This is a genomic window from Mycolicibacterium brisbanense (assembly GCF_001570425.1).
Taxonomy (GTDB): domain Bacteria; phylum Actinomycetota; class Actinomycetes; order Mycobacteriales; family Mycobacteriaceae; genus Mycobacterium; species Mycobacterium brisbanense.
In genome coordinates this window covers 111,038-193,096 of the sequence record NZ_BCSX01000054.1, presented here as the reverse complement: position 1 = coordinate 193,096, position 82,059 = coordinate 111,038, and the positions used below count along the sequence as shown (strand labels likewise).

Annotated in this window: 83 protein-coding genes and 3 pseudogenes; 39 read left to right on the top strand and 47 right to left on the bottom strand. The window is 65.2% G+C overall.

Translation table 11 applies throughout. From position 1 onward, the window contains the following. Positions 1 to 107: 107 nt before the first annotated feature. A pseudogene (tnpB, locus tag RMCB_RS32630) lies at positions 108 to 965 on the bottom strand (IS607 family element RNA-guided endonuclease TnpB); the annotation flags it as partial. A 407-nt stretch (positions 966 to 1,372) separates the two neighbouring features. On the opposite strand from tnpB, the gene RMCB_RS32625 reads away from it, so the two are divergent. The 8 genes from RMCB_RS32625 to RMCB_RS32590 all read left to right on the top strand — a co-directional run bounded on the left by RMCB_RS32625 (position 1,373) and on the right by RMCB_RS32590 (position 11,191). Further along, complete coding sequence (locus RMCB_RS32625) at positions 1,373 to 2,965, top strand: class I SAM-dependent methyltransferase (protein WP_062832008.1); 1,593 nt, start codon at positions 1,373 to 1,375, stop codon at positions 2,963 to 2,965. Between the two features lie 182 nt (positions 2,966 to 3,147). Further along, complete coding sequence (locus RMCB_RS32620) at positions 3,148 to 4,761, top strand: gamma-glutamyltransferase family protein (RefSeq protein WP_062832007.1); 1,614 nt, start codon at positions 3,148 to 3,150, stop codon at positions 4,759 to 4,761. A gap of 85 nt (positions 4,762 to 4,846) precedes the next feature. Next, positions 4,847 to 5,992 carry a M24 family metallopeptidase gene (locus RMCB_RS32615; RefSeq protein WP_131805597.1) on the top strand — a complete coding sequence of 382 codons (1,146 nt, stop codon included), beginning with the start codon at positions 4,847 to 4,849 and terminating at the stop codon, positions 5,990 to 5,992. A gap of 23 nt (positions 5,993 to 6,015) precedes the next feature. Next, a complete protein-coding gene (locus tag RMCB_RS32610) occupies positions 6,016 to 7,668 on the top strand; it encodes an ABC transporter substrate-binding protein (RefSeq protein ID WP_062832005.1) in 1,653 nt (550 codons plus the stop codon). 22 nt (positions 7,669 to 7,690) lie between these two features. Next, a complete protein-coding gene (locus tag RMCB_RS32605; protein ID WP_062832022.1) occupies positions 7,691 to 8,641 on the top strand; it encodes an ABC transporter permease in 951 nt (316 codons plus the stop codon). Next, entirely contained in the window at positions 8,638 to 9,510 is an 873-nt protein-coding gene (locus RMCB_RS32600; RefSeq protein WP_062832004.1) for an ABC transporter permease, read from the top strand. Before RMCB_RS32605 ends, RMCB_RS32600 begins: the two co-directional genes overlap by 4 nt. Further along, the gene (locus tag RMCB_RS32595) at positions 9,507 to 10,361 is read left to right on the top strand and encodes an ABC transporter ATP-binding protein (RefSeq protein WP_062832003.1); all 855 of its coding nucleotides are present in this window, start codon (positions 9,507 to 9,509) and stop codon (positions 10,359 to 10,361) included. The genes RMCB_RS32600 and RMCB_RS32595 overlap by 4 nt, the downstream gene beginning before the upstream one ends. Continuing rightward, positions 10,358 to 11,191: an ABC transporter ATP-binding protein gene (locus RMCB_RS32590; RefSeq protein ID WP_062832002.1), complete on the top strand. Its 834-nt coding sequence runs from the start codon at positions 10,358 to 10,360 to the stop codon at positions 11,189 to 11,191. The genes RMCB_RS32595 and RMCB_RS32590 overlap by 4 nt, the downstream gene beginning before the upstream one ends. Positions 11,192 to 11,203: 12 nt before the next feature. Here the strand turns inward: RMCB_RS32590 and RMCB_RS32585 are convergent, their stop codons facing one another. From RMCB_RS32585 to RMCB_RS32565, 5 genes are all read right to left on the bottom strand, one after another. Then, positions 11,204 to 11,989: an amino acid ABC transporter ATP-binding protein gene (locus tag RMCB_RS32585; protein ID WP_084388664.1), complete on the bottom strand. Its 786-nt coding sequence runs from the start codon at positions 11,987 to 11,989 to the stop codon at positions 11,204 to 11,206. Between the two features lie 13 nt (positions 11,990 to 12,002). Next, positions 12,003 to 12,782, bottom strand: a complete 780-nt coding sequence (locus RMCB_RS32580) for an amino acid ABC transporter permease (RefSeq protein ID WP_062832001.1) — start codon at positions 12,780 to 12,782, stop codon at positions 12,003 to 12,005. Positions 12,783 to 12,797: 15 nt separating this feature from the next. Then, positions 12,798 to 13,640: an ABC transporter substrate-binding protein gene (locus RMCB_RS32575; protein ID WP_062832020.1), complete on the bottom strand. Its 843-nt coding sequence runs from the start codon at positions 13,638 to 13,640 to the stop codon at positions 12,798 to 12,800. A 152-nt stretch (positions 13,641 to 13,792) separates the two neighbouring features. Beyond that, positions 13,793 to 14,470, bottom strand: a complete 678-nt coding sequence (locus RMCB_RS32570) for a TetR/AcrR family transcriptional regulator (RefSeq protein ID WP_029369829.1) — start codon at positions 14,468 to 14,470, stop codon at positions 13,793 to 13,795. A 29-nt stretch (positions 14,471 to 14,499) separates the two neighbouring features. Continuing rightward, the gene (locus RMCB_RS32565; RefSeq protein ID WP_062832019.1) at positions 14,500 to 14,865 is read right to left on the bottom strand and encodes a group I truncated hemoglobin; all 366 of its coding nucleotides are present in this window, start codon (positions 14,863 to 14,865) and stop codon (positions 14,500 to 14,502) included. Between the two features lie 138 nt (positions 14,866 to 15,003). Here RMCB_RS32565 and RMCB_RS32560 point away from each other — a divergent pair, with 138 nt between their 5' ends. After that, entirely contained in the window at positions 15,004 to 15,342 is a 339-nt protein-coding gene (locus tag RMCB_RS32560; protein WP_062832000.1) for a DUF732 domain-containing protein, read from the top strand. A 15-nt stretch (positions 15,343 to 15,357) separates the two neighbouring features. On the opposite strand, the gene RMCB_RS32555 is transcribed toward RMCB_RS32560, so the two are convergent. After that, positions 15,358 to 16,368 (bottom strand): oxygenase MpaB family protein, encoded by a 1,011-nt coding sequence (locus RMCB_RS32555; RefSeq protein ID WP_062831999.1) that lies wholly within the window; start codon positions 16,366 to 16,368, stop codon positions 15,358 to 15,360. A gap of 81 nt (positions 16,369 to 16,449) precedes the next feature. On the opposite strand from RMCB_RS32555, the gene RMCB_RS32550 reads away from it, so the two are divergent. Further along, positions 16,450 to 17,034, top strand: a complete 585-nt coding sequence (locus RMCB_RS32550) for a TetR/AcrR family transcriptional regulator (RefSeq protein ID WP_029369832.1) — start codon at positions 16,450 to 16,452, stop codon at positions 17,032 to 17,034. Positions 17,035 to 17,039: 5 nt separating this feature from the next. Here RMCB_RS32550 and RMCB_RS32545 read toward each other — a convergent pair whose 3' ends face one another. After that, positions 17,040 to 17,504: a hypothetical protein gene (locus RMCB_RS32545; protein WP_029369833.1), complete on the bottom strand. Its 465-nt coding sequence runs from the start codon at positions 17,502 to 17,504 to the stop codon at positions 17,040 to 17,042. A gap of 182 nt (positions 17,505 to 17,686) precedes the next feature. Between RMCB_RS32545 and RMCB_RS32540 the strand changes: the two genes are divergently transcribed. The 4 genes from RMCB_RS32540 (at position 17,687) to phoU (ending at position 23,039) form a co-directional block, all read left to right on the top strand. Beyond that, positions 17,687 to 18,688: an acyl-ACP desaturase gene (locus RMCB_RS32540; protein ID WP_029369834.1), complete on the top strand. Its 1,002-nt coding sequence runs from the start codon at positions 17,687 to 17,689 to the stop codon at positions 18,686 to 18,688. A 38-nt stretch (positions 18,689 to 18,726) separates the two neighbouring features. Beyond that, on the top strand, positions 18,727 to 19,860 hold the full coding sequence (gene dusB / locus RMCB_RS32535; RefSeq protein WP_062832018.1) for a tRNA dihydrouridine synthase DusB: 1,134 nt from the start codon (positions 18,727 to 18,729) through the stop codon (positions 19,858 to 19,860). Positions 19,861 to 20,069: 209 nt separating this feature from the next. Then, positions 20,070 to 22,298 carry an LCP family protein gene (locus RMCB_RS32530; protein WP_062831998.1) on the top strand — a complete coding sequence of 743 codons (2,229 nt, stop codon included), beginning with the start codon at positions 20,070 to 20,072 and terminating at the stop codon, positions 22,296 to 22,298. A gap of 72 nt (positions 22,299 to 22,370) precedes the next feature. Next, complete coding sequence (phoU, locus tag RMCB_RS32525; RefSeq protein WP_062831997.1) at positions 22,371 to 23,039, top strand: phosphate signaling complex protein PhoU; 669 nt, start codon at positions 22,371 to 22,373, stop codon at positions 23,037 to 23,039. Here the strand turns inward: phoU and RMCB_RS32520 are convergent, their stop codons facing one another. Next, the gene (locus tag RMCB_RS32520) at positions 23,040 to 23,552 is read right to left on the bottom strand and encodes a MarR family winged helix-turn-helix transcriptional regulator (protein WP_062832017.1); all 513 of its coding nucleotides are present in this window, start codon (positions 23,550 to 23,552) and stop codon (positions 23,040 to 23,042) included. A gap of 79 nt (positions 23,553 to 23,631) precedes the next feature. Between RMCB_RS32520 and RMCB_RS32515 the strand changes: the two genes are divergently transcribed. Further along, positions 23,632 to 24,606, top strand: coding sequence for a quinone oxidoreductase family protein (locus tag RMCB_RS32515; protein WP_062831996.1), 975 nt, complete (start codon positions 23,632 to 23,634; stop codon positions 24,604 to 24,606). A gap of 78 nt (positions 24,607 to 24,684) precedes the next feature. On the opposite strand, the gene pstB (RMCB_RS32510) is transcribed toward RMCB_RS32515, so the two are convergent. Further along, positions 24,685 to 25,461: a phosphate ABC transporter ATP-binding protein PstB gene (gene pstB, locus RMCB_RS32510; protein WP_029369840.1), complete on the bottom strand. Its 777-nt coding sequence runs from the start codon at positions 25,459 to 25,461 to the stop codon at positions 24,685 to 24,687. A gap of 9 nt (positions 25,462 to 25,470) precedes the next feature. Beyond that, positions 25,471 to 25,761: pseudogene (locus RMCB_RS32505) on the bottom strand (phosphate ABC transporter permease PstA); the annotation flags it as partial. A 220-nt stretch (positions 25,762 to 25,981) separates the two neighbouring features. Between RMCB_RS32505 and RMCB_RS32500 the strand changes: the two are divergent. Continuing rightward, positions 25,982 to 26,644: a hypothetical protein gene (locus tag RMCB_RS32500; RefSeq protein WP_017555386.1), complete on the top strand. Its 663-nt coding sequence runs from the start codon at positions 25,982 to 25,984 to the stop codon at positions 26,642 to 26,644. A gap of 233 nt (positions 26,645 to 26,877) precedes the next feature. Here the strand turns inward: RMCB_RS32500 and RMCB_RS32495 are convergent, their stop codons facing one another. Genes RMCB_RS32495 through RMCB_RS32485 form a run of 3 tightly spaced genes read right to left on the bottom strand, consistent with a single transcriptional unit; the run spans position 26,878 to position 28,429 of the window. Beyond that, complete coding sequence (locus RMCB_RS32495; protein WP_085990810.1) at positions 26,878 to 27,282, bottom strand: DUF1942 domain-containing protein; 405 nt, start codon at positions 27,280 to 27,282, stop codon at positions 26,878 to 26,880. Next, entirely contained in the window at positions 27,282 to 27,809 is a 528-nt protein-coding gene (locus tag RMCB_RS32490) for a hypothetical protein (RefSeq protein WP_005086265.1), read from the bottom strand. The genes RMCB_RS32495 and RMCB_RS32490 overlap by 1 nt, the downstream gene beginning before the upstream one ends. Continuing rightward, a complete protein-coding gene (locus RMCB_RS32485; RefSeq protein ID WP_005086266.1) occupies positions 27,806 to 28,429 on the bottom strand; it encodes a class I SAM-dependent methyltransferase in 624 nt (207 codons plus the stop codon). The genes RMCB_RS32490 and RMCB_RS32485 overlap by 4 nt, the downstream gene beginning before the upstream one ends. 379 nt (positions 28,430 to 28,808) lie before the next feature. Between RMCB_RS32485 and RMCB_RS32480 the strand changes: the two genes are divergently transcribed. From RMCB_RS32480 to RMCB_RS32465, 4 genes are read left to right on the top strand one after another with little or no spacing between them, the layout of a single operon-like run. Next, positions 28,809 to 29,219, top strand: a complete 411-nt coding sequence (locus RMCB_RS32480) for an ArsR/SmtB family transcription factor (RefSeq protein WP_005086267.1) — start codon at positions 28,809 to 28,811, stop codon at positions 29,217 to 29,219. Next, positions 29,216 to 31,180: a heavy metal translocating P-type ATPase gene (locus RMCB_RS32475; protein ID WP_005086268.1), complete on the top strand. Its 1,965-nt coding sequence runs from the start codon at positions 29,216 to 29,218 to the stop codon at positions 31,178 to 31,180. The genes RMCB_RS32480 and RMCB_RS32475 overlap by 4 nt, the downstream gene beginning before the upstream one ends. Then, positions 31,177 to 31,455: a signal peptidase II gene (locus tag RMCB_RS32470; protein WP_005086269.1), complete on the top strand. Its 279-nt coding sequence runs from the start codon at positions 31,177 to 31,179 to the stop codon at positions 31,453 to 31,455. The genes RMCB_RS32475 and RMCB_RS32470 overlap by 4 nt, the downstream gene beginning before the upstream one ends. Further along, complete coding sequence (locus tag RMCB_RS32465) at positions 31,452 to 32,045, top strand: cadmium resistance transporter (RefSeq protein ID WP_005086270.1); 594 nt, start codon at positions 31,452 to 31,454, stop codon at positions 32,043 to 32,045. The genes RMCB_RS32470 and RMCB_RS32465 overlap by 4 nt, the downstream gene beginning before the upstream one ends. A 266-nt stretch (positions 32,046 to 32,311) precedes the next feature. Here the strand turns inward: RMCB_RS32465 and merB are convergent, their stop codons facing one another. Then, entirely contained in the window at positions 32,312 to 33,214 is a 903-nt protein-coding gene (merB, locus tag RMCB_RS32460; RefSeq protein WP_005086271.1) for an organomercurial lyase MerB, read from the bottom strand. Between the two features lie 4 nt (positions 33,215 to 33,218). Beyond that, positions 33,219 to 33,641 (bottom strand): MerR family transcriptional regulator, encoded by a 423-nt coding sequence (locus tag RMCB_RS32455; protein WP_005086272.1) that lies wholly within the window; start codon positions 33,639 to 33,641, stop codon positions 33,219 to 33,221. A gap of 533 nt (positions 33,642 to 34,174) precedes the next feature. Between RMCB_RS32455 and RMCB_RS32450 the strand changes: the two genes are divergently transcribed. The 7 genes from RMCB_RS32450 (at position 34,175) to RMCB_RS32420 (ending at position 38,745) form a co-directional block, all read left to right on the top strand. Then, positions 34,175 to 34,519 (top strand): hypothetical protein, encoded by a 345-nt coding sequence (locus RMCB_RS32450; RefSeq protein ID WP_005086273.1) that lies wholly within the window; start codon positions 34,175 to 34,177, stop codon positions 34,517 to 34,519. Next, on the top strand, positions 34,516 to 34,941 hold the full coding sequence (locus RMCB_RS32445) for a MerR family transcriptional regulator (protein ID WP_005086275.1): 426 nt from the start codon (positions 34,516 to 34,518) through the stop codon (positions 34,939 to 34,941). The genes RMCB_RS32450 and RMCB_RS32445 overlap by 4 nt, the downstream gene beginning before the upstream one ends. A gap of 482 nt (positions 34,942 to 35,423) precedes the next feature. Next, on the top strand, positions 35,424 to 35,984 hold the full coding sequence (locus RMCB_RS32440; protein ID WP_005086276.1) for a redoxin domain-containing protein: 561 nt from the start codon (positions 35,424 to 35,426) through the stop codon (positions 35,982 to 35,984). A 7-nt stretch (positions 35,985 to 35,991) separates the two neighbouring features. Continuing rightward, positions 35,992 to 36,894 (top strand): cytochrome c biogenesis CcdA family protein, encoded by a 903-nt coding sequence (locus RMCB_RS32435; protein ID WP_005086277.1) that lies wholly within the window; start codon positions 35,992 to 35,994, stop codon positions 36,892 to 36,894. Between the two features lie 64 nt (positions 36,895 to 36,958). Next, the gene (locus RMCB_RS32430) at positions 36,959 to 37,378 is read left to right on the top strand and encodes a MerR family transcriptional regulator (protein WP_017555390.1); all 420 of its coding nucleotides are present in this window, start codon (positions 36,959 to 36,961) and stop codon (positions 37,376 to 37,378) included. Continuing rightward, the gene (gene fdxA, locus RMCB_RS32425; RefSeq protein ID WP_005086279.1) at positions 37,375 to 37,695 is read left to right on the top strand and encodes a ferredoxin; all 321 of its coding nucleotides are present in this window, start codon (positions 37,375 to 37,377) and stop codon (positions 37,693 to 37,695) included. The genes RMCB_RS32430 and fdxA overlap by 4 nt, the downstream gene beginning before the upstream one ends. A 72-nt stretch (positions 37,696 to 37,767) precedes the next feature. Continuing rightward, the gene (locus RMCB_RS32420; protein WP_005086280.1) at positions 37,768 to 38,745 is read left to right on the top strand and encodes an arsenic resistance protein; all 978 of its coding nucleotides are present in this window, start codon (positions 37,768 to 37,770) and stop codon (positions 38,743 to 38,745) included. 12 nt (positions 38,746 to 38,757) lie between these two features. Here the strand turns inward: RMCB_RS32420 and RMCB_RS32415 are convergent, their stop codons facing one another. The 3 genes from RMCB_RS32415 to RMCB_RS32405 form a co-directional block, all read right to left on the bottom strand. Next, positions 38,758 to 40,206 (bottom strand): ApeA N-terminal domain 1-containing protein, encoded by a 1,449-nt coding sequence (locus tag RMCB_RS32415; RefSeq protein WP_159402873.1) that lies wholly within the window; start codon positions 40,204 to 40,206, stop codon positions 38,758 to 38,760. Then, positions 40,193 to 41,371, bottom strand: coding sequence for a hypothetical protein (locus RMCB_RS32410; RefSeq protein ID WP_234792322.1), 1,179 nt, complete (start codon positions 41,369 to 41,371; stop codon positions 40,193 to 40,195). Before RMCB_RS32410 ends, RMCB_RS32415 begins: the two co-directional genes overlap by 14 nt. 213 nt (positions 41,372 to 41,584) lie before the next feature. Continuing rightward, positions 41,585 to 42,013, bottom strand: coding sequence for a hypothetical protein (locus RMCB_RS32405; RefSeq protein WP_062831994.1), 429 nt, complete (start codon positions 42,011 to 42,013; stop codon positions 41,585 to 41,587). 162 nt (positions 42,014 to 42,175) lie between these two features. Here RMCB_RS32405 and RMCB_RS32400 point away from each other — a divergent pair, with 162 nt between their 5' ends. Together RMCB_RS32400 and istB are read left to right on the top strand one after the other, a co-directional pair. Further along, a complete protein-coding gene (locus RMCB_RS32400; protein WP_062831993.1) occupies positions 42,176 to 43,537 on the top strand; it encodes a Mu transposase domain-containing protein in 1,362 nt (453 codons plus the stop codon). After that, positions 43,534 to 44,391, top strand: coding sequence for an IS21-like element helper ATPase IstB (istB, locus tag RMCB_RS32395; protein ID WP_062831992.1), 858 nt, complete (start codon positions 43,534 to 43,536; stop codon positions 44,389 to 44,391). The genes RMCB_RS32400 and istB overlap by 4 nt, the downstream gene beginning before the upstream one ends. 444 nt (positions 44,392 to 44,835) lie before the next feature. Here the strand turns inward: istB and RMCB_RS32390 are convergent, their stop codons facing one another. The 6 genes from RMCB_RS32390 to pstS (RMCB_RS32365) all read right to left on the bottom strand — a co-directional run bounded on the left by RMCB_RS32390 (position 44,836) and on the right by pstS (RMCB_RS32365) (position 50,602). Continuing rightward, positions 44,836 to 45,906 (bottom strand): helicase associated domain-containing protein, encoded by a 1,071-nt coding sequence (locus RMCB_RS32390; RefSeq protein ID WP_044520448.1) that lies wholly within the window; start codon positions 45,904 to 45,906, stop codon positions 44,836 to 44,838. Beyond that, entirely contained in the window at positions 45,903 to 46,643 is a 741-nt protein-coding gene (locus tag RMCB_RS32385) for a winged helix-turn-helix transcriptional regulator (protein WP_044520449.1), read from the bottom strand. Before RMCB_RS32385 ends, RMCB_RS32390 begins: the two co-directional genes overlap by 4 nt. 69 nt (positions 46,644 to 46,712) lie before the next feature. Beyond that, positions 46,713 to 47,489 (bottom strand): phosphate ABC transporter ATP-binding protein PstB, encoded by a 777-nt coding sequence (gene pstB, locus RMCB_RS32380; protein ID WP_044520450.1) that lies wholly within the window; start codon positions 47,487 to 47,489, stop codon positions 46,713 to 46,715. An 18-nt stretch (positions 47,490 to 47,507) separates the two neighbouring features. After that, positions 47,508 to 48,407 (bottom strand): phosphate ABC transporter permease PstA, encoded by a 900-nt coding sequence (gene pstA, locus RMCB_RS32375; RefSeq protein ID WP_044520451.1) that lies wholly within the window; start codon positions 48,405 to 48,407, stop codon positions 47,508 to 47,510. Further along, entirely contained in the window at positions 48,404 to 49,378 is a 975-nt protein-coding gene (pstC, locus tag RMCB_RS32370; protein WP_044520452.1) for a phosphate ABC transporter permease subunit PstC, read from the bottom strand. The genes pstA (RMCB_RS32375) and pstC (RMCB_RS32370) overlap by 4 nt, the downstream gene beginning before the upstream one ends. A gap of 93 nt (positions 49,379 to 49,471) precedes the next feature. Continuing rightward, complete coding sequence (pstS, locus tag RMCB_RS32365) at positions 49,472 to 50,602, bottom strand: phosphate ABC transporter substrate-binding protein PstS (protein ID WP_005086293.1); 1,131 nt, start codon at positions 50,600 to 50,602, stop codon at positions 49,472 to 49,474. Between the two features lie 360 nt (positions 50,603 to 50,962). Between pstS (RMCB_RS32365) and RMCB_RS32360 the strand changes: the two genes are divergently transcribed. After that, complete coding sequence (locus RMCB_RS32360; protein WP_044520453.1) at positions 50,963 to 51,628, top strand: arsenate reductase ArsC; 666 nt, start codon at positions 50,963 to 50,965, stop codon at positions 51,626 to 51,628. Between the two features lie 61 nt (positions 51,629 to 51,689). Beyond that, positions 51,690 to 51,986: a DUF3349 domain-containing protein gene (locus tag RMCB_RS32355; protein WP_044520454.1), complete on the top strand. Its 297-nt coding sequence runs from the start codon at positions 51,690 to 51,692 to the stop codon at positions 51,984 to 51,986. A 68-nt stretch (positions 51,987 to 52,054) separates the two neighbouring features. On the opposite strand, the gene RMCB_RS32350 is transcribed toward RMCB_RS32355, so the two are convergent. Then, on the bottom strand, positions 52,055 to 53,680 hold the full coding sequence (locus RMCB_RS32350; protein ID WP_084388663.1) for a toll/interleukin-1 receptor domain-containing protein: 1,626 nt from the start codon (positions 53,678 to 53,680) through the stop codon (positions 52,055 to 52,057). Between the two features lie 428 nt (positions 53,681 to 54,108). Continuing rightward, positions 54,109 to 54,462 carry an ArsR/SmtB family transcription factor gene (locus RMCB_RS32345; protein ID WP_084388662.1) on the bottom strand — a complete coding sequence of 118 codons (354 nt, stop codon included), beginning with the start codon at positions 54,460 to 54,462 and terminating at the stop codon, positions 54,109 to 54,111. An 85-nt stretch (positions 54,463 to 54,547) separates the two neighbouring features. On the opposite strand from RMCB_RS32345, the gene RMCB_RS32340 reads away from it, so the two are divergent. Genes RMCB_RS32340 through RMCB_RS32325 form a run of 4 tightly spaced genes read left to right on the top strand, consistent with a single transcriptional unit; the run spans position 54,548 to position 58,990 of the window. Continuing rightward, the gene (locus RMCB_RS32340) at positions 54,548 to 55,882 is read left to right on the top strand and encodes an NAD(P)-binding domain-containing protein (protein ID WP_044520458.1); all 1,335 of its coding nucleotides are present in this window, start codon (positions 54,548 to 54,550) and stop codon (positions 55,880 to 55,882) included. Next, positions 55,879 to 57,126: an MFS transporter gene (locus RMCB_RS32335; protein ID WP_090518279.1), complete on the top strand. Its 1,248-nt coding sequence runs from the start codon at positions 55,879 to 55,881 to the stop codon at positions 57,124 to 57,126. Before RMCB_RS32340 ends, RMCB_RS32335 begins: the two co-directional genes overlap by 4 nt. Beyond that, a complete protein-coding gene (locus tag RMCB_RS32330; protein WP_234792321.1) occupies positions 57,123 to 58,298 on the top strand; it encodes a flavin-containing monooxygenase in 1,176 nt (391 codons plus the stop codon). Before RMCB_RS32335 ends, RMCB_RS32330 begins: the two co-directional genes overlap by 4 nt. After that, positions 58,235 to 58,990: an alpha/beta fold hydrolase gene (locus RMCB_RS32325; protein ID WP_234792320.1), complete on the top strand. Its 756-nt coding sequence runs from the start codon at positions 58,235 to 58,237 to the stop codon at positions 58,988 to 58,990. Before RMCB_RS32330 ends, RMCB_RS32325 begins: the two co-directional genes overlap by 64 nt. 59 nt (positions 58,991 to 59,049) lie before the next feature. Here RMCB_RS32325 and RMCB_RS32320 read toward each other — a convergent pair whose 3' ends face one another. Both RMCB_RS32320 and RMCB_RS32315 read right to left on the bottom strand, forming a co-directional pair. Beyond that, on the bottom strand, positions 59,050 to 60,000 hold the full coding sequence (locus RMCB_RS32320; protein WP_044520459.1) for a TauD/TfdA family dioxygenase: 951 nt from the start codon (positions 59,998 to 60,000) through the stop codon (positions 59,050 to 59,052). 44 nt (positions 60,001 to 60,044) lie between these two features. Further along, positions 60,045 to 60,398: an Rv2640c family ArsR-like transcriptional regulator gene (locus RMCB_RS32315; protein ID WP_044520461.1), complete on the bottom strand. Its 354-nt coding sequence runs from the start codon at positions 60,396 to 60,398 to the stop codon at positions 60,045 to 60,047. Positions 60,399 to 60,596: 198 nt separating this feature from the next. Between RMCB_RS32315 and RMCB_RS32310 the strand changes: the two genes are divergently transcribed. Then, on the top strand, positions 60,597 to 61,511 hold the full coding sequence (locus RMCB_RS32310) for a hypothetical protein (protein WP_234792319.1): 915 nt from the start codon (positions 60,597 to 60,599) through the stop codon (positions 61,509 to 61,511). A 51-nt stretch (positions 61,512 to 61,562) separates the two neighbouring features. Here RMCB_RS32310 and RMCB_RS32305 read toward each other — a convergent pair whose 3' ends face one another. Together RMCB_RS32305 and pstS (RMCB_RS32300) are read right to left on the bottom strand one after the other, a co-directional pair. Further along, on the bottom strand, positions 61,563 to 61,829 hold the full coding sequence (locus tag RMCB_RS32305) for a helix-turn-helix transcriptional regulator (RefSeq protein WP_072278586.1): 267 nt from the start codon (positions 61,827 to 61,829) through the stop codon (positions 61,563 to 61,565). Between the two features lie 297 nt (positions 61,830 to 62,126). Continuing rightward, entirely contained in the window at positions 62,127 to 63,215 is a 1,089-nt protein-coding gene (pstS, locus tag RMCB_RS32300) for a phosphate ABC transporter substrate-binding protein PstS (protein ID WP_005086308.1), read from the bottom strand. A gap of 490 nt (positions 63,216 to 63,705) precedes the next feature. Between pstS (RMCB_RS32300) and RMCB_RS32295 the strand changes: the two genes are divergently transcribed. Next, positions 63,706 to 64,386, top strand: coding sequence for an arsenate reductase/protein-tyrosine-phosphatase family protein (locus RMCB_RS32295; RefSeq protein ID WP_005086309.1), 681 nt, complete (start codon positions 63,706 to 63,708; stop codon positions 64,384 to 64,386). A gap of 69 nt (positions 64,387 to 64,455) precedes the next feature. Here RMCB_RS32295 and RMCB_RS32290 read toward each other — a convergent pair whose 3' ends face one another. From RMCB_RS32290 to RMCB_RS32260, 7 genes are all read right to left on the bottom strand, one after another. After that, positions 64,456 to 65,505, bottom strand: a complete 1,050-nt coding sequence (locus RMCB_RS32290) for an ArsO family NAD(P)H-dependent flavin-containing monooxygenase (RefSeq protein ID WP_005086310.1) — start codon at positions 65,503 to 65,505, stop codon at positions 64,456 to 64,458. 5 nt (positions 65,506 to 65,510) lie between these two features. Next, positions 65,511 to 65,927, bottom strand: a complete 417-nt coding sequence (locus tag RMCB_RS32285) for an arsenate reductase ArsC (RefSeq protein ID WP_005086311.1) — start codon at positions 65,925 to 65,927, stop codon at positions 65,511 to 65,513. A gap of 49 nt (positions 65,928 to 65,976) precedes the next feature. After that, positions 65,977 to 66,330: an Rv2640c family ArsR-like transcriptional regulator gene (locus RMCB_RS32280; RefSeq protein ID WP_005086313.1), complete on the bottom strand. Its 354-nt coding sequence runs from the start codon at positions 66,328 to 66,330 to the stop codon at positions 65,977 to 65,979. Between the two features lie 80 nt (positions 66,331 to 66,410). Beyond that, positions 66,411 to 67,826, bottom strand: a complete 1,416-nt coding sequence (locus RMCB_RS32275) for an FAD-dependent oxidoreductase (RefSeq protein ID WP_005086314.1) — start codon at positions 67,824 to 67,826, stop codon at positions 66,411 to 66,413. Between the two features lie 111 nt (positions 67,827 to 67,937). Beyond that, entirely contained in the window at positions 67,938 to 68,366 is a 429-nt protein-coding gene (locus tag RMCB_RS32270) for an arsenate-mycothiol transferase ArsC (protein WP_044520463.1), read from the bottom strand. Between the two features lie 3 nt (positions 68,367 to 68,369). After that, the gene (arsB, locus tag RMCB_RS32265) at positions 68,370 to 69,485 is read right to left on the bottom strand and encodes an ACR3 family arsenite efflux transporter (protein WP_005086316.1); all 1,116 of its coding nucleotides are present in this window, start codon (positions 69,483 to 69,485) and stop codon (positions 68,370 to 68,372) included. Continuing rightward, positions 69,482 to 69,856, bottom strand: a complete 375-nt coding sequence (locus tag RMCB_RS32260) for an ArsR/SmtB family transcription factor (RefSeq protein WP_005086317.1) — start codon at positions 69,854 to 69,856, stop codon at positions 69,482 to 69,484. Before RMCB_RS32260 ends, arsB begins: the two co-directional genes overlap by 4 nt. A 132-nt stretch (positions 69,857 to 69,988) precedes the next feature. Between RMCB_RS32260 and RMCB_RS37050 the strand changes: the two genes are divergently transcribed. Beyond that, positions 69,989 to 70,162 (top strand): DUF7160 family protein, encoded by a 174-nt coding sequence (locus RMCB_RS37050; protein ID WP_419538749.1) that lies wholly within the window; start codon positions 69,989 to 69,991, stop codon positions 70,160 to 70,162. A 5-nt stretch (positions 70,163 to 70,167) separates the two neighbouring features. Continuing rightward, positions 70,168 to 71,322: a hypothetical protein gene (locus RMCB_RS32255; protein ID WP_005086318.1), complete on the top strand. Its 1,155-nt coding sequence runs from the start codon at positions 70,168 to 70,170 to the stop codon at positions 71,320 to 71,322. Positions 71,323 to 71,368: 46 nt separating this feature from the next. Here RMCB_RS32255 and RMCB_RS32250 read toward each other — a convergent pair whose 3' ends face one another. The 9 genes and pseudogenes from RMCB_RS32250 to RMCB_RS32210 form a co-directional block, all read right to left on the bottom strand. Further along, positions 71,369 to 71,824 carry a hypothetical protein gene (locus tag RMCB_RS32250; RefSeq protein ID WP_005086319.1) on the bottom strand — a complete coding sequence of 152 codons (456 nt, stop codon included), beginning with the start codon at positions 71,822 to 71,824 and terminating at the stop codon, positions 71,369 to 71,371. Further along, positions 71,821 to 73,959: a hypothetical protein gene (locus RMCB_RS32245; protein WP_005086320.1), complete on the bottom strand. Its 2,139-nt coding sequence runs from the start codon at positions 73,957 to 73,959 to the stop codon at positions 71,821 to 71,823. The genes RMCB_RS32250 and RMCB_RS32245 overlap by 4 nt, the downstream gene beginning before the upstream one ends. Then, a complete protein-coding gene (locus RMCB_RS32240) occupies positions 73,956 to 75,683 on the bottom strand; it encodes a hypothetical protein (protein ID WP_210742397.1) in 1,728 nt (575 codons plus the stop codon). The genes RMCB_RS32245 and RMCB_RS32240 overlap by 4 nt, the downstream gene beginning before the upstream one ends. A 128-nt stretch (positions 75,684 to 75,811) precedes the next feature. After that, positions 75,812 to 77,263: a site-specific integrase gene (locus tag RMCB_RS32235; RefSeq protein WP_227469652.1), complete on the bottom strand. Its 1,452-nt coding sequence runs from the start codon at positions 77,261 to 77,263 to the stop codon at positions 75,812 to 75,814. Between the two features lie 68 nt (positions 77,264 to 77,331). Next, positions 77,332 to 77,958, bottom strand: a pseudogene (pstA, locus tag RMCB_RS32230) (phosphate ABC transporter permease PstA); the annotation flags it as partial. Further along, positions 77,955 to 79,013 carry a phosphate ABC transporter permease subunit PstC gene (pstC, locus tag RMCB_RS32225; RefSeq protein WP_062831990.1) on the bottom strand — a complete coding sequence of 353 codons (1,059 nt, stop codon included), beginning with the start codon at positions 79,011 to 79,013 and terminating at the stop codon, positions 77,955 to 77,957. The gene pstC (RMCB_RS32225) and the pseudogene pstA (RMCB_RS32230), both read right to left, overlap by 4 nt. Positions 79,014 to 79,056: 43 nt before the next feature. Further along, the gene (gene pstS, locus RMCB_RS32220) at positions 79,057 to 80,196 is read right to left on the bottom strand and encodes a phosphate ABC transporter substrate-binding protein PstS (RefSeq protein ID WP_029369843.1); all 1,140 of its coding nucleotides are present in this window, start codon (positions 80,194 to 80,196) and stop codon (positions 79,057 to 79,059) included. 112 nt (positions 80,197 to 80,308) lie between these two features. Then, positions 80,309 to 81,274, bottom strand: coding sequence for a mycothiol synthase (mshD, locus tag RMCB_RS32215; RefSeq protein ID WP_062831989.1), 966 nt, complete (start codon positions 81,272 to 81,274; stop codon positions 80,309 to 80,311). After that, complete coding sequence (locus RMCB_RS32210) at positions 81,271 to 82,050, bottom strand: winged helix-turn-helix transcriptional regulator (protein WP_029369845.1); 780 nt, start codon at positions 82,048 to 82,050, stop codon at positions 81,271 to 81,273. Before RMCB_RS32210 ends, mshD begins: the two co-directional genes overlap by 4 nt. Positions 82,051 to 82,059: the final 9 nt, after the last annotated feature.

Here is an 82,059-nt window from a genome sequence, read left to right as displayed (position 1 = left end):
GGTCGGTCTCTCGAAGAATCACGCGATGACCTTCAATCATTCGGCTACGACACGCCGGTACCACTGATCAGGTCCGGACTCGTACACCACTCTGCTGGACACAACCCCCGGCGGTGCAACCGAGACAGTTCGACAGTGCGTTCCCGATAGCGCCGGGAACCCCGCACACAGCGTGAGCGGGCACGCGATAATCGCCGCAACTTGCGCAGCGCTGTGTCGAGTGGGCGCGGGTTGGCGATGCGCTCAATCACAGTGCCGTCCGCACTTGCCACGGTCGCCAGCCGCCGGACCCCGACGTCCACACCGACCTGCGAATCCGGCTGCGTCGCCCGGGGCCGCTGAGGCCTTTGGACCAGTACACGCACGCTTGCGTCCAGGCGAATACCGTTGCGGCGCACGCTGATCGCGAGTACGCGGGCGCGCCCGGCCCGTATGAGCCGTTCGATACGCCGAGTGTTCTCGTGCGTGCGGATAGTGCCGACCACCGGCAACGTGAGGTGGCGCCGGTCGGGCTCGACACGCATGGCGCCAGTTGTAAAACACACTCGATCGGTGTCGTGGCCCTTGCGCTTGAACCGCGGGAAGCCGACGCGCCTGCCGTTCCGCGTCCCTGCCCGAGAATTTTGCCAGCTCCAGTACGCGTCAACCGCTCCGGCAATTCCGTCAGCGTAAGCCTCTTTCGAGCACTCGCTCCACCATGGCTGTCCAGTCTCGGCGTTGACACACACCTCGTTCTTGACGCTGTTCCAACGTTTGCGCAACACCCACAGTGATGGTTTCTCGGTCTCAACCCCAGTGCTGTGCCACGCTTCGATATCGGCTTTTAACGCCGCAACGGTCCAGTTGTACGCCTTGCGGCGGGCACCGAAATGCCGTGCCAACAAACGAGCCTGCTCCTCGGTCGGGTCCAGTGTGAACCTGAACGCCTGCACACACCATCCGTCAGGCACCTCGAATCTGGACATCAGGTCACCCCCTCCGCGATGTGGCCCTGGTCAACCACACCACTTGTCCAGTCCGATATTTCCGGGCCGCCAAACGATGCCCGCGCAACACTGTCGGCTCACCCCACGCGTCGCGGTTCATACACGGGTTCCTACAGCACGGCACCGACAACCAAGCACCATTCAGATCGCAACACTCGGCAGCCCGGTGGTGGAGGCAACGTCATTCATGAACACAGGTCAGGCGGTGTGCGTCTGAGTGCGGGACAGTCGGACCGTCATACGAACGCGGTCGATGCAGCGTTAACCCCGGCTGAACAGCGGGCAAAGCCCCCGTTTCCGCTTCCCACCCGCGTATCGGCACCGGCGTCGGCATGTTCGAATGAGGCGCACGACCGAGAGGGTCACTCAGGCCGGAGGGAGCGCCGTTGACTGCCCCAGACCTTCACGCAGCCACCGACGCGCTGCGCGCGGATTACGACGCGACGCCCTACAAGTCGTATGCGATCCCGCAGTCCGCACCGGGCCTGTTGGCGGCGATCGCGCACCTGTTCGGGTTGGAAACCGCTGAAGTCGCGACGGCTCGCGTCCTGGAGATCGGCTGTGCCTCGGCCGGCAACATCATCCCGTTCGCGGCCGCGCATCCCGGGGCACACGTGGTGGGCATCGATCTGTCGCCGGTTCAGATCGAGCAAGGCCGGGCGTACGCGGCCGCCCTGGGATTGAGCAACGTGGAACTGATCGTGGGCGACATCGCCACGACGGATCTCGCGGTTCTGGGACAGTTCGACTTCATCATCTGCCACGGGGTCTACAGCTGGGTGCCGGACCACGTGCAGGACGCGATCCTCTCGGCGTTTCAGCGGCTGCTGGCGCCGGAGGGGGTGGCGTACCTGAGCTACAACACCTATCCGGGCTGGAAGTCCAAGGAGGTGATGCGCGACGCGATGCTGCTCGCCGGGGGTGCCAGCGGCACGCCCGAACAGCGGGTGGCCGACGCTCGCGACATGGTCGGCTTTCTGGAGGAAGTCGCGCCCGCCGACGGTGTGCTGGCCCGAGTGCTCGCCGAATTTCGTTCGCGCGACGAGGCTTTCGGAGATTTCTTCCTTCTGCACGACGAACTCGAATCGTTCAATGCACCGTGCTACTTCTACGAGATGGTGGGCCGCGCGGCCGAGAAGGGACTGGTCTATCTCGGGGAGGCACGCCCCGAGACCATGGTGCCCGCGAACCACGGCCCCAAAGTGGCCGAGTTCCTCGCCGAGAAGTGCGCGGGTGTTCAGGTGCTCGTCGAGCAGTACATCGATTTCGCCATCAACCGCTCGTTCCGGGAGTCCTTGTTCGTCCACGCCGAACGGGCCCGGCAGATCACCTATCAACCTGACCCGCGCCGCTACCAAAGGATGCACTTCGCGGCGTGGACTCCCCCGGCCGACGGCGAGACCAGGATGGACCAGTCGCGCCAGGAGTATGTCGAGGCGGATGGGGCGACCCTGTTCACCAACGACCCGGGCATCAAGGCGGCGCTCGAAGCGCTCAACGAGCGGTGGCCGTGGACGCTGTCCCGGCAGGAATTGATCGACACCGTCACAGCCCGGCTGATCGCTGCGGGTTTCACTCCGAGCGCCACCATCGCCGACACCGTCGACAACCTGATGGGCGTGCTGATCGGGCAGGGGCAAGCCCGCTTCCGGCTCGACCCCGTGCTACCGGAGCCGACGCCGACGCCGTTGCGCATCGACGAATCCGCCCGGCGGATGGCGCGACTGACGGGCGGGGGCGAATCATCGACGTTCAATCCTTGGCATGAGCCATTGGTCCTCTCGCCGGTGGATCGGCACCTGGTACCGCTACTGGACGGCACCCGGGAGCGCGACGCGCTCGTCGATGCGCTCGTGGCGATCGATGCCGAGAACCCGATCGACATCGAGGACACCAGGCCGCGGCGCGACGTGTTCGCCGAGCAGGTCGACACTCTCGTGCAACGGCTCGCCGAGATGAAATTGATCCGGGTCGACTGAGCCAACCCGCGACATCCCCAAAAGCCTTTCCCTATCGATCAATAGGCCCTATCATTCGATAGGCCGGCTGTGGTGCACGCCACCTTCGGCAGCTCACCTGGGCCGCGGACACAACGACCGACGCGGCCGGCCCGCGCCGTCGTCTGCGCGCGGGCTGAATTTCGAAAGGAGTTGCGGGTACCTTGACCGCCCCCGCCGCCGCATCCGTCGACGCCACCGGCGCATCGTTCACCGGAGCCATCGCGTCGCCGCACGCCCTCGCCACCGAGGCGGGCCTGAATGCGTTCCGGGATGGCGGCACGGCGATCGACGCGGCCATCGCCGCCGCTGCCGTGCTCACCGTGGTCTACCCACACAATGTCGCGCTGGGCGGCGATCTGATCGCGCTGGTGCGCGAACCGAACGGGGCGGTGCACTGCATCAATTCATCGGGATGGGCACCTCGCGATATCGACGTGGCGACGCTACGCGCGACGTTCGGTCGCAGCCTGCCGGCCCGTGATGTCAACACGGTGACCGTCCCCGGCGGGGTACGCGGATGGGAAGCACTGCGCAGCCATGGATCTCGACTCTCCTGGTCCGACACGCTGGCAGCTGCCGAGGATGCCGCGGCGCAGGGTGTGCCGCTCGCCCCTTCCGTGAGCTGGCATCTGTTGCATCCGGAAAACGCCGACCTGCACGGCACCACCGACTTCGACCGGGTGTTCCGCCCCGATGGCAAGACCCTCCGTGCCGGGGACCTGTTGCGCCAGAAGGCACTTGCCACGAGCTTCGCCCGGCTGCGCGCCGACGGACCCGACGCGTTCTACCAGGGCGAGCTTGCCGCGCGCTCCGTCGACTACCTCCGGTCACGCGGATCCTGTTTGACGCCAGACGACTTCGCGGAGTTTCGGCCCGAGGTCACCGCGCCGCTGGAGACGACCTTCGGCGATCTCACGGTCCTCACGAGCCCGCCGAACACGCACGGCTTCATCCTGCTGCGCGTCCTGCGCGCCATCGAGGAACTCGGCCTAGCCGATCCCCTGGGCGAGGACTTCGGCACGGTCATGCGATTGTTCCACCGCGCCAACCGACTTCGCGACGATTCACTGGCCGATCCGCGCCACGTCGACGTCGACGTCGATGCCCTCCTGCACGACGACCTCACGACGTACGCACCCATCGGTCAGGGCCGCGACGTCGCTCTGATCCCGCACGGTGACACCGTGGGCGTATCGGCGATGGACAGCGACGGCTGTGCCGTGTCGCTGATCCAGAGCGTCTTCTACGCGTTCGGGTCCGGACTGATCGACCCGGAGACCGGCATCCTGTTCCACAATCGTGGGACCAGCTTCTCCCTCGATGACCACACGCCCAACGTGATCGCCCCACGCAAACGCCCCGCCCATACGTTGATGCCGGCGATGACGTTGCAGGACGGGCGCATTCGGCACATCTTGTCCACAATGGGCGGGCAGGGACAGCCGCAGATCCTGGCGCAGATCCTTCTGCACGCCACGCGGGGCGCAACCGCGCAGGCCGCAGTGGTCGCGCCGCGCGGCATCGTCGGACCCCAATATGACGGCGTCACAGACGATTCGGTGTCGTACGAAGCCGATTCGCCGCCGGCCACCCGGGAATCGCTGATCGGCAGCGGGCTCTTCCTGCTGGAAGTTCCTGCGCGCACCGAGGCGTTGGGTCAGGCCAACGTCGTCTTCGCCGAGCCCGACGGCCGCATGTCGGCGGCCTCAGATCCACGATCCGACGGCGCAGCCGCCGTCGCGCACTATCCGCGCGCCATCGGGCCCACCAGCTAGCCACCGCGACCACGGAAGGGAACGCAGAACAGTGCACAGTCCGGCGACCACAGTCTCGATCTCCACCGACGAATACGAACGGCGAATGGCCACGCTGCGTGAGCAACTCGCCGATGACGGCATCGACGCCGTCGTCATCTGGGCGCGCGGCGGTGGCACCGTGGAACGTTTCGCCAACGTCCAATATCTGTGCGGCCACTATCCGTTCTTCCCGATCATCCGTGACGTTCCGGGTGCGTGGGCGGACCGTGGCTATGCGGCACTCGTGGTGTCGCAGGACAGTGCGGTGCTCTGTTCAGATGACCGCTTGTCCGAACCCCATGCCGTCACCGACCACCGCGTGCTCGACGTCGGCAACGGCGAGACCCTCGGTGATCTCATCGCCGCGGTACTCGCGGGCAAGCGCCGCCGAATCGCGGTGTGCGGCACCGACACCATGACCGCGCGCCAGTTCGGGCACCTGGAGAAGGCTGTCGCGCCGGTCTGTGACGGCGAGCTGGTCTTCGTCGATGATCTGGTCGAACGGCTGCGCTCGATCAAATCGCCGGGCGAGATCGCACTGCTCGAACACGCCGGCTCGATCGCCGACGCGTCGTTCCGGGCCGCGCTGGAGGTGTTGCGGGACGGCGCCCGCGAATCCGACGTCGTCGCAGCGCTGGTCGCCCAGGCGACCCGCCGCGACGCCGTGGTGGCCAACGCGTTCGTCGCGACATTCGGTGCCGATGCAGACGGCAGCCTGCCCGACGGTGCACCGACCTGGTCGCAGCGTGTCTTGCGCCCCGGCGACCTGTTCACCGTCGACTTCAGTGGCGCTTACCGCGGTTATTTCTTCGACCTGGCCCGCAGCCGCGTCATCGACCGCAAGCCCACCGATGCCCAGGCGAGCGCGTTCGCACTCGCGCAGGACTCGGTCAACGCCGCTGTCGCCGCGGCGGTGCCCGGCGCCACCGTATCCGACGTCGCCAAGGCCGCCGACGAGCTGCTCCGGGCCCAGGACTACGACTTCGCGGCAGCGGAGTTCCAGGCCGGAGGTCACGGCCTCGGCCTTGGCTTCGAAGCCCCCTGGATCCGGGCGGGCGATCCGCGGCCGATCGAGGTCGGGATGACACTTGCCCTGGAGCGCTTCGTGATTCGCGACGGCACCGGTGCCACCTTCGAACGCAACATCGTGGTCACCGACGAGGGCCCCCGCGACCTGTACCCCGTCATCGACATCTGGTCCGAGAACTGATCAGCCCGACAAAGGAGTCGTCCATGCTGACAACCGTCCGTTCCGCGGTGACCGCGGCCGCGTTGGCCGTCGCCCTGGCGACAGCCATGACCGGCTGTTCGGGCGACCGACCGCCCGCCGGCAGCACACCCAACGGCCAAGGCGCCGTGGAAGCCGTCTTCAACACACCGGCAGCCAAGGGCCCGATCGACCACTTCACCTGGAACCTGGCCACCGGTGAACCCGCCTCGCTCGATTGGATCCTGGACTACTCCGACTCCGAGAACGCGACGCTGGCCAACATGTGCGAAAGCCTCATGATCCAGAACGAGGACATGACGCTGTCCCCCGGCCTGGCCGAGCGAGTCGACCGACCGGACGACAAGACGATGGTGATCACCATTCGCGACGGCGTGAAGTTCTGGAACGGCGCCCCGATGACCACCGACGACGTGGTGTTCAGCCTGTCCCGAAATCTCGACCCGAAGACCGGATCCTATTGGGCCTCACCCTTCTACGATCGCGTCGCCTCGATCCAGGCAACCGGCGACCGGCAGGTCACCATCAGGTTCAAAGAGCCTGACGCGGTGTTCGAGCGGATGCTGGCCACGGCGGCGGGCGTGGTCGGCAACAAGCAGTTCGTCCAGCAAGCGGGTCCGGCCTACGGGACCGCCAACGGCGGCATCATGTGCACCGGTCCGCTGCGTCTGGACAGCTGGAAACCCAGCAAGACCATCGAGATGACGAAGAACCCCGACTACTGGAACCCCGCCAACGCCGCCAAGGCGGACCGCGTCACCCTCACCTTCGTCACCGACGAGGCGACCATCACCAGCAGCCTGCTGTCAGGGGACATCGACGGCACGCACCGCACACCGCTGTCGGCCATGGAACCGTTGCGCTCGTCGGGCAAGGGCAAGTTCTATCTGGGCGCCAGCACCGACTGGCTGGCCATCAGGCCCACCGAACGCCCCGGCCCCATGCAGGACAAGAACGTTCGGCAGGCACTGAGCCTGGCGTTCGACCGGCAGGGCATCGTCAACGGCGTGTACCACGGCACCGCCGAGGCGTCGTCCACCCCGATCCAGTCCGGAGCATGGGGCTACAGCCGGCCGATCTTCGAGGCGGCCGCCGCGCAGTACGCGAACCCGGCACGTGACGTCGAGGGCGCCAAGAAGCTCATCGCCGACGGCGGGCACAAAGGCCAGTCCATCACGGTGGCCTACCCGGCCGAACTCGAAACGGAAAGCAAGACAGCGCAATTGCTGGCCGACGCGGGCCGCGAGATCGGCATCGACGTGAAAACCGTTCCGCTACCGGTCACGAGCTTCACCAACCTGTACTTCGACAAGGCCGCCCGCGCGTCCTACGACGCCTTCATCGTCGGCGAGTACGGTGCCGGGGTCGCCGAACCGTTGGTGAGCCTGAGTGAGTTCACTCCCCTCAGCGCGTACAACTACGGCGCGCTCAACGCACCCAAACTCACCGACAACGTGCGCGCGGCCTACGCGACGTTCAACGACGACGAGCGAGCCCGCAAACTCGTCGACGCACAGGCTGCCGCGGTCGAGGAGGTGGCGATGATCAATGTCGCGAATCCCCGCATCCCGATGTACATGAACGACCGGATCACCGGGGCGACACCGTCGATCGCGTTCCTGTACTTCCCGTGGGCGGCGAAGGTGGGCGCGCCATGAGCCACATGACAGTGTGTGGGCGATGATCCGATTCATCTCCATCCGGCTGGCGGAGGGCGCGGTGACGCTGCTGCTGTCGTCGTTGCTGATCTTCGGTGCGCTGTACCTGGCGCCCGGAGATCCACTCGGCTACCTGGTCGGCAACAGGACGCTGGCTCCGGAAGCGATCGCCGCGCTGCGTCAGCATTACCACCTCGACGATCCGTTCTTCACGCGGTGGTTCAGCTGGCTCGGTGACGTGCTGACCGGTCAACTGGGGCAATCGATCACCTACCGCGACGACGTGTCGAACCTGCTCGGCCCGCGCCTCGTCACCACGGCAAGCCTGGTCGCGTACTCGATGGTGGTCATCGTCGTCGTGGGCGTCGGCCTGGGAATCGTGGCGGCGCTGGCCCGACGCACCGTCAGCGATGTGATCCTGGGTCTGACGTCGGTGGGCGTCGCAGTACCGAGTTTCGTTGCGGCAGCGGTGCTCATCTTCACGTTCTCGGTCACGCTGAAGTGGTTTCCCACCTTCGGCTCCGGCGAAGGAGTCATCGACCGGCTGCACCACCTGACGCTTCCGGTCCTCGCGTTGACATTGGCGTCCGGGTCTTACGTCATCCGGGTGACACGCGCGGCACTACGCGAAGAAGCCGCTCGTGACCACGTGCGCTCGGCTGTCGCACGCGGGCTGCCCCGCCGCACGATCGTCACCAAACACATTCTGCGCAACGGGTTGACGCCGGTGGCGACCGTGGTGGGTCTGACGCTGACCAGCCTTGTCGTCGGCTCGGTGGTCATCGAACGCGCCTTCGCCCTCGACGGGATCGGGTCGCTGCTCACCGAAGCCGTCGCCAAGAAGGACTTCGCGGTGGTGCAGGCCGTCTCGCTGGTACTGATCACGGTGATCGTCGTGGTCGTGCTCGCCGTCGACCTCCTGCAGGTCGTGATCGACCCCCGGGTGCGACACCGATTCGGGATCGACGCATGACCGCCGTCATCTTCGAATCCGTGCGGCGCCGCAGGAGTCCTGAGAAGCGGCGAGATAGCTTCGGCGCGTTGGGAATCGCCGCCGCTGCCCTCGTGGCCGCGGTCGCGGTCGTCGCATTGTGCGCACCATGGCTGGCCCCCGTGGACCCCACTGCTGTCGACTTCTCCAACACCTACCGTCCGAGCGGTGCTGGGGCGCTCCTGGGCACCGACGGGTCGGGTCGTGACATCCTGAGTCGGTTGATCCACGGCGCCCGCAGCAGCCTGCTGGGTCCGACGATCGTGGTGCTGATCTCGGCGTCACTCGGGACGGCCCTGGCATTGACGGCCGCGATGAGCGGTGGCTGGGTCGACCGGGTGCTCAGCAGGCTGTTCGATGTCGGATTCGCCTTCCCGGGCTTGCTGCTCGCCATTCTGGCGGTGTCGGTGCTGAGCCCGGGATTCACGACGGCCGTTCTGGCACTTTCGGTTTCCTATGTCCCGTTCGTCGCTCGGATCGTACGCAGCGTCGCGATCGGAGAGCTGACGCTGCCCTACGTCACCGCATTGGTCACACTCGGCCAGTCCCGCTGGCGCATCGCGACTCGGCACCTGTTGCCCGCGGTGCTGCCGACTGCGCTGGCCCAGTCCACCATCTGCTTCGGTTATGCGCTGGTCGATCTGGCGGCACTGTCCTATCTGGGTCTCGGAGTGCAGCCCCCTGATTCCGACTGGGGGCTGATGGTCTCGGAGGGCCAACGTGGTCTGATCCAGGGTTACTGGGAGGAGGCACTTTTCGCCGGCGCCGCCCTCGTCATCATCGTGACGTGTGTGTCGCTGCTCGGTGACCGGATCGCCGACCGGGTCAGCCTGAACGGAGACCGACGATGAGCCACCTCCTGGAGGTCGACCGGCTGGCCGTGACCATGCCGGACGGAACGCGAGCCATCGACGAAGTGTCGTTCACCGTGGACCGTGGCGAGATCGTCGGGTTCATCGGCGAATCCGGGTCAGGCAAGAGCACGACGGCCAATGCCATCGCGCGGCTGCTGCCCGCTGGCGCGGCAGTCACCGGGAGCATCCGGTTCGACGGCCGCGACATTCTCGCGCTCAGCACCCGCGAACTCAACCGCTTCCGGGACGTCGACCTCGGCATGGTGTTCCAGGATCCGCGTGCTGCGGTCAACCCGGTGGCCCGCGTCGGCGAATACGTCACCGAGGCGTTGCGCGTCAACCGCCGCATGTCACGGGCTGCAGCCCGGGCCCGCGCGGTCGAATTGTTCACCGAGGTCGGCATTCCCGAGCCGCAGCGCAGGCTCGACGAGTACCCGCACCAGTTCTCCGGCGGCATGCTGCAGCGAGCGGTGATCGCTGCAGCGCTGGCCACCGACCCCCGGCTGCTGCTGGCCGACGAGGCCACCACAGCGCTGGACGTGACCCGCCAGGCGGAGGTCGCCGCGATTCTGCGGACGGCGTGCCGCGACCGCGATCTGGGGATGGTGTTCATCACGCACGACCTCGAGCTGGCCGGTGCCCTGTGTGACCGCGTGTGCGTCATGTATCAGGGACGCATCGTCGAACAGGTCGAGGCAGACCGGCTGCACACCGACGCCACGCACCCCTACACCATCGCCCTGCTGCGCTCGCGGCCATCGGTCGACGAACGCCCACACCGGCTTCCGGTCATCACGCGCGCCGACCGCGACGGCTTCGGACCCGTACTGGAGGAGACATCCCGATGACCGACGGTGCCGAACCGCAGCCTTTGATCGAGGTGACCGACGTATCGCGGATCTTCAGCCGCCGCGGCGTCGCCACGCGCGCCGTCGACGGTGTGTCGTGCCGGATGACCGCCGGCCGTGACCTCGGCATCGTCGGTGAATCGGGTTCGGGCAAGACCACTCTGGCGCGGATCATCATGGGGCTGGAGACGGCGACCTCAGGCACGGTGCGGGTCCTCGGCGAAGACTTGACCCGGCCCGCACACCGGCAACGTGAACGGCTGCGGCGCGCCCGGATGGTGCAGATGGTCTATCAGGATCCGTATGGCTCGCTCGACCCGCGCGCGACCGTGCGCGCCTGCCTCGACGAGGTGCTGCGGCTGCATCCACCGGCCGACGCAACGTCGCGGCCCGACCGTATCGGCGAACTCGCCGACCTCGTCGGCCTGTCCACCGCGCAGTTGGACCGCACGCCACGGGAACTGTCCGGTGGTCAATGCCAGCGGGTCGCGATCGCCCGTGCCCTGGCAGTCGAGCCCCGTATCGTGATACTCGACGAAGCCGTTGCGGCACTGGATATCTCGATCCAGGCACAGATCCTCAATCTGCTCGCCGACCTGCGCGACGAGCTGGGTACGGCCTATCTGCTGATATCGCACGATCTGGGTGTGGTCCGTCAGTTGACCGACGACGTCGTCGTCATGCATCGCGGCCGGATCGTCGAATCGGGAAGCACCGAACAAGTTCTGACCGCCCCACGGCAGCCGTATACGCAGCGGCTCAAGGCCAGTATCCCCAGCGAACAGTGGCGCGAGCCCGGAGTCTTGGAGCGGCTCGGCGCCGGGGGCTGAGCAGGTTGCCGGTCAGTGGATCGTGGACAGAAATGCCTTGGTGCGCTCGTTCTTCGGACTCGCGAACAGCTCGTCGGGGGGTGCATCCTCGATGATGCGGCCCGCATCCATGACGATGATGCGATCTGCGACGTCGCGCGCGAACCGCATCTCGTGGGTCACCACGACCATCGTCATCTGATCGCGCGCGAGTTCGCGCATCACCTCGAGGACTTCGCCGACCATCTCGACATCGAGCGCGCTGGTCGGCTCGTCGAACAGCATCACCTTGGGCCGCATGGCCAACGCCCGGGCGATCGCAACACGCTGCTGTTGTCCGCCCGAAAGCTGGCTCGGGCGTGATTCGGCCTTGTCCCCCAGACCGACTCGCTCAAGGAGCGCTCGCGCGTCCTCTCGCGCCTTCTCCTTGGGCTGGCCGAGGACCCTTACCGGGGCGTTCCACACATTCTCCAGCGCCGTCATATGGGGAAACAGATTGAAGTGCTGGAACACGAACCCGATCTCGCGGCGCCGGCGGGCCAGTTCGGTCTTGCCGATCTTGCGGCCGCCCGATCCGTGCGCGATCGACTCGCCGGCGATGAGCACCTCACCGCTCTCCAACTCCTCGAGGTGGTTGAGCGAACGCAACAGGGTCGTCTTTCCGGCACCGGACGGACCGATCAGGACGACGACCTGGCCGCGGTCGACATCCAAATTGACGTCATCGAGGACTCGCCGCCCACCGAGCGTGCAGCGAGCATTGCGCACGGAGACGACCGGAATGCTTGCAGGAAGGTCGGATTCAGATATGGAATTCATGGATCTCCTTCGCTCACCCGTGGGGCTGCAGCGCCGCGGCACGGCGGGCGCCCAGCAGTCGTTGGGTGATGGGGACGCGCTGTTGGATACCGAGCTGACGGGACAACCGGTTCTCGATCCAGGCCTGGATGAAGGTCCAAATCGTGGTCAGCGCAAGGTAGTAGATCGCTGCCACGATGAAGATCTCGAACGTGTGGAACGTGTACGAGCTGATCGACTGGGTGACCAGAAACATCTCACTGACCCCGATCACCGACAGCACCGAGGTGGTCTTCATCATGCCGTTGAACGAGTTGCCCAACGGCGGGACCATGACCCGTAGCGACTGCGGCACGATGATCCAGCGCATCAGCTTGGTCGGTGTCATCCCGAGCGATGCGGCCGCCTCGAACTGCCCCTTGGGCACGGAATCGAGCCCTGCTCTGATGATCTCGGCAATGTAGGCGCTCTCGTTGATCATCAGGCCGATGATCGCCGCCTGCACCGCCGCCTTCACCGACAACCCGATGAGCGACACGTCGTGGAACTGGTAGATGCCCACCGCGGCCAGACCGGTGTAGATGATGACCAACTGCACCAGCAGTGGAGTCCCGCGGATCACCCAGATGTACACGCTCGCGCAGCACCGCACCGCGGCGAACTGCGATCGCCGCATCAGCGCGAGGACCAGGCCGAGCAGCGTCGCCAGGACCATCGCGACGACCGAGATCACGATCGTCAGGACCAGGCCCTGCAGAAACGGTTCGCTGGGGGTGAAGAGGGACTTCCAGAAGAACTGCCAATCGAAGTTCACGAGTTCGGCCCCTGCCTACTTCGCGATGCTCAGATCGGTCATTCCCCATTCTTCGAGGATCTTGTTGTAGGTGCCGTTGCTTTCCAACGTGGCGAGTGCGGCGGCGAGAGCGTCGTGAAGTTCCTTGTTGCCCTTGATCGTTGCCGCTCCGATCTTGATGGTTCCGAACGGCTCCCCGGCCGTCCTGATCTTCGCTCCGGTCTTGGTAGCGTAGTAACCCAGCGTCTCCGCGGTGTCGAGATAGGCGTCGACCTGACCGTTCTGCACCTGCTGCAGCGATACGTCGGCGTGATTGTTGCGGTTGATGTCGATGGCCGGCTTGCCTTCTGCGGTGCACTTGGCGGACTGTTCCTGCGATAGCGATTCGGCGGTCGTGCCGACTGCGACCATGACCTTCTTGCCGCAGAGAGTGTCGTTCATACCCGTGATGTCGCTCTGCTTGTCCCTGGCCACCGAGATGCCGGTACCGGAGTAGACGTAGGGCACGAAGTCGACAACCTGCTCGCGCTCGGGCTTGATGTAGAGCTGCGCCATGATCACGTCGCATTGTTTGGCCTGAAGCGTCGGGATGACGGCCGCGAACGCGGACTGCACGAAGTCTGCCTTCAGGCCCATTTCGGATGCCAGCGCCTTGCCGAGATCGACTTCGGCACCGACCAACTCACCGGACTCGTTGTGATAGACGTTGGGCGGCGTGCCGTCGTTGGGCGCACAGATCTTCAGCGTGCCGGCCTGCAAGATGGCCGGTGGCGCGATCTTGGCGGGGCCGCTGGGCGCGGGATCCGACGAGCCCGACGAAGAACAGGACGCAAGAGCCAGAACGGCAAATCCGGCAAGCCCGGCGATGAGCGCACGCATCAAGGTTCCTCCAAAAGTCAGTTCCGGTGTCGGCCAGGTCACACCCATGATCTATCGAACGATAGGGCACTATCGGTCGATAGGGAACCGCTTCGCAGGATTTTTACCTGGTTGTCACGAGCAGTCGGCGGACGCCGTGAGCAGTGACGGGCTCAGTTGGCTTCGGCCAATTCGAGATCACGGAGTCGACCACTCGTCACGTCGCGGATAGCCGCCAGCCGCGACTGGTCGACGAGCAGGGCACGCACCACGAAGTCCGCGGCCTGCAGCGGGCGTTCATGGCGCATGTGCCCGGACGGACCGCCTTGTTCCCGAAGCGTCTCGAAGAGCACGCCGTTGATGGCCCGCAGCACGAAACTCGGTTCACACGAGACGAATTCGCCCGATCGGCGACCACCGTCGATCACCCGCTCGACCTGATCGTGAAACAGCGCAATGCCTTCGCGTTCGGCTTCGAAATCATCCAGCGCGAGCACGGCGTCCTGATACAACCCGCGAGCGTCGAACGGCTGCAGCAGGATCTCCCGCACGTCGCACGCGATCGCGAGATGCAGCTTCTCCGCCCAGCTCGATTGTTCGTTCAGCCGTTGGTTCATCCGGTCGATGGACGGGCCCAGATCGAGTTCGATCAGCGCGCGGAAGATCTCGTGCTTGGCCTGGAAGTGGTGAAACAGCGAGGGTTGCCGGATCTGGACGGCGTCGGCGATATCGCGCGTCGAGGTACCGAAGTAGCCCCGCTGGGCGAACAGGACCGATGCCGCCAACAGGATTCGCCCTCGCGTCGAGGTCCAGTCGACCGTTTTCGGTTCCCAGCCCTGCCCGTACTTCACCGATCAACTGTGACACACCCGCCGGGCGGTCAAGCGCTGCGCGCCGTGGCGATCTCCCCGGCCAGCGGCGCAATGGCACCGACGATCTGGTCGACGACGGGCTCGGAAACCCCTGCCGCAGACAAGCTGTCGGCAAGATGGCTCGCCACCAGATCGAAATGCCGCATGGTGATGCCCCGGCCCTGGTGCACCTGACGCATGGGCGCGCCGGTGTACTCGACCGGGCCGCCGAGTGCGGCCGCGAAGAATTCGACCTGTTTACCTTTGAGCCGCGCCATGTTGGTGCCGGTGAAAAAACCGGCAAGCTGGTCGTCGGCCAGTACCCGGACGTAGAAATCGTCGACGACGGCTTCCAGCGCCTCACCCCCGCCGATCTGGTCATAGATGCTCGTCATGAGATCAGGGTCGGGGATGTCCATTGCCGTTCGATTACCGAAGCGTGGCCTAGCCGCTAAAGGCCGCTCACGCGGCCACAGGCGATTACCAGTTATGGTTTGTCGCGGGGTCGGCAGTCGAAATCGGAGGAGCGCCCTATGTTGTCCCGGCGGCACCTGACGGCCAGCGCAGGTGCGCTCATCGCGGCCATGGCCATCGGAATCGCCCCGGCACACGCCGACCCGGCCGACGACGCGAGGTTCCTCGACATCGTCAAGCAGCTCAACATCCCGATGGAGTCGCCCGAGCAGGCCGTGCAGGCCGGTAAGGGAATCTGCGACAAGGTCGCAGCCGGCAAGATCGAACCCGCGCGCACCGTGCGCAGCATCCTCGGTCAGCTCACCGCGAGCGGTCTGCAGAAAGGCGTTGCCGTCAACCTCATCTGGGGCGCGGTCGATGTCTACTGCCCGCAGTACCGCTCACTCGTCGGCCGCTGAGGCAGCCGGAGGCTGTCACACCGCCGGGCTGTAGTGCATCCCGTTGTCGCGGTGCCCGACCGGCGGCAGGTTCCGGGCCGGGGTGTGCACCAGCGGTGCGTCGGCCGGGATCCGGCCTGCCGCGCGGTCCCAACCGGCGCGGGCCCGCGGATGATGGTGATAGCGCTTCGGCACCAGCTTGAACACGCGGCCGATCGCCTTGCCCAGTAAGCGATGTCGACGCTCGTCGCGCTCGGTCCAGGTGTAGCCCATCAGGTCCCGCACGGCAGGGTCGTACAGGCCGACGGTGAACCAGACGAACAGCGGGTGCACGATGTAGCGCCGCTGCAGCGCCCACAGCCAGTCGGGCATCTTCGCCGCGAACGGCGGCTTGGGCAGCTCGGACAGGTCCAGCACGTCACGGGCGGCCTTGTTGTTCTCCAACACGTTGCGGCACATGTGGTCCCAGTAGACCTGGAAATCCTCCCAGGTTTCCGGGACGGGCCGCATGCTCATGCCGTACATCGAGTACCACTGCTTGTGCTCGGCGAACAGCTGCCGTTTGTCGGCCTCGGAGATGCCGCCGGCCAGCCGGTCGGCCACGATGATGGTGCCGACGAAGAAGGTCGCATGCGCCCAGTAGAAGACGTCGGGATTCAGCGCGTGGTAGCGGCGGCCTTGTGCGTCGACGCCCTTGATGTTGACGTGATAGTCGCGCACCTCGGCGCCGGTGAGCGGCGCACGGTCGCCGTCGAACACCACCCCGCCGATCGGGTACAGCGAGCGCAGTAGCCGCGGCCACCGCTCCTGGAAGAAGATCGAGTGCTCCTCGACGGCCGCGCCCAGCTGTGGATGCATGTTCTGCATCGAGCCGGCCCACGGGCCTTGCAGCATGCCCCGCCAGTCACCGAAGTACTTCCACGTCAGTGAATCGGGGCCGAGTGGGACAGGCGGCGCGGCGTAGCCCCCGGGGGCCATGGGGCACCCCGTCGCCATGGCGGGCGAGGCGCTGGTCACCGGGCATGTCTCAGACGTATCTTGAGTCACAAGTGCACTTTCTGCCAGCAGAAACGGTCGTCACACGCGATTTTGACTACGCATGTTGTCAGCGAGAGTTTAGGAGCATATGTGCCGTCCGGTCAACGCTCGCGCCGGTGGGCGGGTGTCCCGTTGCGGGAGCGCGCCGAACTACGTCGCGACGAACTGATCGCCGCCGGGGTGAAGTTGCTGGGCGGCGCCAAAGGCCCGGCCCTGACCGTGCGGGCCGTATGCCGGGAGGCCGAGCTCACCGAGCGCTACTTCTACGAGAGCTTCAACGACCGCGACGAGTTCGTGCGCGCGGTCTACGACGACGTGTGCGCGGGAGCGATGACGGCCCTCACCAGCGCCGCCACTCCCCGCGAGGCGGTGGAGCGGTTCGTCGCCCTGATGGTCGACGACCCCACCCGCGGCCGCGTGTTGCTTCTGGCGCCGGAATCGGAGCCCGTCCTGACCCGATCAGGGGCCGAATGGATGCCGAGCTTCATCGATCTGCTGCAGCAGAAACTCACCCGGATCGCCGACCCGGTCCGTCAGGCCATGATGGCCACCAGCCTGATCGGCGCACTGACCGCGCTTTTCACCGCCTATCTCAACGACAGACTGCCGGTGACGCGCGATCAGTTCATCGACTACTGCGTCGACATGCTGGTCGGACGCGTGGTCGGGTTCTGACCGAGTTACCGATTGGGCGTGCTGGTGTCGATGAGCGCCTGCTCCTCGGAGGCATCCGCGGCAGCCTGCGCCTCTGCCTCGGCCTTCGCCGCCTCAGCGTCGGCGGCGGCCTTGGCCTGACGTCCTTCGGGGCTGGCCACAGAGGCACCCGGCTTGGTGGCCGAGGCGTACGCACCGGCGCAGTTCAGATAGAACTGCACCTCGCCGCTGCGATGCGCGCCGTCGTTGGCGCTGGTGAAGGGCGAGGTCTGCGACCGCGTGACCAGGCACTCGTCGTCCGGCAACGTGTCACCCACCCGGGCCGCGATCTTGACCGTCTGTCCGGCGTCACCGGCAGCCGACGACGCGTCGGCATAGGTCTGGCCGGCGTAACTGTCAGCGGCGGCGACACCGGCTCCGAACAGGACGGTTGTCATTGCCGCCGTTGCCGCGATGGCCGAGCCTGCGCCGACGACGAAAAGCTTCTTCACCTGTGCCGTACCTCCGAGTCCGCTGTGAAGTATTGACGGATGCTACCGCCATCCTGGGCGTGGCGCAGGCCACTCGTGCGCAAGCCGGGGTAACTTGAATGTCACCGAGATACACAGATATATTGAGTGCAACCAACGGGTACAGATAACTCGGACACATGGTTACGAGAAAGCGAGCACCCATGTCGAAGGAAATGACCGACCTGCAGCTGTTGCAGGAGCTCGAACCTGTCGTCGAGAAAAGCATGAACCGGCACATGCAGATGCGGAAGGACTGGAATCCGCACGACTTCATCCCCTGGTCGGACGGCAAGAACTACTACGCGCTCGGCGGACAGGACTGGGAGCCCGGTCAATCCAAGCTTTCCGAGGTCGCCCAGACCGCGATGGTGCAGAACCTGCTGACCGAGGACAACCTGCCGTCCTACCACCGCGAGATCGCGATGAACATGGGCATGGACGGCGCCTGGGGCCAGTGGGTCAACCGCTGGACCGCCGAGGAGAACCGGCACGGCATCGCGCTGCGCGATTACCTCGTCGTCACCCGGGCCATCGATCCCGTGGAGCTCGAAGAGCTGCGGGTCGAGCAGGTCACGCGCGGCTTCTCCCCGGGCCAGAACCAGCAGGGCGACCTGTTCGCCGAGAGCCTGTTCGACTCGGTCATCTACGTGACGTTCCAGGAGCTCGCCACCCGCGTGTCGCACCGCAACACCGGAAAGGCCTGCGACGAGCCGATCGCCGACCAACTGCTGCAGCGCATCTCGGGCGACGAGAACCTGCACATGATCTTCTACCGCGACGTCAGCGCCGCCGGCCTGGACATCTCGCCCAACCAGGCAATGGCCTCGCTGCACCGGGTGCTCGAGAACTTCAAGATGCCCGGCTACACCGTGCCTGACTTCCGCCGCAAGGCCGTGGTCATCGCCGTCGGCGGCGTCTACGACCCGCGGATCCACCTCGACGACGTGGTGATGCCGGTGCTCAAGAAGTGGCGCATCTTCGAGCGCGAGGACTTCACCGGTGAGGGCGCCCGCCTGCGCGACGACCTCGGCCGCCTGGTCAAGGAGCTCGAGGACGCCTGCGACAAGTTCGAGGTCGCCAAGGAGCGGCGCCTGGAGCGTGAGCGCAAGATGGCCGAGAAGAAGGCCATGAAGAACCTTCTGGTGTCGTCGTCGTCTGCATGACATCGCCACCCACGACTGCGACGTCGACCCGGTCTGCACTGCAGATCGGGTCGATCGCATTGCGCAGCCCGGTCGTACTGGCCCCCATGGCCGGCGTGACCAACGTGGCGTTCCGCACGTTGTGCCGCGAATTGGAAGTCGCCCGCGCCGGCACGGTCAGCGGCCTGTACGTGTGCGAGATGGTCACGGCCCGCGCGCTTGCCGAGCGCCATCCCGTCACCATGCACATGACGACGTTCGCTCCCGACGAGTCGCCGCGGTCGCTGCAGCTCTACACGGTTGATCCGGAGACCACCTACCGGGCGGCCAAGATGATCGCCGACGAGGGCATGGCCGACCACATCGACATGAACTTCGGTTGCCCGGTGCCCAAGGTCACCAAGCGTGGCGGCGGCTCCGCGTTGCCGTACAAGCGGCGCCTGTTCGGTCAGATCGTGGCGGCCGCGGTGCGTGGCGTCGCGGGCACCGATATCCCGGTGACGGTCAAGTTCCGCATCGGCATCGACGACGCCCACCACACCCACCTCGACGCCGGCCGCATCGCCGCCGAGGAAGGCGCAGCCGCCGTCGCGCTACACGCCCGCACCGCGGCGCAGCGCTACTCCGGCACCGCCGACTGGGAGCAGATCGCCGCCCTCAAAGCGCACGTCACCAGCGTCCCCGTGCTCGGCAACGGAGACATCTTCGAGGCCGACGACGCGCTGGCCATGATGGCGGCCACCGGGTGCGACGGCGTCGTCATCGGGCGCGGATGCCTGGGCAGGCCCTGGCTGTTCGCCGAACTGTCGGCCGCGTTCACCGGACGTCCCGCTCCTACCCCGCCGACGCTCGGCGAGGTTGCCGACATCGTCCGACGCCACGGCGAGTTGCTCAGTGCCCACTTCGGCGAGGACAAGGGCATGCGCGACATCCGCAAGCATGTGGCGTGGTATCTGCACGGCTTCCCGGCCGGCGCCGAGTTGCGTCGCGGCCTGGCACTGGTCAAGACGCGCGCCGAACTCGACGAACTGCTCAGCCAGTTGGACGGTGACACGGCGTTTCCGGAGGCCGCGACCGGGCCCCGGGGCCGTCAGGGCTCAGCGGCGTCGGTCTCGCTGCCGGAGGGCTGGCTGGACGATCCCGACGACTGCGCGGTGCCGTTCGGCGCGGACGTGATGCACTCGGGGGGCTGATCGGTGGCCGTTCCGACCCGGTTTCGAGATGACTCCGTCATCTGCTCTGGCTGGCCCACACCCCGGGCTTCTCGTTACGATGGGGGCTCGGTCGTGGCCGGCGCCGGGGTCCGGAACGACACTTACTGCAGCTAGAGACGCTTATCGCGTCGCGAAACGTTTGATGCGCGCCGACGCGCACGCCCACAGAGTCGGAGGCCCGTAGGGACATGAGTGACGGTGACAACGCCACTCCCGGCCGTCGGCGACGTGCAGAAGACGCCGACAACCAATGGCTTACCCGATCTCCGCAACCATTGCCAGGCGCCGCGCCGTGGGAACGCGCAGATCATCTGACCGGGGCTGATCCGGCTCCCGACGAGCCGACCGGCAGTCACGCCGACGGTGTCACCGTGGCCGACCTCATCGCGAGGATGACCCGCACCGGCGACGCGCCCACTCCGCGCCGCTCGCGCCACCGCGCCGAGCCGGAGCCAGACCCCGAGCCCGAACCCGAGTACGAACCCCTCCCCGAGCCTGAGCGGCCCGATCCGACCGAGGTGATCGAGGCCGTGCGCGACATCCCGGAGGACGCGGGATACGCCGGCGATCTGGGATATGTCGACGCGGAATACGTCGACTCGGGATATGCCGAGGAGCCGGGCCACCTCGAAGAGCCTGTGGACCGCGACGACATGACGGAGACCACGGTCATCCCCGTGGTGACCGACGATGAACCGCAGGACGACGCGGAATCGCCGGAGCCCGGCCGGCGCTCGTGGCGGGCATCCCGCGTGTTGCCCGCCCGCGCAGTCGGTCGACCGCTCGACTCCGACCCGTTGACCGAGATCATCGAGCCCGTGCGTGCGCGCCGGCACGGGGTCAAGCTGGCCGGCCGCGCGGCGGCGGCCCTGTTGGCCGTCCTGGCGCTGGTGTTGACCGGCGGCGCGTGGCAGTGGCAGTCCTCGAAGAACAACATGCTCAACAAGGTGTCGGCACTCGACCCCAATTCGCGCGACATCCTCGACCCCAATGCGCAGTTCGGCGACGAGAACTTCCTCATCGTCGGCATCGACAGCCGGTTCGGCGACAACGCCCAGATGGGCGCAGGCGATACGCAGGATGCCGGCGGCGCCCGCTCGGACACGATCATGCTGGTCAACATCCCGGCCAGCCGCAAGCGCGTCGTGGCCGTGTCGTTCCCCCGGGACCTGGCCATCACTCCGATCCAATGCGAGCCCTGGAACCCCGAAACCTCCACGTACGGCCCGCTGTACGACAAGGACACCGGGACCTACGGCCCCGACGAGGTGTACACCGAGACCAAGCTGAACTCGGCCTTCGCATTCGGTGGCCCCAGGTGTCTGGTGAAGGTCATCCAGAAGCTGTCCGGGCTGTCCATCAACCGGTTCATGGCCGTCGACTTCGCGGGCTTCTCCAAGATGGTCGACGCCCTCGGCGGCGTCGAGGTGTGCAGCACCACGCCGCTGGAGGACTACGAGCTCGGCACCGTCTTGCCCAACGCCGGACGCCAGATCGTCGACGGCCACACCGCGCTGAACTACGTGCGGGCCCGCCAGGTCACCACCGAGTTCAACGGTGACTACGGCCGCATCAAACGTCAGCAGCTGTTCTTGTCGTCATTGCTGCGGTCGCTGATCTCCAAGGACACGTTCTTCTCGCTGAGCAAGCTCAACAACGTCGTCAACATGTTCATCAGCGACAGCTACGTCGACAACATCAAGACCAAAGACCTCGTCGACCTGGGTCAGTCGGTCCAGGGTGTCAACGCCGGCCGGATCAGCTTCGTCACGGTGCCCACCGTCGGCTACGCCGACGAAAGCGGCAACGAGACCCCGCGGACCGACGATATGCGCGCCCTGTTCGACGCGATCATCAATGACGATCCGCTGCCGGGCGAGAAGAACCCCGACAACACCCCGGTGCCGGGCAGCACGCCGTCGAGCACCTCGGCGGCGCGGTCGGAGGCGCCCCAGACGGCGACGACGGCCCCCGCCCCGGCCGACCCGGCGCCCGCCGAAATGGTCAACGCCGTCACCACCGATCCGCAGGACGTCACGGTCCGGGTCTCGAACTCGACCGGCGCGGACGGGCTCGCTGCGACCGCGGCCCAGGAACTGCAGCAGCACGGTTTCAACGTGTCGAGCCCGGACGACTACCCGGAGGCCCTGCCGTCCACCACGGTGTTCTTCTCCCCCGGGAACGAGCAGGCGGCGGCCACGGTCGCGTCGTCGTTCGCCAACCCGACGATCGAGCGGGTGAGCGGCATGGGCAGCGTGGTGCGGGTGGTGCTGGGCTCTGACTTCCACAACGTGAATGCGCCCACGCCGAGCGGTTCGGCGGTGCAGGTCAACGTGGTGCACGGCACCAGCACCGCGCACACCGAGCTGCCCCAGGACCTGACGGTCACCAACGCCGCCGACACCACCTGCGAATAATCGGGGGGCATTCACCCTCCGTTCACCGGTAGCGTCGTGACTACCTAGCGACCGACAGCCTAGTCTTGTCGCATGCGTACCCAGTACCACGAACAATTGGATTCCCTCACAGAACAGCTCGGCACCATGTGCGAGCTGGCGGGTACCGCGATGGAACGCGCCACCCAGGCGTTGTTGCAGGCCGACCTGGTCCTGGCCGAGCAGGTCATCACCGACCATGACCAGCTGACTGCGCTGAGCACCCGGGCCGAGGAATCCGCATTCGTGTTGCTGGCCCTGCAGGCCCCGGTCGCAGGCGACCTGCGTTCGGTGGTGGGCTCGATCCAGATCGTGGCCGACGTCGACCGCATGGGCGCGCTGGCACTGCACGTGGCCAAGATCGCCCGTCGTCGTCACCCGCAGCATGCACTGCCGGAGGAGGTCAACGGCTACTTCGCCGAAATGGGCCGCGTGGCAGTCGAACTGGGCCACGCCGCGCGTGAGGTGCTGATCACCCGCGATCCCGAGAAGGCCGCCAGGATCCAGGAGGAAGACGATGCGATGGACGACCTGCATCGTCACCTGTTCACCGTGCTGATGGACCGGGACTGGAAATACGGTGTGACCGCCGCGGTCGACGTGACGTTGCTGAGCCGGTTCTACGAGCGCTTCGCCGACCATGCCGTCGAGGTGGCCCGCCGGGTGATCTTCCAGGTCACCGGCGTCTACCCGGACGGCGAGACCATTCCGCAGCAACAGTAATCACGTCTGGTCCGGCACCAGCCGCACGCCGACCTTACGGGCGGCCGCCAGGTCGCCGAGCACCTTGGTGATGACCTGCAGTTCAGCGCTGCTGTAGCGCAGCAGGAAATCGCGCCAGCCGGAATCCATTTCGGCGTGCATCTGACGGTGCACGCCGACCACCAGCTCCCCGTCGGCGGTGAGGCTGAGCTGGATCTCCTTGCGGTTACCCGGAATTGCCTCGCGCGCCACCAATCCGGCGGCCACCAACCGCTGGACGTGTTTGGACACCGTGCCTTTGAGCCTGCCCGACCGCGCGGCCAGCCCGACCACGCTGACGGGACCCTCGGCGATATCGGCCAGCAGATGCATGCTCAGCGTGGGAAGTTCGCGCAATGCCCGCTCCAAGCGGGCCGGGCACCGGTCGACGATGAAATCGCGTTCGGCGTCACCGTCGTCGCCGTCGTCGAACCTGTCGCCGACCACGCCGATCAGGGTGGTGATGTCGTCGACCAGCTCCCGCTTGGTTTTCACGGAAACCATATTGCCATCTCGGCCCCGCTCGACATATTGTTTCTAGAGAAACAATATCTAGGGAAACCAAGGAGCAGGCATGAAAGCCGCCGTCGTCACCCAATGGGGCCAGGCGCCCACCTACACCGACGTGCCCGAGCCCGAGCCCCGCGCCGGTGCCGAGGTGGTCGCCGTGGAGGCCTCCGCCCTGACCAATCTCACCCGCGCTCTGGTATCGGGAAAGCACTACGCCAGCAAGGAGATACAGCTGCCCGCCATCCCCGGCGTGGACGGCGTGGCGCGGCTGGACGACGGGCGTCGCGTCTACACCGGCGCACTCGCGCCCTACGGCATGATGGCCGAACGCACCCTGATCGACCCGCACGGCGGCATCGAGATCCCCGAGGCGTTGGATTCCGTGACCGCCGCGGCCCTCCCCAACCCGGGCATCTCCGCGTGGACCGCACTGGCCGATGCCGGCGCAGTCCGGAGCGGTCACCACGTGCTGGTGCTCGGCGCCACCGGGGTCACCGGCGCCACAGCCGTGCAGCTCGCGAAGTCCGTGTTCGGCGCCGGCCGGGTGGTGGCCGCCGGCCGCGACGCCGGCCGGCTGCAGTGGTTGCGTTCGGTCGGGGCCGACGACGTGATCGCCCTCGGCACAGAGGATCTCACCGCCCGCGTCGAGACGCTCCACGCAGAGCAGCCGTTCGACGCGGTGCTCGACTACCTCTGGGGCGATCCGGCGGCGCAGGTGCTACGGGCGCTGGCCGCCAGCCATCCCTCGGCGCACTACCACGCCACGCGATTCGTGCAGATCGGCTCCATGGCGGGCCCCACGCTCGAACTCGACGCCGGGGTGCTGCGGGGCAACGGCATCACCCTGTGTGGCGTGGGCATCGGCAGCGTGTCGCCCGAGGCGCTTGTGCGGGCCCGCACCGAAGGGCTGACCCGGATGTTCGCCATGGTCGCCGCGGGCGAGTTGCAGCTGCACACCCAGGCCCGGCCGTTGGCCGACGTCGAGCAGGTGTGGACCACCCGCGAACCGTCGGGAACCCGGGTGGTGCTGACGCCCTAGTTCTTTTGCGCGAGCAGACGTCAAAGTACCCGACACGCCGGTTTTCGCGTACCGCCGCGTCTGCTCGCGGGAGGAGCGTCAGCCGAACCGGCCGGAGATGTAATCCTCGGTGGCCTTCTTGCTCGGATTGGAGAAGATCTTCTCGGTGTCGTCGATCTCGATGAGCCTGCCGGGTTTGCCGGTGGCCTCGAGGTTGAAGAACGCCGTCTGATCACTCACTCGGGCAGCCTGCTGCATGTTGTGGGTGACGATGACGATCGTGTAGTCGAGCTTCAGCGTCGAGATCAGGTCTTCGATGGCCAGCGTGGAGATGGGATCGAGGGCCGAGCACGGCTCGTCCATCAACAACACATCTGGTTGCACCGCAATGGCTCTCGCGATGCACAACCGCTGCTGCTGACCGCCGGAGAGGCCTCCACCGGGCTTGTCGAGGCGATCCTTGACCTCGTTCCACAGGTTCGCGCCCTTGAGCGAGCGCTCGGCGACCTCGTCCAGGGTCTTCTTGTTGCGCACACCCTGAAGCTTCAGGCCCGCCACCACGTTGTCACGAATCGACATGGTGGGGAACGGATTCGGCCGCTGGAACACCATGCCGATGGTCTTGCGCACACCGACCGGGTCGACTCCGGCACCGTAGATGTCCTCGCCGTCGAGCAGCACCGAGCCCTCGACGCGAGCGCCCGGGATGACCTCGTGCATGCGGTTCAGCGTGCGCAGCACGGTCGACTTACCGCAGCCGGACGGGCCGATGAACGCGGTGACGCTGCGCGGCTGCACCGACAGCGCGACATCGGCGACCGCGTGGAAGGCGCCGTAGTAGATGTTGACGTCTTTGAGATCAAGCCGTTTGGCCATGGTGTGCTCCTAGAACTTCTTGGGTGCAAAGATTTTGGCGACCAACCGGGCCGCAACGTTGAGCACCGCGATCAGCAGGATGAGCGTCAGCGCCGCACCCCACAGCCGGTCGGTCGGCACCGGGTTGGCGCCCGCGCCCGCGGAGATCTGGTCGTACATCATGCCCGGCAGCGATCCCATGAACCCGTTGAACATGTCGAAGTTGATGGCCTGGGCGTAGCCGACCAGGATCAGCAGCGGCGCCGTCTCCCCCATCACGCGGGCCAGTGCCAGCATGACGCCGGTGACGATGCCCGACATTCTATCGCTTGTTAGAACTGTTGCACCGATGGTCGATTGTCGGCATATATGTCCAGGTGGATTGAATGTCGATTCACGTTGCCTTAGCCACAGGACGGAACACGCCGTTGAGCCATGGCTAGGGAGCCTGAGAATCGCGAAGCGGCCCCTGACTGTTCGCTTAGTCGTCTCCACTCACGCGAATGCAGTTAGCTAGCCCTACTAGTAGTACATTCGCCGGATGGTTCTCGAGAGGATGATCGACCGGAAAGAAGCCGCCACCGCCCTGGCGGTGGAGGTACTCGACGAGTTGCGCGTATCCGTTCTGGAGTGCCTGCTTGCCTTGGATGCCATCTCCCAAGAAACCATCATCGATTTCGAGCCGCTCACCGAAAGCCTTGCCGCATCAGGGAGAGTCGCTCGGCAGGCATTCATTGCAGCGAGCTTGTTGAACCAAGACGCGGAGTTTGCTCCGCTGTGCCGCGAAAGCGATTGCATGACACCGGGTTCGATCATCAATCGACACTGGGCCGCAGTCGCGGAAGGTGCACCGGCTACCCCTCCTGATCGATCCGATGTCGACGACTTCGAAACCGAGATAGGCGGCGTGTTCGCCAGAAGCGATGGACCACTAGGCGCGGCTCAGCACCCCCATTTGCTTAGCATTGCGGAAGTAGAGATTTCGAGTTCTGATACCGAACAAGCAGTTGCACCCGGCCAATACCACCCGGCGGCATCCATCGAGGACGACCGCGATGCGTATCGCAGGCAAGTCGAAACAGCATTGATGGATCGCAGACAGCGACATATGGCGGTACGTCGGGAAACGATTCGAACTGCGGGTAACCATGTGGTTCAGCAGTGGATGGAACGTCGGGCTTCCTCGATGGCGGAGAACGCGTAGCTTGCCGAGAACGCACGCGCTCATGCGCAGCGAAAGTGGTTGCGATGAAGAATGTTTCAACTACAGGACCACGTGGTCAAGCACATTGGACAGCACCTGATCGGGGCCGTCAAACGCCCTCACGCACCAAACGAGCGCCGCCGAACGGCTTGTTGCCCAACGCACTACCTCCCGTAGCCACTCCACCGATGACAGTGCCAGCGCGGGGCCTTGACGCCGAGTGTCACGCGGCCTCACGGCTTGGTGAAGCACGCGCAATCGGCACCACAGCAGAGACAGTCGGCCATCGGCAGCGCCATATCGCACCACATTATGGCCGGCTTGGCGCTGGTGACAGCGAAATACACTTTGCCTGTGGCAGTTGCACCCTCAGCGAGGGTCGCCCCGGAGATACCGGACGTGCTGGCCAGCTGCCACGGTACTGGGTAGCCAAGGTGATCGGCACCCATCGCCTCGATGCCAGGGATCACCGGGGCCACAGCGCCTTTGACCGCCCGCACCGATACTGTGGCCTCCCACAAGGGTCGCACCCTACCTAGTTGGAGGTCGCAACTGCGCAGTTGGTTGCGGCGATAGACCGGCGTTTCGGCGTACACCCGGAACCGTCGGCGGCGCGAAGGGCTGACGGGCGGGGCCATTAGCGGCCCATCATGGGTCCCATCATGGTTGGCATGCCATTGACAACGAAGCCGGTAACTTCTCGCGCGTGGGCGCGGATGGCGTCGATAAGAGCGGGATCAGTGGCAGTTTCGATAACGGCAACACCGTTGGAGGTCAGCGTGATTTGGCGTTGGTAGTCAGATGCTCTCCGGAACAGCGTGGGCAGGCTGTCGCTCATGCAGGTCACTTCAGCACCTTGGCCGAGGTGGTCATACATTGAGGACACGTGGGCATGCAGTTGCGCGACGAGATCAGGGGCGCCGGATTCAGTGACGGTACGGATCCCGCCTGGTATGTCTTCGACGGTGCGCCGCAGTTCATTGTGTCGGGCGAACATAGCCATGTAGCGGCTCATATCGGTGCCCGAGATTCCACCCATCATCCCGGGCCCCTCGGCTCGGCCTGCCGGCATCCGAATGGTGGTGCGCAGCAGGTAGGCCAGTGCGGCCACGGTGCCGGCCGCCCCGAGGACGGCAAGAGCGGTGCGTCTGGGCATTTCGGTCATGTGCGGCTTCTTTCGTGATGGTGCCGGCGTGGACACACCACCGCCCGCGGCGAGTCAGGTCGTGGCGGCCTTACGGGTGACGACCCGTTCGACGAGCCCGAGGGTGAACCGCTCGACGCGGTCAATGTCGAGGCCGTCAGCGGTAAGGAGGTGGTCCAGTGGGCGGCGCTGCTGCGGATGTGATCGACCAGGACGAGCCGCCCACCTGGGCGCAGTACCCGGGTCATCTCGGTTAGCGCTTGGGTGTGGTTGGGGATGGCGCACAGCCCGAGGGGGCATACGACGGCGTCGAAGCTGGCATCGTCGAACGGCAATCGGTGGGCGTCGGCCCGTTGCAGAACGGCGGGGTGTCCGAGATCGGCGGCGCGGTCACGGGCCAGGTCGAGTATCTGCTCGCTCCAGTCGATGCCGGTCGGCCGGACAGTTTCGGGGCAGAAGGGCAGGTTGAGGCCAGTGCCGATCGCGACTTCCAGAACGTCGCCGGTGGCTTGGCTGCAGACCCACTGGCGGGAGTCGCCGAACAGGTGGCGGTCGAAGAACCCGATCTCACGGTCATAGTTGCGGGATTTCTTGTCCCAGTACCGGTTCCAGCGTGCGCTTCGATCATCTGATGTAGCCATGGTTCACCTCGCGTCGCCGGTCAGGCGTTGCGGAGCGTCCAATATGGGCTGCCGTCTGCCGACAGTCTCACAGTAGTCGCGTGGGCCTGGCCGTGGGCGTCGTTCCCCTACCACCCGAACTTCGGCTCTAATCGAGACCACCTGCACCAGCAACGAGCAGGTCGGGGTCATCGCGTGATGACCGTGGCGCGACACTGGACATCAGAATGAATCAGGCTGTCCGAGTACAGATGTGGCTGGCCACCAGCGTTGCGGGTTGCCCACAAGGATGGCACCGGCCTGGCACTGCACCTCCACCCCACCGAGCCACCGAGGAGACACAGACGTCGGGTCCCAACCCCACCTCGAAGCATCGCCGCTAGTCGGTTATAATCGTCATATGGCGATGAATGAGTCGGATGCCTGCCTCGTCGGCAGTACCTCAGGGACCTCCTCCAATCTGGATGCCGCGGTGGCGCTGTTTCACAGCCTCTCCGATGGCGCCCGGCTGGCGACCGTGCGCCGGCTGGCCGACGGGGAAGCCCGGGTGGTCGACCTGGTCGGTGAGCTGGGGTTGGCGCAATCCACCGTCTCGGCCCATGTGGCGTGCCTGCGGGACTGCGGACTGGTCACCGGGCGCCCCGAAGGACGACAGGTGTTCTACTCGCTGACGCGCCCCGAACTGCTCGACCTGCTCGCCTCAGCGGAGACGCTGCTGGCCGCCACGGGCAGCGCGGTGGCGCTGTGCCCCAACTACGGAACCCGCTCCCGCACGGGCGCGGCGACCTCCACGAAGCAGGCCCGGCGATGAGCGACGCATGCGGCTGCGGCAACGACGAACCCCGCTCCGACGAGCAGGAGCGTGAACCCGAGCGGCTCTGGCAGATCAAAGAACTGCAGTTCGCCGCTATTTCGGGGGTGTTCCTGCTGGCAGCGCTGATCGCTGGATTCCTCGGCGCCACCGAGCCGATCGTCCTCACGCTGCAAGCGGTGGCGCTGCTGGCCGGTGCCTATACCTTCGTGCCGTCCACCCTGACGCGGCTGGCCAAGGGCAAGATCGGGGTCGGCACCCTGATGACCATCGCCGCGGTGGGCGCAGTGATCCTCGGCGAGGTGGGCGAGGCCGCCATGCTGGCCTTCCTGTTCTCCATCAGCGAGGGACTGGAGGAGTACTCGCTGGCGCGCACTCGCCGCGGACTGCGCGCGCTGTTGTCGCTGGTGCCCGATGAGGCCACCGTGCTGCGTGACGGCACCGAAATTGTCGTCGCACCAACCGAATTGCGGATCGGCGACCGGATGCTGGTCAAGCCGGGTGAACGTGTCGCTACCGACGGCATCATCGGGCAAGGCCGCACCGCGCTCGACGTCTCGGCCATCACCGGCGAGTCGGTTCCCGTCGAAGCAGGGCCAGGCGATGAGGTGTTCGCCGGGTCGATCAACGGCACCGGCGTACTCGAGGTGGAGGTCACTACCACCGCCGAGGACAACTCGCTGGCCCGCATCGTGCGCATCGTGGAGGCCGAGCAGTCCCGCAAGGGCGCCTCCCAACGCTTGGCCGACCGCATCGCCAAACCGCTGGTGCCCGGGGTCATGATCGCCGCGGCACTGATCGCGGTGCTGGGCAGTGTGCTCGGTGACCCGGCTACCTGGATCGAACGTGCCCTGGTGGTGCTGGTCGCCGCCTCCCCGTGCGCCTTGGCAATCTCCGTGCCGGTCACCGTCGTGGCCGCGATCGGAGCCGCCAGCAAGCTGGGTGCATTGGTCAAGGGCGGCGCCGCGCTGGAAGCGCTGGGCAAGATCCGCGGCGTTGCACTGGACAAGACCGGCACACTCACCGCGAACCGGCCCACGGTTATCGAGGTGGCCACCACCAACGGTGCCACTGGCGAACAGGTGCTGGATCTGGCGGCAGCCCTGGAAGCGCGCAGCGAGCACCCGCTGGCCGCGGCGATCCTGGCCGCAGCCGACACCGTCATCCCCGCCACCGACGTCGAGGCCGTCACCGGTGCCGGCCTCACCGGGCATCGCAACGGGCACACCATCCGGCTCGGCCGGCCCGGCTGGCTCGACCCCGGCCCACTCGCCGGCGATGTCGCACGCATGCAGCAGGCCGGCGCCACCGCCGTCCTCGTCGAAGACAACGGACAGCTGATCGGGGCAATTGCAGTACGCGACGAGTTGCGCCCCGAGGCCGCCGAGGTGGTGGCCCAACTGCGCGGCGACGGCTACCACGTGGCGATGCTCACCGGCGACAACCAGGCCACCGCCGCGGCGTTGGCCCGCGATGTCCGGATCGACGCCGTGCACGCCGAGTTGCGCCCCGAGGACAAGGCCCGACTGATCGAACAGCTCCGGGCCCAGCGCCCCACGGCGATGGTGGGCGATGGCGTCAATGACGCTCCTGCCCTGGCCACTGCCGACCTGGGTATCGCAATGGGCGCGATGGGCACCGACGTGGCGATCGAAACCGCGGATGTGGCGTTGATGGGCGAAGACCTGCGCCACCTGCCGCAGGCGTTCACTCATGCGCGTCGGGCGCGCCGGATCATGCTGCAAAACGTCGGCCTGTCCCTGGGCCTGATTGTCGCGTTGATGCCGCTGGCCTTGTTCGGGATGCTCGGCCTAGCCGCCGTCGTGCTGGTCCACGAACTCGCCGAAATCGTGGTCATCGCCAACGGAGTACGGGCCGGACGCACCAAACCCCTAGCCACCGCGACAGTAGACCGGTCGGCCCGCCAAACCCGCGCGGCCTCGGTCGACGCACCGTCGTGACCCCCGGCCACCCCGGCCGGCAGGCCACCGTGATGCGGTCGCGCATCACCCTGGCCGCCACCGCGGTCCTCGTCGCAGGGATGGCCGCCCTACCGGGTGGCGCGCTGGCCAATGTGATCGACCGCACCGCCGATGCGATGGTCACCGACTACGTGCACACGGGCTGGTTTCCCACCTTCAACCTCGCTGACGCCTTCATCGTCACAGGCGCAGCCATACTCGTTGTGGCCAGTTGGCGCGCGAGCGGCACCGCAGACACCGGGATACGCGCATGATCCTGTCGTCCGTGCTACCCGCGATCGGCCTGTTCACCGTCACCAACATCGACGACATCATCGTGCTCTCAATGTTTTTCGCCCGCGGCGCGGGACAACGCGGGACAACGGCCCGAATCACCGCAGGTCAATACCTGGGATTTGTGGGCATTCTGGGCGCGGCGGTGCTCGTCACGGTGGGTGCCGGAGCGTTCCTTCCTCCACAAGTCATCCCCTACTTCGGACTCATACCGCTCGCGCTGGGGCTGTGGGCGGCCTGGCAAGCCTGGCGTGACAACGACGACGATGACGACGCGGCGAAGGTCGCGGGCAAAAACGTCGGCGTCTGGACGGTCGCTGCAGTCACCTTCGCCAACGGCGGGGACAACATCGGCGTCTACGTCCCCGTCTTCCTCAGCGTGGGACCCGCGGCCGTGGTGGCATACTGCATCGTCTTCCTCGCGCTCATCGCGGTCCTCGTCGTCGCCGCCAGATTCGTCGCCACCCGCCGGCCGATCGCCGAAATCCTCGAACGCTGGGAACACATCCTCTTCCCGATCGTCCTGATTGCCCTCGGCATCGTCATCCTGGTCAGTGGTCTCGCCGACTAAGGAGCAAGAAGCCCTTCTCTCGCACAGTTGACCGCCGAAAGACTTGTCGCCCAAAAGGGATCCATGCGTAGCGTCATGTGATCTATTGCCGTCATCGCACCCGTTATCGTCGCTGCAGCCCACGTTCACGGGCTACACCACCGGCGACGAGTCCATGCCCAAGGCGGCACCTTCCACTTCGCCCCCGGTTAACCGCGTTTGTATCTATCAAATCGGTGGCCAAATGAAGCGCCGCGAACGGCCTCGGCTGCCGGAGACAGTGCGATCTAGTCCAGGAGTCGGCCGCTGATGAGGCGCAGCTGTGGATAGGCGTTGGCGACGGGCAGCACAGTGCCCCCGGGGTGTGCTGTGAGCCAGTCGTCGGCTGCTTGGGGGTTCGCAAAGAAACGGCCGGGGTCGCAGATGGTCGCACGCACTGCGGCGGAGTCCATAGTCTGGGAACCAGGAATCGAGATCACCGCGGTAGAGGGCGAGAGGTCGGTAACACCGGACCGCGGGTCAACCGTGAAGCTGACAACGATATCGGTTGTCGGGCAGCGGGATTCGATTTGCGCGCGGCGATCGAGGATCACCGGAAACAGCAGGGTGTCGGCGGCACACCACGTATAGAGGTGCTGCCCGTCGACGATGTAAACATGCGGGCTCGGGTTGAGAGTCAATCCCCACCCGATGATGCGGTGATGGTCGTCGTACTCGATATCACGGCCTGCGGGAGCAGTGGTGAGGTCGGCTCTATCGACGCCGGCGGCCGCACAGAGATCGGCGACCGTGACGGGACCGCCGCCGGCGAGCAGGCGCACGGCGGTGCGCATGAGGTGCCGTCCAGTCTTCTGGTCGGTGTCCCTTGAGACGCTGTCGGCGCCTGGGTCTGCGCACATCAGCGGCTCCTTCCGTGCCGCATCCCGGAGGTGATCGGCTGAATTGGCGCGCAATGCGGTCAAGAGACGCTCGGGTGTCGGCAGGTCGAGCCGGCAGGCGTCTGCAGCCAGGACCGTAGCTGCGGGGCACATCACATCGGCACCGTCGACGAGGACTGTTGGCGAGGGGTAGCGGCCCACTCTCTCGATGATCGGCAAGTCCAGAGCCATGCTGCTCAGGCAGTCGGTGACCAGCTGCCGGGCGGACGCGGCATGAGGACAGTCGGGTGCAGTGAGCAGTTCGATGCGCATGTGTTCAGTCTCCGGTGGCCGAATGTGGTGTGGTGGCGGCGATGTGAATGTCGTGCAGGATCGGGCACTCCCGCTGGAGTCGAGGCTGATCGCAGGTTTCGACGAGCCGGCCGAGCGCATTGCGCATACCGGCCAGCTCATCGATCCGACGCTGCAGGTCGCCGATACGCGCATAGGCCATCGCTTTGGCATCGTCACACGAGGCCGGCCCTCCGCCGGCCAGGTGCAGCAGTTCCTCGATGTCATCGAGCGTGAATCCCAATTGTTGGGCGCGTTTGACGAACCGCACGACCCGTACCGCGTCCGCGGAATAGCATCGGTATCCCGACCCGGTCCGCTGCGGTGAGGGTAGCAAGCCACGGCGTTCGTAGTAGCGCAAGGTTTGGGCATTGACGTGCGCCGCCGCAGCGACCTCACTGGTTCTCACCCCACCAGCATGAACCCTGTACCCAACTATCGGGTCAACTATCGGGTCAAGCCGACGTAGGTATTCTCCACATAGTTGCAGCCGTTTATTTGCGAACGCAACGAGCTCGCACGCACAGCCATCACTGATGGCGCGAGATTCTAGGAACGGCAACACTGTTGATGAACATCGCATTGCACATCCTTGCAATCCAAGTTGGTGGATCTGTCAACTTCCGCCATCTCAAATACCTATCCGCCATCCTCTCACCTGCACGTTCTCACGCAGGTGGCGTGCAAGGCCCATCCAGATGGCGGAGCCCGAAACTGCTGGGGGTCTGCTGCCATCGGCTAGGTGTGTGAAAGGTATTGTCACTGCGACTGTGAGCGACACGTTGGCCGTCGTGCTGCCCCCCTCATCCGGACTCGGGCCTGTCGTTCGGCCGACGAGCCCGAATTGGGATGGTCAACCTCTGACAGTTGTCGATGGTTGGACGTTGTCGACGATTAACGAGGCTTGCATTCCGTACCTAGGTACGGGTTTATCGTCGGTGTATGGCGATCGAAGATGGCTCGGATTGGGTGCCCCAATCGTGCTCGCTGCCGTCCGCGGAGAGGCCATTGCGGGTGGCTGAGTTTGACCGGTTGTTTGGTGAATCGGCGGTGCGGTCAACGCGGGTGACCACCACGCGGCTCGACGTGGAGCTGGACGCCGCGGCGCAGCATCGCGCGCGGGATCTGGCCGCGCGGGAGTCGGAGTGCTGCTCGTACTTCACGTTTACTTTTGAGACAGTGGGGCCGAATGTGGTGATGCGCATTGAGGTTCCACCGTCGCAGAGCGCTGTGCTGGATGCTCTGGCTGGCCGCGTCGACGTGGCGACCCGAGGTGGCGTCACGTGAGTGAGACAGGACTGCGCAGCGGTCAGCTGGCTGGCGCGGCGGGTGTGAATGTTGAGACGCTGCGGTATTACGAGCGCCGGGGTCTGTTGGCCAAGCCGCAGAGGTCGTTGGGTGGGCACCGGTTGTATCCGGCGCAGACGGTGACGATGCTGCGGGTGATCAAGACGGCGCAGCGTCTGGGGTTCACGCTCGATGAGGTGGCGGACTTGTTGGCCGCGACGCGGGTGGGTGCCCGCTCGGATGCGGGGTTGCGGGCCCGGGCGCAGACCAAGCTGGCCGAGATCGACCAGAAGCTCGCCGAGCTCGCCGCGGTGCGCGACACATTGCGCTCGGCGCTGGAAGCAGGCTGTGATGATCTGCTCGCGTGCGCGGAAAGCCCGTGTTGCCCACTGCCGTTCACCACTGATTTCGACGCGAGCTGAAGGGTCTGCGCGGTGGCTGCTGCGGATAGGCGCTCCAGTAGACGGTGGTGGACCCTGATCGGTGCCGGAACGTTGATCTGTGCGAGTTGCTGCCTGCTGGTGCCTCTACTGGCAGCAGCAGGGATCGCTGGCAGCGCAGCGCTGCTGATAAGCGCCGGGCGGCTGGAGACGATCGGATTCGCATTGGTCGCACTCGGCGTGGCTGGGTTCGTGCTGATGAGGATCCGGGCCAGACGCTCCCAAGACCTCGCCTGTTCGCCGGCTGACGACGGTCCGGGGTGCGGATGCATGCCGTCGGATCCGACCCTGCCTGAGATCCCGTCGAAACCAAGCGGTTCATAGGACTGCGAGGCTTGAGGTAGGTTCCTCGGCCCTCGGCCCTCGGCCCGACCGAGTGTGGTTGGGCCGCAACCGGATTTGTGTTATCCGGTCAGTCAATTCTGTGCGGGAGTATGCCCGCCCAAACGGTGTGGAGGTTTGTCATGCGCGTGTCAGGGTGCATTGCGGTAGCGGCGGCCGTCGCCGTCGCGTTGGCGGGGTGCGCCGGCAGCGGCGCCCAGCAGGCACAGTCGCAGGCCGCGGTGACGTCGGCGGCACCCTCGGGGATGCAGCCCGATGCGGTCGGGCGGGCGGTGCCCGAGCAGCTGAGGTTCACCAGCGCGCTGGTCGACGGGATCAGCTTCGAGGGGTCGTCGTTGGCGGGCAAGGACGCGGTGTTGTGGTTCTGGGCGCCGTGGTGCGGGGAATGTCGCCGCGAGGCCCCGCATGTGGCCGCGGTGCAGAAGGCCACCGGCGACAAGGTCGTGGTAATGGGGGTGGCCGGCCGCGGCGACAACGCCGGTATGCGCTCGTTCATCGACGCCACCGGGGTGGGCGGGTTCGCTCATATCGTCGACACCGACGGGACGGTGTGGCAGCGCTTCGGGGTGGTCCAGCAACCCGCGTACGCCTTCATCGATCACACCGGGGCGGTGACGGTGGTGCGCGGCTCGCTGGGCGAAGACGAGCTCGCGGCCCGTGTCGATGCGCTGAGTAGCTCCTAGGTCGGTGATGGATACTCTGGGTTTCGCGTTGGCGGCCGGTGCGCTGGCTGCGGTCAATCCGTGCGGATTCGCCATGCTGCCTGCGTATTTGGCGTTGTTCATCGCCGGTGACCAGCCGCCGTTGGGACTGGGGAGTGCTTTGGTCGCAGTACGTCGCGCTCTGGCGGCGACGGCGGCGATGACGACCGGGTTTCTGGCCACGTTTGTCACCGCTGGGCTGGTTTTGTCCCCGGTCGCGGCGACCCTGCAGCGATGGGCGCCGGCACTGACCGTGGTGATCGGGGTCGGGCTGGCGGTGATGGGTCTGCTGATGGTCACCGGCCGGGAGCTGACGCTACCGTTGCCGAAACCTGGATCTGCGTTCAATCCGGCCGCGGGCCTGGGCCCAATGGCGCTCTATGGGGTGGTGTATGCGGTGGCGTCGCTGGGCTGCACGATCGGCCCGTTTCTCGTAGTGACCGCCACAACATTCACCTCCGGCAACATCCCCGCCGGGATCGGTGCGTACGGTGCCTACGCGATCGGGATGGGCCTGGTGGTCGGGGTGGCCTCGATCAGCGTCGCGCTGGCCCGCCAGTCGGCCACCCAGCGGCTGCGCCGACTCCTGCCCTATGCCGCACGGGCCGCCGGCACCTTGCTGCTACTGGCCGGCGGCTATGTCAGCTGGTACGGCATCTATGAGCTGCGGATCTTCGCCGGCGCGCGGGTCAATGATCCGATCATCAACGCCGCCGCCCGAATCCAAGCCACCATCGCATCGCTAATCGGCTCGGCCGGTCCCCCCGCTCTCGCCGGCATTCTGGCCGTCATCCTGGTGACCGCGGGCACGGCTGTCCTTGTCGGCAGAGCCTGTCGCCGTCGCCGATCACTCACCAACGACTCGGCTGACCACTCCGCCACCAGCCAGTAGTGCTTGTTCATGGGGCTTGGCCCTGTAGTGGGGTTGAAGGTTTAGGCTGCCCGCTGTGAGTCGGATGCGGATCTCTCAGCTCGCAAAGCGCAGCGGCGTGCCAGCCAGCACGCTGCGGTTTTACGAGACGCTGGGTCTGTTGGCGGCGCAGCGCACTGATTCTGGGTACCGGATCTATGACGAGGCCACCGTCGAGCGGTTGGCGTTCATCCGCGCCGCCAAACGGGTCGGCCTGCCGTTGGAGGAAATCGGCGAGCTACTCACGGTGTGGGATCAGGGCGCGTGTGTTGATGTGCGGACCCGGCTGCGCCCGATGATGACCGCACGGCTCGACGAAGTCACTTCCCGGATCGGCGAGCTGCGTGCCTTCGCCGATGTCCTCACCGACGCGCTCGATCACCTCGATGCCCTGCCCGACCGCGCCACCCCATGCGACGCATCTTGCAGTTTCCTGAAATCACCCGCGCGACAGGAACATCGGTGATCTACGTTATCGCCGCACCGTGTGTGGATGTCAAAGATAAAGCTTGCATCGAAGAATGTCCGGTCGACTGCATCTACGAGGGCACCCGGATGCTCTACATCCACCCCGACGAATGTGTGGACTGCGGGGCATGTGAACCTGTCTGCCCGGCCGAGGCCATCTTCTACGAAGACGACCTGCCCGACCACTGGGCCCATTACGCCACGATCAGCGCCGAATTCTTCGCCGACCTCGGCTCACCCGGCGGCGCTACCAAGACCGGCGCCCAGGCCTTCGACCACCCGATGGTAGCGGCGCTGCCTGCCACCAATACCTAACCACCGCAACAGATCCAGCGTGGTGCCGGCTATCTCCCGTGCCCGGTGCATGCTGAGGAAGGACGTAACGTCTTGTCGTCACCGCTGACCGAGTGGCTCGAACGCCACCAGATCCCCATCTACCTGGCCGGGCTGGCCGCCGGGGCTGCAGTCGGGGCAGCCTGGCCCGCCGGCGAGCATGCGTGGGAGGCCGCCATCTACCCGGTACTCGGCGCCCTGCTGTACGCGACGTTTCTGCAGGTTCCGTTCACCAAACTGACCGCGGCGTTTCGTGAAGTCCGGTTTCTAGCCGCGGTCCTGGGCGTCAACTTCATCGTGGTGCCACTTGTGGTCGCCGCCCTGACCACCTTTGTGTCCATGCCCCAAGCGGTGCTGCTGGGTGTGCTGCTGACCTTGCTGACACCGTGCATCGACTACGTCATCGTGTTCTGCGGCCTAGCAGGCGGCGACAACCAACGCCTGCTGGCCGCCGCGCCGCTGCTCATGCTGATCCAGATGCTTGCATTGCCGCTGCTGTTGTGGCTGTTCGTCGGTCCCGAACTCGCCGACATCGTCGACGTCGGCCCCTTCCTGGAAGCCTTCCTCATCCTCATCGTGGCGCCCCTGCTGTTGGCCTGGGCCACCGAAGGGCTTGCAATGCGCCACCGCAGCGGACAAGTGATCTCCTCGGCGATGGCCGCGGCGATGGTGCCACTGATGACAGCCACGCTGTTCGTGGTGGTCGCCAGCCAATTCCCCAAGATCAGCCACCAGGTCGACCAAGTTCTCAAAGTGGTCCCGATCTACGCCGCGTTCCTGCTCATCATGGCGCTGCTCGGGTTGGCAGTGGTGCGACTGCTCCGGTTCGACAGCGGACGTGGTCGGGCCCTGATCTTCAGCGGCGCCACCCGCAACTCCCTGGTCGTACTCCCGCTAGCACTGGCACTACCAGCCGCCTACGCGACCACCCCCGCCATCGTGGTCACCCAAACTCTCGTCGAACTGCTCGGCATGATCATCTACGTTCGCGTCGTCCCAAAGCTGATTCTCACTCATCCCGCGGATGGGTAGTGTCTGGCATTCTCACGCGGAAAACACCTTTGGCCATGAGTGACGCCAGTTGTGGCATTGATCGTTGAATCGCTCTGAATCTTCAGTTGTCTTTGCGAGGATCGAACCATCGATTCCGGCCTCCATGAAGAGGCGAAGCGTCAGCATCCAGTGCAGCGACTGGTTCAGTGCGTGCATGCGGCGGATCTGGTCGACGCTGAGCCCGTTCTGCCCGAGACCGTGCGCCAGAGCGATGCGTTGGTTGACGACCTGCTCTTTCCAACGGCTCAAGCGTCCGATGCAGGCGGGGACAGCTTCAGCGACCGGCTCAGCGAGAGCTTTGACTCGTTGGGGATAGCTGTATTCGTGCCAGTACTGGCGTAGAGCTGTTGAAAGAGATTGAGAGACCTCTGTCGGCATGTTCGAAGCTTCAACCGCCTCCAGCGAGTTGTCGATCTGCTCGACGCTGAATCGTCGTGCATCTGGATCGAGTGTCCGGTGCAGAGCCTCTACAGCGGTCGCCAGAGACAGCGCATCTGCTTCTACAGTCGGATATTCGTTTCGGATGACGGCGGCAAGGATCTGAGGCACGGGTGTCGTGCGTTGGTGTAGATCGAACCATCGCGGAAGGAACTCGAGTCCGACGTGCGGTCGGGTGAATAGCAGTTCGCCGGCGGTCTCGGGGCCGGCCGGATCGATCTGGTAGCCGTGTACCGAGCACCAGGTATCGGCCCAAACGTCCAGCGACCGTATGACGCACGGCTTGCCGGACAACAGCGTCATGAGGTCGGCGAGGGGGCGCAGGACTCTCATTGCGATGTCCGGAAGGCTCCAACCCTGAAAGAGCTCGATCTCGAGCTGACTGGTCGTGGTGACATGGAGCCCGCGCAAGTCAGGAGGACTGTGCCGTGCTGATGGTGCGAGGGTGAGATAGCCTGCGCCATTGGCGAGTTCGGCATCAAGTGATTTGTTTCGTACATTCATGTGCCAGTCGAGCTTGAGCGGGTCACGCGGATAGACCGTGGTAGCGAGTGCGGGAAGTCTGGCCCACTCGGCGAGGTTTGTGACATCGGGCCGAACACCGCAAAGGGGCGTGTCTGGATCGGGCAGATGTTGGCCCGCGACACACCACGTGGCTTTGAGCCCTTGTCTAGACGGACCGGCGTTTTTGCCGGCAAAGAATAGGCCGGCCAGTTGTGTTTGGTGCGTGGTTTGTGCGTCCCAGAGGGTGACCTTTCGCGGTTTCATCGGGATCGAACCGAGGACGACCATGTCGTCAGGTTGATCGCTGAGCTTCACGGCCGCCTTACCTGGCCCGGTGTTCCTGATCAAGAACATTGGCGTGATCTCCGGGCTGACCTCTAGGCGAACATCAGTGCCATCGACGCTGAGCATCCCCGACACCGGAGAATCGTCGGCATCGGGCAACCAGAATTTACCTAGTGATTGAGCTGTCTTGGAAGGGAATTCAGCGTTGGTCACCTGTGAATCTCGCTTCTTCTTGGTTAGGTTCAACGGTCCGCTGCTCTGGGGTTGCGCCACTGGTGACGTTGACTGAGCCTGGCATGATCTTGTCTCGCAGGCTTGCCGCCCTCCGAGTCGGCGGGACGGACGGATCCTCCCCTGGTGCGCGTTGACTGAAGGCATTGACCATTTCGTGCCCTAGTTCCGGCCAGGCGAAAGCCGCCATCTTCCAGCAGTTGTTGAAGCCGCGTCGTTGGAAGCTGATAGCTGCGGGCCGGTAAATCTTTCTGACTGGTGGTGATTCGAAGGAGATGTTGTATTCGAAGCCGCCGATCTGGATGTAACCGCCAAGAATCTCGCTTTCAACGTTTGCCGGTCGTACCCGCACCGAGTTCCCTTTGATCCAGTAGTCCGCGTCTCGGTCGAGCATCACATACATGCCCCGGTGCTTCGGCCATTGGGCTCCCCGCCATAGGATTTCGGTCAGTGTCGCGGTGGTCACCCCGAGACGAAATCGGTAGGCGACGTGCCCGTTGACCGTGAGGGCGCCGGACTCGATCGCTCCCCAGAGAACTTTGAGTAGCCACAGTTCAAAGTACGGTCCGCTGATCAGTGTGAAGCCGTTTGGGAAATGCGGCGGCATTCCGGTATGCCAGTTCATGTCGAGCAGATCGTCTCGCAGGTGGGTGAAGAATTCCGCCGCGACCTTGTCCAGAGGCGACAGGGCCCGGTTGTGTCGACTGCACAGGATCTTCGATGACATCGAGTTGATACCGATGGTTTTCCGTTTCGGCGTTTTTCCTTGCCAGGCCGCACCTTCGACGGCGATAACTTTCTTGTCGTTGGATACGCGTTCAAGCAGGTCGTCGCTGATCCAATGCTCGCGGGTGAGTTGCTCATCGCAGTCCTGGCTGCTGCGGGCGTAGCAGCCAGGGTTGCCGTACTCGGTGCGCGGCCCAGTGATGAGAGCTGGCGGACGTTCTGCGACCCATGTGTCGTCGGTGGCTCGATGGCAGTGCTGAGCTTGCAGCCCTGAACCACATGGGCAGTCATGCTCGGGGGCGGGGCCGTAAAAGGGGTTGAACGCAACGTCAGGGTCGTGCACGACCTCTAGGAGTTCTCTCATCGGCGGCGCAGCCCTCTGGCGTGCGAAGACCGCGTTTTCAGCCTTGCGAACGCACACCGAAAGTGACGATAAGACGTCGACCTAACATGGACTCAGAAGATCGCAGTACCAGGCCGCGCGATCTGCCCATCGGCAGCCGAAACGCCTAGTCGGCCGGACCACAAGAATGCTTACTAGCGCTATCGCATCGCCTGCATGGAGCAGTTCAGCTCCTGTCGAGATGTGAATTCGGCGCGGGTGACTGTTTGCAATTCGGCGTTGCAGTCTCTGTCACGACAAGGGTTCATGCCGCCGGCTCGCGGGCACACTCACACGCCTGCGCAAATGGCGTGTAGCGAGTTGCCGGAACTCGGCCTCACCGAGCTGTCCTTTGCAGAAGGCGATTTCGATGTCGTCCCAACTGCCCGCCTTGTACGCATCAGTAGCAACGCCTCCAACGGATGCCGGGGCGCCGAAGGAGTACTGACGATTCAAGAGCTGGTTCATCATCTCGTCCCCATCGATCAGCCCTGCGACGTGTCGGTCGATGATCTCAGCAGGCGCCTGTTCAAGTTGTGAAGGATCGTCGGTGAACCGACGCAAGATACGTTGCACCGCCGGCACCGAGTAAACGCCGACGATGTCGCTGATTTGCGTGTGAGTCAGCCCACTATCGGTGGCAGCCTGGTAGATCGCGCGGTCGAGTTCACGTTTCTGCACCCGGTAGAGTGCGGCGTTGGCCGCTGACCGCGCTCACTGAAATTCCCCACTGACGCTCATCGAAAATCCCCACCTGTGTGGCTCCGCCGAGAAGGGCGGGCCTCCCTCGATGCTGCTGGTGTCTGACGCCAGTAGCTCCAGTCGAAGGAGGCCCGCTTTCTCATGCTCACATGGGAGGACGACATGGAAGTACACGCCCTGCGTAAACGCGGTTGGACGATCTCAGCGATCGCCCGCCACACCGGTTTCGACCGCAAAACGGTCCGCAAGTACCTGGCCGGTGACGGCCAACCCGGGGTCCGTGCCCGGCCCGGCCCTGATCCGTTCGTACCGTTCGTCGACTACGTCACCGCGAGGCTGATTGATGATCCACACTTGTGGGCACGCACCCTCTACGACGAGCTCGAAGACCTGGGATTCGGGCTGTCCTATCCGAGCCTGACCCGCAACATCCGTGCTCGCAATCTGCGCCCGACGTGTGAGGCCTGCCGCACCGCCACCGACCGACCCAACGCCATCATCGTGCACCCACCAGGTGAGGAAACCCAGTGGGACTGGCTGGAATTGCCCAACCCACCCGCTTCGTGGGGCTGGGGCAAGAAAGCCTTCCTGCTGGTCGGATCGCTGGCGCATTCGGGAAAGTGGCGGGCAGTGCTGTCACCGTCGACGGACCAACCGCACCTCGTGGCCGCCATCGACCGCATCGTGCGTGGTCTGGGCGGGCTGACCCGCATTTGGCGGTTCGACCGGATGGCCACCGTCTGCGATCCAGGCTCAGGACGGGTGACCGCCTCGTTCGCCGGGGTCGCCAAGCACTACGGAGTCTCGGTGGCGATCTGTCCGCCGCGGCGCGGGAACCGCAAGGGCGTTGTGGAGAAGATCAATCACACTGCTGCACAACGCTGGTGGCGCACCCTGGCTGACGAACTGACGGTCGAACAGGCGCAGACGGACGTGGATCGCTTCGCCCGGCTGCGTGGCGACACCCGGATCCGTGCCACCGCCGACGGGCGATCCTCGGTGGCCGCGGTCGCCAAGGCCGAACCACTGCACCCGGTGCCGCCCACTGCCTATCCGGTGATCGTGTCGGAGACCCGGACCGCCTCGCGCCAAGCGTTGGTGTCCTACCGCGGCAACCGGTACTCGGTGCCTCCGGAGCTGGCTGCCGCGCAGGTGAGGGTCAGCCACCCGGTCGGTGGTGAGTATCTCGATATCGCCACCACGAGCGGGATCGTGATCGCGCGCCACCGCATAGCTGCCGATGGGTTGGGGGCGATGGTCCGCGACAGCGGCCACGTCATCGCCCTGGATAACGCCGCAATGGCCACCGCGAACACGGGCAAACCGCACCGCCGCAAGGAACGCATACCACCTGGACCGGCCGCCAGAACCGCTGCCGCCGAACTCCTTGCACGCCGCGATACCACCGCCAATATGGCCGAATCTGCGACGCCATCAACTGATCCCACTGTCATCGATTTGTCCGTCTACGAGCGGGCCGCCCAGAAAAGGACCCTGCAATGACCCCCACCGCCCGCACCCCGAAAACCACCGTCCGAACCACCGATGCCCCGACGCCGGCGGCTGCGGCGAGCCGCTATCAGCAGCTGCGGTCGCACCTGGCCGAGCTCAAACTCACCGCTGCCGCCGAAGCACTGCCATCGGTGCTCGATCAGGCCACCGCGGAGGGTCTGTCGCTCACGGTGGCCTTGGAGCGGCTGCTGGCTGTGGAGGTCGATGCCAGCACCGCCCGTCGGCTGGCGGGTCGGCTACGGTTCGCCAGCCTGCCCACCCCGGCCACCCTCGCCGATTTCGATGTCGATGCCGCCGCCGGCATCGACCGCGCTCTGATCGACGAACTGGGAACCTGCCGCTATCTCGAATCGGCGACCAACGTTCTACTGATCGGCCCACCGGGGACAGGCAAGACGCATCTGTCAGTCGGATTAGCAAGGGCTGCAGCCCATGCCGGGTATCGCACCTACTTCACCACCGCCGCCGATCTGGCCGCCCGGTGCCATCGGGCTGCGATCGAGGGACGCTGGGCCACCACCATGCGCTTCTACGCCGGACCGACCCTTCTGGTGATCGATGAGCTGGGCTACCTGCCTCTGCCTGCTGAGGCGGCGTCGGCACTGTTTCAGGTTGTGTCCCAACGGTATTTGAAGACCAGCATCGTGATCACCACCAACCGCGGGGTCGGCGCCTGGGGCGAAATCCTCGGCGACACCACCGTGGCCGCCGCCATGCTCGACCGACTCCTGCACCGCTCAGTGGTCATCAACCTCGACGGCGAGTCCTACCGACTACGAGACCACCACGCCGCAGCCGACACCCTACGACGAGCCGCCACCGGAACCCGCCAACCACTACACTGACCGATGCTCACAGGTGGGGAATTTCAAGGAGCACAGCTGGGGATTTTCGACGAGCGCGATCACCGCCAGCCGAGTCAGCGCCGTCTCACTCATCCCCCGAATCACTCCAGGGTCCTATGCGCATCACAGGATGCGGTCTGCCACAGTCAAGCGCAGTGGACATCTCGCTATCCGGCTCGCCGATATCCGGGCCGACACTGATGAGCCTCAGCAGTCGGGGAACCGTGATGCCCCTGAGCGCGGCCTCGGCTTCGAGAGCACTCTTTTCCTGCGGGAGCAGGCGTACCTTGACCTGTTCCGTCAGGCGGCGATTCTCAGAATTGGACACAACCCCTCCTCAACCCACAGGAGTCCAGCGTCTCGGCGAGCAACTCAGCTAATGGTACTACTAGTAGTGCATACAGTTGCGGTGCTTACGGGATTGGGGCACGCCTGCTACCGACTTCACTGGATCTTCCAGGACCACCCTGGCAGCGCTTCAAGTTGGGAGACTCTGGTGGATGGCATGCGGCCGCGGTCGTGTGCGTCTCGTTGGGCGCGTGCCCAGTCACCGACGGGATAGTCGTCGTAGGTGTGTCCGCGGGGCGGATTGGCGTGGCCGTTCTGATCGCTGTAGCGGCGAAGTGCGTCAAATCCGCGCTGCCACTGAGCATCTAGGGGTGACCATTGCCATCCTGGCAGTGACTCCAGTGCTGCAGCTTGCTGTTCGGGTAGGGTGCCTTGCCGGTACTGATAGCGCTTGCCGGTCACCCATGCGCCGAGCCGGAATCCGTCGATGACGGTGTGTTGACTGGGCGAGGCATGCCCGTTTGCGGCCGCAAAGCTGGTGAGTGCCTCGAAACCAACGGTCCACTGCTCGCGTTGGCGGCCCCAGCTGAAGCCGCGCAATGCCTCGAGTGTGGCGATCCGCTCCTGCGGCAAAGTGCCGGCACGGAAGTCTTCTCGGCAGCGGTGGAGCCATTGTCCTAACGGGTACCCGTCAAGCTCGGCATCTTGCTGCACGTCGTCGAGACTTCGGTGGAGTTTGATGTAGCGTTTGGCGGCCAGTATCCCTTGCTTCCAACGTGTTTCGTCCTGATCCCATGTCCAGCCCGGCAGTTTGTCCAGGAGGGTGATCTGGACCAGAGACAGCTGGCCGCTGAGCTGGGCGCTGCGTTGCGCCGCCGCCCAGGCCTGGATCTCGACGCCGTCGATGACGGTCGCCTCGAAGCCAATGATGCTGCGGTGCTTGCGCGCGTAGGCCTGCACGGTGTCGTAAGCGTGGCGCCAGCTGTCGGGGCGCGAGGGTCCCCACTGCCAGCCTTCAATGCGTTCGAGCGCCTTGACACGTTTGGCGTCCAGCGCGCCGTTCCAGTAGTCGTTTCTGCACTGAACAACCCATTTGCCGAGGTCAACGCCAAATGCCCGGACACCTCGCGCGACGTCGGTGGTTCCGCGCGCATCGCGATAGGCCTTCAACGCTTGCAGGGACCGTGTCCACTGGTCGGCCTCGGAGTTGGTGTCGGTGGAACTCACGTGTAGATCGAGGGGGCCAGCCGGTATCCGGCACCACGGATGGTGCGGATGAACTCTCCGTGTTCAGCGTCGACGCCGAGTTTGTCGCGCAGCCGTTTGACGTGCACGGCCACGGTGTTGGTGTCAGAGACACGCCCCCACACGGCGTCACTGATTTCTTCGGAACTGACGACTCGGCCACGCTGCTTGATCAAGAAGATCAGCAGTTCCAGTTCACGCTGGGTGAGTTGGACTTCGCGGCCACGAACCCGGGTTTCGTAACCATCGGGATCCACATGGATGGGTCCGGCGAAGAACGTGGCCGGCTCGTCGGGGCGCTTGTCACCGCTGAGCGCGAATGGGGCGATCGCGGTGATGTCATAGGGCCGGGCGATGACCGCCGAGGCACCGGCTACGAGGACCTGGCGGGCCACGTCGTCATCTTCGGGCGCCGAGCCAACCAGGATCGGTAGGGACCACCGGCCACGCACTGCTGCGGCGATGGTGGCCGCGTCGACGATCTCGGTGCGGGCCTGCAGCACCAGCGCGTTGGGCGGTCCGGCACCGACTGTCAGCAGCGCTTCAGCGCCATCGCTGCACCACACGGTGTCGATTCCGGTGCGTGCGGCGTCCTCCATCAACTGTTCGGCGATGATTGCATCGGTGTCGACGAGCAACAGACTGCCGCGCGCAGGCCCCACGGCAGCACGAAATGCTGGCCGCGTGAACTCGTCGGCACGGCGTACCTCGATCGTCAAATCGTGTACCCCACTCTTCTTCTCACGCGCTCGCAAAACCCCCGTGCGTGATGCGCATCCCGCCGACTATTAGCCAAATCGGCCGGAGATGTAGTCCTCGGTCGCCTTCTTGCCTGGATTGGAGAACATCTTCTCGGTGTCGTCGATCTCGATAAGCATGCCGGGCTTTCCGGTGGCCTCGAGGTTGAAGAACGCGGTCTGATCACTGACACGGGCGGCCTGCTGCATGTTGTGGGTGACGATGACGATCGTGTAGTCCTGCTTGAGCGTGGAGATCAGATCTTCGATGGCCAGCGTCGAGATCGGGTCGAGCGCCGAGCAGGGCTCATCCATCAACAGCACATCGGGCTGCACGGCGATGGCACGGGCGATGCACAACCGCTGCTGCTGACCACCCGACAGACCACCGCCGGGCCTATCCAGGCGGTCCTTGACCTCGGTCCACAGGTTCGCGCCGCGCAGTGAACGCTCGGCCACCTCGTCGAGGGTCTTCTTGCTGCGCACACCCTGCAGCTTCAGCCCGGCCACCACGTTGTCACGAATCGACATGGTGGGGAACGGGTTCGGACGCTGGAACACCATTCCGATGGTCTTGCGCACGCCCACCGGGTCCACCCCGGCGCCGTAGATGTCCTCACCGTCGAGCAGCACCGAGCCCTCGACACGGGCGCCAGGTGTTACCTCGTGCATGCGGTTCAGCGACCTCAGCACCGTGGACTTGCCGCAGCCCGACGGGCCGATGAACGCGGTCACGCTGCGCGGCTGCACCGACAAACCCACGTCGGCCACGGCGTGGAATGCGCCGTAGTAGATGTTGACGTCTTTGAGGTCAATACGTTTGGCCATGAGGAACGTTCCTTGCGGTTAGCGGTTGCGGGTGAGGAGGCGTGTCGCGATCGAGGCCAGGAACATCAGGATGCCCACCACGATGATCAGCGTCAACGCAGCACCCCAGACACGCATTTGCCCGGCGGGTTGGGGGTTGATCAGTTCGGTGTAGATGAGCAGCGGCAGCGATGCCATGTTGCCGTCGAGCACGTCGAAGTTGATGGATCTGGCGTATCCCACCAGGACCAGCACCGGGGCGGTCTCACCGATGACGCGGGCGATCGACAGCAGAATGCCGCTGATGATGCCGGGCAGCGCGGTGGGCAGCACGACGCGAGCGATGGTGACCCACTTGGGAATGCCCAATGCGAGGCTGGCTTCCCGGAGTTCGTCGGGCACCAGTTTGAGCATCTCCTCAGTGGAGCGCACCACCACCGGCAGCATCAGCAAGACCAGTGCCAGCGATACGGCGAAGGCACTTTGCGGGAATCCGAGGGTGGCGATCCACAACGCGAAGATGAACAGGGCAGCCACGATTGAGGGCACACCGGCCAAGACGTCGACCATGAAGGTGGTCACCCGAGCCAGCCGGGAGCGGCCGTACTCGACGAGGTAGATGCCAGCCATGATGCCCAGCGGGATCGCGATGATGGCAGCGATGCCGGCCTGCACCAGCGTTCCGTAGAGCGCGTGGTAGATGCCTCCGGCGAAGGATTCGGGCAGCACACCTTGCAGCGAGCGAGTCCACCAACCCGATTTGGTGACGCCCTGCCAGCCCCTCTCCACCACGATGTAGAGCACCCAGAACAACGGGATCAATGCGACCCCGAATGCTGCGACGAATAGCGAGGTCGCGATGTTGTTCTTGATGCGCCGACCGACGCTCACCGAGTGGAACGTCTGGCTCTTGACCGGGCTGTCGAATGCGGTGGTCATCCGTTGACCTTCCCTCCAGCAATGCCGCGGGCGGCCGCGTTGACCACGAAGGTCAGGGCGAACAGGACGAAACCGGCGGCAATGTAGGCGCCGGTAGGCAGTGGTGCACTGAATTCGGCTGCCGCCGAGGCAATTTTGGAGGCGAAGGTGTAGCCACCGTCAAACAACGACCAGCTACCCGGCTGTGCTGCCGAGCGCAGGATGATCAGTACCGCAACGGTTTCACCGAGCGCACGACCGAGGCCCAGCATTGAGGCGGCGATGACACCGCTGCGACCGTACGGCAGCACCGTCATACGTACCGTTTCCCATTTCGTGGCACCCAAAGCCTGGGCGGCTTCGATCCGGGAGATCGGGGTCTGGCGGAACACTTCCCGACTCACCGAGGTGATGATCGGCAGAATCATCACCGCCAGCACCACGCCGGCGGTGAAGATGGTGCCGCCGCCCGCCAGCGACACGTTTCCGGTCTCGAACAGGAACAGCCAGCCCAAGGATTTGTTGAGGAAACTGGCTACCGGCTCCAGCCAGGGAGCCAGGATGAAGATTCCCCATAGACCGAAGATGATCGAGGGCACCGCGGCGAGAAGGTCGACCAGCGCGCTGAACGGTCGGGACAGGCGTGCCGGTGCGTAGTGGGTGAGAAACAGTGCGATGCCCACCGCGACCGGCACAGCAAGTGCGAGCGCGAATACCGAGCTGAGCACAGTCACCATGAACAGGTCGCGGATGCCGAACCTCAAATTGTCGGCGTCGGCGGTGTTGAACTCGGTACTGGTGAAGAAGTTGGCGTGGTTGGCCCCGAGCGATGGAATGGCGCGGATCAGCAGGAAGATCGCAATGAGTGCGATCGCGATGACAATGGTCGACCCCGCCGCGACAGCTAGCGCCTTGAAGATACGGTCACCGAGCTGGCCGCTCCCCGCGCGGATCGCGCTCGTCTTTTTGGTGGCCTTGTCCGGATCAGGCATAGATGCAGTCTCTCCCCTTTCGGGGGCCGCCGGTGTAGACGGCCCCCGAAAGGTTCCCGAGATCTCTGGCTGTAAGGCCATCAGTGATTCCGATCAAGCGATCGCGTTGACAGCGGCAGACAGCTTCGATTCGAACGCAGCCGGCAGCGGGATGTACCCGTTGTCGGCCAGGCCTTCCTGACCCGCACCGATCGTCGACTGCAGGAATGCCTTGACGGCCTGGCCGGTGTCGGCGTCGGGGTACTTCGAGCAGACGATCTCGTAGGTGGCCAGCACGATCGGGTAGGCCCCGGTCTCGGTCGGCTTGTAGAACGAAACCGTGTCCAGCACGAGGTCGTTGCCTTCACCCTTGATCGTGGCGCCCGAGATGGTCTTGCCGACAGTCTCGGTGCTGATCTCGACCGGCTCCGGGCCCGCCGAGGTGACGATCTTGGCCGTCGACAGGCCCTGGGCCTGGGCGAAGGACCATTCGTTGTAGGTGATCGATCCCGGGGTGTTCTTGATGGCCGCCGAGGTGCCCTCGTTGCCCTTGGCACCCTCGCCAACTCCGCCGGCGAACGCCTTGCCCGCACCCTTGCCCCAGGCACCGTCAGACGCTGCGTCGAGGTACTTCTGGAAGTTGTCAGTGGTACCGGACTCATCGCTGCGGAACACGACGGTGATCGGCTGCGCGGGCAGCGTGGCCGACGGGTTGAGCGCCTTGATCGCCGGGTCGTCCCAGGTCTTGATGGTTCCGTTGAAGATCTTGGCGGCGGTGGGCCCGTCGAGCACCAGCCCGTCGACGCCCTCGAGGTTGTAGGTAACCGCGATCGGGCCGAACACCACCGGCAGGTTCCAGGCGGGCGATCCACACCGCTCGGCGGCCTTGTCGTACTCGCCCTTGTCCTTGCTCAGCGGGGAGTCAGAACCACCGATGTCGGTCTGCTTGCCGACGAACTCGCTCACACCGGCGCCGGAGCCGTTGGAGGTGTAGTTGAGGGTGTAGCCCGAGCAAGCCTGCTCGTAGGCGTTGACGAACCGGGTCATGGCGTTGGCCTGCGCAGTGGACCCGCTGGCCTTCAGCGACTTCTTGCCTGCGCAGTCGACACCTGACGATGAAGCCTCGCCGGCGGCCTTGGTCGCGCTAGAACCAGATTCTGCATTGTTGTCACTGCCACACGCCGAAAGCACCAGGCTGCCTGCGGCCATCAGGCTCAGCGCAGCACCGAAACGGTTGAGCTTCACGTAGCTCCTTATTAGAGGTCAGGGTGGTCAACTCCCGTTGCCACCACGGCGGGCCAAGCCGCGGAACGGCTGTTCCGCCGAGCAGAACCGATGGCTGCTCGGGACCTGAACCTAAAGGTTGCCAGTGAACCCACAGCACAACCCGGATGAACGGAAGATGAACCACCTTGACGGCCTCAGGTCGATTCACGCTGCCCTCTTGACGGCGCCGATATAGCTCAACAAGTATTGAGTCAATATTTCTGGACTGAAATCGTCGCTCCCGCCGAGAGGTCCGCGCCTACCGCTCCATAGGTGTGGTCCTCCAGAACCCCTGACGTCCGCCACTTCGCTATAGGCCCGAAGGAGGTCACTGCCACCATGTCCGACAACGTCGCCACCCACCTGCGCTCCGACCTGTCCATCGATCAGCAGCTCGCGCTCAAGACCGCAGCGGTTCGGCTCGAAAACGAGTTCACCGACAGCTTCGGCATCGAGACCATCGAGCGATTTCTGCACTCCTCCTATGACCAGTTCGCGAGCAGGGCCTCGATCCCACGGTTTCTGCCGCTGCTGGCCGAGCGCTTCGCACGCCAACGGTTACGGGCGCTGGCCAAGGTGGAAGGCAAGAGCGATACCGGCAAGCCGACCGTGCTGTTCCTGTGCACGCACAATGCCGGTCGCTCCCAGATGGCCTTGGGATTCTTCAGCCATTTCGCCGGGGATGCGGCGGTGGCGTGGTCGGGCGGCTCGGAGCCGGGCAATGAGATCAACCCGGCTGCGGTGGCCGCGATGTCCGAACGCGGGATCGACATCTCCGGTGAGTACCCCAAGCCCTGGACTGAGGAGATCGTTCGGGCTGCCGATGTGGTGATCACGATGGGATGCGGCGATGCCTGCCCGGTCTTCCCGGGTCGCCGCTATGAGGAATGGAAGCTGGAGGATCCGGCGAGCATGAATGTCGATGCGGTGCGCCCCATCCGCGATGACATCGAACGCCGAGTTCGTCAGCTGCTCAACGAACTTGGCGTTGCCGCTCATGCGTAACCGCTTGCGCCACCGATTCCCTTCGTCGGCTTGCGCTACCCGAGGGCGCGGGGCCGGTCGCATGGGACCTCAGCCCGGCGCCCCGCTGCGTTCCGCGCTGACCGCGGCGATTGGGTGGCTGAGGGCCGGCTATGCCGAACAGGCGCCACGCACAGGGCATGCGACGTTGATCGCACTGCACGGGCCGGCGTCTCTGACGGCGCGCCAGCTCAGCTGCGCGATCGCCGCGCTCGGCGACGGCCCGTCATCTTCTGCTGACATCGACGTGGCAATCACCATGGCCACCAACCGGTTACCGACACCCAGTCAGCGTTGCGCCGTCAGCCGGGCATGGCGGGATCGTTTGTTGCCGCAGTGATCGGCGGAGCGGGTGCTGGCCATCGATCACGATGGCCAGCAACACACTCGCAGGCTCGGCGCCCACCTTCACCACCTGTGGCTGGCGATTTCCTTGAAGGTCTCGTCGTATTGCTTGGTGGCATCTCGTGCGCGATCCGGTGACCCGCCGAACAGGCCAGCACGCAACGGTTCCCACTGCTCCCCGCGGAGCTGCAGTTCATCGGCGAAGTCTTTCACCGGTTCGCAGTGACGGTGGGCATAGCGCCAGGTGGAACGTCCGAACCACTTGTTTCGGGAGTAGGACGGGCGGCCAGACTCAGCGGCCCGCATGAATCCGAGGTCCTCGTTCACGACTCCGACGGCAATCTCGGTGTAGTCGAACGCATCCTGGTAGGCGTCGTCGTCCGGGAACTGGTCTACGAAGCTCGGCTTCAAGATAGCGAACAGCCACTCGGAAACCGGGGTGTGGAACTTCCCGTACTTCTTGTTGTATCCAGCCAGGGCGGTGGCAAGGTCATCATCGGTGGTCTCTGAGCGAGCCAGGATGTGGGCCGCGACTTCGGCAGCTCCGCCGAAAGGTGTGTAGGGGCTGACGGTTTCGATGATCGCCACGCGTTTTCCCTGCAGGCGGGGGTTCGGGACCACATTGTCCACGATGAGCGCCCGGAAGTTGTCCCAGCGGCCCTGGCCACTGGATGCCATGGCGGCGACGGTAACCGTGAGGAGGCTCGGGAGGTAGCGCAGCGCGTTGAGCGAGTCGCCCACCATCTTCACCGCCTCCGCAGTGAGGGCGCGGATGCCTTTGATCCACGGCGACAGCGACTCTGGGGATCCCCAGCGTGCAGCGACCTGAAGCGATGCACAGAAAGGCTCGACCAACCGCCAGTAGTCGATCGCGGTTTCCGCAATCTGGACGATGTGCTCGTCGTTGGTGGTGCCGGAGAACGCCGAGGGGAAACGCTCGGTGTCACGCATGCCTGCCAGCATGTTGGAGATCTCCTGGGTGATCAGTTCATCGAGTTCGATCTCCCGGGACGGGTCGCGGATCATGTCTTTGGTGAGCCGCCGCAGCAGGGCTGGACGCTCGGCAGCGGCGGCTTCGCTGACTGCTGTTCGAACGGTGGCGGGGTCGACCCCGGTCAGGCCCATGGCCTTCTTGGTGGCCTCGATCAGTTTCACCACGTTCTCGGCGTAGTTGTCGCCGAACAGGTCGATGTAATTGATGTCGCGAAGCGTCCGGCCACCACCAAGATCCCATTCGGGGATCTCGCAGTCATCGAATCGCACGGGAATGAGCCAGGTTCGGCCAGGCGGGCGCAGGCGGAATTCCTCTGCAGCGAGCGTGATCTCTTCATTCTGGTAACTCTTGGGCTTGCCGGTGGACTTCGTTGAGAAGCATGCGAGGAAGGCCAGTGAGCCAGAGCTGATCGCCTCGCGGATCTTGGCCTTCCACATGTCGCCAGGCCCCAGATCGGCCCTGTCCCGCCAGTGCGGAATGCTGGCCGCGTTCAGCAGGTTGCACAGCTTGTCGACGTGATCGCTGTCTTCATGGACATAGGAAATGAACGCGTGCTCGGATGCGGACTGCTCCGTCATGGTGTTGTCGTGACCTTCCGTCTCGAAAGTTCTCCGGCCCAGCGTTCGCTGAGCCGCTCTTTGGGTGGCTTCGCAAACACTACACCTAGTGGTCATCGAGCTGGGGGCATACAACATGTTCTGAATAACATTTATGGAATTTCCAGCTCAGGACATTGCTGAGCATGCAGGCATCGGCGTGTCGCCAGAACAAAAAGAGCCCCGCACTCGACGGAGTGCGGGGCTCTCAATAGTTCATCGGTGCCCTAGGTGCCACCCAAAGGTCACGACATCGACACTGTGCAGGATCGAGCACCACAACGTCAACTACCGACAAGGGTGAGGTTGCCGAGCTCACACTTCGAACCCCGATTCGGCACCGTGACCGAAACCGCAGGCCCGCGGCACCGGATTGCGCGGGCAGACCACTCGGAGCCACGGCCCAGATCGAGGCTGGGCGTGAAAATTACTGCGATTTAAGAGAATTGGCGCCAATGGCCGACAACTGGCCGAACAAGGACGGCCCGCCTAGGACAGAAGGGGCGGCGGGGCGGGTAGACCTGGGACTAGCGGGCCATCAGCAGGTGCGCGACACGCTCAAGCGCGACTTCGTTGACCCGGTAGTAGGCCCATTTGCTGCGCTGCTCACGGCTAACCAGGCCAGTCTCGACGAGCAATTTCATGTGGTGCGACACCGTCGACTGCGACAGACCCAGGGGCTCGGTGAGGTCGCAGGCGCAGGCCTCACCGCCGGCCGAGGCGGCGATCAGTGACAGCAGCTTGACTCTGGCCGGATCGGCCAGGGCCTTGAACACCGCCGCGAGCCGTTCGGCTGCCGGCGTGTCGATCACACCGCCGGTCAGCGGAGAGCAGCACGCACCGATATCGGTGGCGGTCACCGCGACAGTTGCGCTGGCCATGACCCCAGTATGCCACACACATTGACAAACATCGATGTATCGAGCATTGTCGATGTATCGATAGTTGTCGATCCGAGGAGAGAAGATGTCCGACCTGCCCGTTGTTGTGATCGGTGCCGGCCCGCAAGGCCTGGCTGCCGCTGCGCACTTGTTGGAACGCGGCCTGACGCCGCTGGTGCTGGAGGCCGGCAGCGGGCCGGGTTCGGCGATCCAGGGCTGGTCTCATGTACGTACGTTCTCGCCGTGGCCCGAGTTGATCGATCCGGCGGCTGCCCGGCTGCTGGCTCCGACCGGGTGGGTAGCTCCGGCTTCGGGGTACCCCACCGGGCAAGAGTGGATCGACGACTATGTGGCGCCGTTGGCGCAGGCCCTCGGTGATCGGGTGCATTACGACGCCCGGGTAGTGGGCGTTTCGCGTCAGGGCCATGACCGGGTGCTCAGCACCGGGCGTGCGGAATCCCCATTCGTGGTGCGCATCAGCGATGAGGCCGGCGCGCAGTCTCGGGTGTTGGCCCAGGCTGTGATCGACGCCTCGGGGACCTGGACGCAGCCCAATCCTGCGGGCGCCGACGGTCTTCCGGCCATCGGCGAGCAGGCGGCTGCCGACGCGGGTCTGGTGACCTACATCCCCGCCTCGCGCAACCAATCTGAGAAGTTCTCCGGTAACCATGTGGTGGTCGTCGGCAATGGCCATTCAGCGATGACCGCAGTCATCGAGTTGGCCGAGGTGGTCCGCGAGGATCCGTCCACGCAGGTGTCGTGGGTGTGGCGGCGCGGCGCGGTGGGTGATGGTTTCGGCGGCGGCGAGGCCGATGCGTTGCCGCAGCGTGGCGCGCTGGGGATTCGGGCCCGGGCGGCTGTCGATGCCGGACTGGTCAAGCTGCACACCGGGTTCCGCACCGAGCGCGTCGATCGCGTCGAGGACCAGGTGGTGCTGGTCGCCGACGACGAGCGCACGCTGGCGCCGGCTGATCATGTCGTGGTGCTGACCGGTTTCCGGCCTGATCTGTCGTTCCTGTCGGAGGTGCGACTGGATCTGGACCCGATCCTGCAGGCCCCGGCCAAGCTGGCCCCCGAGATCGATCCCAACCTGCACTCGTGCGGCAGTGTGCCCCCACACGGCGCGACCGAGCTTGCCCATCCCGACGAGCCGGGCCTGTATCTGGTGGGGATGAAGTCCTACGGGCGCGCCCCGACCTTCTTGGCGTTGACCGGTTATGAGCAGGTGCGCAGCGTGGCCGCGGAACTGGCCGGTGACCACGAGGCGGCGCAGCGCGTCGAATTGGTGTTGCCCGAGACCGGTGTGTGCAGCGGCGGCGGCCTGGTTGATGACGCTGAGGCGGCCAATGAGGGCGGCTGCTGCAGCACGGCCAGCGCCCCGCAGCCGTTGACGTTGTCACTCAATCCGATCGGCGGATGACCTCACCGCGCAGTGCATCACTGCCGCCCCGCGCCGGCTCGCACGGCCCGCGCGGGGTGCTGGTGACGCTGTGTGTCACCGAGATCATCAGTTGGGGTGTGCTCTACTACGCCTTCCCGGTGTTGTTGCCCCAGATCTGCGGCGACACAGGGTGGTCGGCCTCGGCGGTGACTGCCGCGTTTTCCGCAGGCCTGCTCACCTCGGCGATCATGAGCGTCCCGGTGGGCCGAGCGCTGGACCGCCATGGCCCCCGCTGGGTCATGACAGGTGGTTCGGTGCTCGGTGTCGCCGCACTGCTGGGGATCGCCGCGGCCCCCACCTTCGGGTGGTTTCTTGCCGCGTGGGCGCTGGCCGGCGTGGCGATGAGCGCGGTGTTCTACGCGCCGGCGTTCGCCGCGCTGACGCGGTATTTCGCTCCCCATGCTGTGCGGGCGCTGACCGTGCTCACGTTGGTCGCCGGGTTCGCCAGCACTGTTTTCGCCCCGCTGACCGCAGTGCTCTCGGCGCATCTGGATTGGCGTACCACCTATCTCGTGCTCACGGCGTTGCTGGCGGTGGTGACCATCCCGGCCCACCTCGTCGGACTGCGACAGCCGTGGCCGCCGATGATCCATCACCATGCGGTGCAGGCTGCGACCCTCACGGCACGCACCCGCCCCTTCGTCGCCCTGACGGCGGCGTTCGCGCTGGCGGCGCTGGCCTCCTACGCCGTGGTCATCAACCTCGTCCCGTTGATGGCCCAGCGCGGGTTCAGCACCCAGGCAGCGGCGGTGGCCCTCGGCCTCGGCGGCGTGGGCCAGGTGCTGGGCCGGATCGGTTATCAGAGTTTGGTGCAGCGCTTCGGCGTCGTCACCCGCACTGCGCTGATCATGGGCATCGTTGCGGTCACCACCGCACTGTTGGGACTGTTCACCTCGCTGGCGGCGCTGATCGGCGTCGCGATCGTGGCGGGCATGGTGCGCGGCATCATGACGCTGCTGCAGGCCACTGCCGTGACAGAACGCTGGGGCACAGCCCATTACGGGCATCTCAGCGGAATCCTGTCAGCACCATTGATGTTCACCACCGCACTAGCCCCGTTCATCGGCGCCGCACTGGCCACCGCGCTGCACGGCTACGCGGCCATGTTCGTCGTCCTGGGCGCGGCCGCCGGCCTGGCAGCGGTCTTGGCCACCGCCACCGGCGTGGCAGCACCCGAACTCACCACCGGTACACCATCGACGAAAGAACCGTCACGGCAATGACTTCCGCCTCACCACGCGACGCGATCGTGATCGGTGCCGGCCAATCCGGACTGGCCGCCGCCGCCGCGCTACGCGACCGCGGCCTGCACCCGCTCATTGTGGACGCTCGTGGTGAACCCGGCGGATCCTGGCCGGACTACTACGCCAGCCTGACCCTGTTCAGCCCCGCCCGCTACAGCGCGCTGCCCGGCGTGGCATTCCCGGGCGATCCCGACCGCTATCCGCATCGCGACGACGTCATCGACTACCTCCGCGGTTATGCCGCAGGGCTGTCTGTGGACATCCACACCGGCGATGCGGTCACCACCGTCACCGGCGACCCGAGTGGCTTCACCGTCTTCACCGCCGCGGGCCGGCAGTGGAGCACACCGATCCTGATCGCCGCGACCGGAAGCTTCGCCAAGCCCTACCTGCCCAGTTTCCCCGGAGCCGACACGTTCACCGGCCAACTGCTGCATGCCAGTGCCTACCGAAGTCCCGACCCGTGGGCCGGGCGGCGCATCGTGGTTGTGGGCGCCGGCAACTCGGCAATTCAGATCGGTGCCGAGCTGGCTGAAGTCACCGACGTATCCCTGGCCACCCGAGACCGGGTGCGGTTCATTCCGCAGCGACCGTGGGGTCGCGACATGCACTTCTGGTTCACCGTCACCGGCCTGGATGCCGCACCGATCGGCCCGTGGCTGAACCAACCGCCTACCGTTCCGGTGTTCGACCACGGCACCTATCGGGACGCGCTCACCGCCGGTCGTCCCGACCGGCGACCGATGTTCCGTCGTCTCGACGGCGACTCGGCGGTGTGGGCCGACGGCACCCGCGAACAAGTCGACACCGTGCTGTGCGCGACCGGGTATCGGCCCGCGCTGGACTATCTCGCCGACCTGGGGGCACTCGATGACCGCGCGCTGCCCCGACAGCGGCGCGGGTTGTCGCGCACTCACCTGGGGCTGGGCTTCGTAGGTTTGGAGTGGCAGCGGTCCCTATCTTCGGCGTCGCTACGCGGCGTCGGCCGGGACGCCACCTATGTCGTGGATAAACTGCTGGCCCGCAACCCTTCCCGCCAAGGCGCGTGGCAACGACGAGCAGCCACGGGTGGCTGCGCGGCGGATCGGTGCGCTCAGCTGACGGCACGGAGATCACGTACCTGGTGCGTGGTGAGGGCCCGGTCCTGGTAGCGGTGCATGGCGGCCTGGGTACCGCACTAAGTCTGATGCCGCTGGCCGACCATCTCACCGACCGGTTCACGGTCGCCCTGATCAATCTGCGCGGCCACGGAACCAGCCAGCGTGGCCTGTCACCGCCACACATCGACCGCTACACCGAGGATGTCGGCGCAGTCATCGACACGCTTGGCCCGATCGATGCCCTGTTCGGCTACTCGTTCGGTGCTGTTGTCGCACTGGAAACCGCGCTGTCCGCACCAGATTTGGTGCCGCGCCTGGCGCTGTATGAACCACCGCTGCCGATCACCTACCCCATCCCGGATCCGGAGTGGATCCGCGGCATGCTCGACGCAGGACGCTACGAGGAGTTGGTCCTGGATGCGCTGGGCCGCGGGGGCGGCGGACTCTCACCGGCCGAAGTTGCTGCCGCACGGGACAACCCGTTGTGGCTGGCCAACGTGGCCCATGCCTCCACGCTGCTGCCCACCATGGAGGTGCTGTCGGGACTGCCCGCTGATCTGCGCCGCTACGCCACCCTGCACACACCCACCACCCTGGTGTCGGGCACCGCCAGCGCGGCGTTTCTACACCAGGCCATCGACCTGCTCACGCACGAGCTTCCCCACGCCACTCTGGTGCAGCTGACCGGCCAAGGCCACCACGTCGCGCCCGAGCCCTTGGCCGAGGTGCTGAAAACGCAGTGATGGTCCACCGGCGGGATGCGAGCAGACCAGCGTTCGCATCCCACCGGTGCCTGGAGGTGTCAGCGCGCGGTCTGGTTGGGGATCCCGCCGCGGAGCAGCTCGTGGGTGGTCGGGGTGTCGGTCGTCAGCCACAGACGCAACAGATGGCGCCGCCGGCTCAGTTCGTCGTGGTCGGTGTATTGCTCGCGTGAATGCAGCACCGTGGTGTTGTTGAGGATTTGCACGTCGCCGGGCCGAAAGTCCATTTCGATGTGAAAGCCCGGATCGTTGGCGATGTTCTCGACCAGGCGCAGCGCGGCCAACTGGTCATCGGACAGTCGAGGTGCGCCCGCGTGCTGTTGGGAGTCGCGGATGTACCAGGCGATGAAAAACAGCCGTGGGACGCCGTCGATCTCGGTGATCGGTGCCAGTTCGAAGAATTCGGGTTCACCGGCAGGCTGTTCCCCGTTGCGGCTCCACGGCATGGGTTGATACATCACCTCCACCAGGTGCGGGTCTTGGCGCAACATCTCGTTGTAGACCGCGTGGGCGCTGACAATCTTTGATTCGCCACCGGTTTTGGCCGGATGTAGACACAGCAGGCCGACCAGATCTGAACCGTCGCTGTGGAAGTCCTGGCGCAGATTTGTCCGGTACTTGCGCACACCTGGGCCGTGCTGGCCGCGCTCATCGCGGATATGGGTGAGCAGGTTGGCGTGGCGATCCTGACCGACGGGCTGGCCCAGCAGGCTGCCCAGCCCCAGGTAGGCGTGCTCAATCTGAGCCTCGGTGAGGTCTTCGATCGGGAAGTCGCGCAGCCGCACAAACCCCGCTCCCCGCTGCAGCATGGCCGCCCACCGCGCGGCTGCCGGGGCGAAGTGACGTGCCAGGTCCTGCTGCGCTCCGCCGCGCCCGTAGTCGATGAGAGCCCGGCGGTCCGCGGGCGAGAGGTCGATCGACCATGCGTGCTCATCGGGAAAATCGGCGGGCGTCCACACCGACGGCAAATCCACTGGCACTGAAGCGGTCACGGGAGAACTCCTTCTCGAGAGGGCGAACGATGGGATTGATTGGGTTAGCAGCAGGTAGCCAACACGCCGCGCAAGGCGTCGAGGGCAGCGACATGGGCCCGGTAGTAGACGTTCATCCCGCGTCGCTGCGACAGCGCCAATCCCGCCTTCTTCAACTGGCCGAGATGGTGGCTGACGGTGCCGTCGGACAGACCGACGGCGGTGGCCAGGTCTTGAGTGCACAGCTCACCGTCGCGGGCGGTCAGCAGGATCGATATCAGCCGCAGCCGAGCGGGGTCGGCCAATGCCTTGAGACGCAGCGCGAGCGCGACGGCGACGTCCTCATCCATCGGCGCCGCGGAGATCGGGGCGCAACAGATCGGGGCACTGACATCGATAACAGGCAACGCCTTGGGCATGCCGCCAACCATAACCATCTATTTGATATATATCAAATAGCTCAGTGCCGGATTCCCGACGTCGAGCACGGTGGCGGCGGTGCTCGCGTTGACGTGCGTGTCGGCGGTGGCTGCGACACTGGGGGCAGCGGCCGCGCCGGTGTGCTGGGCGGGTTGCTCGGATGCGCCGGGGGTCGGCCATCTGCAGGGGCGGTCGACATGGGGGCGGTCGTGGACAGTGCGGTGATCGATGGGACCGATCCGGCAGTCGTGGTGTCGGCGCAGGAGTTGCGGGCCTGGACCGATGCCGAGGTCGAGGCCGCGACGTTTCGGTGCTGCGGCTGCAGCGTCGAGATGTACCCGAAAGCCCACCGCCCCGACCGACGAGTGCAGGCGCACTTTGCCACCAAACCGCTTCGCCAGCATGTGAATTGCACCCTGGTTGATGAGACCGCCGCTGCCGGTGGCGTGATCGCCGGCGGTTCCCCTGGCCGACTGCCGGTGCTGCGTCCGACCCGGCTGGTCGAATCCGAGGACCGCAAGATCAGCGGGGAACCCGCCGCCAGCTTGTCGCCGAGTGCAGATCGCCGCCGCACCTCGCTAGTGCCGGTATCGGCGACAGGTGACGTACGCCGGAGAACGTCGGGCAGCGCGATCGCCCGATCGATCAGGCCATTCGCAGCGGCGTTTCTGGAGATGAGCGCCGAGGAGCGCCGAGGGTCGCCGATCGAGCTTCCGGGCGTCAACGCCGACCGGTACCAATTCGCGTTCAAAGGACTCCCGCGCCGCGACATCGTCCGGCTGCCGCATCGGCGGGTGCTTCATGCCCAGCTGCGCTGGACGGGGCAGATCTCCGACGTCGACGGCATCTACCGGGTTGAACTATATGCCGGAGAAGGTTACGACCCCGACTCGCGCCGATTCACGCGGCCGTGGACGCTGGTAGTCGACCATCGAGACTGGACCTCGGGGCAGCGCAACCATTTTCGCGATGAGTTCGCCTCGGTGTCGGGTGCGGCACGTGATCATGGCTTGACGCCGTGGGCGTTTGCGCTGGCCGATCAGAATCCCGCAGAGCTCACCGAATTGACCCTCACCCGCCGCGCGTATGTCGCGTTCTTACCCGGTCAGTGAATCGCCACCGGGCGACCACCCTCACCCCCGGACGGACACCCACGGACTGTGTCAGGTGTCCATCGAGTCGTCGAGCAGGTCACTGGCCGGCACTCCGAGCACCTCGGCGATGTCATAGAGCCGCTCAAACAACAGCCCGCGCTTGCCGTGCTCGACGTGGATGAGCACATTGCGCGTGACGCCCGACTCCAGGGCGAGCGCTTCCTGGGTTAATCCTCGTTCGAGCCGCAAGCTGCGGATACGACGTCCCACAGCGCGGCGGCGCTGGGCCCACTGGGCGGCTCGTTCGGGGTCTGTCTGACTGGGTCGGGTCGGCACGCCACCCAGTAGTCAGTTCAGCAACACAAGAGTCTGCCCTACTAGTAGTACATTGGACTGGCGGGGTCTCAGGAGTGGCTTTTCCGAAGCGCCGGTGCGAGGAGGACCTAGGCCCGGCCGCGCAGGAGGCGGGTGACCGCCAACCAGACGCCCTCCAGTGCCCTCCTGAGACTCCGCCCCGCTTACTCAGATCCGTGCGTCAGACGCTGGCGCCCTCGCCCGGAGCGCAGGCGCGTGAGCGCAACGGCGCGAGACCGGTTGTTGCCGAAGATGGTCGGCCTCACTGCGGGGCCGCGGCTAGGTGATGCTGTCGACTGCTGTCGAGACCTTGGATTGAAAGTCGGGCGGCAGCGGGATGTAGCCGCTCTTGTTGAGCCCGGTCTGGCCGGCGGTGATGGTGGAGTGCAGGAATGCCTTGACTGCCTTGCCTACCTCGGGGTCGGGGTATTTCGAGCAGACGATTTCATAGCTGGCCAGCACGATTGGGTAGGCGCCTTTTTCGGTGGGGAGATAGATCGGTTTCAGGTCCAAGACGATGTCGTTGCCCTGGCCGGTAATTCCGACCGAGGAGATGGTTTTGCCGACCCAGTCCGAGCCGATGTGCACGATGCCGGCAGAGGTCCGGATGTCGGCGGCGGCCAGTTCCTTTTCGATGGCATAGGACCATTCGTTGTAGCTGATGGCACCCTCGGTGTTTTTCACGACCTCCGAGGTGCCCTGATTGCCAGGTGCGCCCTGCCCCGTGCCGCCCTGGAATGTCTTTCCGGCGCCGTGGGTCCACGCACCTTCGGAGGCAGCCTGCAGATACTGCTGGAAGTTGTCGGTGGTGCCAGATGAGTCGCTGCGATAGACGACATGGATGTCGAGGGCGGGCATTTTTCCGTTGAGTGCCACGAGCGCCGGGTCGTCCCATCGGGTGATGGCGCCGGTGAAGATCTTGGCGATGGTGGGTGCGTCGAGGGTCAGCACGTCGACCTCGCTGAGGTTGAACGTGATGGCCAGGGGGCCGAAAGCGGCAGGCAGGTTCCAGGCGTCCGAGCCGCCGCAGCGTTGCTTGGCAGCCGCGTATTCCTGACCTTGTAGCGCAGTGTCTGATCCGCCGAAGTCAGTTTTGCCGTTGAGGAATTCTTCGACGCCGGCTCCTGAGCCGTTGGCGGTGTAAGTGACCGTTTTGCCCGGACAGGCATCCTCGTAGGTCTTGATGAATCGGGTCATCGCGTTGGCCTGCGCGGTGGATCCGCTCGCGGTGAGGGTCGGCGTGCCCCCGCAGTCCACCGTGGCGTTCTTGGCGTAGGGCTGCACGGGTCCGGTGGTGGCGCACCCAGCCAGAAGCAGTGCCCCGCCAACGGCCAGAGCTGCCGCCGTGCGGGATCGGCGAAGTGTCATGTCGACTGTGTCCTTTGCGTTCGTCTGGATAGGGGTGGATACGTGTTGGCCTGGGCAGTCAGCCGCACATCGCTGCGGGTTGACCAAGCAGGTGGGACACGGTGTGCGCCGACAACGGCGTGGCCACGGTGCCGTGCCGCGGCGTCGATTCGGGCCGCACCATTCGCCTGCGGCCCGTCCGCATATCGCTCAGCCATGATTGCCTCAATGATGATTGAGTGATCTCGTGATGGGCAAGTGCCGTAACGGGATTCGCCGGGTGATGTCACCGAGCATTCATCTCCCGGGTGGTGGGAGTTCATGCATCGACGCCCCGAGGGCGAGCGGTGCGATGCGTGCACGCTCGTGTCCGTCCGACTGCGGCGCGCACCGCGGGTCGCAGTCCCGAGGAAGCCCAGAGGACAACACGAGTCGGTCGAGCAGTAATGGGGCCGCCGGTAGGTCGAGCTCCGGCTTGACGGCCTGCCATCACTCAATGACCATTGAGCCAATGGATGGTCAGCCTGATCTCGTCGACGCGTCGCGGCGCGCCGAGATTCACGCCGCCCTGGCCGATCCATATCGGGTGGCAATTGTTGATCAGTTGTTGATCGCCGACGCATCTCCCTCGGAGTTGCAGGCTCAGCTGTCGGTGCCGTCGAACCTGATGGCCCATCACCTGCGCGTTTTGACCGAGGCCGGTCTGATCGGGCGGACTCGATCCGAAGCCGACCGACGCCGCACCTATTTGCATCTGCAGCGTGAGGCGCTCGAGCAGTTGGTGCCCGCGGCGGTCCGTCATGCGCGCCGGGTGGTGTTTGTGTGTACGCAGAATTCGGCTCGAAGCCAGCTGGCGGCCGCTATCTGGAATCGGCGCAGTCCGGTGTTGGCCACCTCGGCGGGCACGCATCCGGTGGACCGTATTCATCCGGCGGCGGTCGCCGCCGCGCGGCAACGGCGGGTGCCGATGTCGACGCGGCCACCGCGTCATCTCAACGAGGTGTTGGCTTCTGGCGATCTGGTGATCGCGGTGTGCGACAGCGCCCATGAGGAACTCACACCGGACCCCGAACGGATCCACTGGTCGATTCCTGACCCGGTGCACAGCACCAACCCGGATGCCTTCGAGAACACCGTGGACATCCTCACCGGCCGGATCGATCACCTTGCGCCCTACGTGCAGGCAAGCTGACAGCCGGCGGCCAAGCCTTCTGATCTCCGAGCGGTCAGTGCAGCTCAATCGCCGGGCTGGGCTTGAATGTCAGTCGTCGAGGTCGAGTTCGGCAACCGCAGACTTGGCGGTGCGGCCGACACCGAGGATTGTTGCCGATCCCGGTCCGGTCCAATCGCCATAGCCGAGCAAGTGCAAGCGCGGTTCTGCCAGGGCGCGAGTGCCCGCGGTCGGCACGGTACCGTCCTGGCCGCGCAGCCGTAGCGGCCGAAGGTGGGACAGGGCCGGGCGAAATCCTGTCGCCCACAACACCACATCAGCGTGGTGGACTCGCTCACCCCAGGCCACACCGTCAGGTGTCAGGCGGTCGAACATGGACACCGGTGTGAGATCGCCGCGATCGCGTGCGGCCAGGACTTCGGGGACCATCACGATGTCACCGAGTGCGGCGACCCCACCGGGATCGGGCTTGCCCGCGGCCAGCGCGATTGCCCGACGGGACGCGGCCTCGAACAGGGCTCGGCCGTCCACACCGTCGGGCAGGAATCTCGGTGGTCGCAGCGTGGCCCACATCGTGCTGGAGGCCACCGGGGAGATCTCAGCGACCAGCTGGGCCGCGGAATTGCCACCCCCGACCACGACGACATCGGCGCCCGCGAACTCCGCCGGCGTGCGGTAGTCGACGGTGTGTAGTTGTCGTCCCTTGAAGGTCCGCATGCCGGGGTACACGGGCCAGAACGGCTGTTGCCAGGTTCCGGTGGCGCTGATGACTCGGCGTGCCCGCCAGGTGCGCGTCTCCGCTTCGACCCGCAGTTCGGCGCCGTCGCGGCGTATCGCGCTCACCCGCACCGGTCGCTCGATGGGCAGGTCATAGCGGGCCTCGTAGGCGGTGAGGTAGTCCACGACATGGCTTGCCGGCGGAAACCCGTTCTTCCACGGCGGCATCGGCCACCCGGGCAACGAGGCGTATTGGGCCGGGGAAAACAGCCGCAGTGATGGCCAGGTGTGGGGCCATGCGCCTCCGGGTGCGGGTTGGTCGTCGAGGATCACGAAGTGGTGGCCGGCGCGGCGCAGGTAGTACCCAGCGGCCAGCCCTGCCTGCCCGCCGCCGACCACAACGACATCCACACCCGTTGCCATTGGGATCAGGGGGCGCTGTGCTTCGAGGTCAGTTCGGCGATCAATGCCTCGACATGGGACTTGATCTCGTCGCGGATCAGGCGAACTGAGTCCAGCCCCTGACCGGCGGGGTCTTCCAACACCCAGTCGCGGTAGCTCTTGCCGGGAAAGACCGGGCAGGCATCGCCGCAGCCCATGGAGATCACGACGTCGGAGGCCTGCACGGCGTCCACGGTGAGGATCTTTGGGCTCTGTGCGGAAATGTCGATGCCGACCTCGGCCATTGCCTCCACCGCGGCGGGGTTGACCTGGTCGGCGGGGGCAGAGCCTGCGGAGCGGACCTCGATGCGGTCTCCGGCCATCGCTGCGAGGAAACCGGCGGCCATCTGGGATCGGCCGGCGTTGTGGACGCAGACGAACAGCACGCTGGGGGTGGTTGGCATGGGCATTCCTGTTCAGGTCAAGGGACGAAAGGTGGTGGCTGCCAGGGCCCTAGCAGCAGGTCGTTAGCGTTGACCTCAACGCATCCAACGATTTCGTGTTCGCTTCGTAGAACACATTCATTCCTCGCCGCTGCGCGGTGACCATCCCCGCTTTACGCAGCTGGCCGAGGTGGTGGCTGGTAGTCGATTCGGCGAGCCCGACCGCGGTGGCCAGATCGCATGTGCACACCTGGCCCTGCACGTCGGTCAACAGAATCGACATCAGTTTGATCCGCACCGGATCGGCTAATGCTTTGAGCCGCAAAGCGATCTGCAGCGCCGCGTCGTCGTCGAGGGGTGCCGCCGAGACGGGTGCGCAGCAGATCGGTTCGGTCAGATCGATTACCGGCAACGACTTGGGCATGGGTTTCACCCTAACCCCGGATATCGACTTATGCCGAAAAGGTCGGTTCGACCTGAACCGAGAGCCGCAGCGATGACCCATCATCCTGGCAAGGGCCGCAGTCCACGCTGATGGTCACGGCTCCACGTTTGGGTGGCTATTTGTGTTGCGTCCCAAGGTGATCCCAGCGGCGGAGTGTAGGACAGGTCGAGGCTGCTGAACTCCGGGATAGTCATGTGGTGGTAGAGGGCAGTGGCGTAGGTGTCGACGCGTTTGGCGATTTCGGCGCCACGATGCCCGACAAGCTGAGCGCCGAGCAGCAGCCCGCTGGATTGGTCGCCAGTGATACGGGTATGGATCGGGGTGGCGCCCGGGTAGTAGGCCTTGTGATCATCGGGGGCCGATGCGGTGGTGACCGGCGCCCAGCCGCGCTGTGCCGCGATGGCTTCGTGCTCGCGCAGCCCGGTGCGGGCTGCGACGAGGTCAAACACCTTGACGACTTGGGTGCCGAGGCTGCCGGCGAACCGCGCGTCACCACCGATGGCGTTCTCCCCGGCGACACGGCCCTGCTTGTGGGCGGTGGTGCCCAGCGGTAGCCACGTTGAGCCGAGCAGCCGGTGGTGGGTGTGTACGCAGTCACCGGCGGCGTAGATGTCGGGCAGGTTGGTGCGCATCGCGTCGTCGACGACGATCGCGCCTTTGACCCCGAGCTCGGCGCCGGCGTCGGCCGCGAGCTCGGTATCGGGTCGCACGCCGACCACGACCAGCACGAAATCGACCGTGCGGGTGATGGTTTCCCCGTCGCGTGCAGCGTTTACCGTCAATGCCCCAGTGTCGGTGTTGGAGATGGCGTTGACGGTGGTCGCGGTGAGGACCTCCACACCGTGGCGCTGCAGTTCGGTATGGACCAGGGCGCCAAGCTCAGGGTCGACGGTAGGCAGCACTTCGGGCAAGGCCTCGACCTGGGTGACGGCGATGCCGCGCAAGGTCAGGGCTTCGGCCATTTCCAGGCCGATGTAGCCGGCACCGATGATGATCGCGGTTTTCGGATCCCGCTGCTGCAGGGAGTCCATCACGGCGAAGGTGTCGCCCATGGAATGCAGCAGGTGGACCCCGTCGGCAGGCCCGAGGGCGTGTGGACCGGTGAGGCCGGCGATGGGTGGATGTACCGATACAGCTCCAGTGCCCACGATCAGGGCGTCATAGCCGAGTTGCTGGGGGTTGCCGGTGGGATCGAGGACATCCAGGGTGTGCTCGGTGACGTTGATCTTGGTGGCGGTGGTGTCGGTGACGACCCGCATTCCGGTGGCTGCAAGGTCTTCTGCGGTGCGGTGGGCGAGATGAGTCCAATGGGCGACCTCGCCGGACACGTAATAGGGGATGCCGCAGATGGAGAAGTTGGGATAGGCGTCGGCGACCACCACTGTGACCTCGGCGGTGGGGTCGAGTTCGCGGATCCGCAGTGCCGCTGAGATTCCGGCGTCGCTGCCGCCGACGGCAACAATGTGTTGGGGCATGGCTCATCGCTCCTGGGGGACGGGATGTGCTCGGTGGACGAGTACTGCAGACGACACCCGCCGTTGGGTGCGGTGTAGCTGGGCGGCCGCGGCCGCGCTGCACGTGCGCTTCTAGAGCAAGCTCGGGCTCTTCAACCGAGACACGAGATCGGTTACCCGCGAGGCGATATCGTCGCGGACCAACCGCATCCGCTCGATGCCCTCGATGCCGCGTTCGGAAGGTTCGTCGGTGTCCCAGTTCTCGAAACGCGTTCCCGGCACCGGATCGACTTTGGCTTCGCGCCCCAAAGTGACCACGAGATCGACGGTTTTGACGAGGTCGGGATCGATCAGTTTGGGTGTCTCGCCAGTGATGTCGACACCGACCTCGCCGAGCGCTTCGGCTGACAACGCGTTGATGGTGTCGCCGGGCTTGGTGCCGGCCGAATACACGTCGACATCCTCGCCTGCGACCTGGCGCATCAATCCGGCCGCCATTTGTGACTTGCCGCCGTTCTTGACGCACACGAACAGCACTGCCGGCTTGACCGTTTCGCTCATGGGTCAGCGCTCCTGGGCGGTGATCGGTGCCGGGCCCGCGGCAGTGCCACTGCCGCCGCCGAATCGACCGCGCAACGCCAGCGAGACATAGACCAGGGCAACCAGGACGGGCACCTCGATGAGCGGGCCGACCACGCCAGCCAGGGCTTGGCCGGAGGTGGCGCCGTAGGTCGCGATGGCCACAGCGATGGCGAGCTCAAAGTTGTTGCCGGCAGCGGTGAACGCCAGCGTGGTGGTGCGCTCATAACCCAATCCGAGCACCGAGCCGAGCAGGTAGCCCCCACCCCACATGATCGCGAAGTACGCCAGCAGGGGCAGCGCGATGCGGGCGACGTCCCACGGCCGGTTGGTGATCTGCTCCCCTTGCAGCGCGAACAGGATCACGATGGTGAACAACAGGCCGTAGAGCGCCCACGGCCCGATCCGTGGCAGGAACTTCGACTCGTACCAGTCACGGCCCTTGGCTTTCTCCCCGAGGCGACGCGAGAGATACCCGGCCACCAGTGGGATGCCCAGGAAGATCAGCACCGATTTCGCGATCTGCCATGGCGAGGTGTCGATGGTGGTTTGTTCCAGGCCGAGCCAGCCCGGCAGCACCGACAGGTAGAACCAGCCCAGCACCGCGAACATGACGACCTGGAACACCGAGTTCAGCGCGACCAGCACCGCGGCGGCCTCACGGTCACCGCAGGCCAGGTCGTTCCAGATGATGACCATGGCGATACACCGCGCGAGCCCGACGATGATCAACCCGGTGCGGTACTCGGGCAGGTCAGGCAGCATCAGCCAGGCCAACGCGAACATCAAGGCCGGGCCGAACACCCAGTTCAACAGCAGCGAGGACAGCAGCAGTTTGCGGTCGCCGGTGACGGTGTCGAGGCGGTCATAGCGCACCTTGGCCAGCACCGGATACATCATGATCAGCAGGCCCAGCGCAATCGGCAGTGAAATCCCGTCGATCTGGACTTTTTCCAGCGCGGTGTTCAACCCCGGGATCCAGCGCCCCAGCAGCAGGCCGGCGACCATGGCGGCACCGATCCACAACGGCAGGAACCGGTCGAGGGTGGACAGCTTGCCGACAACCGGTGTTGCCGACGACGAAGTGGTGGTCTCGGTCATGCCAGCACCCCCACCGTCTCGACGGTGGCGCCGAGCAGCACCGACAGGCTGGCCAACGCTTCGGGCACCACTGTGTAGTACACCCAGGACGCGCGGCGCTCGGAGGTCAGCAGACCCGCGTCGCGTAGCACTTTGAGGTGATGGCTCACCGTGGGTTGGGAGACCTCGACTCCGGCCGAGATGTCGCAGACGCAGGCCTCACCGCCGGCGCGGCTGGCGATCGCCGAGAACAGCTGCAGCCGGACCGGGTCGGCCAGCGCCTTGAGCTTGACCGCCATGTCCGCGGCGGCAACCGCAGAGATCGGTTCACGCAGCAGCGCCCCGGGAGGGCAACACAGCACCTCGGACGACTGATCAAACTGATTCGACATACATCAATATTGACAGTTATCGATACCGTCTGGCAAGTGAACAGTCGCCCAACTTCGAGGGCACGGCCCGGCCGGGTGCCTTGAGGGCTGCGGTTCCATAGCGGCGTTAGTCGGTGGCCGTGGTTACCGTAGATGGCTATGGCGACACCTCCAGCGCAGGCGATGTGCAGTGAGTGCAACCAGTCGGCCCGCGTGGCCACAGCCAATCCGATCTGGTCTCATGGCGGCGATGAGCCGTCGACGTGGATCGTTGAGGTCGACTGTGCACGCTGCGGCCTCCAACACGGCTGGCTTCCTCGGCGCTGACGGCGATGGCTCCCGAGCCCCTTTTTGATGACGGTCCGCATCACGACGGTCCCGCGCTCTACACCGAACCTCATTTCGCGTTCCTGAACCGGGCCAGTGACCCGATGTGGGCGCAGGTACGTGACGTGATCGAACAGTGGTATGCCGACTACCCCGACCCCGACGGAGATCTGCGCGCCAGATTTCGTGATGTCAGCATCCGGCAGCACGCTCCGGCCTGGTGGGAGCTGTACATCTACACGTTGTTTCGCCGGCTCGGATATGCGCCGACGGTTCACCCCGAGATTCCCGGCACCACCCGCCACCCCGACCTGCTGCTCACCAAGGACGGTTCCCGGGTGTACATCGAATGTGTGGTGCTGTTTGAGGACGGGAGCCGGCAGTCAACAGACAGCGAATCCTGGGTCAAGGACTGCATCGACGCCGCCAAGAACCCTGACTTCGTCGTCGGGGTTCGGTTCGAGCACTTCGGGAAACTGCGGCCGAAACAGAGCCAGGTCACACGCCACATCGAGGGTTGGCTGGCAACGCTGGACTATGACTCCGTGTCGGCGGCCAGCCGGGCAGGCGAATCACACTACCCATCAAAGAACTTCGACTTCGCTGATTCGCGGGTAAGGCTCACTGCTATACCCGTGCACCCCGACAGGCGGGGCAATGACGTTGGCCGCATCGGCTTCGGCCCGGCGAATGGCGCCTTTGCGGTGCAAAGCGTTGGCGAGATTCGAGACATCTTGAAGGGCAAGGCTAAACAGTGCCGGGCGGTCGATGCGCCGCTGATCGTCGCGATTCTCAACTGGTCGATGTTCGCCCGGCTCAACGAAGTCAACCGTGCCCTGTTTGGGTCCGCCGTCGTGCAATCGGGCAGGGACACCACCCAGCTGGTTCAAGGTACAGACGGCTATTGGCACCCCGGGCCGCCGCCGCGCGGAAGTGTCGTCTCGGCCGTGTTGTTCGGTGAAAGCGTCAGTCATTCACGCGTTGCGGCTGGGCTGCCGAGGCTGTGGCGCAACCCATGGGCACAGCGCCCCCTACAAGATGATCTCCCGTTCGAGGCGCACGCTGCTGACCCCGACACCGGTGAAGTGGTCGTGACCGCGCACGAGACTATCCCGGCATCAACAGTTTTCGGATTGTCGGCAGGGTGGCCTCACGCCTAGGGCACGATCCTGGCGCAGACACATCCGACTGCGCCCAGCACGGCGGTTATCTGGTGCCGTCATCGTTTCCGCGGTGGCGGGATGTAGCTTGCGAGCGGGGTCGCCTGCGCGTCGAGATGTTGGTGACGGGCTTTTGGCTTTGAGCACTTTCTCGTTCGAGCGTCAGAACATTGATCACTGTGGCGTACAGCTGCAGTCTCTGCTCTAGCTCTGCACAGTGTGCGAGGAGTTTGGCGTGGTCTTCCTTGAGCTTTTGATACTCGCTGAGGCGGCGCGCGAATGCGGCCGGGGCACCGTCGGCGTTGCGCACCTTGGCCTGGAAGAGCTCTTTGAGGTCGACATGTTGGTGGGTGAGATGCCAGCGCGGGAGGTCGGCTTCCACGGCGAGCTGTGACACCGACAGTCGGCCGGTGGACCGTAGCGGCTGACCGGCGAGCAGCCGGTCCATCGCGGCGAGGATCTGGTCGCGGATAGGGTCGTTGTGGGCGGCATCGGTTGTCATTGGTGTCGCTCCAGGATTTTGTCGAGACGTTGCAGTTCGCGTTGCTCTCGTTGGTGTCTTATCGGAGGGGCCAGCGGATCGCTGACGATCTCGTGGAGCTGGTTGCGGTGTTGTTGGATGGCTTCGATGTCACGGTCGGTGTGTGCGATGCAACGGCATGTGGGACGGCAGTCGTCGATGTCGGGGGTGAGCATCGGATCGTCCATGCTCCCGCGCAGCTGACACGCAGCCTCCTGCGCCTTGAACACGCACGTCATTCCGTCGCCGTGATAGATCTGCAGCAGCGTGTTGCCGAGCAGATCGCGCGCTTGTCGGGGGCTGGTGAGTACATGACCGGCGAAGGTGCGTTCGGCGGCACGGACTCGCTGGCGGTATTCGTCTGCAGCGGGCCCAGAGACGCGTTCGCCGTCTTCGAGTGCTTGTTGGTCGATGGCCATCTCTTCCAGACGCGCGAGGAAGTCTTCGTAGGCGTACTCGTCGGGAAAGCCCGAGCTGTAGTCACCGGCGTATCCCTGGATCAGTCGTGTGTGCACGTGCCCGTACTGCATTGCTCCGGCGACCAGGCCGCGGGGCCGACGCCGAATGAACCAGGCCAGTGTTCGCCGAAACCGTGAGAGCGTGATCTGCTGAGGGTCAAGAGGGATGCCCGGGCGGTCGTTCTGCGTGCAGTAGTCGTTGACCCAGTCGATGAAGTCGGAAATGGTGCCGACGGCTCGCGTGCTGGTCCGAGCCTGACCGATGCGGGCGAAGTTTGTTGCTTCCTTGTAGGGCTGGATTCTGGACGGGAACAGCAGGGGGTGGGCGTGGAGGCGCTCCATAACAGCGACCGCGTCGGCGACCGGCTTGACCACCACCCACGGATCGCGGCGTTGTTGTCCCTCGGGGAGTTTGTTTCCGTCGTCGTCGACGACGTTCTTGAACACCAGTCCCGACATCAGCCACATGTCGGCTGCTTCGTCGCGTTCGATGCATCCCCGCCGCAGATTGAGGACTTCGCCGGCTCGCGCACCTGAGAGGTAAGCGATGACGATCATCGCGGCAGCGCTGAGATGGTTGGCCAATGTCCGCGCCTCCTCGTAGGCGATGGGACGGTGCCGCCAAGGACGTCCGTCGAGGCGGGCGGTGATCGGGGTGTCCAGATAGGGTGCGTCAGCAATCGGTAGGCCTGATCGCGCAATCAACTGGCCCGCGGGGTAGCGCAGTGTTTTCTGGTTGAACACCATCTCCAGCTGCCTCTCGAGATGCTGCATGTCGAGCTGCACCCTGCCCGTGGCGTCGACCTTGCCGGGTAGGGCCCCGCCGGTTTCATGCAGTCGTGCCACATAGGCCTGCACCTTGTCTTCCAGGTCATGGCTCGGGGTGCGCCCGAGGCGGCCGCCGTTGTCGGCGCGGCGCGCTTGTGGGGAGAGTCTTTTGAGACGCAGGTGTTCGTCATGCGCTGCGATGATGTCGACGGAGAAATCCTCGACGAATCGCAGTGCCCAGTGCAGCAGCGGCTGCATGGTGACTTCTGCGATGCGCGGTGTCCGGTTTTCCCTGCGCGACTGCGACTTTCCCAAGATTTCGTGCAGTGGATCGCCGTTCCACGGCGGCGCGAGGGGAAGCCTCATTGATTCGGGCAGGATCAATCGGTAACTCCATAGCCGCCGTATCTCAAGGGCCCGCCGATGCTTGGTGTCGAGTGTGGCTTCCACGTCCACGAGGTATGCCAGGTAGCGGTCGAGGACGTTGTCATCAACCTCACCGAAAGCCCAGATGTGTTGCTGGTTCAACCACGTCATGAAGGCCTTGAAGCTGGCCCAGGCACTGACCACGGTAGCGATCGCTGCCTTGCTCGCCGCCTTCTCGTGAAACGGGGTGGGCGTGGAGTGGTTGATCAACTGCCAGAAATAGTGTTTGGAGGCGAGGCGTAGCCGCTCAGGTATTGAGCTGAAGTTCAGTGTGAGCGTGTAAACGTGCTCTTCGAAGACTGCAGCGGTCAAGCTCCAGTGGTCGTCACCGAAGCGACTCAGCGCAGCGACGTCCGTCCCAGGGACGAGTTCGCGGTTGGTCAGGACCAACGTTTGATCGTCGGGCCACTGGACGTCGTCGGGAATCGGGCTTGCCCATTCGACCGAACGCCAGGGCGCGGTCACCGAATGTCCATTTCCCGATTGATGAATCGGTCCACCATCGCGTGTTGCTGCGGAGTCGCGTCCGCGCGCGCCTGCGCGACAGCAGCGGCGTCATGCCGGCTGAGCAGGTCGGCGAGTTGGGTGTGAGCACGTGCGAATCGTTGCGCCCAAGCCAGTGGAGTCATGTCTGCCTTGCGGGCTTGAAGGCGCTCAAAGACGAGAGCTTGCACGGGTAGATGGTGGGGCAACGCTCTCGCGCACGGGCATTCCAGGCATTTCATGAACGACGCGCGGCATGGTTGCCCCGGAGCCCCAAATGGGCTGTTGTCATTGTCGATACAGGAGTTCATCACTGTGTCCAGTTCACCCGCAAGCATGCGCTTGACGACGGTCGGCTCAATACCGTGCTTTGCGGCGAGCGCGCAAGCGTCGGATTGAGCGATCTCGTCGCGACTGAGGGTCTCCATGACGCTGCGACTGCGCGCTTTGTCGACTTCTTCAGCCAGTGCGGCCGCGACGACTTGTCGATACTGGCCGAGGTTGCCGCGGTCCCTGCTGAGATAGTCCTTGACCAGGGTGGTTTCGGTGTGAGCAACGGGTTTCTGGTGCAATGAGACATAAGTGAGCCGTATCAGGTCCAACGTCACCGACAGGTATCCGCGGGCGTTGGCCGCCGAGGCATCAGGCTGGATCTTGTGACGCGCCGACCACATACGGAAGGGCTCGTTGCTGGCAAGCGCCCGAATGCCGCGGGTAGTCCCATTTGCGTGGTAGCCAACCAGAAGGCGGTCCGTATCAGTTATTTGACGCGAGTGAGACGTCAAGTCAAGCAACAGCGCATATAGACCGAACGGTGTGTGCAATTCGTCGCGGGCTGTCGGAGATGACGACGTCGAGGGAAGCGTGATCCAGTCCGGGATCTCGGCCAAGGCCAGATTCATGTAGGCCCGGGCTCCTCGCCGGGGCTTGTAAGTATCGAGGATCGCGATGGACTTCCGCCCATCGACGTGTCCGTCGGTTCGGTGATGCGCTGTTGTGAGGTTGAGGATGACACTGCGATTCTGACCGGTCATGATCCCCATAAGAATTGCCGCAGCAGCGAGTTCGGTACACGTCAGATGCAGCCAACCCACTACCTCGGCGACCGAGCCGAACCCCGAGTCCCGTACCCAAGTCTTGGGTGCGTACGTCCCTTTGTGAGCTGGGCGCGTATAGCGGGGTACGTCGGTGTGCTCTTCGACGAACTCCAGCAGTTCCAAACGCCGGTCACGGCCAGCCATCTTTCCTGCGCGGTACTGCCGCAACAGCTCGCGGTTCTTGCGGATTCTGGTCGCCGCGGCGCGCAGATCTGATCGCGCAACGCGAGCGATCTGAGTGAACTCGTCGCGACTGTAACTTGCCTTCTTACTCGCGTTCGATTTTCTCAGAGTGATTTGGCAAACTTTGGCCACCATCATGGCAGTTAGTTCATTGCTATTGCGGAGCACTACTTTTAGCTCAGACACTTCGCGATGTGCCGACGTTGTTGTGGCGCGGCGATGATCGCGGAAACCGTCAATGTGGTCATCGACGAGCTCTGCCATCGTTGTGGGCGGGGCCGCCAGTCCGCTGAGGTAATCAGCGAAGAGTCGAACGGCGCGGAAAGAGTACCTGAAACCTTCCATCCTGGTCACCGCGCCACCAGGAGCTGTCCGTTTCGCAAACGTCATCGCCAATCCCTTTTGCAGATCGAGGGCCACAGGCATCCGGGAGAAATCGAAATCCTGAACGGTGGCACCATCATGGTCAAAGCACCTCACCGTCAGTCGGTCTGGCTGCAGTCCATGGGATGTCAGTCCTTGGGTGGGTAGCGCTGCGCGTCGACCGCGGCGGCTCACCAGCTGGTTCCAACCGGGTCGCTGGCGACATTGGGGTGCAGGCGGAATGCCTGGCTGAGGAACTCCTTCACCGGAAAGCCGTCGGCGTGGGCCAGCAGAATCTCGACGTCAAGATTCCGGAAAGGTTCCAAGTAGACGTTTTTCGTCGTCTCGACGCGGGCGTGGCCGAGCATGGTTTGAACGAAATGCCAGGTGTCTCCGAATTGGGTACGGAAGTCGTTTGTGCCGTCCTCCTCGAGGGAGCTCAGCCGGGCTGCGTACACCAGCTTGCCGATCGAGAACCATTTCAGAGCAAATGAGTGCCGGTGCATATGCGGTGTGCACCTGAAGTTGGGCAACCCAAGCGCGGCGATCCGCCGATTGGCGTTATCAAACGTGTGGTGCCATCCATGGGGATCTCGGGGCAGCCCATCCTCATTTAGCCACAGGGCCAAGGGTTCCAGATCGCTACCGGTGCGCATGAACAGTCTTCGCCGCTGTTCTGGATCAATGAGGTTCCATGGTCGCTGAACCTCCTGGCCGTCGTCCGCAATGAGGATCACGTGGCCCCCACGTTTAGCCGGTTGTGCGATCTGGCGCGCTGCGACGGCGTCATACCGATGCTCGGCCTGCGCGTCACGAACAGCACGCGCACGAGGGCCTTCTATGTAGGCACGGACCGCGCGCAACACATCAACGGGCATCCAATAGGGATGTCCGTACCCACCCTTGGCGCATTTGTCGGCCAACCGGCACGTATAGAACGACCTTCCCAGCTCCAGCGTCGGCAACTCCGGCAACACCACCGAGCCCCACTCGGTCAGCCGCAGTCCTGTCCCATACAGACCATCCACAAACGCGCTGTCTCGCTGTTCATTTCGTCCTCGCCACGATTTGTCTGGTCCGCCGTCCAGGGTTCGACCACGCAGGCCCACGTCGCGCCACCTCGCGATCGCGGCGGGATCTAGCCACTTGACGCCCGCTGTGCGCTTCGCCCGGGGTGAACCCACTTCGGCGAAAATATCGGCCACCTCCGGGTAGCGGGACGAGGCCCATCGATAGAACTTCTTACAGGCGGCGATGTCCTTGGAAAAAGTCGACGTACCAACTCTTTCCGGATTGGTCGGGTCTGTCAGACGCCAGAACTGAAACTCCTCGACATCGTCGACAGAGGCTGTAAACCACTCCTGCCCGCGGGTTTCCAGGAAGTTCAGCCACAATGCCAAACAGCCGGCATAGTCGCGGTTGCTTGTTTCCGCCAGATTCCGCATCCGAGCTGAACCGAGGAAGTCGTTCACCCGAGTATCTGGAAATCCATTCGGACCCAACAAGAACCGTTGTCCATCACGACCCCCGAGGGCTTTGATCAACTCCGACAGCGACTCTGATCTATCCGCCAGCACCAACGACAAGTCACCGACTGGCAGATCAAATCTGTATCGATGAACCTGCCATCGCGCATCACTCATGATCGGCTCCATTCTCAATGGACCCGATCAGTCAATCACAACAGTTCAGTCGGCTATAGAATGCCGCGCGCCGTCGGGATCACGATGCGCAGGATGGTCTTCCACTTCGGCACGCCCAGCGCGTAACTGGCCTCACGCAGATCCATCGGGACGATCCGCAGCATCTCCTCGGTGGCACGCACGATGACCGGAATCATCAACAGCACCAAGGACAGTGACACCGCGAAGCCGGACCGGCCGAAGCCGAGGGTGGCGACCCACAGGGCGTAGATGAACAGCGCCGCCACGATCGAGGGCACACCGGTGAGGATGTCGACCATGAAGGTGGTGAGCTTGCCCAGCCGGGTGCCGCCGCCGTATTCGACGAGGTACACCGCGACCATGACGCCGATCGGGATCGAGATGACCGAACACACGACGCCCTGCAACAGCGTGCCGATGAGCGCGTGGTACACGCCGCCGCCCGGGGCGAACGCCGTCATGCCCGACTGAGAATTGGTGAACCACACCGGGGAGGTCAGCGCGCTCCACCCCTTGGCGATCGCCGACCACAGCACCCACAGCAGCGGCACGAGCGCGATCAGCATGGACAGCGAAACAAGCCCGGTGGCAAGGTGGTTGGTCAGCTTGCGACGAGCGCTGACGCCCTGGAACGTCGGCGCCTTGACGGGCTGGTCGAGTGTCGGAGCGCTCATGAGCGGCCCTTTCCGGCGACGACGGCGCGGGCCAGTGAGTTGACCACGAACGTGAGGATGAACAGCACCAACCCGGCCGCAATGTAGGCGCCCGCCTTGTACTGGTCGTTGAATTCGCTTGCGGTGGCGGCGATCTTGCTGGCGAAGGTGTAGCCACCGTCGAACAGCGACCAGCCGAACGCCGTCTGGGTGCCGCGCAGGATGATCAGCAGGGCGATGGTTTCGCCGAGCGCGCGCCCCAGGCCGAGCATCGCACCGCTGATGTAACCCGACATCCCGAACGGCAGCACGGTGGTGCGTACCACCTCCCAGCGGGTCGCGCCGAGGGCCAATGCGGCCTCGATCTGCCCGCGGGGAGTCTGGACGAACACTTCACGCGTCACCGCGGTGATGATCGGCAGGATCATCACCGCCAGCACGATGCCCGCAGTGAAAATGGTGCCGCCGCCGGCCAGCGACACATTGCCTGTCTTGAACAGGAACAGCCAGCCCAGGTTGTGGTTGAGCCACACCGCCAGTGGCCTGAGTACCGGCGCCAGGACGTACAGACCCCACACGCCATAGACGATCGACGGCACCGCGGCGAGCAGGTCGACCATGTACGCCAGCGGGCTGGACAGCCGCTTGGGGGCGTACTGGGTCAGGAAGATCGCGATGCCCAGCGCGACGGGCATCGCCAGCACGAGGGAGAACACCGACACGAACACGGTCACCTGCAGCAGGTCGAGGATGCCGAAGTGCATCGCCGACGTGTTGGTGGTGACCCAGTTACCGCCGTACAGAAAGAAGTTCTCTTGGTTGCGGGCCAGCGCCGGGATGGCCCGCCAGAGCAGGAACACCCCGATCGCCGCGATGAGCGCGACGATCAGGATGCCCGAGCCTTCGGCCAGGCCGCGGAAAATGCGGTCGCCCAGCCGTACTTTCGCCGCCCCGCGCGACGGATCGGTGGAGATGGGTTCCGGCGCCGGGGTGGGCGCGGCTATGGCCTCGCCCGACCCCGAGTCGGCAGGATCAGGTGTTGTCACGGTTGTCCCGTCTGGGCCCCTGTCGGTCATGCGATCGAAAAACCATCCTCACCAGAATAATTGCGGTCGCGAACTAGGCGATCGCGTTGACCGAAGTAAGCAGGCGCTGCTTGAACGCGTCCGGAAGCGGAACGTAGCCGGCGTCGCCGAGGCCCGACTGGCCCTGGTTGGCGGCCACTGTCAGGAACGACTTGACCGCTGCGGAGGTGTCGGCGTCGTAGCCCTTGGAGCAGACGATGTTGTAGGTCGCCAGCACCAGCGGGTACACCCCGGCTTCCTTCGAGCCGTAGAGCGAATTCAGGTCGAGCTTGAGGTCGTTGCCCTCGGCGGCGAACTTGGCGGCGTCGATCGCCTTGGCCGCCGAGTCGTTGGTCAGCGCGACCGCGCCCGCGCCGCTGTCGATCTGCGCGGCGTTCAGCTTGGCCTTGTCGGCGAAGCCCTTCTCCACGTAGCCGATGGCACCGGGGGTGTTCTGCACGGCCTGCACCACGCCCGAGGACTTCTGCGCGCCCTCGCCGGCGCCGCCCTGGAACTCGCTGCCCGCACCCTTGGTCCACGCCTGCGGTGCGGCGGCGGCCAGGTACTTCTGGAAGTTGTCGGTGGTGCCCGAGGAGTCCGAACGGTAGATCGGCTTGATGTCGGCATCCGGCAGGTTGGTGCCCGCGTTGAGCGCCGCGATGGCCGGGTCGTTCCACTTCTTGATCTGGCCCTGGAAGATCTTGGCCAGCACGTCACCGTTGACGACGAGCTTGTCGACGCCCTCGAGGTTGTAGGCCAGCGCGACCGGACCGAACACCAGCGGCAGGTTCCACGCCGGGTTTCCGCCGCAGCGGTCGGCGGCGGCCTTGACCTGATCGCCGCTCAGCGCCGAATCGGAGCCCGCGAAGTCAACCTGCTTGGCGATGAACTGCTCACGCCCCGCGCCCGAACCGGTCGGGTTGTACGACAGGTTCTTGCCCGGGCACGCCTGCCCCCAAGCCTGGTTGAACAGCGCGATGGCGTTCTGCTGGGCCGTCGAGCCTTCGGCGGTCAGCGCATTCTTGCCACCGCACTCTGCGGACGCCGAAGCGCTGCCCGAGGCAGCCGAGGACGACTTGGTGCCGCTGTTGTTGTCGCTGCCGCACGCGGTCAGCGTCAGCGCGGCGACGGCCGTCGCGGACAAGAACACTCCCAGCGGAGTGCCGACCCTCTTACCAATGCTGTTGAGCTTCACTTATCCCACTTTCGTTTGACGGCGTCAGACTCCCCGGCAACGTATGCGGCCGCAGTGGACGGTGCGGTGATGGAATATGAACGGATGGTGAACAGGTTCGGCGTGTTCACTGCTAGTCGCGTTGCGAGGCCCCATAGGCCGCATCGACAACAGCCACCTCGAAACCGAGTTTTCGGTAAGTGTTCACCGCCGCCGAGTTATTAGCCTCGACGTAAAGCATGACCACAGGCTGTGAAGTCCCTGACAGCGCCGTTGCGAGGTGGTGCAGCCCCGTCAACGTCAACACCGAACCCAGTCCGCGGCCCTGCGCCGACGGATCGACGCCCACCACATACACCTCGCCGAGACCGGAGCCGTCCGGCAGGCCACCGGCGTGGATCTTCGTCCAGTGGAAACCCAGCAGCCGTTGGGATGAGTCCGGTCCTCCTCGCGTGCGGGGTGATTCCGGTCCTCCTCGCGTGCGGGCCCCGAACGCCAGGAACAGACCCTCCGGGTCGAACCACGGCTCGTCGCGTCGTTCGGCGATCTCGCGCTCGGTCCAGCCACCCTGCTCGGGGTGCCAGGAAAAGGCCGCGTTGTTGACCCGCAGCAATTCGGCGTCGTCCTGCGGCCCCTGATACGTCCTGATCGTCACACCTTCTGCGTCCCGCTGCGGAGGCAGATCGGCCAGCGGACGACGCATCTGCAGCAGTTCCCGGACGATGACGAGCCCCAGCTTCGACGCGAGCCCCTGGGCAGGCTCGAGGTTGCCGTGCGCCCAGATCCTGGCGCCGGGCCCGCCCGCGGCGAGTCCCGCGCGAGCCAGCTCCGACCCCGTCCCGTGCCGCCTGGCATGCGGGTGCACCACCAGCTCGGCCATCGCCGGGTCGTCCCCGTCGGCCGGGGCGAGGTTGAGGTAGCCGATCACGTGGTCGCCGTCGGTGGCCACGAGGTGCCTGGTCCGGTCCCGGCCGAGCTCGCGCAGAACCTGGTCACCGACCGGCGCGATCCCGTCGTGCTCGGTCGCCGCTGAGATGAGCGCACGGATCTGCTGTTGGTCGCCGTCGGACAACGACGTGCGCCAGCTGGTCTCGGTCACTGGCTGGGCAGCCGATCGGCCAGCGGGCCGTTGGCGACCGGAGGCGAGTAGTCGTCGTCATCATCGTCACTGTCGTCGGCCGGGTGTCCCACGGCCGGGCCGCGGCCACGGGACGGGCGGACCGCCTTGTAGCCCACGTTGCGCACCGTGCCGATCAGCGATTCGTACTCCGGCCCCAGCTTGGCGCGCAGGCGACGCACATGCACGTCGACGGTGCGGGTGCCGCCGAAGAAGTCGTATCCCCACACCTCCTGCAGCAGCTGGGCACGCGTGAACACCCGGCCGGCGTGCTGTGCCAGGTACTTCAGCAGCTCGAACTCCTTGTACGTGAGGTCGAGCGGACGGCCGCGCAGCCGCGCGGTGTAGGTGCCCTCGTCGATGACGAGCTCACCGAGCGAGATCTTGCCGACGTTCTCCTGGCTGGCCGCGCCGCCGCGGCGCCCCACCAGCAGCCGCAGCCGCGCGTCGATCTCGGCGGGGCCGGTGCCCGGCAACAGAATCTCGTCCAGTCCCCATTCGTGGGTGACGGCGACGAGTCCGCCTTCGTTGAGCACCGCGACCACCGGCACCGATGTCCCGGTCGTGCCCAACAACCGACACAAGCCACGAGCGGCGGCCAGATCCACCCGCGCATCGACGATCGCCACGTCGGCGTTGCCCGCCTCCAACAGGGACGACACCTCGGTCGGCGCTGTCCGCACGCTATGTGCCAGCAACGACAGGGAGGGCAGGACAGACTCTGGATGCGGGTCGAGGGTGAGTAGCAGCAGATCCAACAGGTCCTC

Bases quoted from the DNA above. Each gene is read 5' to 3' on its own strand.
- RMCB_RS32615 (WP_131805597.1), top strand. From the start codon at position 4,847: ATGGCCACGCTGCGTGAGCAACTCGCCGATGACGGCATCGACGCCGTC.
- RMCB_RS32610 (WP_062832005.1), top strand. From the start codon at position 6,016: ATGCTGACAACCGTCCGTTCCGCGGTGACCGCGGCCGCGTTGGCCGTC.
- RMCB_RS32605 (WP_062832022.1), top strand. From the start codon at position 7,691: ATGATCCGATTCATCTCCATCCGGCTGGCGGAGGGCGCGGTGACGCTG.
- RMCB_RS32600 (WP_062832004.1), top strand. From the start codon at position 8,638: ATGACCGCCGTCATCTTCGAATCCGTGCGGCGCCGCAGGAGTCCTGAG.
- RMCB_RS32595 (WP_062832003.1), top strand. From the start codon at position 9,507: ATGAGCCACCTCCTGGAGGTCGACCGGCTGGCCGTGACCATGCCGGAC.
- RMCB_RS32590 (WP_062832002.1), top strand. From the start codon at position 10,358: ATGACCGACGGTGCCGAACCGCAGCCTTTGATCGAGGTGACCGACGTA.
- RMCB_RS32585 (WP_084388664.1), bottom strand. From the start codon at position 11,989: ATGAATTCCATATCTGAATCCGACCTTCCTGCAAGCATTCCGGTCGTC.
- RMCB_RS32575 (WP_062832020.1), bottom strand. From the start codon at position 13,640: ATGCGTGCGCTCATCGCCGGGCTTGCCGGATTTGCCGTTCTGGCTCTT.
- RMCB_RS32565 (WP_062832019.1), bottom strand. From the start codon at position 14,865: ATGACGAGCATCTATGACCAGATCGGCGGGGGTGAGGCGCTGGAAGCC.
- RMCB_RS32560 (WP_062832000.1), top strand. From the start codon at position 15,004: ATGTTGTCCCGGCGGCACCTGACGGCCAGCGCAGGTGCGCTCATCGCG.
- RMCB_RS32540 (WP_029369834.1), top strand. From the start codon at position 17,687: ATGTCGAAGGAAATGACCGACCTGCAGCTGTTGCAGGAGCTCGAACCT.
- RMCB_RS32530 (WP_062831998.1), top strand. From the start codon at position 20,070: ATGAGTGACGGTGACAACGCCACTCCCGGCCGTCGGCGACGTGCAGAA.
- phoU (WP_062831997.1), top strand. From the start codon at position 22,371: ATGCGTACCCAGTACCACGAACAATTGGATTCCCTCACAGAACAGCTC.
- RMCB_RS32515 (WP_062831996.1), top strand. From the start codon at position 23,632: ATGAAAGCCGCCGTCGTCACCCAATGGGGCCAGGCGCCCACCTACACC.
- pstB (WP_029369840.1), bottom strand. From the start codon at position 25,461: ATGGCCAAACGGCTTGATCTCAAAGACGTCAACATCTACTACGGCGCC.
- RMCB_RS32500 (WP_017555386.1), top strand. From the start codon at position 25,982: ATGGTTCTCGAGAGGATGATCGACCGGAAAGAAGCCGCCACCGCCCTG.
- RMCB_RS32495 (WP_085990810.1), bottom strand. From the start codon at position 27,282: ATGGCCCCGCCCGTCAGCCCTTCGCGCCGCCGACGGTTCCGGGTGTAC.
- RMCB_RS32490 (WP_005086265.1), bottom strand. From the start codon at position 27,809: ATGACCGAAATGCCCAGACGCACCGCTCTTGCCGTCCTCGGGGCGGCC.
- RMCB_RS32485 (WP_005086266.1), bottom strand. From the start codon at position 28,429: ATGGCTACATCAGATGATCGAAGCGCACGCTGGAACCGGTACTGGGAC.
- RMCB_RS32480 (WP_005086267.1), top strand. From the start codon at position 28,809: ATGGCGATGAATGAGTCGGATGCCTGCCTCGTCGGCAGTACCTCAGGG.
- RMCB_RS32475 (WP_005086268.1), top strand. From the start codon at position 29,216: ATGAGCGACGCATGCGGCTGCGGCAACGACGAACCCCGCTCCGACGAG.
- RMCB_RS32465 (WP_005086270.1), top strand. From the start codon at position 31,452: ATGATCCTGTCGTCCGTGCTACCCGCGATCGGCCTGTTCACCGTCACC.
- merB (WP_005086271.1), bottom strand. From the start codon at position 33,214: ATGCGCATCGAACTGCTCACTGCACCCGACTGTCCTCATGCCGCGTCC.
- RMCB_RS32450 (WP_005086273.1), top strand. From the start codon at position 34,175: ATGGCGATCGAAGATGGCTCGGATTGGGTGCCCCAATCGTGCTCGCTG.
- RMCB_RS32440 (WP_005086276.1), top strand. From the start codon at position 35,424: ATGCGCGTGTCAGGGTGCATTGCGGTAGCGGCGGCCGTCGCCGTCGCG.
- RMCB_RS32435 (WP_005086277.1), top strand. From the start codon at position 35,992: ATGGATACTCTGGGTTTCGCGTTGGCGGCCGGTGCGCTGGCTGCGGTC.
- RMCB_RS32430 (WP_017555390.1), top strand. From the start codon at position 36,959: ATGCGGATCTCTCAGCTCGCAAAGCGCAGCGGCGTGCCAGCCAGCACG.
- RMCB_RS32400 (WP_062831993.1), top strand. From the start codon at position 42,176: ATGCTCACATGGGAGGACGACATGGAAGTACACGCCCTGCGTAAACGC.
- istB (WP_062831992.1), top strand. From the start codon at position 43,534: ATGACCCCCACCGCCCGCACCCCGAAAACCACCGTCCGAACCACCGAT.
- pstB (WP_044520450.1), bottom strand. From the start codon at position 47,489: ATGGCCAAACGTATTGACCTCAAAGACGTCAACATCTACTACGGCGCA.
- pstA (WP_044520451.1), bottom strand. From the start codon at position 48,407: ATGACCACCGCATTCGACAGCCCGGTCAAGAGCCAGACGTTCCACTCG.
- pstC (WP_044520452.1), bottom strand. From the start codon at position 49,378: ATGCCTGATCCGGACAAGGCCACCAAAAAGACGAGCGCGATCCGCGCG.
- RMCB_RS32360 (WP_044520453.1), top strand. From the start codon at position 50,963: ATGTCCGACAACGTCGCCACCCACCTGCGCTCCGACCTGTCCATCGAT.
- RMCB_RS32355 (WP_044520454.1), top strand. From the start codon at position 51,690: ATGGGACCTCAGCCCGGCGCCCCGCTGCGTTCCGCGCTGACCGCGGCG.
- RMCB_RS32350 (WP_084388663.1), bottom strand. From the start codon at position 53,680: ATGTTGTATGCCCCCAGCTCGATGACCACTAGGTGTAGTGTTTGCGAA.
- RMCB_RS32345 (WP_084388662.1), bottom strand. From the start codon at position 54,462: ATGGCCAGCGCAACTGTCGCGGTGACCGCCACCGATATCGGTGCGTGC.
- RMCB_RS32340 (WP_044520458.1), top strand. From the start codon at position 54,548: ATGTCCGACCTGCCCGTTGTTGTGATCGGTGCCGGCCCGCAAGGCCTG.
- RMCB_RS32335 (WP_090518279.1), top strand. From the start codon at position 55,879: ATGACCTCACCGCGCAGTGCATCACTGCCGCCCCGCGCCGGCTCGCAC.
- RMCB_RS32330 (WP_234792321.1), top strand. From the start codon at position 57,123: ATGACTTCCGCCTCACCACGCGACGCGATCGTGATCGGTGCCGGCCAA.
- RMCB_RS32315 (WP_044520461.1), bottom strand. From the start codon at position 60,398: ATGCCCAAGGCGTTGCCTGTTATCGATGTCAGTGCCCCGATCTGTTGC.
- RMCB_RS32310 (WP_234792319.1), top strand. From the start codon at position 60,597: ATGGGGGCGGTCGTGGACAGTGCGGTGATCGATGGGACCGATCCGGCA.
- pstS (WP_005086308.1), bottom strand. From the start codon at position 63,215: ATGACACTTCGCCGATCCCGCACGGCGGCAGCTCTGGCCGTTGGCGGG.
- RMCB_RS32295 (WP_005086309.1), top strand. From the start codon at position 63,706: ATGGATGGTCAGCCTGATCTCGTCGACGCGTCGCGGCGCGCCGAGATT.
- RMCB_RS32290 (WP_005086310.1), bottom strand. From the start codon at position 65,505: ATGGCAACGGGTGTGGATGTCGTTGTGGTCGGCGGCGGGCAGGCAGGG.
- RMCB_RS32285 (WP_005086311.1), bottom strand. From the start codon at position 65,927: ATGCCAACCACCCCCAGCGTGCTGTTCGTCTGCGTCCACAACGCCGGC.
- RMCB_RS32280 (WP_005086313.1), bottom strand. From the start codon at position 66,330: ATGCCCAAGTCGTTGCCGGTAATCGATCTGACCGAACCGATCTGCTGC.
- RMCB_RS32275 (WP_005086314.1), bottom strand. From the start codon at position 67,826: ATGCCCCAACACATTGTTGCCGTCGGCGGCAGCGACGCCGGAATCTCA.
- RMCB_RS32270 (WP_044520463.1), bottom strand. From the start codon at position 68,366: ATGAGCGAAACGGTCAAGCCGGCAGTGCTGTTCGTGTGCGTCAAGAAC.
- arsB (WP_005086316.1), bottom strand. From the start codon at position 69,485: ATGACCGAGACCACCACTTCGTCGTCGGCAACACCGGTTGTCGGCAAG.
- RMCB_RS32260 (WP_005086317.1), bottom strand. From the start codon at position 69,856: ATGTCGAATCAGTTTGATCAGTCGTCCGAGGTGCTGTGTTGCCCTCCC.
- RMCB_RS37050 (WP_419538749.1), top strand. From the start codon at position 69,989: ATGGCTATGGCGACACCTCCAGCGCAGGCGATGTGCAGTGAGTGCAAC.
- RMCB_RS32255 (WP_005086318.1), top strand. From the start codon at position 70,168: ATGGCTCCCGAGCCCCTTTTTGATGACGGTCCGCATCACGACGGTCCC.
- RMCB_RS32250 (WP_005086319.1), bottom strand. From the start codon at position 71,824: ATGACAACCGATGCCGCCCACAACGACCCTATCCGCGACCAGATCCTC.
- RMCB_RS32240 (WP_210742397.1), bottom strand. From the start codon at position 75,683: ATGCCTGTGGCCCTCGATCTGCAAAAGGGATTGGCGATGACGTTTGCG.
- RMCB_RS32235 (WP_227469652.1), bottom strand. From the start codon at position 77,263: ATGAGTGATGCGCGATGGCAGGTTCATCGATACAGATTTGATCTGCCA.
- pstC (WP_062831990.1), bottom strand. From the start codon at position 79,013: ATGACCGACAGGGGCCCAGACGGGACAACCGTGACAACACCTGATCCT.